The sequence below is a fragment of the Paracoccus liaowanqingii genome (assembly GCF_004683865.2).
GTDB lineage: Bacteria > Pseudomonadota > Alphaproteobacteria > Rhodobacterales > Rhodobacteraceae > Paracoccus > Paracoccus liaowanqingii.
This window is the reverse complement of the sequence record NZ_CP038439.1, coordinates 1672184-1783365: the sequence shown is the minus strand read 5'-3', so window position 1 is coordinate 1783365 and position 111182 is coordinate 1672184. Positions and strand designations below refer to the sequence as shown.

Below are 111182 nucleotides of genomic sequence, written 5' to 3'. Positions count from 1 at the left end.
GCGCTGGCTGGAGGCGCGGATCTGGTCGTCACCGCCAACCTGCGCGATTTTCCGCAGCCGTTGATGACGGGCCTGGGGCTGCGGGCGATCCATCCCGACGCCTTCCTGCTGGGCCTGCACGACGCCGACCCCGGGGCCGTCCGCCGCGCCGTCACCGCGGCCCGCGACAAGGCAGCCGCCCTGGGCGGTGCCATGAGCTTGGGCGAGATGCTCCGGCGCTGCCGCCTTCCGCGCCTGGCCAAGCGGGTGGGTGCTTGATGCGCATTGCCGTTAACGCTACCAATCGCTAAGTCCGACGCCAACCTCAAGGAGAGCCGCATGGTCTCGCGTGTCATTCCGGTCGATGATTTCGACCTCGTGATCTTTGGCGCCACGGGCGATCTGGCCCATCGCAAGATCCTGCCCGGCCTGTTCCGCAGGTTCCAGGCGCGGCAGATCCCGGCCACCAGCCGCATCATCGGCGCCGCCCGCACCGAACAGGACGACGCGGCCTTTCGCGACGAGGCCTTCGAGGCGATCTGCACGCATTCCGGCGTCGACCGGGACGACGCGCAGCTGCAGGAATTCCTGCAGCTTCTGGGCTATGTCGCCATCGATGCCAGGGGCGAGGGCGGCTGGCAGGCGCTCAAGGACCGGATGCGGCCCGGCGCGGTCCATGCCTTCTACTTTTCGGTGGCGCCCGCGCTGTTCGGCGACATCGCCGAGCGGTTGGCGGGGCATGGCATTGCCCATGACGACAGCCGGATCGTGGTGGAAAAGCCCTTCGGCCGCGATCTGGCCAGCGCGAAGGCGCTGAACGCCACGCTGGCCAAGCATTTCCACGAGGACCAGATCTATCGCATCGACCATTACCTGGGCAAGGAGACGGTCCAGAACCTGATGGCCGTGCGCTTTGCCAACGTCCTGTTCGAGCCCCTGTGGAACGCGCAGTTCATCGACCATGTGCAGATCACCGTGGCCGAGACCGTGGGCGTGGCCGGGCGCGGCAGCTATTATGACAAGTCCGGCGCGATCCGGGACATGGTCCAGAACCACATGATGCAGCTTCTGTGCCTGATCGCGATGGAGCCGCCCTATCACTTCGATCCCGACGCGGTGCGCGACGAGAAGCTGAAGGTGATCCGCGCCCTGCTGCCGGTCGAGCCAGCCGACATCGTGCGCGGCCAGTATACCGGCGAGGGCAGCGACTATCTGGCCGATGCCGAGGATCCGGCCTCGCGCACGGAAAGCTATGTGGCGATGAAGGTCCGCATCTCGAACTGGCGCTGGCAGGGCACGCCTTTCTACCTGCGCACGGGCAAGAAGCTGCGCGCCCGCACGTCCGAGATCGCGATCACCTTCAAGGAGCCGCCGCATTCGATCTTCGACGACAGCGGCGTGCCCAAGGCCAACGAGCTCGTCATCAGGCTGCAACCGAACGAGGGCATGAACCTCAAGGTGATGATCAAGGAACCGGGGCCGGGGGGGATGCGCCTTGTGCAGGTGCCGCTGGACATGAGCTTCGCCGAGGCGCTCGGCAAGGATGGGGCCGACATGCCCGACGCCTATGAACGTCTGATCATGGACGTGATCCGGGGCAACCAGACCCTGTTCATGCGCGGCGACGAGGTCGAGGCGGCCTGGGCCTGGACCGACCCCATCATCCACGCCTGGGAGGACGGCAAGCGCCGCCCCGAACCCTATGACAGCGGATCCTCGGGCCCCGACGAGGCGTTGCGCCTGATGCACCGCGACAATCGCCGGTGGAGAGAGATCAGGTCATGACCATGGAATTCCTCGTCTACCCCGACCGCGAGATGCTGGCCCTGTCGCTGGCCGACCGCATCGCATCGCAGCTGGCGCAGCATCTGCGCGGGCATGATCGCGCGACGCTCTGCGTGCCGGGCGGCACCTCGCCCGCGCCGGTCTTCGACATGCTGTCGGGGGCCGATCTGGACTGGGGGCGCGTCACCGTCGTCCTGGGCGACGAGCGGTGGGTGGACGGCGATCACAAGCGCTCGAACTCGCGCCTGCTGCGCCGTCACCTGCTGAAGGAGAAGGCGGCCGAGGCCGAGTACATCGACCTTTACACCGGCGACGCCTCGCCCGATCTGGCGACCGAGGGTCTGGGCGCGCGTCTGGCGCCGCATCTGCCGCTGACGGTGGTGCTGCTGGGCATGGGCAACGACATGCACACGGCCAGCCTGTTCCCCGGGGCCGACCACCTGGCTGCCGCGATGGCCTCGGACGCGCCCCCGGTCATGGCGATCCGGGCCGAGGGCGCGGAGGAGCCGCGCATCACCCTGACCCGCCCCATCCTGTCGGGCGCCATCAACATCCATCTGCTGATCATGGGCCCGGAAAAGCGCGAGGCGCTGGAGCGCGCGCAGACGCTGGACCCGATGCAGGCGCCGATCCGCGCCTTTCTCGACGAAGCCACCGTCCACTGGGCGGAGTGAGGACCGACATGACCGATCTGTGGAACCGCCTGACCTCTTGCCGCGCAGCCCAGGGCGATGCCCGCATCGACGGGCTGTTCGACGCCGATCCCGACCGGGCGACGGGCTTCTCGACCCGGGCCTGCGGGATGGTCTTCGACTGGTCCAAGACGATGATCGACGCGCCCGCGCGCGACCTGCTGCTGGACCTCGCCCGCGATGCGGGCGTCGAGGCCCGGCGCGAGGCGATGTTCCGGGGCGAGAAGATCAACGAGACCGAGGGCCGCGCCGTCCTGCACACCGCGCTGCGCAATCTGGACGCCAGCGTGACGGTCGACGGCCAGGACGTGATGCCCGAGGTGCGGGCCATCCACGACCGCATGGCCCAGTTCGCCCGGGCGGTCCGCGACGGCAGCTTTGCGGGCGCGGGCGGCAAGATCACCGATGTGGTCAATATCGGCATCGGCGGGTCCGACCTGGGGCCGGCAATGGCCGTGCTGGCGCTGGCGCCCTATCATGACGGGCCGTGCACGCATTTCGTCAGCAACGTGGACGGCGCCGACATCGCCGACACGCTGAAGGGGCTGGATGCGGCCACCACGCTGGTCGTCGTGGCCTCCAAGACCTTCACCACCATCGAGACGATGACCAATGCGCAGACCGCGCGCGACTGGATGGCGGCCTCGGTCTCGGATCCCGCGGCGCAGTTCGTGGCCCTGTCCTCGGCCGTGGGCAAGACCGGCGATTTCGGCATCGACCAGGCGCGGGTCTTCGGTTTCGAGGATTGGGTCGGCGGGCGCTATTCGGTCTGGGGGCCGATCGGGCTGTCGGTGATGCTGGCCGTGGGACCCGAGGCCTTCGACGAATTCCTGGCCGGCGGGGCCGAAATGGACGCGCATTTCCGCGAGGCTTCGCTGGAGGCGAACCTGCCGGTGGTGCTGGCCCTGACCGGGATCTGGCACCATCAGGTCTGCGGATATCCCACCCGCGCGGTGCTGCCCTATGACAACCGCCTGATGCGCCTGCCCGCCTATCTGCAGCAGCTAGAGATGGAATCGAACGGCAAGCGCGTGGCGATGGACGGCAGCGAGCTGACCGTCGCCTCGGGCCCGGTCGTGTGGGGCGAGCCTGGCACCAACGGCCAGCACGCCTTCTACCAGCTGATCCATCAGGGCACGACGCCCGTGCCCTGCGAGTTCATCCTGGCCGCGACGGGCCACGAGCCGGACCTGGCCCATCACCACATCCTGCTGGCCGCCAATTGCCTGGCGCAGGCCGAGGCGCTGATGCGGGGCCGGTCGCTGGACGAGGCGCGCGCGCTGATGGCCGCGAAGGGGCTGGAGGGGGCCGAGCAGGACCGGCAGGCCCGCCACCGGGTCTTTCCGGGCAATCGCCCCTCGACCCTGCTGCTGATCGAACGGCTGACGCCGCATGCCCTGGGCGCGATCCTGGCGCTGTACGAGCATCGGGTCTTCGTGGAAGGCGTGATCCTGGGGATCAACAGCTTCGATCAATGGGGGGTCGAGCTGGGCAAGGAGCTGGCCTTGAAGGTCGAGCCGCTGCTGACGGGCGAGGCGATGGACGGGCATGACGCCTCGACCCTGCGGCTGGCCGCGCTGATCCGCGAGATGCGCGGCTGAGCGCGCGGAAGGGGGGCGCTGCCCCCCGTCCTGCGGACTCCCCCCGGGATATTTCGACCAAGATGAGGGCGGCGCGGGTTTTGGCGCCGCTTTTCCTTTGGGGCGCGACCCGCTAGGGTCCGGCCAGCACGGAAAGGTTCGATCATGGCGTTCTTCACCAAATTGCGCGAGCGGCTGACCCGGTCTTCGGCCAAGATCGGGTCGGGGCTGGACGATCTTGTGGGCGAGGCCCCGGCCGCGCCCGAGGCGCCGCTGCCCGCGACCGAGCTGCCCGCGCCGATGGCCACGCCCCATCCGCAGCCGGTCCAGCCGGGCCTGGTCGGGCGCCTCTTCGGTCGGGCCGAGCCCAAGGTCGAGGAGCCGCGCCGGGCGCTGGACGATGCGATGCTGGAGGAGCTGGAGGACATGCTGGTCCAGGCCGATCTGGGCGTGGACACGGCGCTGCGCGTCACCGCCAACATCGCCGAGGGGCGGATGGGGCGGCGGCTGTCCTCGACCGAGCTGAAGGAGCTGCTGGCGGCCGAGATCGCGCGGATCATGGCGCCGGTGGCCCGGCCGCTGCCGATCTATCCGAAAAAGCCGCAGGTGGTGCTGGTCGTGGGCGTCAATGGCGCCGGCAAGACCACCACCATCGGCAAGCTGGCCAGCCAGTTCCGCGCGGCCGGCAAGTCGGTGGTGATCGCGGCGGGCGACACGTTCCGCGCGGCGGCGGTCGAGCAGCTGCAGGTCTGGGGCACTCGGGCCGGCGTGCCGGTGATGGTCGCGCCGCAGGGCAGCGACCCGGCCAGCCTGGCCTGGGACGCGATGGTGCGGGCCGAGGCCGAGGGCGCCGATCTGCTGATGATCGACACGGCGGGGCGGCTGCAGAACCGCCAGGACCTGATGGAGGAGCTGGCCAAGATCGTCCGCGTCATCCGAAAGAAGGATCCCGAGGCGCCGCACAACACCCTTCTGGTGCTGGACGCCACCACCGGGCAGAACGCGCTGAACCAGGTCGAGACCTTCCGCAAGCTGGCCGATGTCTCGGGCCTGGTGATGACCAAGCTGGACGGGACCGCGCGGGGCGGGGTGCTGGTGGCGCTGGCCGACCGCTTCGGCCTGCCCATCCATGCGATCGGCGTGGGCGAGCAGATCGACGATCTGGACGCCTTCGATGCCGATGATTTCGCCCGGGCGCTGGTCGGGCTCTAGGCCCGGACCAGGGGTTTCGCGTTGCGCAGGTGACGCTGCAGCAGCTGCCGGGCCTGGCGCCCGGTGGGCACCGGCCGCGCGAAGGGGCCCGCGCCCTCCGTCCTCAGATGCGGCAGGGCGGCATGGATCTGGGCCACCTGCCCGGGGCTGAAGGCATTCAGTGCCATCGGGCCGGGATAGAGGCTTTCGCTCCAGGCGCCCTCGGCCTCGATCACCTCGTGGCGACCCGTGAGCAGATGCCAGTAGGTCACCGGCCGGTCGCCGCGGCGCAGGCCGATGCCCGGCTGGCCGATCAGATGGCGGGCGGCCACCAGCGTCTCCTCGGAGCCCAGCATCCGGCCCGCGATGGCCGAGCGCAGCAGCATGCGGTGCTGGGGCGAGACCAGCATGTCGCGGCCCGGACGGCCCGGCCCCAAGGCACCCGCGGCGATGCGGATAGGCCGGTCCTGGGGGCGCAGGTCCAGATGGGCGGCGTCGATGCGGCGATGGCCCAGCCACAGGATCGGCTGCGGCCCGTGATCCAGCGTCGCCACCCGGTCGCCGGGGCGCAGGGTCTGGATCGGGCGCGGGCCCCGGTCGGTGCGGATCAGCGTCCCCTCGGCGAAGCAGGGCACGGCATAGGGCATGGAGTCCGACAGGATGCCGATGTTGCGAAACGAAATGTAGGTATAGGTCTGATCCAGCGTGAAGTCAGGGAAGACGGTCTGGCCGTCGATGCTGCGGGCGAGGGGAAAGATCAGCACCGAATGGCGATCTCCGATCTCGTCGCCGAAATCGCCCTGGACCAGCAGGCGGGGGAAGACGGCAAAGAACTGGTTGCCATCCTGCCCCTCGATGATCGATCCCTGAAAATTTGCCAGACCCGTGCCGACGGGATAGGTCACCGCCGCGTCGCCATAGCCGAAGGTGGCGGGTTCCAGCAGCTTCTGGTCGTCCTCGTCGGGCGTGTAATAGCTGCTGTTGAAGTCGGGGTCGTCATCGCTGAGGTGGATCGTGGTCAGAACCGGGTCGTTGAAGACGATGGGTTGCCTGTCGGTCCAGGGTGCCCATCGCCAGTTGCCCATGTTGGTGGCGGAGGTGATCTTGTCGGCAAGCGTGAGGACGGTGATCTGATAGGACATGCGCATCTCCGTTCGAGGGGCCGGACGCGGGCATCCCGCAGCTGCGGGGCTCGGCCCACAAGGTATGAACGGAAGTTTAACATTTGGTTAAGAGGCGGTTACCCGAGGCTGGCGGAGGCCGAGGTCCCGCGTTCGCGATAGGGGGTGCTGCCATATTGGGCACGGTAGCATTTCGAGAAATGCGAGGGGCTGGAAAAGCCCGAGGCCAGCGCGATCTCGATGATCGACATCTCGGTCTGCATCAGCAGGTTGCGGGCCCTGGCCAGCCGGGTTTCCATGTAGTAGCGCTTGGGGCTGCGGTTCAGATAGCGGCGGAACAGGCGTTCCAGCTGGCGGGTGGACATGCCCGCGTCCAGGGCCAGCTGGGCGGGGCTAATCGGCTCTTCCAGGGTGCTTTCCATCCGGGCGATCACGGCGGCCAGGCGGGGATGGCGCACGCCGATGCGGGTGGGGATCGACAGGCGCTGGCGGTCCTGGTCGGTGCGGATCGCCGTGTGCAGCATCTGGTCGGCCACGTCGGCGGCCAGCGCGTCGCCATGCGCCTCGGCGATCAGGTGCAGCATCAGGTCGATGGAACTGGTCCCCCCCGCCGCCGTCAGCCGGTTGCCGTCATGCACGAAGACCGACCGGAACAGGTCGACCTGCGGGAAGGCCTCGGCGAAGCCGTCGTGGTTTTCCCAGTGGATCGTGGCCTTGCGCCCGTCCAGCAGCCCGGCCTCGGCCAGGATCCAGGTGCCGGTGCAGACGGCGCCCAGGGCGGGTCCGCCGCGGGCCTGGCGGCGCAGCCAGGCCAGCACGGGGCGAGTGGCCTCGCGCGCGATCTCGGTGCCGCCGCAGACGATCACCACGTCGTCGCGCCCCGGCGCCGGGGCAAGCGCATCCAGGCCGCCGTCCACGGCCACCCGCGTGCCGTTCGAGCAGGTCGCCATGTCGCCTTGGGGACCCACCAGCCGCCAGTCGAACAGCGCCCGGCCCGAGGCGCGGTTGGCCAGCCGCAACGGCTCGATCGCCGCCGTGAAGGGCAGCATGGTGAATCGGTCCAGAAGCAGGAAGGTGAAGCGGCGCGGTCTGTCGGAGGGCATGGGGGCTGTCTTTGCGAACGTGTCCGTCCGGCACCCAAACAGGGATTTCGCGCCGCGGCAAGGGTCCGCGATGCGCCCTGCCCAACGGGGCGGCAAGGCCTTTTCCTGACCGCCGATCACGTCTATACCGTCGCCACCGTTTGACAGGAGCCACAGGCCATGACGCAGGATATCCGCAAGACCGCCGCCACCCCCGCATGGGACAAGGCCGGCTGGCGCGCCTATCCGCGCGTCCAGATGCCCGACTATACCGATGCCGCCGCCCTCGGCGCGGTCGAGGATCAGCTGCGGCGCTATCCGCCGCTGGTCTTCGCGGGCGAGGCGCGGCGCCTGAAGGCGCAGCTGGCCGAGGTCGGCGCCGGGCGCGGCTTCCTGCTGCAGGGCGGCGATTGCGCGGAAAGCTTCAGCGAGTTCAGCGCCGACAACCTGCGCGACACCTTCAAGGTGCTGCTGCAGATGGCCGTGGTGCTGACCTGGGGCGCGCAGATGCCGGTGGTCAAGGTCGGCCGCATGGCGGGCCAGTTCGCCAAGCCGCGCAGCGCGCCCACCGAGGTCGTGGACGGGGTCGAGCTGCCCAGCTATCGCGGCGACATCATCAACGGCTTCGACTTCACCCCGGACTCCCGCATCCCCGATCCGCAGCGGATGCTGGCGGCCTATACGCAGGCGGCGGCGTCGCTGAACCTGCTGCGCGCCTTCTCGACCGGCGGCTTTGCGGACATGCAGCGGGTGCAAAGCTGGATCGCCGATTTCGTGGGCGGCCCCGAGGCCGCGCGCTATCGCGACATCGCGGGCCGCATCAGCGACGCGATGGCCTTCATGCAGGCGGCGGGGGTCAATTCCGACACCGCGCACCAGCTCTCCAAGGTCGATTTCTACACCAGCCACGAGGCGCTGCTGCTGGAATACGAAGAGGCCCTTGCCCGGATCGATTCGACCACCGGCCTGCCGGTGGCGGGCTCGGGCCACATGATCTGGATCGGCGACCGCACGCGCCAGCCCGACGGTGCGCATGTCGAATTCTGCCGGGGCGTGCAGAATCCCATCGGCCTGAAATGCGGCCCCACGACGACCGCCGATGACCTCAAGGTGCTGATGGCGAAGCTGAACCCCCAGAACGAGGCCGGGCGCCTGACCCTGATCGCGCGCTTCGGCGCGGGCAAGGTGGGCGATCACCTGCCGCGTCTGGTGCAGGCGGTCAAGGACGAGGGCGCCAATGTCGTCTGGTCCTGCGACCCGATGCACGGCAACGTCATCAAGTCCTCGACCGGCTACAAGACGCGGGCCTTCGATTCGATCCTGCGCGAGGTGCGGGAATTCTTCGCGGTCCACAAGGCCGAGGGCACCATCCCCGGCGGCGTGCATTTCGAGATGACCGGCAAGGACGTGACCGAATGCACCGGCGGCGTGCGCGCCGTCACCGACGAGGACCTGTCCGACCGCTACCACACCGCCTGCGACCCGCGCCTGAACGCCAGCCAGTCGCTGGAACTGGCCTTCCTGGTCGCCGAGGAACTGCGCGCCCGGCGCGAGGATGCGGCCCCGGCCAAGACCGCCGCCGCCGGCTGATCCCGAAGGGCCCCGCCATCGCGCGGGGCCTTTTCACTTCCAGCGGCGATGGACCCAGAACCATTGGTCCATGTGGCGCCGCACCAGCATCTCCAGATCGTCGTTCAGCGCCTGCATCATCGCACGCGGCTCGTCCAGCGCCACCGGCGCGCCGACCTGCACCCGAAACGACAGACCGTCGGGCTGCCGGATGCCCGCGACCGGCACCACCATCGCATCATAGCGCCGCGCCAGCTCAGCGGGCGTCAGCACCGTGCGGGTGGGCAGGTCGAAGAAGCGCAGCTCGGCCCCCTCGCGGTCGAATTGGTCGAAGCCCAAGGCCAGCCAGCCGCCGCCGCGCAGAAAGCGCAGCATCGCCGCCAGCCCCGACCGGCCGCGCGGGAACAGCGGCTCGGCGATGGCGGTGATGGCGGGGACGTAATGGCGGTTGAACGCTTCGTTGTTCATCGGGCGATAGAGGGCGCCCACCGGCCAGCCCCGCCCGGCCAAGGCCGCCCGCATCGCGTCGTAATTGCCGAAATGCGCGCAGACGAGGATGACGGGACGGTTCTCCTCCAGCGCCGCCTCCAGCGCGGGCAGGCCCGGACCCTCCAGCGGATCGGCGGCACGGATGCGGGCGGTGAACTCCTCGCCCGAATAGATCTCGGCCAGCGACCGCCCGGCATTGTCGGGGACCGCGCGCACCAGCGCCTCGATCTCGGGCGCGCTCAGGTCGGGGCGCGCCAGGCTTAGGTTGTCGCGGATGCGCCGCCGCCAGCCCGCGATGGGCGCGATGACATGCGCGAAGGCCCAGCCCATGGCCGGGATCCGCCGCTCGTAGGGCAAAAGGCGCGCGAGCGACATGAGCGTCAGGAACGCCCCGTTCGCCAGGCGGTCGGTCAGCGGGGGTCGGTCGTCGCGCATGGTTCCTTCCGGGTCGCGCGGGCCTCGCGCGACCAGACATAGAGGCCCGCGCCCACGATAACCGCAGCCCCGGCAATGGTCCACCGATCGGGCAGCTGCCCGAAGAACAGCCAGCCCCAGATCCCCGCCCAGATCAGCCCGGTATAGCCGAAGGGCGCCAGCACGCCCGCCTCGGCGGCGCTGAAGGCACGGACCAGCAGGTACTGGCTGGCGGTCCCGAAGATGGCCAGCAAGGCAAAGGCCCACAGGTCGCCCATCGCGATCGGCTGCCAGAAGAACGGCACGACAAGGCTGGTCGCGATGCTGCCCACGACCGCCGACCACATGACCGAGGTCGCCACCGAATCGGCCCGCACGATCCGCGTGAGCAGCGCCCCCGCCGCATAGGTGAAGGCCCCGGCCAGCGGCAGGAGGGCCGCGGGCTGAAACACCCCCAGGCCGGGACGGATGATCAGCATGGCGCCCACCAGCGCCACGCCGATCCCCGCCAGACGGCGCGGCCCGATCCGCTCGCCCAGGAAAAGCGCCGCGCCAAGCGTGATCAGGACCGGGTTCAGGTCCATGATCGCCGTCGCCTCGGCCAGCCCGATATATTGCAGCGAGGTGAAGAACAGCACCACCGATCCCAGCTGCATCAGCGCCCGGGCGAATTGCGTCCCCGGCTGTCGGGTGCGCAGCAAGGGCAGCATGGCCCCGCGAAAGATCAGCGCGAAGATCAGCAGGTTGCCCACGAAGCGCGCCCAGACCACTTGGGCGGGGTGATAGAGCTGCGTCAGGTGCTTGGCCGTCGCGTCCATCAGCGTGAAGCCCAGAATCGCGGCCAGCAGCAGGGCGATGCCGCGCGCCTGATCCGATCCCGGCTGCCGCAACCCGTCCCGCTCGCGCCCCATTAGCGCGAATCCCCGCGCAAGCACCCGCATCAGAGCGCCGGACCGTGGATATTCGAGTGAAGAAGAACGGGTATCTTCTTCATGAAAATATCCCCGCCGGAGGCATCCCCACGTCTCACAGAAGCGCCGCCGCGCGGTCGGCGACCGCCGCCGCCGTGATGCCGAACGCCTCGTAGAGCTCGGGCGCGGGGCCCGAGGCGCCAAAGCCCTCCATCCCGATGAAGGCCGCGCGGTCCTCGGATCCCCGCTCGCCCAAGAGCAGCCAGTCCCAAGGTTGGCGGATGGCGGCCTCGATGGCGATGCGGACCGGGCCGCGCGGCAGGACGGCCGCGCGATAGTCCTGCGGCTGGTCGCGGAACAGCTCCATCGACGGGACCGAGACGACGCGGGTGGCGATGCCCTGCGCCTCCAGCGCCTCGCGGGCGGCGACGGCGATCTCGACCTCGGACCCGGTGGCCATCAGGATGACCCGGGGGGCGTCGCCCGAGGCCTCACGCAGGACATAGGCGCCCCGGGCCGACAGGTTCTCGCCCGCCTCCTGGCGCAGCAGGGGCAGGTTCTGGCGCGACAGGGCCAGGACCGAGGGGGTGGCGTCCTGCGACAGGGCGATCTGCCAGGCCTCGGCGGTCTCGATCTGGTCGCAGGGGCGCAGCACCAGCGTGTTGGGGGTGGCGCGGCAGAGGGCCAGATGCTCGACCGGCTGGTGGGTGGGTCCGTCCTCGCCCAGGCCGATGCTGTCATGGGTCATCACATAGACCACCGGCAGGCCCATCAGCGCCGACAGGCGCATCGCGCCGCGCGCGTAATCGGTGAAGGTCAGGAAGGTGCCACCATAGGGCCGAAAGCCCCCATGCAGCCAGATGCCGTTCATGGCCGCCGCCATGCCGTGTTCGCGGATGCCGTAGTGCAGATAGCGGCCCGCGCGGTTTTCGGGGCTGAAGACCCCCTGTCCGCCCGTCCGGGTGTTGTTCGAGCCGGTGAGGTCGGCCGAGCCGCCGAAATTCTCGGGCATCTCGGCATTCAGCACCTCCAGCACGTTCTCGCTGGCCTTGCGGGTCGCCATCTTCGGGGCACTCTCCAGCGTCTGCGCCTTGAAGGCGTCGATCAGGGCATCGAGGCGCGGATGCGGGTCGGATCCGATGCGGCGGGCGAATTCGCGGCGGTCGGCGTCGGACAGGTCGTCCACGCGGTCGTTCCAGGCGGCGCGGGCCGGGGCGCCGCGCCGGCCGATCGCGCGCCAGGCGGCAAGGACCTCGTCGGGAAGGACGAAGGGCGCGTGGCTCCAGCCGAAGGCGGCGCGGGCGGCGGCGATCTCGTCGGCCCCCAGGGGCGAGCCGTGGGCCTTGCTGCTGTCGGCCTTGCCGGGCGCGCCGAAGCCGATGATCGTCTTGCAGTCGACCAGCACGGGACGGCCCTCGTTGCGGGCGGCCTCGGTCAGGGCGCGGTCGATGTCGGCGGCGTCATGGCCGTCGCAGGACAGCACCCGCCAGCCGGCGGCGGCGAAGCGCGCGCGCTGGTCGGTGCGGTCGGACAGGCTGACGCGGCCGTCGATGGTGATGTCGTTGTTGTCCCACAGCACGATCAGACGGCCCAGCTGCTGGTGGCCGGCCAAGGCGATGGCCTCGTGGCTCAGCCCCTCCATCAGGCAGCCGTCGCCCGCGATGACCCAGGTGCGGTGATCGCACAGATCGGCGCCAAATTCGGCGCGCATCGCCTCCTCGGCGATGGCCATGCCGACGGCGGTGGCCAGGCCCTGGCCAAGTGGGCCGGTGGTCGTCTCGACCCCCTCGACATGGCCGTATTCGGGATGGCCCGCCGTGATCGCGCCCAGCTGGCGGAAGTTGCGGATCTGGTCCAGCGTCATCTGCTCGTAGCCGGTCAGATGCAGCAGCGCATAGATCAGCATCGAGCCGTGCCCCGCCGACAGCACGAAGCGGTCGCGGTCGAACCAGTTGGGCGCCGCGGCATCGAATGTCAAATGCCTGCCGAACAGCACCGTGGCCACGTCGGCCATGCCCATCGGCATGCCGGGATGGCCCGATTGCGCGGCCTCGACGGCGTCCATGGACAGCACGCGGATGGCGCTGGCCAAGGACCAGTGATCGGGATCGGCGAGGCGGCGGGCGGCGATATCCATGGGCAGGTGTTCCTTGCAGACGACGGGATGGCCCCGAAAGGGGCAGGGCTGCGCGGAGGGACATCCGCGCGGCCCTAGGGATCGGGCAGGGTCAGGCGTCGGCCTTGGCGACCGGGACCAGGGGGCGGATGCGCAGGCGCGTGATGCGGTTCTCGCGCCGGGTCACGACCTCGAAACGGTAGCCGTGGAAGCTGAACACCTGGCCCTGGTCGGGGATCGACTGCGCCATGTAGATGACGAGGCCCGCGACGGTGTTGGCCTCCTCGTCGGGCAGGGTCCAGTCCAGCTGGCGGTTCAGGTCGCGGATGGTCATGCCGCCCTCGACCAGATAGTCGCCGGTGGCGTTCGGCTTGAGGGTCTGGTCCTCTTCGGTGTCGTGTTCGTCGGCGATCTCGCCCACGATCTCCTCGATGATGTCCTCCAGCGTGATCAGGCCGCGCAGGCTGCCGTATTCGTCGACGACCAGCGCGAAATGCGTCCGGCGTTTCAGGAACTCGCGCATCTGTTCGTCCAAGGCGCTGGTCTCGGGGACGAAATAGGGCGGCATGACGACATCCATGATGTCGAACTTGCGCGCCACCTGCGCATCGCCCGCATCGCGCACGGCGCGGTTGACGGCGCGCAGCAGGTCCTTGGCATGGACCACGCCCACGATGTTCTCGCGCTCCTCGCGATAGACGGGCAGGCGGGTGTGGGGGCTGGCCAGCACGGTCTCCAGGATCGTCTCGGGCGGCAGCGAGCCGTCGATCATCTGGATCTCGCTGCGGTGGCGCATGATCTCCTCGACGGTGCGGTTGCCCAGGTCCAGCGCGCCCAGCAGGCGGTCGCGGTCCTCCTTGTTGACGGCGCCCTGCGCGTGCCCGATGGACAGCGCGCCCTCGATCTCTTCCTCGATCGAGAACATGTGCTTGCCCGGATCGGTCTTCAGACCGGCGACCGACAGGATCAGGTTCACGATGGCGCGGACCACGGTGACCACCGGGGCCAGGATGATGGTCAGGATGCGGATCGGGCGGGCCACAAGGCTCGCGACCTTCTCGGGCGACGAGATGGCATAGGTCTTGGGCATGACCTCGGAGAAGATCAGCACCAGCACGGTCATCACCAGCGTGGCGATGGCCACGCCGCTGGCGCCCAGCAGCCGCGTGAACAGCGCGGTCGCCAGACTGGCGGCCAGGATGTTGACGACGTTGTTGCCCAGAAGGATGGCACCGATCAGCTTCTCGCTGTCGGCGGTGACCTTGATGGCGGCCTCGGCGCCGCTGTCGCCGCGATCGGCGCGGGCGCGCAGCTTGGCCTTGCTGGCCGCCGTCAGCGCGGTTTCAGAGCCGGAGAAAAAGCCCGACAGGATCAGGCAGATCAGGATGGCCCCGATGGTCATGAGGGCCGCGAAATCTAAGGCAGAGGATGGATCGTCCATGGGTCCTTGGTCAGGTTGCAGGTTTGGGGGCAGGGTCGGTCGAGGTCTGAACGTCGGCCAGCGGGTGATGGTTCAGGACCAGATCGCGCATGCGGTTGTCCAGAACATGGGTGTAGATCTCGGTCGAGCCCAGATCGGCATGGCCCAGCAGCATCTGGATCGAGCGCAGGTCGGCGCCGCCTTCCAGAAGATGCGTGGCAAAGGCGTGGCGGATGACATGCGGCGTGACGCGGGTCGGGTCGATCCCCGCCGCCACCGCCATCTGTCCCAGGAGGCGCGAGAAGCTCTGGCGCGGCAGGTGGCCGGCGGCGCCCGGCGCGGGGAACAGCCAGCGCGCGCCGCGTCCGGCCAGCAGCCGATAGAGCGCGCTGCCCTGCGGGGCGTTGTCGCGGATGGCCAGCCAGTCGCGCATCGCGGCGCGGGCTGCGGGGCCCAGGGGGACCATGCGCTCCTTGCCGCCCTTGCCGCGGATCACCAGCACCGCCGGATCGCCCCGGCAGCCCGCCACGGGCAGGCTGACCAGCTCGCTGACCCGCATGCCGGTGGCGTAGAGCAGTTCCATCATGCACAGGTTGCGCGCCCGGTCGACGGGGCTGCGCCCCAGCCCGGACGAGGCGCCCAGCAGCGCCTCGATCTGGTCGCGGTCCAGCGTGCGGGGCACGCGCTTGGCCCGTCCGGGACCGCTGAGGCGGATCGCCGGGTCGTCCTCGCGCCAGCCCTCGTCCAGCGCGAAGCGGGTGAACTGGCGGATGGCCGACAGGCGGCGCGCGCGGGTGGCGCGCGACAGGCCCTGCGCGTCGCAGAAGGACAAATAATCTTCGATCTGGTCGCGGGTCAGCCCGGCCAGCGACAGCCCGCGCCGCCCCAGCCAGTCCGACAGGTCGCGCAGGTCGCGCCCATAGGCCAGCAGCGTGTTGCGCGCCGCCCCCGCCTCGGCCGCCTGCGCGTCGAGGAAGGCCGAGATGGCGGTGTGATCGCCGCTCATGGGGTGGCCGCCATCTGCGGCAGCAGCGCGATCTGGGTCTGCGCGCGGTCGGCATCCTCGGCCAGGCCCAGGGCGCGCAGCATGGCGATGCCGCGCGCGGCGCGGGCCAGATCGCCCTCTAGCCCGGCATCGATATCGGTCATCGCGCCCAGCAGCGCCTCGCCCCGCTGCGCGGCGGGGGGCGGGGGCACGGGGGCGGCCAGCTCAGGCGCGGGTTCGGGCACGGCGGTGCCGGGCAGCCCGGCGAAGGCGCGCAGCAGGCCCGCAATCTCGGCGGCGCGGGGATCGGGGATGTCGCGGGCGGGATCGGCGGGCAGGTCGGCGGCGATCATCCCGGCCAGCAGATCGGCCATGCCCACGGCGCGGAACTCGTCGAAGGCCCGGGGCAGGGCCTGGGTCAGATCGCCCCCGGCCAGAGCCGCCTCCAGCGTGCGCATGACGCCGGCGCGTTCCCAGACCCCGCCCGAGGCGGCGGGGCGCTGTTCGCCATAGATCTGGCGCAGGCTGGCGGGCGGCAGGGCGCCCGACCGGGCCAGGCGTTCGGCCGCGTCCAGCCGGGCCTTGAAGCCGCTGTTCAGGCGCAGGTCGGACTGCGCGAAAGCCACCGGCAAAGGCAGGGTCGGCAGGGGCTGGCCCACGGCCTCGTGGATGCGGAATTCCAGCGGCGTCATGCGCTCGGCCGGTTCCAGCAGGTCCGGGCTGTCGACGAAGGCGTCGTCCAGGAAATGCGTCAGCAGGATCGCCTGGCGTTCGTCGATGAGGCCAAGCGCCTCGGCGCCGTGCAGGCTGACGGCGGCGGCGGCCCAGTCCCCGGTCTGCGCCAGGCAGAATATGCGGGCGGCAAAGCTGGGCGCGATGCCGGGCGTGCCGTTCATGATGGCGCAGGCGCGGCCCTCGTCGCCCTCCAGCAGGGCGATGTCGAACATGCGGCGAAAGATCTCGGGCTGGCCGGGACCGGCGGCGACCAGCAGGGCCTGCGCCTCGTCCAGCGCGCCCATGTCCAGCAGCCGGTCGGCGCGGGCCAAAAACAGCCGACCCCGCGCCGCCCCCTCCGCGCTGTCGCCCGAGGGCGGGGCCAGCTGCGCGGTCAGCACGCGGCGCAGCAGCGCCTGCATCGACGGCAGCCGGGCGGGCGTGGCCAGGACCATCTCGGCGAGGCGCTGCGGATCGCTGCCCGCCCACAGATCGACGGGCAGGCCGGCGCGGCGCGGGCTTTGCGTGCCGGTCTGGTCGGGATCGCCCTGATCCAGCCGCGTGACCTGCACCGTCCCCACCGCACCGCTGGTCGCCACCGCCTCGGGCCGGGCGCCGGGCCGGTCGGGCGGGGGCGCATCGCCCGGCCGCCAGGCCGAGCTTTCCCGCACTGGCCCGCGCACGCTGCCCGACAGCCAGTCGCTGGCCGACAGCGGCTGGCTTTGCGCCGCGGCCGCCAGGGGCAGGGCCGACAGCGCCAGTGCCAGCAGGGCGGCGCGTGTCCGATGGGTGGGGCGATCAGTCACCGGCGGGCCCGGCGGGGTCGGGGGTCGGTGCGTCCAGCGTCAGCGGATGGCGGACCTCTTGCTGGACGGGGGCCATGTCGCCGAAATAGGCATAGCCCGCCAGGCCGATCAGCCCGGCCAGAATCAGCACCACCAGCAGTTTCAACATCCGCATTCCGTTCGCCCTCGCTCGACCGTGTTTCGTTGGCTCCCGACCGCTTCCGGGTCGGTTCGCGGCGAATATAGATGGCAATTTCCGAAAGATCACGTCATTCAGTCACCCGATTGAGGGGGCAGGCATGTCGAAGCGGCTGACGCGCCATATCGTGCTGATCGGAATGATGGGCGCCGGCAAGACGGCGATCGGGTCGGAACTGGCCCGCAGGCTGCGCGTGCCCTTCACCGATTCCGACGCCGAGATCGAGGCCGCCGCCGCCATGTCGATCAGCGAGATCTTTGCCCGCGACGGCGAGGCGTTCTTCCGCGCCCGCGAATCCCAGGTGCTGGCGCGGATCCTGGCCGGGGCGCCGGGGGTGATCTCGACCGGGGGCGGGGCGTGGATGCAGCCGCACAACCGCGCCATGATCGCGGCGCGCGGGCTGTCGGTCTGGCTGAACTGCCCGCCCGAGCTGCTGTGGCACCGCGTGCGCCAGCGGCCCACGCGCCCCCTTTTGCAGACCGCCGACCCCAAGGGCACGCTGCTGCGCCTGCTGGACGAGCGCGCGCCCGTCTATGCGCAGGCCGGGCTGGAATTCCTGTCCCAGGCCGGCGACAGCATCGAGGCCTCGGCCACCCGCCTGATCGCCGCGCTGGCCGGCGCCGATCCGACCCTGATCCAGGAGATCCCATGACCGATCCCGTCACCGTCCACGTTCCCCTGGGCGCGCGCGCCTATGATGTCCGCATCGGCGCGGGGCTGCTGGCGGGGGCGGGCGCCCAGATCGCGCCCCTGCTGGCCCGGCCGCGCGTGGCCATCGTCACCGACGCGACCGTGGCGGGGCTGCATCTGGCCCCCCTGCAGGAGGCCCTGCGCGCGGCGGGCATCGCCAGCGAGGCGCTGGTCCTGCCCGCGGGCGAGGGCACAAAAAGCTGGCCGCATCTGATCGCCTGCGTCGAATGGCTGCTGGACCAGCAGGTCGAGCGGCGCGACGTGGTGCTGGCCCTCGGCGGCGGCGTGATCGGCGATCTGGTGGGCTTTGCCGCCGCGATCCTGCGGCGCGGCGTGCGCTTCGTGCAGCTGCCCACCACGCTTCTGGCGCAGGTCGACAGCAGCGTCGGCGGCAAGACCGGCATCAACAGCCCGCGCGGCAAGAACCTGGTCGGCGCCTTCCACCAGCCGTCGCTGGTGCTGGCCGACATCGACGTGCTGGACACGCTGAGCCCGCGCGACTTCCTGTCGGGCTATGGCGAGGTGGCGAAATACGGCCTGCTGGCCGACGCCGCCTTCTTTGCCTGGCTCGAGGAGAACGGCCCCCGCCTGCGCGAGGATCCCGCCCTGCGTCAGCAGGCCGTGGCCCATGCGGTCGCGATGAAGGCGGGCATCGTCACCCGCGACGAGACCGAGCAGGGCGAACGCGCGCTGCTGAACCTGGGCCATACCTTCGGCCATGCTCTGGAATCCGCGACCGGCTATTCCGACCGGCTGCTGCATGGCGAGGGGGTGGCGGTCGGCTGCGCGCTGGCTTTCGACCTGTCGGCGCGGATGGGCCTGTGCGCGCAGGAAGAGCCGAGCCGCGTGCTGGCGCATCTGGCGGCGATGGGCCTGCCCGCGCGCCTGTCGGACATCCCGGGCGATCTGCCGGACGATGCGGCGCTGATCGGGCTGATGGGTCAGGACAAGAAGGTCGTCGATGGGCAGCTGCGCTTCGTGCTGGCCCGCGGCATCGGCGCGGCCTTCGTCAGCGATGCGGTGCAGGCGGACATGCTGCATTCCGTGCTGCGCGACGCCCGCCTGGCCTGAGCAGGGCCGAAGAGCCCGGATCGGCCCCCATCGAGGGGCCCGCCCGGGCTGGCTGTCGCCGTCTTCCGCCCACAGGCCGGTTCTCGGCAAGCCGCTTCTCCTCAGGCGGCGCGGCGCGTGTCCAGCATGGCGGCGACTATCTCGTCCGCGACCTGGGCCGGCGCGCGGCCCGTCTCGGTGGCGCGGGCCAGCATCTGCCCCACGCGCCCGGCAATGGCGGTCAGGCGTTCCAGCCGCCAGGCATCGGGCTTGCCGTGGATCTCGCTGGCCACGCTGATGATGCCGCCGGCATTGACCACGTAGTCGGGCAGATAGGTGATCTCGCGCGCGGCCAGCAGGCCCGCGACCCCGTCATGCGCCAGCTGGTTGTTCGCCGCGCCGCAGACCAAGCTGGCCGACAGCGCCTGCGCGGTCTCGTCGGTCAGCACGCCACCCAGGGCGCAGGGGGCCAGGATCTCGACCTGCTGGTCGAAGACGGCATCGGGCGCGCAGACCGCCGCGCCCAGCCTGTGGGCCGCGTCCTGCACGGCCGCCGGGTTGATGTCGGTGACGGTCAGGCGCGCGCCCGCCTTGGCCAGCTTCTCGGCCAAGGACAGGCCCACATGGCCCAGGCCCTGCACCAGCACGCGCCGCCCGGTCAGGTCAGTGGTGCCGAAGACATGGCCCGCGCCGGTCTGCAGGCAGCGGAACACCCCCTCGGCGGTCCAGGGCGAGGGATCGCCCGAGGCTCCCGACAGGCCCACCGCAAAGCGCGTCGCCTCGGCAGCATGGGCCATGTCCTCGGGCGAGATGCCCACGTCCTCGGCGGTCCAGTAGCGGCCCTCCAGCGCCTCGACGGCCGCGCCGAAGGCGCGCATCATCCGGGGCGTCTTGTCGGTGGCGGCGTCGCCGAAGATGACGGCCTTGCCGCCGCCCAAGCCCAGATCGGCCATCGCGTTCTTGTGGGTCATGCCGCGCGCCAGCCGCGTCACGTCGCGGATCGCGGCATCGTCATCCGCATAGCGCCACATCCGGCAGCCGCCCGCCGCCGGGCCGAGTGCGGTCGAATGCAGGCAGATCAGCGCGCGCAGGCCGGCTTCGGGGGCCTCGGCCAGAACGAGGCGCTCGAAGCCCTCGGGGGCGGTCAGGTCGGTCAATGTCAGGGCCATCGGGGCAGCTTTCATGGGGGGGTCGCGATGCGGGGGATCGTCGCAGAACTGTCGTCAATGTGGGCCGAACCGGTGCGTTTGCAAGGACAGGATCATTCGCAAAGCCGCGGGCCCGCGCGCGCAACTTGCGCCAAGCCACAGGCAGAGCGCGCGACAGATCGCACCGGGGCCCATGCGAAAGGGGCGGCCCTGCAGCCGCCCCCGTCCTCGGGTGATTCGGTCAGAGGATCCTCAGAACGGGATCTCGTCGTCGTAATCCGCCCGGCCGCCGCCACCGCCGCCGCCCGAAGGCGCGCCGCCGCCGCTGCGCCCGGACGGCGCACCTTGGTTGTAATCGTCATAACCGCCGCCCGACGCGCCGCCGCCCGAGCCGCCCTGGCCCCCGCCGCCCGCTCCGCCGCGCCCGTCCAGCAGGGTCAGCTCGCCGCGATAGGGACGCAGCACGACCTCGGTCGAATAGCGGTCGGCGCCCGACTGGTCCTGCCATTTGCGGGTTTCCAGCTGCCCCTCGACATAGACCTTGCTGCCCTTGCGCAGGTACTGCTCGGCGATGCGGGCCAGCGGCTCCGAGAAGATGGCGACGGTGTGCCACTGCGTGCGCTCTTGGCGCTCGCCGCTGTTCTTGTCCTTCCAGGTCTCCGAGGTGGCGATCCGCAGGTTCACCACCTTGCCGCCGTTCTGGAAGCTGCGCACCTCGGGGTCCTGCCCCAGATTGCCGACGATGATGACCTTGTTGACGCTGCCTGCCATGAGCGGATTCCTTGGATGATGTCCATTTGTCCCCGCGTCTAGCCCAGCCCGGACCACCCTCGCAAGGATTCCCCGTTAGGAAACGCGCAGGAACCCGCCCACCGCCCGACCGGCGCCGCGCCGCGCCACGCGCCGACTGGAAACGATGAGGTTTTGATGTATAGTCGCCCTCAAAAGCGGCCCGAAGCCGCGGTCGACACGAACGAGGGCGGACAAGATGCAGCTGGGCCATTTCCTGAAGTCGGCGCTTTGCGCGGGGCTGATCACCACCGTGGCGCTGCCGGTCGAGGCGCAGGGGCTGCGCCTGTCGGGCGACTCGTCGCGGTCGCGGGCCGAACAGTTCGCCCGCCAGACCCGGCTGATGGATTCGCGGCTGTCGACGCAGTACCAGTCCTCCAGCCGGTTGCAGCCGGGCGGGGCAGGGCGCGAGATCGCCCCCGAGATCGCCCCGGCCATCCCCCGCTATACCGGTCGGCGCAGCGAATACATGCCCCATGCCCGCCAGGCGGCGCAGCGCCACGGGATCCCCGAGGATCTGTTCCTGCGCCTCGTGCAGCAGGAATCGGGCTGGAACCCCAATGCCCGCTCGCACAAGGGCGCGATGGGCCTGGCGCAGCTGATGCCCGGGACGGCGGCCAAGCTGGGCGTGAACCCGACCGACCCGGTGCAGAACCTGAACGGCGGCGCGCGCTATCTTCGGATGATGTACAACCAGTTCGGTAACTGGACGCTGGCGCTGGCCGCCTACAATGCGGGCCCCGGCGCCGTGCAGAAATACGGCGGCATCCCGCCCTTCCGCGAGACGCGCAACTACGTGCGCATCGTCGCGGGCGGCTGACCGCCCGCGGCTGCGGGCATTAGCTCCGCAGCCCGGTCCGCTTCAGCAGGCCCTTGCGCCGCGCCTCGTAATAGTAGCCGCGCGTGTACCACATGATCGCCGCGTCGGAATCGCCCTCGGCTACCAGCCAGGCGCCGCGCAGGTACCGCACGCCATAGCGCAGGTTGGTATCGGCATCCAGAAGACCCAGATCCGGGCCGCGATAGCCCATGGTCCGCGCCGTCTGCGGCGCGATCTGCATCAGACCGTAATGGGGGCCGTTGCGCGCACCGGGGCGGTGCTGCGACTCGCGGATCACCACCCGCTGCACCAGCGAGGCGGGCACGCCGTTCTGGCGCGCCCAGTAGTTGATCCGCCGCCGCAGATAGGGTGTCTCGTTCGGGTAGAGCCCCGATCCGGTGACCCGCCCGTCCGGACCCGAGGACCGACCTCCGCCGCCGCCGCAGGCGGCCAGCGCCAGCACGGACAGCAGCACCCCCCTCCGGCCCAGCTTGGGTCCGCACATATCTTGGGGGGTGAGACGCGCCAGCGCCGAGGGGGGCAACGCCCCCCTTGCCGCCCCATCCTCAATCATGGAGGACATCAGGCATGGATGGCGCCGGTCCCGCAGGCCAGCGCCGCCTCGCGCACGGCTTCCGACACGGTCGGATGTGCATGGCAGGTCAGCGCCAGGTCCTCGGCCGAGGCGCCGAACTCCATCGCCACGCAGACCTCGTGGATCAGGTCGCCCGCCGACGGGCCGATGATGTGGCAGCCCAGGATCCGGTCGGTCTCGGCATCCGCGATCAGCTTGACGAAGCCCTCGCCCTGGAACTGGGCCTTGGCGCGGGCATTGCCCATGAAGGGGAACTTGCCGATCTTGATCTTGCGGCCGCCTTCCTTCGCCTGCTCCTCGGTCAGGCCGACGCTGGCGACCTCGGGGGTGGTGTAGATCACCGCCGGGATGACGCCGTAGTTCACATGGCCATGCTTGCCGGCGATGACATCGGCCACGGCCATGCCCTCGTCCTCGGCCTTGTGGGCCAGCATCGTGCCGGGCACCGCGTCGCCAATGGCATAGATGCCCTTGACCGAGGTGGCCCAGTGGCCGTCGACCTTCACCTGGCCGCGATCGGTCATCGCGACGCCAAGCGCCTCGAGGCCCAGCCCCTCGACATGCGGGCGCCGCCCGGTCGAGACCAGGACCACGTCGGCCGTCAGCGTCTGCTGGCTGTCGTCCTTCCTCAGGGCATAGGCGACCTCGGCCCCGCCCTCCTTGACCTGCGCCGAGGTGACGGCGGCGCCCATGATGAATTTCAGGCCCTGCTTGGCCAGGATCTTGTGGAACTGCTTCTGGATCTCGGTATCGAGGCCGGGGGTGATGACGTCGAGATACTCGATCACCGTCACCTCGGCGCCGAGGCGGGAATAAACCGAGCCCAGCTCCAGTCCGATCACGCCCGCGCCGATCACGATCATGGATTTCGGGATCTTCGGCAGGACCAGCGCGCCGGTCGAATCGACTATGGTGCCGCCCTCGTTGTCGACCTCGACGCCCTTCAGGGCGGCGGGCGACGAGCCGGTGGCGATGACGATGGCCTTGGCCTCGTGCTCGGTGCCGCCCACCTTGACGCGGCCGGGGGCGGGGATGCTGGCCCAGCCCTTGATCCAGTCGATCTTGTTCTTCTTGAACAGGAACTCGATGCCTTTGGTGTTGCCCGCGACCGTCTCGGCCTTGTAGCTCTGCATCTTCGTCCAGTCGACCTCGACCGGGCTGGTCATCAGGCCCATCTTCTCGAAGTTCTCCTGCGACTCGTGCAGCAGGTGGCTGGCATGCAGCAGCGCCTTGGAGGGGATGCAGCCCACGTTGAGGCAGGTGCCGCCGAGCGCGTCGCGGCCTTCGACCACGCCCACCTTGAGGCCCAACTGGGCGGCGCGGATGGCGCAGACATAGCCGCCGGGGCCGGCGCCGATCACGATCAGATCATACATGCGAATTCCTTTCGTCGGACCGCGGACCGGGGGCTTCGCGCCCCCGGACCCCCGCGGGATATTTGGTCCAAGGTGACATCAGAAGAGGGCGGCCAGGATCATCACCACCGTCGCGGCAAAGCCCACGGCCCAGATGATCGACCGGCCCGGCACCCAGCCCAGCAGGTAGGCCGGAACATAGAGGAGCCGCGCGCCCAGATAGATCCAGGCGCAGGCGGCCGTGAGGGTCGAGGCGGCCTCGCCGAGCGTCACCACGACCACCGCCAGGGTGAACATGATCAGCCCCTCGAAATGGTTGGCGAAGGCGCGCTGCAACCGGCCGGCGGTTCCGGTCAGCTGGACCGAGACGTTGTCGCGCGGGCCCATGGCGGCCTTGGGGCCGATCTGGCGCTGCGCCATGACCGAGAAGGCCGCGAACTGCGCCGTCTGCAGCAGGCCCGCCAGGGCCAGGACGGTGATCTCGGGCGACATGTCAGGCGGTTTCCAGGAAATGGGGCTCGGCGGAGGTGATGCCGGCCTGGGCGTTGAAGGTGGCGGCGGCGCCGTCCAGATAGTCGCGCGCGGCCTTGGCATTGGCGATCTGGAACAGGGCCCAGGACTGCCCGTCCCCCTCGCGCCAGAGCTGCAGCAGGCTCATGCCATTGCGGCCCCGATCCTCGGCATCGGCATCGAAGGCGCGGCGGAAGACGGCCGGATCGGCATGGGCATAGCGGATGATCAGCTGCATGGGTCAGGCTCCGAAGCTGGTGGCCCGCCGCCGAAGATGCGGGTTGCGGGACTGCGGGGTCGGGAGGCGCGGCGATGCGCGCCCCCCGGAGGCGATCAGAGATCCATCAGCAGCCGGCGCGGATCCTCCAGCGCCTCCTTGACGCGGACGAGGAAGGTGACCGCGCCCTTGCCGTCGACGACGCGGTGGTCATAGGACAGCGCCAGATACATCATCGGGCGGATCACGATCTGGCCGCCGACGACGACCGGGCGCTCCTGGATCTTGTGCATGCCCAGGATACCCGATTGCGGGGGGTTCAGGATCGGCGAGGACATCAGCGAGCCGTAGACGCCGCCGTTCGAGATGGTGAAGGTGCCGCCCTGCATCTCGGCCATGGACAGCTTGCCGTCGCGGCCCTTCAGGCCCAACGCGCCGATCTCCTTCTCGATCTCGGCAAAGCTCTTCTGGTCGGCGTCGCGCACGACCGGAACCACCAGGCCCGAAGGCGTGCCCACGGCCACGCCCATATGGACGAAGTTCTTGTAGACGACGTCGGTGCCGTCGATCTCGGCATTGACCTCGGGGACCTCCTTCAGGGCGTGGCAGCAGGCCTTCACGAAGAAGGACATGAAGCCCAGCTTGACCTTGTGCTTCTTCTCGAAGGCGTCCTTGTACTCGTTGCGCAGACCCATGACGCCGGACATGTCGGCCTCGTTGTAGGTCGTCAGCATGGCCGCGGTGTTCTGCGCGTCCTTCAGGCGGCGGGCGATGGTCTGGCGCAGGCGGGTCATCTTGACCCGCTCCTCGCGGTCGGCATCGCCGGCAGCGGAGGGTGCGCGCGGCGCGGCGGCGGCGGCGGGCGCCTTCGGCGCATTGGCCTTGGCCACGTCTTCCTTCATCACCCGACCGTCGCGGCCCGAGCCCTGGACCTGATCGCGGCTGACGCCCTTTTCGGCCATCGCCTTCTTGGCCGAGGGGGCATCCTCGACATCCGTGCGCGGGGTCATCTCCTCGGGGCCGGCATTCTCCAGCACCGTCTCCTGGGCATCCGAGGGCTTGGCCGGGGCGGCGGTCCCTTCGGCGCCTTCGGTGATCACCGCCAGGCGCGCCTTGGCGTCCACGGTCGCGCCTTCCTCGGCCAGGATCTCGGCCAGCACGCCCGCCGCGGGGCTGGGCACCTCGACCGAGACCTTGTCGGTCTCCAGCTCGCACAGCATCTCGTCGGCCTCGACGCGGTCGCCGGCCTTCTTGAACCAGGTGGCCACGGTGGCCTCGGTCACGCTCTCGCCCAGGGACGGAACCATCACGTCCACGGAATTGCCGCTCATCGTCGTCTTGTCCTCGGTCTTGTCGGCCGGTGCTTCGGCCTTGGCGGGTTTCGCGGCGGGCTTCTCGGCCTCGCCGCCTTCGGAGATCTGCGCCAGAAGCGCGTCGGGGCCGACCGTCTCGCCCTCGGCCGCGACGATCTCGGCCAGGATGCCGGCGGTGGGGCTGGGCACCTCGACGGTGACCTTGTCGGTCTCCAGCTCGCACAGCATTTCATCGACCTCGACCCGGTCGCCGGGCTTCTTGAACCAGGTGGCGATCGTGGCCTCGGTGACGGATTCGCCCAGGGCGGGCACGCGGACTTCGGTGGTCATCGGATCATCCTTCGAGATTCAGGGCTGAAGCGACCAGCGCCTCTTGTTCGGCCTTGTGGCGCGAGGCGAGGCCGGTGGCGACCGAGGCCGCCGCGTTCCGGCCCGCATAGCGCGCCCGGGTGTGCTTGGCGCCAAGCCGTTCCAGCACCCATTCCAGATAGGGCTCGACGAAGCTCCAGCCGCCCTGGTTCTTGGGCTCTTCCTGGCACCAGATCACCTCGGCCTGCTTGAAGCGGCCCAGTTCCTTGACCATCGCCTGCGCGGGGAAGGGATAGAACTGTTCCAGCCGCAGGATGTAGGTGTCGGTGATCTTCGCCTCGTCGCGCGCCTTGAGCAGGTCGTAATAGACCTTGCCCGAGCAGACGACGACGCGCTTGATCTGGTCGTCGGGGACCAGCTGGGTGGGCGAGGTGCCGCGCTGCGCGTCATCCCACAGCACCCGGTGGAAGGTGCTGCCGGTCTGGAACTCCTCGGCGGTGCTGACGGCCATCGGGTGGCGCAGCAGCGACTTGGGCGTCATCAACACCAAGGGCTTGCGGAAGCCGCGATGCAGCTGGCGGCGCAGGATGTGGAAATAGTTCGCGGGCGTGGTGCAATTCGCGACGATCCAGTTGTCCTCGGCGCAGCCCTGCAGGAAGCGTTCCAGGCGGGCCGAGGAGTGTTCCGGACCCTGACCCTCGAAGCCGTGGGGCAGCAGCATGACCAGCCCCGACATGCGCAGCCATTTCTTTTCGCCCGACGAGATGAACTGGTCGAACATGATCTGCGCGCCGTTGGCGAAGTCGCCGAACTGCGCCTCCCACAGGGTCAGCGTGTTCGGCTCGGCCAGCGAATAGCCGTATTCGAACCCCAGCACCGCGTATTCCGACAGCATCGAGTCGATGACCTCGTAGCGGGCCTGGCCTTCGGAGATGTTGTTCAGCGGATAGTACCGCTCTTCGGACTTCTGGTCGGTGAAGGCCGAGTGGCGTTGGCTGAAGGTGCCGCGCGCGCTGTCCTGGCCCGACAGGCGGACGCCATGCCCCTCGGTCACCAGCGAGCCGAAGGCCAGGGCCTCGGCGGTGGCCCAGTCAAAGCCCTGGCCCGTCTCGAACATCTGCTTCTTGGCTTCCAGCAGGCGGCCCACGGTCTTGTGCAGCGTCAGCCCGTCCGGCGCATTGGTCAGCGCGCGGCCGACCTGGGTCATCACCTCGGGGGAGATGCCGGTCTCGCCGGCCACGTAATCCGTGCCCTCGCGGTTCATGCCCGACCACTTGCCGTCCAGCCAGTCGGCCTTGTTCGGCTTGTAGTTCTTGCCGATCTCGAACTCTTCGTTCAGGTGCGCCTGGAAGGCGGCCTTCATGTCCTCGATCTCGCCCTCGGGGATCAGGCCGTCGGCGACCAGGCGTTCGGTATAGAGCTGCAGCGTCGTCTTCTGCTGCTTGATCTTGGTGTACATGGCCGGGTTCGTGAACATCGGCTCGTCGCCTTCGTTGTGACCGAAGCGGCGATAGCAGATGATGTCCAGAACGACGTCCTTGCGGAACTTCTGGCGGAACTCGATCGCGACGCGGGCGGCATGGACGACCGCTTCCGGGTCGTCGCCGTTCACGTGGAAGATCGGCGCCTCGACCATCAGCGCGATGTCGGTCGGATAGGGCGAGGTGCGGCTGAAATGCGGCGCGGTGGTGAAGCCGATCTGGTTGTTCACCACGATATGGATGCAGCCCCCGGTGCGGTGGCCGCGGATGCCCGACAGCTGCAGGCATTCGGCCACGACGCCCTGGCCCGCGAAGGCCGCGTCGCCATGCAGCAGGATCGGCAGGACCGAGGTGCGGTGCGTCGTGTCGCCCAGCTGGTCGCTTTTCGCCCGCGCCTTGCCCAGCACGACCGGGTTCACGGCCTCGAGGTGGCTGGGGTTGGCGGTCAGCGACAGGTGGACGGTGTTGCCGTCGAACTCGCGGTCCGAGCTGGCGCCCAGGTGGTATTTCACGTCGCCCGAACCGTCGACATCCTCTGGCTTGAAGCTGCCGCCCTGGAACTCGTGGAAGATCGCGCGATAGGGCTTGGACAGCACGTTGGCCAGCACCGACAGGCGGCCCCGGTGGGGCATGCCGAAGACGATCTCCTGCACGCCAAGCGCGCCGCCGCGCTTGATGATCTGCTCCATCGCCGGGATCAGCGCCTCGCCGCCGTCCAGACCGAAGCGCTTGGTGCCCATGTACTTGACATGCAGGAACTTCTCGAAGCCCTCGGCCTCGACCAGCTTGTTCAGGATGGCGCGGCGGCCCTCGCGGGTGAAGGCGATCTCCTTGCCGTAGCCCTCGATCCGCTCCTTCAGCCAGGCGGCCTCCTCGGGGTTCGAGATATGCATGTACTGCAGCGCGAAGGTGCCGCAATAGGTGCGGGTCATCAGCTCGGTGATCTGGCGGATCGAGGCGATCTCCAGGCCCAGCACGTTGTCGATGAAGATCGGGCGGTCCATGTCGCCGGGGCCGAAGCCGTAGGTGGCCGGGTCCAGCTCGCCGTTCTCGGGCATCTCGCGCAGGCCGAGCGGGTCCAGCTTGGCGTGCAGGTGGCCGCGGATGCGGAAGGCGCGGATCAGCATCAGCGCGCGGATGCTGTCCAGCACCGCCTGGCGCATCTGCTCGGTCGACAGCGAGACGCCCTTCTCGCCGGCCTTCTCGACGATCTTCTTCATCGCGGCGCCGGCATCGGCCTTGGAGGCGGCGGGCCATTCGCCGGTCAGCGCGGCGGTGGTGTCGTCGGTGGCCGCGGGCGGCCAGTCGGCACGGGCCCAGCTGGCGCCCTCGGCCTCGCGGATGGCATCGTCCTGATCGTCGCCCAGGTCGCGGAAGAACGCGCCCCAGGCCGCATCGACCGCAGCCGGATCCTTGGCCCACTGGCCGTAAAGCTGTTCCACATAGGCCGCGTTATGGCCCTGCAGGAACGAGGAATCGTGAAAATCGGTGTTCTTTGGCTGGTCGGTCATGGCTGGTCCCCGTTCAGGGCAAATATGGGTTGGGTCAGGCGCAGTAGATGTCGAAGATGCGGGCACCGGGATCGGCCGAGGGATCGGCCCTGGGCTGCTGCACGATGCGCAGCGGCGGTCGTCGTTCCAAGGCGCAGAGCGCCACCGCCGCGCGGCTTTCGGCGCGGGGCAGGTCAGCGGGCGGGATGGCTGCGGGCTGATAGATCACCCGCCAGCCGAAGTCACGCCGGGCGACCGTGCGCACGCTGGCGGGCGGCAGCCCGCTGGCCTGGTGCAGGTCGGTGCGGGCCGGGATGCCGCCGGGCAGGATGTCGGTGGTCATCCGGTCCCCGCAGGCGGTCAGGCCCAGAAGCGCGATCAGCGACAGCGGAACGCCCCGCCCGACCGCGTGCTGCGGCAAGGGTGGCTGTGGCGCGATGGCGCGCTGTGCTGTCACGGTGTCGGCCCCTTTCGTGGTGGCTGCCTGCCCCTCGTACATAAGCATGAGGGGCGGGCAATCAAATCATCATCCCTTGATCGCCTTCAGAACGGCCTCGCCCAGACCGGCGGGGCTGTCCGCGACGATGATCCCGGCCTTCTTCATGGCCTCGATCTTGGATTCCGCATCGCCCTTGCCGCCCGAGACGATCGCGCCGGCATGGCCCATGCGACGGCCCGGAGGCGCGGTGCGCCCGGCGATGAAGCCCGCGGTCGGCTTCCAGTTGCCCTTGGCCTTCTGCTCGGCCAGGAACTCGGCGGCCTCTTCCTCGGCCGATCCGCCGATCTCGCCGATCATGATGATCGATTCGGTCTCGGGATCGTCCAGGAACATGCGCAGCACGTCGATATGCTCCATCCCCTTGATCGGGTCGCCGCCGATGCCGACGGCCGAGGACTGGCCCAGACCCACGTCGGACGTCTGCTTGACGGCCTCGTAGGTCAGCGTGCCCGAGCGCGACACGACGCCCACGGAGCCGCGACGAAAGATGCTGCCCGGCATGATGCCGATCTTGCATTCGTCGGGTGTCATGATGCCGGGGCAGTTCGGCCCGATCAGGCGCGACTGGCTGCCCTGCAGGGCGCGCTTGACGCGCATCATGTCCAGCACCGGGATGCCTTCGGTGATGCAGACGATCAGCGGCACCTGGGCGTCGATGGCCTCCAGGATCGAATCCGCCGCGAACGGGGGCGGGACATAGATCACGGACGCATTCGCGCCGGTCACCGCCACAGCCTCGTGGACCGAGTTGAAGACGGGCATGCCCAGATGGTCCGTGCCACCCTTGCCGGGCGTGACGCCGCCGACCATCTTGGTGCCGTAGGCGATCGCCTGTTCGGTGTGGAACGTGCCTTGGGATCCGGTGATCCCCTGGCAGATGACTTTGGTATTCTTGTCGACGAGAACGGCCATCATGGCCTCCTTGCGTAAGCCGCGCACCTGCGCGGCGATGTTCCAGAGGAGGGCGCGCGGCTGTCGCGCGCCCGGATGGATCAGCCCTTGACCGCTTTCACGATCTTCTCGGCGCCGTCCTTGAGGTCGTCGGCGGCGATCACGTTCAACCCGCTGTTGGCGATGATCTCCTTGCCCAGTTCCACGTTCGTGCCTTCCAGGCGCACGACAAGCGGGACCTGCAGGCCGACTTCCTTCACGGCGGCGATGATGCCTTCCGCGATGATGTCGCAGCGCATGATGCCGCCGAAGATGTTGACCAGGATGCCTTTGACGTTCGGGTCAGAGGTGATGATCTTGAACGCCTCGGTGACCTTCTCGGTGGTGGCACCACCGCCCACGTCCAGGAAGTTGGCGGGCTCGGCCCCGAACAGCTTGATGATGTCCATGGTGGCCATCGCCAGACCGGCGCCGTTGACCATGCAGCCGATCTCGCCGTCCAGCGCGATGTAGTTCAGGTCGAACTTGGAGGCGGCCAGCTCCTTGCTGTCCTCCTCGGTCTCGTCGCGCAGGGCCAGGATGTCCTGCTGGCGATAGAGCGCATTGTTGTCGAAGCCCATCTTGGCGTCGAGGCACTTGATCTGGCCCTCGGGGGTCACGATCAGCGGGTTGATCTCCAGCATCTCCATGTCTTTTTCGATGAACATGCGATAGAGGTTCTTGACCAGGGCCACGCATTGCTTGACCTGGCCACCCTCCAGACCCAGGGCGAAGGCCACGCGGCGGCCGTGGAAGTCCGACAGGCCCGAGGCGGGATCGACGCTGAAGGTCACGATCTTCTCGGGGGTGTGCTCGGCCACCTCCTCGATGTCCATGCCGCCTTCGGTCGAGGCCACGAAGCTGACGCGGCTGGTCTGGCGATCGACCAGCAGGGCCAGGTACAGCTCGCGCGAGATGTCGCTGCCGTCCTCGATGTAGATGCGGTTGACCTGCTTGCCCGCGGGGCCCGTCTGGTGCGTGACCAGCGTGCGGCCCAGCATCTGGCGGCTCATCTCTTCGGCCTCGGTGACCGACTTGGCCAAGCGCACGCCGCCCTTCTCGCCGGCGGCGGCTTCCTTGAAGCTGCCCTTGCCGCGTCCACCCGCGTGGATCTGCGCCTTGACGACCCAGAGCGGGCCGTCCATCTCGCCTGCGGCCGATTTGGCCTCGTCGGCCTTCATCACGATGCGGCCATCGCTGACCGGCGCGCCGTATTGACGCAGCAGCGCCTTGGCCTGGTATTCGTGAATGTTCATCGCGACCCCCTCGTTCGGTTCGACTGATTTGGGGCGTTGTGCCACAGGGCGGGGGCTGTCTGAAACGGAATCCCCGTAAAATGCCGAAAACCGGCGGGAAGTCGCTTAATGTGATCACAGGCAGAAAGGCTGTGATCACAAAGGATCGGGCGGGCGAGGGGCCTCGGGTGATTCGCACGCGGAACAGTCACGTTCAGGTGAGGGACAACATGTAAACCCCGCATCCCCCGCGCCCCTCGTAGGGCTGACATGCAAGCGGCGCGTCCGGGGACGCGCCGCAGGTCAGTCTTGGGACGGCAGGATCAGGCGAGGCTGGAATCGATGCCCTTGCAGGCCTCGACCAGGCCCTTCACGGCGTCGATCGACTTGTCGAACATCGCCTGCTCGTCACGGTCCAGCTTGATGTCGATGACCTTCTCGACGCCGCCGGCGCCGATGATCGTCGGCACGCCGACATACATGCCCTTGAGGCCATAGGCGCCGTCCACATGCGCCGCGCAGGGCAGGACGCGCTTCTGGTCCTTGAGATAGGCCTCGGCCATCTCGATCGCGCTGGTGGCGGGCGCATAAAAGGCGCTGCCGGTCTTCAGAAGGCCGACGATCTCGGCGCCGCCGTCGCGGGTGCGCTGTACGATTCCGTCCAGCTTCTCCTGCGTGGTCCAGCCCATCTTGACCAGGTCGGGCAGCGGGATGCCCGCGACCGTGGAATAGCGGGTCAGCGGCACCATCGTGTCGCCATGCCCGCCCAGCACGAAGGCCGTCACGTCGCGCATGGAGACGTTGAACTCCAGCGACAGGAAGTGGCGGAAGCGGGCCGAATCCAGCACGCCGGCCATGCCGCAGACCTTGTTGTGGGGCAGGCCCGAGAACTCGCGCAGCGCCCAGACCATGGCGTCGAGCGGGTTGGTGATGCAGATCACGAAGGCGTCGGGGGCGTGCTTGGCGATGCCCTCGCCCACGGATTTCATGACCTTCAGGTTGATGCCCAAGAGGTCGTCGCGGCTCATGCCCGGCTTCCTGGGCACGCCTGCTGTGACGATGCAGACATCTGCGCCGGCGATGTCTGCATAGTCGTTGGCGCCCTTCATGCGGGCATCGAAGCCCTCGGACGGGCCGGACTGCGCGATGTCCAGGGCCTTGCCCTGCGGCGTGCCTTCCGAGATGTCGAACAGGACGACGTCGCCCAGTTCCTTCATCGCGACCAGATGCGCCAGCGTGCCGCCGATCTGCCCCGCACCGATCAGTGCGATTTTGGGTCGGGCCATGGATAACCTCCGATTTCAGGGTGAATTGTGGCGCGAGGGTTAAGGGGTCGCGCGCCATTCCGCAAGACATCGCCACGGACCCGGGGCGCTGATGGCGCCAACACTTGCCAATCGCCCGGTCGCGCGCCACAGCTTGCACGTCGTGCATCGGGGGAAGCGCATGCTGGAGCTGTCGGTCACGGGCTGGGCGCTGGCCGTGGTGGCGGCCATCGCGGTGGGCCTGTCCAAGGGCGGGCTGGCGATGGTGGGGATCATCTCGGTCCCGCTGATGTCGCTGGTCATGTCGCCGGTGCAGGCGGCGGGGCTGCTGCTGCCGATCTATGTCGTCTCGGACGTGGGCGGGCTGATCGCCTTCCGCCGCAATTTCGACCGCCGGGTGCTGATGCTGGCCCTGCCGGGCGCGGTGGCGGGGATCGCGGTGGGCTGGGCCACGGCCAGCATCGTGCCGGTGCGGGGCGTGACGCTGATCGTGGGGGTGATCGGGCTGGGATTCGCGCTCAACGCGCTGATCCGGCCGCTGCGGGAGGGGCCGCCGCGCCGCGCCTCGGGGGCGGCGGCGACGCTGTGGGGCGGGATGGCGGGCTATACCAGCTTCGTCAGCCATTCGGGGGCGCCGCTGTGGCAGGTCTATGCCCAGCCCCTGCGCCTGTCGCCGCTGATCTATGCGGGCACGACCACCTGGTTCTTCGCCATCGGCAACTGGATCAAGCTGATCCCCTATGCCGCGCTCGGGCAGCTGTCGCTGGCCAATCTGGCGACGGCGGCGGTGCTGATGCCGCTGTCGCTGGTGGCGGTCTGGGCGGGGCTGCGGCTGGTCCGGGTGATCCCGCCGAAGCTCTTCTACCAGCTGATCACCTGGGGGCTGCTGGCGGTGTCGCTGCGGCTGATCTGGCAGGCCTTCGCGGGCTGATGCCGCAGTGCGGCAATTTCGGCTTGCCATTTGTGGCGCGCCGGGGCAGCGTCGCGCAACATCATTGCCCGGAGGTTCCGCATGGCCCGCCCCTACCGATCGGTTCTCTATATTCCCGCCGCCAATGCCCGCGCGATGGAGAAGGCGCGCGGCCTTGCCGCCGATGCGATCATCTTCGACCTGGAGGACGCCGTCGCCCCCGACGCCAAGCCCGCCGCCCGGGCGGCGCTGGCCGAGGCACTGGCCCAGGATTACGGCCCCCGGGCGCGGATCGTGCGGATCAACGCGCTCACCTCGGCCTGGGGCGAGGAGGACGCGCGGGCCTGCGCCGACCTGCCCGCCGATGCGGTCCTGATCCCCAAGGTGGACGGTCCCGCCGATCTGGACCGGGTGGCCGCGCTGATCCCCGACACGCCCCTCTGGGCGATGATGGAGACGCCCCTGGGCATGCTGAACGCCGCCGCCATCGCCGCGCATCCGCGCCTGCAGGGCATGGTCATGGGCACCAACGATCTGGCCAAGGAGCTGGGCAGCCGCACCCGCCCCGACCGCCTGCCGATGATGGCGGCCTTGGGCCTGTGCCTGCTGGCGGCCAAGGCGCATGGAGTGGTGATCGTCGACGGCGTCTTCAACGCCTTCAAGGACGAGGACGGGCTGCGCGCCGAATGCGAGCAGGGCCGCGACATGGGCTTTGACGGCAAGACGCTGATCCATCCCGCGCAGCTGGACATCGCCAACGCCGCCTTCGCGCCGACCGAGGACGAGATCGCGCTGGCCCGCCGCCAGATCGAGGCCTTCGAGGCGGCGGGCGCGCAGGGGCAGGGGGTGGCGGTGGTGGATGGCCGGATCGTCGAGAACCTGCATGTCGACACCGCCCGCCAGACGCTGGACCGGGCGCGGGCGATTGCGGAACTGGCGCAATAAGGGCAGTCTGCCGCGCAAGCACTCCAGCGAAAGGAAAGCCAGATGCTGATCCTGATCCTAGGCGTGGCCCTGTGGTGGGCCGCGCATCTCTTCAAGCGGATCGCGCCCGCGCAGCGCGCCTCGATGGGCGATCGCGGCAAGGCGATGGTCACGGGCGCGCTGGTCCTGTCGATCATCCTGATGGTCATCGGCTATCAGGGCGCGCAGGGGGCGGTCTACTGGGGTCCCAGCCCGGCGATGGTGGGCATCAACAACCTGCTGGTGCTGGTGGCGATCTATCTGTTCGCCGCCTCGGGGATGAAGACCAAGGTCACGTCCTTCACCCGGCATCCGCAACTGTGGGGCTTCTCGCTTTGGGCGGTGGCGCATCTGCTGGTCAATGGCGACGTGCCGTCCTTCGTGCTGTTCGGCGGGCTGCTGGTCTGGGCGCTGCTCGAGATGGTGCTGATCAACCGCGCCGCCCCCTGGGTCCGCCCCAAGGGTCCGTTCCCCGCCCGCAAGGAGGCGATGGCCGCCGGCGGCGCCGTCATCGTGCTGATCGTTCTGGGCCTGATCCACGGCTGGATCGGCCCCTGGCCCTTCGGAGGTGCCTGATGACCACGCTGTACCGCTGCATCACCGAAGACGACACCGGCCAGTTCTGCCACCGCGTCAGCGAGGCCCTGTCCAAGGGCTGGTCGCTGCATGGCAGCCCCTCGATGGCGCATGATCCCGCGAAGGGGGTCATGCGCATGGCGCAGGCCGTCACCAAGCAGGTCATGGCCGAATATCACCCCGACATGAAGCTGGGCCAGCAATAGGAGCGCCGATGACCAAGACCAGTCCGGGACGGTTCTTCGAGGATTACGCCATCGGCCAGACCATCCGCCATGCGGTCCCCCGCACGGTGGCCGAGGGGGAGCGGGCGCTGTACCACGCGCTCTATCCCGCGCGGCACGCGCTCTATTCCTCGGACGAGTTCGCGATCTCCTGCGGGCTGGACGGCAGTCCGCTGGACGACCTTTTGGCCTTCCACACGGTCTTCGGCAAGACCGTCCCGGACATCAGCCTGAACGCCATCGCCAATCTGGGCTATGCGCAGGGGCGCTGGCTGCGGCCGGTCTGGCCGGGCGACACGCTGCGCGCCGAAAGCCAGGTGATCGGGCTGCGGCCGACCTCGAACGGGCAGGCGGGGGTGGTCTGGGTGCGCACCACCGGGCTCAATCAGGTGGACGAGGCGGTGCTGGACTATGTGCGGTGGGTGATGGTGCGCAAGCGCGACGCCGCATCGCCCGGCCCCGATCCGGTGGTCCCCGACCTGGCCCCGGCGGTCGAGGCCGCCGACCTGCTGGTGCCCGAGGGGCTGAGCTTCGAGAATTACGACTTCGATCTGGCGGGCGAACCCCACCGCCTGTCCGACTATGCCATCGGCGAGACGATCGACCATGTCGACGGCGTCACCATCGAGGAGGCCGAGCACATGCTGGCCACCCGCCTGTGGCAGAACACCGCCAAGGTGCATTTCGACGCGACCCACCGGCCCGACGGGCGGCGGCTGATCTATGGCGGCCATGTCATCAGTCTGGCCCGCGCGCTGTCCTTCAACGGGCTGGCCAATGCGCAGATGATCGTGGCGCTGAACGCGGGTGCCCACGCCGCGCCCTGCTTCGCGGGCGACACGGTGCGCGCCTGGTCCGAGGTGCTGGACACCGCCCCGACCAGGGCCCCCGGCGTGGGCGCGATCCGGCTGCGCCTGGTCGCCACCAAGGGCGACAGCGCGGCCATGACCCTGCGCGACGCGAACGGGAAATACTTGCCCGACGTCCTGCTGGATCTGGACTACTGGGCCCTGATGCCCGTCTGACGCCATGCCCCGAGTCGCCCCTTCATCCCCCCGTTGTCCCCCTGCAGGGCCTGCCTTGCCCGAGAACTTGGTTACTTGTGATCACAGCCGCCGCGACTGTGATCACAAAGTCCCGTTTCCGCGGCAAATCGGCGCGCGGGGTGGACGTTGCAGGTGACAGGGGGCATCTATGGGATCAAGAACGGCACCAATCGCCAGCCCGCGCGGCCAGCCCACGCCCATCTGGGGCGCCTGCGACGGGATCAAGCTGAACCGACAAAGGAGGGCCGCCAATGGCCGACGTGAACCGGGGTAACCGGCCGCTTTCCCCCCATCTTCAGGTCTATCGCCTGCCCATTCCCGCCGTGACCTCGATCCTGACGCGGATCACCGGCCATGCGCTGGTCGCGGGCATCGTGCTGCTGGTCTGGTGGCTGGTCGCCGCCGTCAGCAGCCCCGGCGCCTTCGCGGCGGCCGATTGGGTCATGCGGTCCTGGCTGGGCTTCCTGGTCATGACCGCCTCGGCCTGGGCGCTGTGGTTCCATGCGCTGTCGGGCGTGCGGCACCTGTTCTACGACAACGGCCTGGGGCTGGAGATCGAGAACGCCAAGCGCGGCTCTTGGGCCATCATCATCGGTTCGGTGGTGCTGACGCTGCTGAGCCTGATCATCTTCTTCGTCAGCTGAGGGCCACGCATCATGCGCTACATCACCCCCCGCAAGGCGGCCTCGGGCCTGGGTTCGGCCCGCTCGGGCACCACGCATCACTGGAACATCACGATGAGCAGCTATGCGCTGGTCATCCTGACGCCGCTTTTCCTGATCGCGGTCGGCGGGGCCATCGGTCTCAGCCAGCCCGAGGTCGTGGCCCATTTCGGCCGGCCCTTCCCGGGCATCATCACCGCGCTCTTCGTGATCGTGGGGATGCTGCACTTCATCAAGGGCTCGCAGGGCGGCGCGATCGCCGACTATGTCCACGGCACCGCCCAGCAGCTGACCATGGTCGCCATCGCGATCTTCGGCTGGGGCGTCATCGCCGCTGCGATCTTCGCGCTGGCGAAGATGGCCTTCACCATCATTGCGATCTGAGGACGACATGGCAGCCTACGAAACACATACGCATGACTATGACGTCGTCGTCGTCGGTGCCGGCGGCGCGGGCCTTCGGGCCGCCCTCGGCATGGCCGAGCAGGGCCTGCGCACGGCCTGCGTGACCAAGGTCTTCCCGACGCGCTCGCACACCGTCGCGGCACAGGGCGGCATCGCCGCCTCGCTGTCCAACATGGGCCCCGACAACTGGCAGTGGCACATGTACGACACCGTCAAGGGGTCGGACTGGCTGGGCGACACCGACGCCATGGAATACCTGGCGCGTGAGGCCCCCAAGGCCGTCTACGAGCTGGAGCATTACGGCGTCCCCTTCAGCCGCACCGAGGATGGCCGCATCTACCAGCGCCCCTTCGGCGGCCACACGACCGAATACGGCGAGGGCCCCCCGGTGCAGCGCACCTGCGCCGCCGCCGACCGGACCGGCCACGCGATCCTGCACACGCTCTATGGCCAGTCGCTCAAGCATAACGCGGAATTCTTCATCGAGTATTTCGCGCTGGACCTGATCGTCACCGACGGGCGCTGCACCGGGGTCGTCTGCTGGAAGCTGGACGACGGCACCATGCATGTCTTCAACGCCAAGATGGTGGTGCTGGCCACGGGCGGCTATGGCCGCGCCTATTTCAGCGCGACCAGCGCCCATACCTGCACCGGCGACGGCGGCGGCATGGTGGCACGTGCGGGCCTGCCGCTGCAGGACATGGAGTTCGTGCAGTTCCACCCGACCGGCATCTACGGCTCGGGTTGCCTGATCACCGAGGGCGCGCGCGGCGAGGGCGGCTATCTGACCAACTCGGAAGGCGAGCGCTTCATGGAGCGCTATGCCCCGACCTACAAGGATCTGGCCAGCCGCGACGTGGTCAGCCGCTGCATGACGATGGAGATCCGCGAGGGACGCGGCGTGGGTCCCGACAAGGACCACATCTTCCTCAACCTGATGCACCTGCCGCCCGAGACCCTGAACGAGCGTCTGCCGGGCATCAGCGAAAGCGCCAAGATCTTTGCCGGCGTCGATCTGACCCGCGCGCCGATCCCGGTCATTCCCACCGTGCACTACAACATGGGCGGCATCCCCACGAACTATTGGGGCGAAGTCCTTGCACCGACGGAAGAAAACCCCGACGCGATCTTCCCCGGCCTGATGGCCGTGGGCGAGGCCGGCTGCGCCTCGGTGCATGGCGCGAACCGCCTGGGCTCGAACAGCCTGATCGACCTGGTGGTCTTTGGCCGGGCCGCCGCGATCCGGGCGGGCGACGTGATCGACCGCGTGGGCGCGGTGCCCTCAACCGACCAGAGCCAGGTCGACAAGGCGCTGGACCGCTTCGACGGGCTGCGCCACGCGCAGGGCACCACCGGCACGGCCGAGCTGCGCGACGAGATGCAGCGCACCATGCAGCTGGACGCCGCGGTGTTCCGCACCGACAAGACCTTGGCCGAGGGGATGGAGAAGATGGGCGCCATCGCCGGAAAACTTGATGACCTGAAGGTGACGGATCGCGGCCTGATCTGGAACACGGACCTGATGGAAACGTTGGAGCTGACCAACCTGATGCCCAACGCCCTGACGACGATCGTTGCGGCCGAGGCCCGCAAGGAAAGCCGCGGCGCGCATGCGCACGAGGATTATCCTGAGCGGGATGACGCCAACTGGCGCAAGCATTCGCTTGCCTGGGTCGATGGGAACAAGGTTAAACTGGCCTACCGTCCCGTTCACCTGGAGCCCCTGACAAAGGCCGAAGACGGCGGGATCGAACTGACCAAGATCGCTCCGAAAAAAAGGGTTTACTGATGCGTTTCAACCTTCTTGCCGCCTGCGGCTTGGCCGTCGCCACCTTGGCGGGCTGCGTCGCCCCGATCCCGATGGCGGCCCCGGTCGTTCCTTCCGCTCCGATCGCGACCACGCCCACGATCCTCGACGCCGCCTCGCGCCAGATCGTCCGCAACGTGGTCGACAGCGAGATGCAGCGCCGCCTGCCGGGCGTGAACGTCTCGCCCTATACCGATTGCGTGATCAACAACGCGACCACCGCCGAACTGATCGACATCGCCCAGATGTCGCGCTCGGGCATCGCCGGCACGGCGGACAGCGTGGCGTCGATCGTCTCGCGTCCGACCACGACGCAGTGCATCGCCGCTGCGGCGCGCACGGCGTAAGGCCATGATCGCGCAGGCACGGCGCATCGCCTGGCTGCCCCTGGTGGCAGTCGTGGCGGCCTGCGGTCCGATCCCGGTGGATCAGGCCGAGCGCGTGTGCCTGCGCGATGCAGACCTGGCCCAAGGCCCGCGTGGCAGCATTGCCATGGGCGTGGGCTCGGGGCAGGGCGGAACCCGCGGCTATGGCGGGATCGAGCTGGAAATCAGCGGCGACTATCTGCGCGGCCGGGATCCGGCCGAGGTGTTCAGCCGCTGCGTGCAGCGGCGGTCGGGCCAGATGCCCGAACGCGCGCTGGCCGACCAGCCGGGCTGGCGGGGCGCGTCATGAGCCGCCCGCTGATCCTTCATGTCGGCGTGCAGAAGACCGGCACCACCTCGCTGCAGCGTTTCCTGCGCCGCTCGGCCGAAGCGCTGTCGGACAGTCTGATCGTGCGCACCCCCGAGGAGGGCACGCCGATGCGTCCCCTGGGACGGGCGGCGATCGCAGCCAGCCTCAGCGAGGACCGCGACCGCCGCCTGGCGCTGTCGGATGCCTTCGGAACGGTTCTGGACACGCTGCCCGACGGCCTGCAGACGGTCGTCCTCAGCCACGAAAACCTGGCGGGGGCGATGCCCGGGAATGGCGGCGAGACGCGGCTCTATCCGGCGCTGCCGGGGATGATGGCGCCGCTGCTGGATCAGGCCGCCGCGCGCGGCTTTGCCCCCCGCGTCGTGATCTACACGCGGCGGATGGCTTCCTGGCTGCCCTCGGTCTGGGCGCAGGCCGTGCGCACGGACGGCTACGGGCGCACCTGGGACGAGTTCCAGGCCGAAACCGCCGGACTGCCGGGCTGGGGCGACCTGATCCGGCGCCTGTCGGCCGCGCTCGGGTCCGAGCGCGTGACCCGCGTGAGGCTGGAGGACGAGCCCGAGCCCGAACGCCCTGGCCGCCAGTTGCTGGACCTGGCCGGGATCGACCCGGCGCGCATCGATGCCCTGCCGCCCCTGGACGGGCGCGGCATGGAGCAACTGAGCGCGAATGCCACCGAATTCCTGCGCCGCCTGAACGGGCTGGCGCTGAACCCCCACGCCCGCGACCGGGTGGCCGATCTGGTCTCTCGCTCGCAACCCCTGTTTACGGCGCCATCGCCATCCGAAGGCACTCTCTGAAAGGAGCTACCCCATGGTCCAGTTCACCCTGCCCAAGAACAGCCAGATCCGGGTCGGCAAGACCTGGCCGAAGCCCGTCGGCGCCACCAACGTCAAGACGTTCAAGATCTATCGGTGGGATCCCGAGACGGGCGAGAACCCGCGCCTGGACACCTATGTCATCGATCTGGACAAGTGCGGCCCGATGATGCTGGACGCGCTGATCAAGATCAAGTCCGAGATCGACCCGACCTTGGCCTTCCGCCGGTCCTGCCGCGAGGGGATCTGCGGATCCTGCGCGATGGTCATCGACGGCGGCAACCACCTGGCCTGCATCTACGGCATCGACGAGGTGAAGGGCGACGTGTCGATCTATCCGCTGCCGCATATGGCGGTGGTCAAGGACCTGGTCCCCGACCTGACGCATTTCTATGCCCAGCACGCCTCGGTGAACCCCTATCTGCAGACCAAGACGCCCACGCCGGGCAAGGAATGGAAGCAGTCGATCGAGGATCGCAAGAAGCTGGACGGGCTCTACGAGTGCATCCTCTGCGCCTCCTGCTCGACCGCCTGCCCGTCCTACTGGTGGAACGGCGACCGCTATCTGGGCCCGGCCGCGCTGCTGCACGCCTATCGCTGGATCATCGACAGCCGCGACGAGGCCACCGGCGAGCGTCTGGACGAGCTGGAGGATCCCTTCAAGCTGTATCGCTGCCACACGATCATGAACTGCACCAACACCTGCCCGAAGGGCCTGAACCCGGCCAAGGCGATCGCCTCGATCAAGCACATGATGGTGGAACGCGCGGTCTGATCCGCGTCCCGCGATCGCCGGGGGGCTGCGCGCCCCCCGGACCCCCTGCGGGATATTTTCGTGAAGAAGAAAGAGACCGCGGGTGGGAGCCTGCGGTCTCTTTCGTTGGGGTGGGGGTGTGGCGGAATTGGGGGGGCGGCAGGCCCGTCCTTTTCGGGTGATTTTGGACGACGCGAGGCGCGGGGCGAGACTAGGGCCATGAGCCTGCCCGCCGTCACGTCTTGCGTGACGCCGTGTGTGGAGCGGACTGCCAAAGGTCGGGGCGGACCTTTGGCAGGGGATCATCCCTCGATGCGGGTGAAGTCGGCGATCTGGCGGCCGGCGTCGCGGATGCGCGAGAGCAGGTTCAGGCGGTTGCGGCGCAGGATCTGGCTGTCGGTGTTGACCTGCACGGCCTCGAAGAAGGCGTCGATGGGGCTGCGCAGGGCGGCAATGGCGGACATGGCGGAGGGGAAGTCCTCGGAGGCCATAGCGTGGCGGATCGCCGGTTCGGCGCCGTCGAGGGCGGCGAAGAGGGCGCGTTCCTCGTCCGTCTCGGCGAACTTGATGTCGGCGCCGAAGCTGTATTCGACGCCGTCCTTCTCCTCGGCCTGCGCCAGGATGTTGCCCGCGCGCTTGAGGCCCTGCGTGAGGTCTTTCCCGTCTTCGGTCTGCAGCATGGCGTTCAGCGCGGTGGCGCGGTTCACCACCTGAACGAGGTCGTCGTTGCCCTCCTGCGCGAGGACGGCGTCGATGATGTCGTGGCGGATGCCCTGGTCGCGCAGGTGGACTTTGAGGCGGTCGTGGAGGAAGGAGAGGAGGTCGGCCACTAGGCCTTCTCGGTTACCGCTGATGAGGACCGGTCCGGGTCTAGGCTGCTCTATGCGCGCCAGCGCCTCTTCCAATGTTTCGCTTCGAGCCCGGATTTTTGTTGCCAGTGCCTCTTGGAGGATTCGCATATACGCGCGACTGAGGAGGCCGAGACGACCTTTAGTTCCTTGGATGCCTCCCGCCTCTGTCGGTTCTGCGTATTGCACCAACGGCAATTCGAGCCTGTTTTCCAGTACCAACCGGATCACCCCCAACGCCGCCCGCCGCAGCGCGAACGGATCCTTCGATCCTGTCGGCTTCTCGTCGATCGCCCAGAACCCCGTCAGCGTGTCGATCTTGTCGGCCAGTGCCACGGCGACCGACACCGGCGCGGTCAGGACCGCGTCGGAGGGGCCGAGGGGGGCGTAGTGGTCGCGGGCGGCGTCGGCTATGGCCTCGGGCTCTCCGGCCTCCAAAGCGTAGTAGCGGCCCATCGTGCCCTGCAGTTCGGGGAACTCTCCGACCATGGCGGAGCGCAGGTCCAGCTTGGCCAGACGGGCGGCGCGTTCGGACTGGTCGGGGTCGGCGCCGACAAGGGGGGCGATCTCGCGGGCCAATGCGGCGATGCGGGCGATCCGGTCGGCTTGCGAGCCCAGCTTGTTGTGGAAGGTGACCGAGGTCAGGCCTTCGGCCCAGGCTGTCATGCCGGATTTCGCCTCGCGCAGGTCGTTTTCCCAGAAGAAGGCCGCATCCGACAGGCGGGCGGCCAGCACGCGCTGGTTGCCGGCCAGGATGGTGGCGCCGTCGTCGGGGGTCTCGATATTGGCGACGGTCACGAAGCCCTCGATCCGGCCGGTGCGCGGGTTGCGGGCCGAGAAGAACTTCTGGTGTTCCTTCATCGATGTCTGCAGCACCTCGGGGGGCAGCGCCAGGAAGCGGTCCTCGATCACGCCCATCAGCGGGACGGGCCATTCGACGAGGCCCGCGACCTCGGCCAGCAGCGCCTCGTCTGGGACGATCTGCCAGCCGCGCGCGAAGGCCAGGTTCTCGGCCTGCGCGCGGATTTCCGAGGCGCGTTCCTCGGCGTCCAGCATGACGCGGGCGCGGCGCAGCTTGGTGGCGTAATCCTCGAAGCCGGTGACGGGGAAGGCGTCGGGGGCCATGAAGCGGTGGCCGCGCGTGGTGTTGGCGGCGGCGATGCCATCGACTGTCAGGGGGACGATTTCGGCGCCCGCCTCATCCGACAGGATGCAGAGGATGGAATGCAGCGGGCGGACCCACCGCAGGCTGCCCGCGCCCCATCGCATGGATTTGGGCCAGGGGAAGGTGCGGATCGCGGCCTCCAGCACCTCGGCCACGATCTGGGCGGCGGGGCGGCCGGGCTGGGTGATCGTGGCGAACCAGACCTGGCCCTTCTTGTCGTCGCGCGCGTCCAGCTGGTCGCGGGTCAGGCCGGTGGAGCGCAGGAACCCCTCCAGCGCCTTTTCGGGGGCGTCCAAGCGGGGGCCCTTGCGCTCTTCCCGCGTGGTGGGGCTGTGGGCGGTCAGGTCCTCGACCGTCAGGGTCAAGCGGCGCGGGGTCGAGAAGGCCCCGGCGCCGGCATAGGTCAGGCCCGCCTGCACCAGCCCCTCGGTCACGAGGCGCTTGAGGTCCTCGCGGGCGCGGGCCTGCATGCGGGCGGGGATTTCCTCGGAAAACAGTTCGATCAGCAGGTCGGGCATCAGTCCATCACTCCGCGTTCCGGGGTCTTGTCAACATATTGGTGCCAGCCATAGACGCGGCCGTCGGGATAGACGGCCAGCACCCGGTCCACGTCGGGGCGGATATCCTCGACCGACAGGAGGGCGCGGGCGGTGCCGTCGGCCAGATCGGCGCCGATCTGCGGGGCGTCGAAGCAGTCGAACCAGCGCGGGGCGTTCAAGGGCGTGGCGTCCTGGAAGGGCACCGCGTCGGCGGGGACGGCCTCGACCGTCGCGCAGGCCCGCCAGCGCAGCGGAGAGCTGACCGCGTCGATCCCCTCGAACCCGGACAGGGTCAGGGGTTGCTCGCCCGCGGCGGTGGCGACGGCCAGCGCGGCGCCGGGGCCGGTCGGGTCGATGGGCTCGTAATAGCCGTATTGCTGCGCGTACCACATGCCGCCGCCGGCCGCGACGGCGCTGCCCAGCAGGGCCAGTGCGGCGACCTTGCCCCAGTTCATGCGGCGACCCCGCCTGCGGCATCGGTGGTCAGGAACAGATCCGCGCAGCCTTTGGCCAGCGTCCGCACCCGTCCGATATAGGCCTGCCGCTCGGTGACCGAGATGACGCCGCGCGCATCCAGCAGGTTGAAGATGTGGCTGGCCTTGATCGCCTGATCATAGGCCGGGTGCGCCATCGGGATCACGCGGCCCGCGCTGTCGGTGCGGTCCGCGCCCAGGATGCGGGCGCATTCGGCCTCGGCATCCTTGAAATGCTGGAACAGCATGTCGGTGTCGGCCTGGTCGAAGTTCCAGCGGCTGTATTCCTGTTCGGTCTGGCGGAAGATGTCGCCATAGGACAGCGCGATGGGGCTGTCGGGATCGTTGAAGGGCATGTCCATGACATGCTCGACGCCCAGCACATACATGGCCAGACGTTCCAGACCGTAAGTCAGCTCGCCCGACACGGGGCGGCAGTCATGCCCGCCGACCTGCTGGAAATAGGTGAACTGGCTGACCTCCATCCCGTCGCACCAGACCTCCCATCCCAGGCCCCATGCGCCGAGGGTCGGGGATTCCCAGTCATCCTCGACGAAGCGGACGTCATGGACCATCGGGTCCAGACCGATGGCGCGCAGGCTGCCCAGATACAGCTCCTGCAGATCGGGGGGCGAGGGTTTGATGATGACCTGATACTGGTAGTAATGCTGCAGCCGGTTGGGGTTCTCGCCGTAGCGGCCATCCGTGGGGCGGCGCGAGGGCTGCACATAGGCCGCGGCCCAGGACCGGCTGCCCAGGGCACGCAGCGTGGTGGCCGGGTGGAAGGTGCCCGCGCCGACCTCCATGTCGTAGGGCTGCAGGATGGCGCAGCCCTGTGCCGCCCAATAGGTCTGCAACGCCAAGATGATCTCCTGGAAACTGCGGGGTCGGTTGGGGCTGGTCATCGGGCCGTCCTTTTGCATTAATCGGGGGCAGGGCGCCCGCGTCTTCTAGGCGCGCGGTGCCACAGGGTCAATAAAGGCCGGGCAGCGGGCAGCGGTCCCGCGACAGGATGGCAGGGCAGGATGATGGGCAAGGCGACCCCGATGCGGCGGTGCGTGGCGGCGATGGTTCTGGCAACGGCGCTGCCGGGGATGGCGCTGGCGCAGGAGGCGGTGATCCGGCTGGAGGCCAAGCGCCTGCCCGGCGCCGCGACCGAAGCCGCGGCGGCCTGGGCCGCGCAGTTCGACGACGTGGTGACGCTGCCGCTGCCGGGCGGCTGGACCGGGATCGCGCTTGGTCCGCTGGACCGCGCCCAGGCCGAGGCGCGGCTGCGCGATCTGCGCGCGGCGGGCGCGGTGCCGGGGGACAGCTTCGTCAGCGTGCCGGCGCCGGGCACGGCGCTGACGCCCGCGGGGGGAAATGAGGGGGATGCCGCAGGGGCGGTCGCGCCCGAGGCACCGCCCGCGCCTGTCCACTTCCTGCGGCTGGACACGCTGGCCGACCGTGCCGAGGCCGAGGCCGCGCTGGCCCGCCTTCGCGCCGAGTTCCCCGAGGCGGGGCTATGGGGCCTGCCCGACGGTGCCTTCGCCCTGGCCCTGGGCCCTGTCGCGCGGGAGGCCGGGCGCGCGTGGCTGCCGGTGCTGGCGCGGGCCGGGCTGATCCCCGAGGACGCGACGCTGGTGGAGGGCGCCACCTTGGGTCAACCGCTGGACGAGGGTCAGGCCCCCGACCTGCCATTGCCCGATGCGGCGCAACCCCTGCCGCCGCTGGACGAGGCGCAGCGCGCGCTGCGATGGGCCGGGCATTACGGCGGAGAGATCGACGGCACCGACGGTCCCATGACGCGCGCCGCGATCCAAGCGCAGATCGCGCAGGGCCGCGCCTCGACCGATCCCGGGACCGCGTTGCGGGCTCTGATCGACCAGCGCGCGGCCTGGCGCGACGAGATGGGGGTCGCCCCGCTGCGCGACGCCGCGACCGGGCTGACCGTCAGCGCGCCGATGCCGGCGTTGCAGTTCGACCGGGCGGAACGGGCGCTGTCGATCTATGGCCCCCGCGACGGATCGGGCGCGGCGCTGATCCTGTTCAGCCAGCCGGGCGGACAGCAGGAATTGCTGGACCTGGCGGGGCTGGTGACCGCGCTTGGCTGGGTGCCCGCGCCGGACCGCACCGTGCGGCAGGGCCATGTCACCCTGCAGGGCGCCAATGACGCCCATATCGGCGCCGCCGAGGGCTGGGTCCGCGACGGCCGGGCCGAGGGATATGTCCTGATCTGGCCCGCCACGGACCCCGAGGCGCAGGCCCGCCTGTCGGCAGAACTCAGCGACAGCCTGACCCGCCACGCCCCGGGCGCGAGCGAGGCGCCGCCGGCCGATGCCCCCGCAGCCCTCACGACCGAGGCCGTGACGGACGCAGCCGGCGCCCCCGCGCTGCCCTAGGCGCGCCAGAAGCGCGGCAGCAGCAGCACCAGGACCGAGACCAGCTCCAGCCGCCCTAGGAACATGCCGAAGGTCATCAGCCACTTGGCCGAGGTCGGGAACTCCGCGATGGAGCCGTTGGCGGTGATCTCGGGGCCCCAGACCGGGCCGATATTGGCGATGGCGGTCCAGGCGGCGGTCAGGGCGGTGCGCGGATGCAGCCCGGTCAGCGACAGGCCCACGATCAGCAGCCCGAAGGTCAGGAAGAACAGCGTGAAGAAGGCCATGACCGAATCGACCACGTCCTGTTCCAGCGGATGGCCGTCATAGCGCAGCGGATAGACGCGGTGCGGCGAATGCATGCGCCGGATCTGGGCGCGCACCGCCTCGAACAGCACCAGATAGCGGAAGACCTTGACCGAACAGCCCGTCGATCCGGTGCAGCCGCCGATCAGCCCGCAGATGATCAGCACCGTCAGGGACAGATGCCCCCAGCCCGTCATGTCGGTCGAGGCGAAGCCCGTGCCCGAGAAGGTCGAGATGGTGTTGAACAGGGTCTCGCGCAGCATCTCCTCGGGGTGGCCGGTCTGGCCCAGCCAGAGGACGCGATAGAGCAGGATGATGATGCAGGCATAGGCGATCCAGCGCAGATAGGCCCGCACCTGCGTGTCGCGCCACAGGGGCCGCGCCTGCCCGCGCATCAGCTGCACCATGCGGATGAACGGGATCGAGGCCAGCACCATGAAGACGCAGGCCGCCCATTCCGCCGGTCCCAGAAACGCCCCAAAGCTGGCGTCATAGTTCGAGAACCCGCCGGTCGACACCGTGCTGAAGGCCTGCACGACCGCGTCGAAGCCGCTCATCCCCAGCATCAGGTAGGTGACGAGACAGGCCCCCGTCAGGATCAGGTAGAGGCGCGTCATCTCTCCGGCGATCTGGCCCGCGCGGGGCAGCACCTTGCCGAGCGTGTCGAAGCCCTCGGACCGGAAGAACTGCATGCCGCCGACCTTCATCACCGGCAGGAAGACCATCGCCACGACGACGATCCCCAGGCCCCCGGCCCAGTGCAGGATCGCCCGCCACAGGTGGATGCCGCGCGCCAGCTGGTCCAGCTGCGGAAAGACCGTGGTGCCGGTGGTGGTGAAGCCCGACATCGATTCGAACATCGCGTCGGTGAAGGTCGCGTTGGGCATGCCCAGCATGAAGGGCAGGCAGCCGAACAGCGGCAGCACCAGCCAGATCCCCGAGGTCAGCAGGAAGGCCTGATGCAGGCTCAGATGGTCATAGCGCCCCGCCGTCGCGGTCGAGATCAGCAGCCCCGCCACCATGGTCATCACGCTGGACTGCAGAAAGACCGCCCAGTGCGGATCGCCGTGCCACCAGTCCACCGCCATGGGCGCCAGCATGAAGGCCCCAAGGACGGTCAGGATCCTGCCGATCGGATGGGCTACGGGGCGGATGTCGATCATCGATCCTGCTTGCCGCGCGCCCGCCCGCGCGTCAAGACGGGCCGCGCAAGCGCCGGAACTTCCTCGGCCCGGACCCCGGGGATCGCCCGGACGGGGCGGCATCGCGCCCGCCGCCCCTTGAATGGTACCTCCGGGCAGGTTACGTTTTGTTCAACTAGTCATCGGAGGGCGTGTGTCATGACGCCCAAGCGTCCTGCGGGTGCGGGCGCGTTCCCGAACATCACGGTCGAGCCGTCTGGCACCCGACTTTCCGAGGAAGGGCCGCTTTATGCTGCGCTCGATCTCGGGACAAATTCTTGCCGGATGCTGATTGCCCGTCCGACGGGCAGTCAGTTTCAGGTCATCGACAGCTTCTCCAAGCCGGTTCAGCTTGGTCAGGGGCTGGAAGCTTCGGGACGCCTGTCCCGCAGCTCGATGGCGCGTACCATCCACGCATTGCAGGTCTGCCGGCGCAAGCTGGACCAGCACAAGGTCCGCAACATGCGCCTTGTGGCGACCGAGGCCTGCCGGAGGGCCCGCAACAGCCGCGACTTCATGCGCACCATCCGCCGCGAGACCGGCCTGCCCATCGAGATCATCGGGTCGGAGGAGGAGGCGCAGCTGGCGGTGATCAGCTGCGCGCCGCTGGTCAGCCACAAGACCGAGACGCTGATGGTCGTCGATATCGGCGGCGGGTCGACGGAGCTGGTCTGGATCGACCTGGAGGATGTGGAGCCCAAGGAGCGTCCCCGCGCCATCATGCGGCTGTCGGACGGCTTCGGCAATCCGCAGCCCGGCGGCGCGCGGGTGGTGGACTGGATCAGCGTGCCTTTGGGCGTGGCGACGCTGCGCGATCAGTTCGCCGATGTGGAGGACGATCAGGGCCGCTTCGCGCTGATGAGCTGGTTCTTCGAGGAGGCCTTGGCGAACTTCACCCCCTATGCGGACGGATCGCCCGACGAGGGGTTCCAGATCATCGGCACCTCGGGGACCGTCACCACGGTCGCGGCCAGTTTCCTGGGCCTGCGCCGCTATGACCGCACCAAGGTGGACGGGCTGGAGATGACCAGCGATCAGATCGACCGGGTCATCCATTCCTATCTGCAGCTGGGTCCCGAGGGGCGCCGCACCGACCCGCGCATCGGGCGCGAGCGCCATGCGCTGATCATGTCGGGGGCGGCGATCCTGCAGACCCTGATGCGCGTCTGGCCCACCAACAAGCTGTCGGTGGCCGATCGCGGGCTGCGCGAAGGGTTGCTTTATGCCCAGATGGTGCGCGATGGGGTGCTGACGCCGGACGGCCTGAACGGAGTGGCATGAGATGACGAAGACACCGACCAGCCGGGACGGCAAGACCAGCGGGCGCGGCGCCCGCGATCTGCGGGTGCGCGTGAAATCGGCCAAGGGGCGCAAGCTGTCCTCGACCCTGTGGCTGGAGCGGCAGCTGAACGACCCTTACGTGGTTCGCGCCAAGCGCGAGGGCTATCGCGGGCGGGCGGCCTACAAGATCCTGGAGCTGGACGACAAGTACCGCTTCCTGGTGCCCGGTGCCCGGGTCGTCGATCTGGGCTGCGCGCCCGGCGGCTGGTGCCAGGTGGCCGTGGCCCGCGTGAACGCGCTGGGCGAGAAGTCGGGCAAGAAGGTCGGCCGCGTGCTGGGTCTGGACCTGCAGGAGGTCGATCCCATCCCAGGGGCCGAGATTCATGTGCTGGACTTCCTGTCCGAGGGCGCCGACGATCTGGTCAAGGACTGGCTGGGCGGTCCTGCAGACGTGGTGATGTCGGACATGGCGGCCTCGTCCTCGGGCCACAAGGGCACCGACCACATCCGCATCGTGGCGCTGGTCGAGGCGGCGGCGCAGCTGGCCTTCGACGTGCTAGAGCCGGGCGGCACCTTCGTCGCCAAGGTTTTGGCGGGCGGCGCCGAGGTCGAGATGCAGACCCTGCTGAAGCGTCGCTTCACCAAGGTCGTCAACGTCAAGCCCCCCGCCAGCCGCAGCGATTCCTCGGAGAAGTTCGTGGTGGCGACCGGGTTCAAGGGCCGTGAGTTGCCCGGCGAGGACTGACGGGGGCGTTCGCGCCTTGTGCGGGCCGCGGGGCGGGCGTCACGCTTCGATGGATATTTTTGTGAAGAAGAAAGGTGCGCGGCGGGGGGCTTGGGTCTGCCGCCCCTCAGGGCTGGCGCATCTGGTGGCGATAGGCCTCGGGCGTGCGGCCGGTGGCGGTCACGAAGGCGCGGGTCAGGTGGGCGTGGCTGGCATAGCCCAGGTCCTGCGCGATGCGCGCCGGAGGGCAGTCGGTGTGGCGCAGCAACTCGGCCGCCCGGTCCAGCCGCAGCCCGTGCAGCAGGTCCACGGCCCGGCGGCCCCGCGCCGCGAGGCAGGCGCGGTCCAGCACGGTCAGCGTCGTGCCCAGGTCCTGCGCCAGCCCCGCCAGGCTGCGGCAATGGCCAAGCTCGACCGCCGCCAGGGCCAGGAAGCGTTCGACCAGCGGGCGGTCGGGGTGGGGCGGGGCGGCGTTGCGGGCGGCGGCCTGCAGGTCCGTGGGGCTGCGGTCGGGTTCGGGATCCAGGCGCGACAGGCGCAGGGACAAAAGGGTCAGGTGGCAGGTCAGGGCCCGGCGGTCGCTGGCCCGCGCGGCCTCGTCGGCCAGATCGCGCAGGGTGACCAGCAGGGCGTCCCCGGCCGCCCCGACATGGCCTGCGGTCACCTGCCGGGGCAGGGCCGGGTCGAGGCCATGGCTCAGGTCGGGCGAGATCGTCAGCACATGCCCCTCGGCCCCCGGCAGGGGGAGGGCGGCGAAGGCGGTGCCGGCGGGAAGGAAACGGAGGCTGCCGGGCCGCATCTCGACCGTCTGGCGCGCGATCTGCAGGCGCATCCGGCCCGCGACGACCCAGATCAGCAGATGGTCGGGCCGGGTGCGGGGCAGGGTGGGGCTGCTGCCGCGCGCGCTGCCCGAACCGCCCCAGGCAAAAGCCGCCAGCGGCAGCAGGCGCAGCAGGGCGCGGCGGGGGGCGAAGCGCTGCAGGGTGGCACCGGGCGTGGGCTTTGGGACCGGCGGCGCCCAGGGGACCGGCGGGGTCCCGTCCTCGGGGATGCGCGGCGCCGTCACCGCCTCCGACGCGGTCCCCGGCCGGTCCGAGCCCTTCGGCTTCAGCCGGGTCGGAGAGAAGGGAAATCCCTCCTGCCAGTTCGTGCGATCCCAAAGCGACATGGGTTCCGGGTCCGATCAACAGGGTGCAAGGGGCCGCAGGGTCCGGCGCGCGCCCGCGAAGGGGCCCGCCGTCCGATCTATGACCACATATTGTGAAAACTCTGTTGAGGCCGCGAAGGTTTCGCAATCAGGGCGCGAGTTCCAGGCCCGCGTTGCCCGCCTGCCACATCTGCCAGTCGCGCATCCGCCCGCGGAACCAGATCCGCTGCGCCTTGGCATATTGGCGCGAGGCGATGACGGCCCGGTCGCGGGCCTGCGGCAGGCTCAGATGGCCCTGCAGATGGGCGGCCAGATCCGGCGCGCCGATGGCCTTGGCCCATTGCGCCGCAGGGTCCCACAGGGGCAGCATCGCGCGCACCTCGTCCAGCGCGCCCTGATCCAGCATGGCGTCGAAGCGGGTGGCGATGCGGTCCGCCAGCCAGTCGCGGTCGGTGGTGATCAGGATGCGCTGGCAGTCGGCGGGCGCGATCAGGGGCGGCGGCGTGTCGGCCTGCCAGTCGGCGATGCCGCGCCCGGTGGCCTGCCAGACCTCCCATGCGCGCTGGACGCGGGCGGGGTTCTGCAGGTCGATCGCCGCGCGCGAGGGGTCGTCCAGTTCCGCCACCAGCGCCGCCAGACCGCCCGGTTCGGCCAGCCGCGCGTCGGCCAGGCGGCGCAGATCCGGCGGCGTGGCGGGGATGGGCGCCAGCCCGCGCGTCAGCGCCGTCAGGTAGAGCCCGGTGCCCCCCGCCACGATCAGCCGCTCGCCCGTCAGGGCCGCGACCTCACGGAGCCAGTCGCCGACCGTCCACGCCACTCCCGGCGCGACATGGCCATAAAGCGCGTGCGGTGCCGCCGCCAGGTCGGCGGCCGAGGGCCTAGCGGTCAGCACCTGCCAGCAGGACCAGACCTGCAGGGCATCCGCATTGACGATCAGCCCGCCCTGCGCCCGCGCCACCGCCAAGGCCAGCGCCGATTTGCCGCTGGCCGTCGGCCCCGCGATCAGCAGGTGGCGCGAGGCGTCGATCTGTGTCAGGTCAGGGGCGCGCATGGGTCCTCCGGGCAGTTGAACCTTCGGGCCTTTTGCGACATTTAACGGCGCGATGAAAGCGACCGGCGACAGGAGCCCCCAGATGACCACCGAGACCCCCAGGCAGTATGGCCGCGTGATGCTGAAGATCTCGGGCGAGGCGCTGATGGGCGACCAGGGCTATGGCCTGCATCCGCCCACCGTCGCGCGCATCGCCAGCGAGGTCGAGGCCGTGCAGGCGATGGGCGTCGAGGTCTGCATGGTCATCGGCGGCGGCAACATCTTCCGGGGGCTGCAGGGCAGCGCGCAGGGGATGGAACGCACCACCGCCGACTACATGGGGATGCTGGCCACGGTGATGAACGCGCTGGCCATGCAATCCTCGCTGGAGGCGCGGGGCCTGCATTGCCGCGTGATCAGCGCGATCCGCATGGATGAGGTCTGCGAGCCCTATATCCGCCGCCGCGCCATCCGCCACCTGGAGAAGAAGCGCATCGTGATCTTCGCCGCCGGCACCGGCAACCCGTATTTCACCACCGACACGGCCGCGACCCTGCGCGCATCGGAAATGAACTGCGAGGTCATCTTCAAGGGCACCAAGGTCGACGGCGTCTATGACAAGGATCCGGTCAAGCATGCGGATGCGCAGCGTTATGGCGATGTCAGCTATGACGAGGTGCTGCAGAAGCATCTGGGCGTGATGGACGCCTCGGCCATCGCGCTGGCGCGCGACAACCGCTTGCCGATCATCGTCTTCTCGCTGGATGCGCCGGGCGGCTTCCGGTCGATCCTGGAAGGTCGCGGGACCTATACCCGCGTCCACAACTGAGATCGCCATGACCCTGCGCGCGCGCATCGACGCGTTCATCCACGGCCCCCGGGCCCAGGCCTTCATCATGGCCGTCATCCTGTTCAACGCCCTGATCCTGGGGCTGGAGACCTCGCGCACGCTGATGGCATCCATCGGGCCGCTGATCCTGTTTCTGGACGCGCTGTGCCTGATGATCTTCGTGGTCGAGATCGGGCTGAAGCTGGTCGCGCGCGGCCCGCGCTTCTTCCGCGACGGCTGGAACGTCTTCGACGTGATCGTGGTGGGCATCGCGCTCATGCCCGCGACGCAGGGGCTGTCGGTGCTGCGCGCGCTGCGCATCCTGCGCCTGCTGCGCATCGTGTCGGTCACGCCGCGCCTGCGCCGCGTGGTCGAGGGCTTCCTGTCGGCCCTGCCGGGCATGGCCTCGGTGTTCCTGCTGATGGGGATCATCTTCTACATCTTCGCGGTGATGGCGACCAAGCTGTTCGCGGCGGCCTTTCCCGACTGGTTCGGGGATCTGGGCAACTCGGCCTATTCGCTGTTCCAGATCATGACGTTGGAAAGCTGGTCGATGGGCATCGTGCGCCCGGTGATGGAGGTATTCCCCCAGGCCTGGATCTTCTTCGTGCCCTTCATCCTGGTCACCACTTTTGCGGTGATGAACCTGGTGGTCGGCCTGATCGTGAACTCGATGCAGGAGGCCCATCAGGAAGAGGGCAACGCCGCCACCGAGGCCTATCGCGACGAGGTGCTGGCGCGCCTGACCGCCATCGAGGAACGCCTGTCCCGGCAGGAGGCCGGGGGCGACCGATCCTGATCACAGCTTGCCGAATGTGCGGGCAAAGGCTTTGCCAAGCTGCGGCAGAGTGGTTACAAGCGGAAAAAATCAAGACAGAAGGCAGTCCACATGGCTGAGGACATCGACATCGACACCGACGATCTGGAACGGCGCATGAAGGGTGCCATGGACAGCCTGCGCGGCGAATTCGCCAGCCTGCGCACCGGCCGGGCCGCGGCCTCGATGCTGGACCCGGTGCAGGTGGACGCCTATGGGCAGATGACGCCGATCAACCAGCTGGGCACCGTCAACGTGCCGGAATCCCGGATGGTGACGATCAACATCTGGGACAAGGCCATGGTCGGCAAGGTCGAGAAGGCCATCCGCGAAAGCGGCCTGGGAATCAACCCGCAGCTGAACGGCACCATCATCATGCTGCCGATCCCCGAGCTGAACGAGGAACGCCGCCGCGAGCTGACCAAGGTCGCCGCGCAATATGCCGAAAGCGCCCGCGTCTCGATCCGGAACGTGCGCCGCGACGGTATGGACCAGGTCAAGAAGGGCAAGTCGAACGGCATGCCCGAGGACGACCAGAAGCTGTACGAAACCGAGATCCAGTCCCTGACCGACCGCATGATCGCGGCGGTGGACGAGGCGCTGACGGCCAAGCAGGCCGAAATCATGCAGGTCTGATCGCGGGATGGCACTGGTTCGGGGCGCAGCGGCAGTATCTGACGGGACCTCACAGCCCCGCCACGTCGCCATCATCATGGACGGCAACGGCCGGTGGGCCACCGAACGCGGCTGGCCGCGTCTGGTCGGGCATCGCCGGGGCGCCGAGCGGGTCAAGCAGATCGTGCGGGCCTGCCCCGAGCTGGGCGTGGACTGGCTGACGGTCTATGCCTTCTCGACCGAGAACTGGAAGCGCTCGACCGAGGAGGTCCTCGGGCTGATGAAGATCTTCCGCCGCTACATCCAGTACGAGGCCGAAGGCATGGCCTCCGAGGGGGTGCGCCTGCGCTTCATCGGCGGGCGCGAGCGGCTGGACCGCAAGCTGCAGGACCTGATGGCCGCGATCGAGGCCCGCACGGCGGGCAACACGCGGCTGAACCTGACCGTTGCCATCAACTATGGCGGTCGGGACGAATTGCTGCGCGCCTCGGCGCGCCTGGCCGAGAAGATCGCCCGCGGCGAGATCGAGACCCCCGGCCAGGCCGATCTGGAGGCCTGCCTGGACACCGCCGGACAGCCCGATCCCGACCTCGTGATCCGCACCTCGGGCGAGACGCGGGTCTCGAACTTCCTGCCGTGGCAGGCGGCCTATTCGGAATACGAATTCACCAAGACCCTCTGGCCCGACTTCACCCCCGAACATCTGGCGGCGATCCTGGACCGCTTCGGCCTGCGCGACCGCCGCTTCGGGGGCGCATGACGGAGAGCCGGATCCCCCGCGGGGCCGCCCCCGGAAAATGGGGGACCTGTCGCGGCGCGTCGCCTCCACGCTGGTGCTTCTGGGCATCGGCGTCATGCTGGCCGTGGCCGAGGGGCTGTGGCTGCGTCTGGCCATGGCGGTCATCTCGGCCATCACCTTCTGGGAACTGGCGGCGATGACCGGGTGGAAGAACCCGGCCCGCCACGTGACCCTGTTCGGCCGGTCCCGCCCCATCGCGCTGGCCGCCATCGCGGGCGTGTCGCAGGCGCTGGCCCTGACCGACTTTCATCAGCTGGCCTGGCTGGCGCTGCTGCTGCCGATCCTGCTGGGCCTGCCGGGCGCCGCCACCCGCGACCGCGCGACCTATGCGATCTTCGGCACCGCCATCCTGCTGGTCGCTTATGAATTGGTCGTCTTCCGAGAGGCTTACGGGCTGAACTTCGTCCTTTGGCTGATGGGCGTGATCATCATCTCGGACACGTTCGGCTATTTCTTCGGGCGGATGCTGGGCGGGCCCAAGTTCTGGCCCTCGCTCAGCCCCAAGAAGACTTGGTCGGGCAGCGTCGCGGGCTGGATCGGCGCCTGCCTGCTGGGCGCCGGCCTGTGGATGTGGGGTCAGGGTGATGCGGCGCTGATCTGGGTCTCTCCGATCGTCTGCTTCGCCGGACAGATGGGCGACATCGCCGAAAGCTGGCTGAAGCGGCGGGCGGGGGTCAAGGACAGCTCGAACCTGATCCCGGGCCATGGGGGCTTCATGGATCGTTTTGACGCAGTGACGGGCGCGGTGCTGGCCACCATGGTGATCGGATTCCTGACCAGCCTGCCCGTGGTGAACTGACCGATGCGACGCATTTCCATCTTCGGTGCGACCGGCTCGGTCGGCGCGAACGGCGTCGATCTGATCCGGCACGCAGGCGGGGCGGCCGCCTATCACACCGTGGCGCTGACCGGCGGGCGCAACATCGCGCTGCTGGCGCAGATGGCGCGCGAGTTGCGGGCCGAGATCGCGGTGACCGCCCATGACGAGCTGCTGGACGAGTTGCGCGCGGCCCTTGCCGGCAGCGGCGTCGCCGCCGCCGCCGGGTCTGCCGCGCTGGTCGAGGCCGCCGCCCGTCCCGCCGACTGGACCCTGTCGGCCATCGTCGGCGCCGCCGGGCTTGCGCCGGGCCTGACCGCCTTGGCGCAGGGCGGCGTGCTGGCCTTGGCCAACAAGGAATCGCTGGTCTGCGCGGGCAGCCTGCTGCGCGCCGCCACGGCACGCTCGGGCGCCACGATCCTGCCGGTCGACAGCGAACATTCCGCCGTATTTCAAGTGCTTGGCAGCGAAAACCTCGACAGCGTCAAGGATGTGACCCTGACCGCCTCGGGCGGCGCCTTCCGCGACTGGCCGCTGGAGCGGCTGGCCACGGCGACGGTGGATCAGGCCTCGACCCATCCCAACTGGGCGATGGGGCAGCGGATCACCATCGACAGCGCCTCGATGTTCAACAAGGCGATGGAGGTGATCGAGGCGAAGGAGCTGTTCGGTCTGGGCGCCGACCGCATCAAGGTGCTGGTCCATCCGGAATCCATCATCCACGCCATGGTCACCCATCACGACGGCGGCACCATCGCGCATCTGGGCGCGCCCGACATGCGCCATGCCATCGGCTTTGCGCTGCACTGGCCCGACCGCCGCCCCCTGCCGGTGGCCGCGCTGGACCTGGCCGCGATCGGCAGCCTGACATTCCGCGCCCCCGACGAGGCCCGCTGGCCCGCGCTGCGCCTGGCGCGCGAGGTGATGGCTGCGGGCGGTGCGGCGGGCGCGGTCTTCAACGCGGCCAAGGAACAGGCGCTGGACGATTTCATCGCCGGCCGCATCCGATTCACCGACATGGCCCCCCGGGTCGAGGACACGCTGGCCGCCCTGTCGGGCGAGGAAGGCTTTGGCCGAGATCCGGCCGACCTGGCCTCGGTCCTGGACTGGGACGGTCTTGCCCGACGAAAGGCCGCCCTATGCTTGACATGATCGCCCAGACCGGAAGCACCCTGTGGACGCTGGCGGCCTTCGTCGTCGCGCTGGCGGTGATCGTGACGGTCCACGAATACGGCCATTACATCGTCGGGCGCTGGTCCGGCATCCGGGCCGAGGTCTTTTCGGTGGGCTTCGGCCCGCGGCTCTATGCGCGTACCGACCGGCGGGGGACCGTCTGGCAGCTCGCGGCGCTGCCCCTGGGCGGCTATGTACGGTTCCTGGGCGACGACAACGCGGCCAGCGCCGGGCCGGGCCAGGCGGTCGATCCGGCCCTGCGGCGCCAGACGCTGCAGGGCGCGCCACTCTGGGCGCGCTTCGCCACGCTGCTGGCGGGGCCGGTCTTCAACTTCGTGCTGTCGATCCTGATCTTCGGCGGCTTCGCCATCGTGCAGGGCCTGCCGGTGGACGAGGTGCGCGTGGGCACCATCAGCGAGGCCCCGCCCGCCATCACCAACGACCTCCAGCCCGGCGACCGCATCCTGGCGCTTGCCGATCTGCCCGTCGAGAGCTGGCGCGACATCGGCGCCGCGACCGAGACGCTGCCCGCCGCCACGACCCATCCCTGGCAGGTCGAGCGCGACGGCCAGACCCTGACCGTCGCCGGTCCCGACCCGATGCCCGCGCGCATCAGCGGCGTGGCGCCGCGCAGCGCGGCGGCCGAGGCCGGGATGCGGGCGGGCGACGTGGTGCTGGCCATCGACGGCGACCCGGTCGCGCGCTTCACCCAGATGCGCGAGGCGGTCGAGGCCGCCGAGGGCGAGCCTTTGTCCCTGCGCCTCTGGCGCGCGGGCGCGGGCGAGCTGGACGTGACGCTGCGCCCCAAGCTGTCCGACCTGCCTGCCGATGGCGGCGGGTTCGAGCAGCGCTGGCTGATCGGCGTGACCGGGGGTGAGAGCTTCTTCGCGCCGCAGACCCGCAGCGCCGGGCCGCTGGAGGCGCTGTCCCTGGGCGCGATGCAGACCTGGGGGATCATCACCTCGTCCCTGACGGGGATGTGGGCGATGATCTCGGGCCAGATCGGCACCTGCAACCTGGGCGGCGCGATCAGCATCGCGGAAAGTACGGGCCAGGCGGCCAGCGCGGGGGGCGCGAACTTCCTGTGGTGGATCGCGGTCCTGTCGGCGGCGATCGGGTTCCTGAACCTGCTGCCCATTCCCGTCCTAGATGGCGGGCACCTGATGTTTTACACCTACGAGGCGCTGCGCGGGCGCCCGCCCTCGGACAAGGCGCTGAACCTTCTGACCGCGATCGGCATGGCGGCGGTGCTGTCGCTGATGGTTTTCGGGCTCACGAACGATCTTTTCTGCCCATAGGGCGCATGCGCTTTTGACAGGCCCGCCCGGTTCAGGCAAAGACCGTAGGCAAAACGACAGCCCGAAGAGGGCGCGTGCAGGCCGGAACAAGAGGGGCTTCGATGGAACGGAAACTGGGCAAGGGCGCGGTCGCGCTGATGACGGCCTTGGCGATCACGATGCCGGTCGGGCTGATTCCGGGGGCCGCGCAGGCGGTGGTCTTCAGCACCATCACCGTCGAGGGCAACCAGCAGATCGAGACCGGGGCCGTGCTGTCCACGCTGGACCTGCCGGTCGGCCAGGATGTCAGCCCCGGCCAGATCAACGACGCGCTGCAGCGCCTGCAAGGATCGGGCCTGTTCGAAACGGTCGAGCTGGTCCCGCAGGGCGGCCAGTTGGTCGTGCGCGTCAGCGAATACCCGATCGTCAACCAGATCAGCTTCGAGGGCAACCGCCGCCTGAACAACGACCGCCTGACCGAGATCATCCGCAGCCAGCCGCGCCGCGTCTATCAGCCCAGCCAGGCCATCCAGGACGCGCAGGCCATCGCGCAGATCTATGCCGCCGAAGGGCGCCTGGCCGCGCGCGTCGATCCCCGGATCATCCGCCGCAGCGGCAACCGGATCGACCTGGTCTTCGAGATCCGCGAAGGCAACCTGACCGAGATCGAGCGCATCAGCTTCGTCGGCAACCGCGCCTTTTCCGACCGCCGCCTGCGCAACGTGCTGGAGACGAAGCAGGCGGGCCTGTTGCGCACCTTCATCCGCCGCGACACCTTCGCGCCCGAGCGCATCCCGCTGGACGAGCAGCTGCTGACCGACTTCTACCGCTCGCAGGGCTATGCCGACTTCCGCGTACAGGGCACCGCGCCCGAGATCGCGCGCGAACGCGACGCCTTCTTCGTGACCTTCAGCATCGAGGAAGGCCCGCGCTATCGCTTCGGCCGCGTGGACACCGTGTCCGAGATCCCCGGGGTCGATGCGGCGCTGTTTGCGGCGCAGAACCGGGTGCAGCGGGGCGGGGTCTACAACCCTTCGATCATCGACACGACCATCCGCCGGATGGAGACGGTCGCCATCCAGCAGGGTCTGGACTTCATCAGCATCGAGCCGCGCGTCACCCGCAATCCGCAGAACCAGAGCCTGGACCTGACCTTCGCGCTGACCCGCGGCCAACGCATCTTCGTCGAGCGCATCGACATCGAGGGCAACACGACGACCCTTGACGAGGTGATCCGTCGCCAGTTCAACACCGTCGAGGGCGATCCCTTCAACCCGCGCGAGATCCGCAACTCGGCCGAGCGTGTCCGCGCGCTCGGCTATTTCACCGATGCCCAGGTCGAGACGCGGCAGGGCAGCGGCCCCGACCAGGTGATCGTCGGCGTCAATGTCGAGGAGCAGCCCACCGGCTCGCTGTCGCTTGGCGCGGCCTATGGGGTCAATTCGGGCGTGGGCTTCAACATCGGCCTGACCGAGCGCAACTTCCTCGGGCGCGGCCAGACCCTGGGCGTGCAGCTGTCGACCGCCAGCGGCGACCGCACGGCGGGCATCAACTTCATCGAGCCCTATTTCCTTGGCCGCGACCTGCGCTTCGGCTTCTCGGCCAATTACAGCGAGACGGAAAGCCTGAACTCGGATTACGACACCCGCGCGATCCGCGTGCAGCCGTCGATCGAGTTCCCGATCTCCGAGAACGCCCGGATCGAGCTGCGCTATCGCGTGGGCGAGGATGACCTGAGCAGCGTTCCCGACACCAGCTCGCAGCTGCTGATCGACGACGTGGGATCGCGGATCACCTCAGCCATCGGCTATACCTACAACTGGGATTCGCGGCGCACCGGGCTGGACCCGCTGACCGCCTATCGCTTCCGCTTCTCGCAGGATTTCGCGGGCGCGGGCGGCGACACCAAGACGATCACCACCACCGCGCTGGCCGGGGTGGAAAGCACCGCCTGGCGCGAAAGCGTGACCCTGCGCGCCGAGCTGGAGGCCGGGGCCATCTACAGCTATGGCGATTACGAGACCTGGATCCTGGACCGCTTCCGCACCGGCAACCGCATCCGCGGCTTCGAGCCGAACGGCTTCGGCCCCCGCGACCTCGAGGCCGAGAACGAGGACGGCCTGGGCGGCAACTACTACTGGTCCGCCCGTGCCGAGGCGCAGTTCCCCATCGGCCTGCCCGAAGAATACGGGATCTCGGGCGGCCTCTTCGCCGATGTCGGCTCGCTCTGGGGGCTGGACCGGACCTCGGGCACCGACGGGGTCGAGATCGACGACAGCATGTATGTGCGCGGCGCGGTCGGCGCCTCGATCTTCTGGACCACGCCGATCGGGCCGCTGCGCTTCAACTTCTCGCAGGCGGTGCGCAAGGAAGACTATGACCTGGAACAGAATTTCGACCTGACGATCCAGACGAACTTCTGATGCCGATGCGGCAGGCCCTTCTGTGTCTGATGCTGGCGGCGGGGCCCGCCACAGCCCAGCAGGCGGATCCCGGCGCGGCGCCCGCCGATCTGCCCGCGGCGCCGGTCATTCCGCCCATCGCCCCGGCGCCCAACCTGCCCACCGGCACCATCGCCGCCCCCGAGACGGCCGCCGGGAGCGCCGCCGACCGGGCGCCGGTGCTGACGCTGGATCTGGACCTGCTCTACCTCTCCTCGGCCTGGGGGGTGCGCGCGCAGGCCCGGCTGGAGGCCGAGGGCGACATCGTCGCCGCCGAAAACGAGCGTCTGACGCGGCTGCTGTCGGCCGAGGAAACGCAGCTGACCGAACAGCGCGCCACGCTGCCCGCCGCCGACTTCCGCCGCCTGGCCGAAAGCTTCGACCTGCGCGCCACCGGCATCCGCCGGGAACGCGCCCAGGCCGTGCAGGACCTGAATGGCTGGGCCGAGGCCGACCGCGCGGCCTTCTTCCGCGCCGCGCTGCCGGTGATGGGTCAGGTGATGTCGGATCGGGGCGCGGTCGCGGTCCTGGACCGGCGCACGGTCTTCGTGTCGCTGGACGCCATCGACGTCACCCAGCAGCTGATCACCACGCTGGACCAGCGCATCGGCGACGGCGCGGGCGTGGTGCCGCTGCCCAGCCCCGACGCGCCGCTGACCGAGGCCACCGTGGATGCAGGGCAGGCGGAAGGCTCAGGGCAGGCGGGCGATGCGGTCCCGGATCAGGTCGAATAGCCCGTCGCGGTCGACGTCCTTCAGGAACAGCGCATTGGGCGCCCGCCCGCTGACCCGCCACCAGTCGGCGACCGTCATGCCGGTGGTCCACCGGCCTTTCGTCTCGATCTCGACATTGATCTCGCGCCCTTGGAAGAGGCCCGGCTCCAGCAGCCAGGCGATGGTGCAGGGATCGTGCAGGGGCGCACCAAGGCTGCCGTATTTCGCCGTGTCGAAGCGTTCGAAGAAATCCGTCCAGCCCGCGACGGCGGGGCCGGAGCGCCCGGGCAAGGCACGCATCGCCTCGATCCAGTCCCGGTCGGTCAGCGCCTTGTGGGTCACGTCCAGCGGCATGACGACCAGCGGCACGCCCGATGCGAAGACCTCGGACGCGGCCTCGGGATCGACGAAGATGTTGAACTCGGCCGCCGGGGTGATGTTGCCCACCTCGAAATAGGCGCCGCCCATCAGCACGATCCGTTCGACCCGGGTGATGATGTCGGGCGCCCGGCGGAAGGCCTCGGCGATGTTGGTCAGCGGCCCGATGGGCACCAGCGTGACGGTGCCCGGGGCCTCGCGCCGCAACGTCTCGACGATGAAATCGACACCGTGCCGCGCCTGCAGGGGCAGGCGGGGCGCGGGCAGCTCGATCCCGTCCAGCCCGGTCTTGCCATGCACATGCTCGGCCGTCACCAGCGCCCGCGCCAGGGGCCGGTCGCAGCCTGCAAAGACCGGCACGTCGGCCCGGCCCGCCAGCTCGACGATCTTGCGCGCGTTCACCTCGGTCAGCGCCAGCGGCACGTTGCCGGCCACCGCCACGATGCCCAGAACCTCCAGCTCCGGCGAGGCCAGCGCCAGCAGGATGGCCACGGCATCGTCCTGCCCCGGATCGGTGTCGATGATGATCTTCTGCGCCATCCTGATGCCTTCCAACTGTCCCGAGCGCAAATGTGTGCGCCACCACCAGAAAAGGCGCAAGCCCCCGCCCGCGCCTTTTCCAGATCGTGAAACCGATACCTCCCGCCCTTCATCTTGGCGAAAATATCCCGGGGGGTCAGGGGGGCTGGCCCCCCTGCCTTATCCCATCAGCCGTCGAAATTCACCCGTTCGATCAGGTCCAGCGCCTGCGGGCGCAGGTCCGAGATCTCGGACAGGGGCAGGTCGTCCGGGGTGAACTCGCCCCAGCTGGCGACCAGCTCGGACCGTTCGACGCCCTCCGAGACGGGGAACTCGTTGTTCGTCTCGGCATAGATGCGCTGCGCCTCGTCGCTGGCCAGGAATTCCATCAGCTGCAGCGCCGCCTCGCGGTTGGGCGCCGAGGCGGTCATCGCCATGCCCGAGACGTTCACATGCGTGCCGCCATCCTCGAAGGTCGGAAACACGATGCGCACCGCCTCGGCCCAGTCCTTCTGCTCGTCATCCTTCAGCATCGCGCCCATGTAGTAGGTGTTGCCCAGGCTGATGTCGCATTCGCCCGACCAGATCGACTTGACCTGATCGCGGTCGCCGCCCTCGGGGCGCTTGGCCAGGTTGCCCTTGACGCCCTCCAGCCAAGCCACGGTCTCCTCCTCGCCGTGATGGGCGAGGAAGGCGGCGGTCAGCGCGACGTTGTAGTCGTTGGTGAAGCTGCGGGTGCAGATGCGGCCTTCCCATTTCGGATCGGCCAGATCCTCGTAGGTGGTAACCTCGCCATCGGCCACGCGCTCGGTGCTGGCATAGACGATGCGGGCGCGGGTGGTCAGGGCGAACCACTGGTTGTCGTCGTCGCGCAGGCCCGAGGGGATGACGTCCAGCGCCTCGTCCTCGACCGTCTGCAGCACGCCCGCCTCCTTGACCTCGCCCAAGCGGGCCACGTCCACGGTCAGCACCAGATCGGCGGGCGAGCGGTCGCCCTCGGCCTGCAGGCGCTCGACCATGCCCTTGTCGACGAAGGCCGCGTTCACGGTGATGCCCGTCTCGGCGGTGAAGGCGTCGATCAGCGGCTGGATCAGCTCGGGCTGGCGGTGCGAATAGACGTTCACCTCCTGCGCGAAGGCGGGCAGGGCGGTGGCCCCCAGAAGCGAGGCGAGGATGACAGGGCGCATGGTTAACTCCTTTGGTCGGATATTGCCCGCCTTCTGACAATTCCGACCAAAGCTGTCAAGCATTACCGGGACCCGGGGACGTTCGGGACGCATTGACCGCGCGCGGCCTGCGCGCTAGGGCGCGGGCATGGCACGCACACCCCTTCTGCAACTTTCCGAGATTTCGCTGACCTATGGCGGCGATCCCATTTTCGACGGTCTGTCCCTGACCGTCCAGCCGGGCGACCGCGTCGCGCTGGTCGGGCGCAACGGCTCGGGCAAGTCCACCCTGATGAAGGTCATGGCGGGCTTCGTCGAGGCCGACCGCGGCGAGGTCGTCCTCTCCGCCGGCGTCTCGACCGGCTACATGGAACAGGATCCCGATCTGGCGGGCTTCGAGACGCTTGGCGACTTCGCCCGCGACGGGCTGCCCGATGGCGAGGAATACCGCGTCGAGATGGCGGCCGAGGGGCTGAAGTTCGACCCCGACCGCCCCGTGGCCACCGCCTCGGGCGGCGAGCGCCGCCGTGCGGCCCTGGCGCGTCTGCTGGCGCAGGCGCCCGAGCTGATGCTGCTGGACGAGCCGACGAACCATCTCGACATCGAGGCGATCGGCTGGCTGGAGGAGCATCTGTCCCAGACCCGCGCGGGCTTCGTGCTGATCAGCCACGACCGCGCCTTCCTGCGCCGCCTGACCAAGGCGACGCTGTGGATCGACCGCGGCGCCGTGCGCCGCCAGGAGCGCGGCTTCGAGGGCTTCGAGGAATGGCGCGAGGCCACCTGGTCGGCCGAGGACGATGCCCGCCACAAGCTGGACCGCAAGATCAAGGCCGAGGCCCGGTGGGCGGTCGAGGGGATCAGCGCCCGCCGCAAGCGCAACCAGGGCCGCGTCCGCGCGCTGGCCGACCTGCGGGCCGAGCGCAGCAGCCAGATCCGCCGCCAAGGCACCGCCGCGATGGCCTTCGACAGCGGCACCACCTCGGGCAAGCGCGTCGTCGAGGCGCGGGGCATCTCGAAGGCCTTCGGTGACAAGGTGATCCTGCATCCCTTCGATCTGCGCATCCAGCGCGGCGACCGCATCGCCTTCGTCGGCCCCAACGGCGCGGGCAAGACCACGCTGATCAAGATGCTGACCGGAGAGCTGGCCCCCGACCAGGGGACGGTGCAGATGGGCACCAATCTGGACATCGCGGTCTTCGACCAAGCGCGCGCCGCGCTGAACCCCGACCAGACCCTGTGGGAATCGCTGACCGGCGATCCCGACATGCGCGTCTCGGGCCGGGCCGATCAGGTCATGGTGCGGGGCAACCCCAAGCATGTCGTGGCCTATCTGAAGGATTTCCTGTTCGACGACGCGCAGGCCCGCGCGCCCGTGCGCAGCCTGTCGGGCGGCGAGAAGGCGCGTCTGCTGCTGGCGCGGCTGATGGCGCGGCCCTCGAACCTGCTGGTGATGGACGAACCGACCAACGATCTGGACGTCGAGACGCTGGACCTGCTGCAGGATCTCTTGGGCGAATATGACGGGACCGTGCTGCTGGTCAGCCACGACCGCGATTTCATCGACCGCGTGGCCGACACGACCGTGGCGATGGAGGGCGACGGCCGCGCCATCGTCTATGCGGGCGGCTGGACCGACTATCAGGCCCAACGCGGTCAGGTCGAGCCCGAGGAGCCGCAGGCGCAGGCTTCGCGCCCGGCATCCGCCCCCCCCGCATCGACGCCCGCCAAGCCGGGCAAGGGCGGCCTCAGCTTCACCGAGCGGCACCGGCTGGAGGAACTGCCCGCCCTGATCGCCCGGCTGGAGGCCGAGATCGCCAAGCTGTCCGAGTTCATGGCCGACCCGGACCTCTTTGCCGCGGCCCCCGCTAAGTTCGAGAAGGCCAGCATGGCGCTGAGCGAACGGCAGGCGGCGCTGATGGATGCGGAAGAGGAATGGCTGGCGCTGGAGGAGAAGGCGGCCGTCTGACCGGCCGCCTTGCCCGCGCTCAGATGTTGCGCATCAGATGGTCGCGCAGCCAGGTGTGGGCGAAGGCGATCTTGCGCCCCACCGGCAGCGTCAGGACGAAAGGATAAAGATCCCGGTTGTCCAGCGCGCGGTTGATGTCGTTCACCGCGATCGCGACCTCGGCCGCGATCGCCAGCAGCCGCGCCGTGTCGGTTTCGGCATAGGGCATGAAGTCGGGCGGCACGCCCTCCATGCTCAGCCCCGCGCTGACGAAGCTGTCGGTGAAATCGGTCAGGTGCAGCAGGTGGGCGACCGTCTCGGCCCAGTCCTCGTGGGGATGGGCGGTGGCATAGGGGGTGATGTAATCCTCGCCCGGGTCCTGCGGCTCGGCATAGTGGCGGCGCAGCGCCTCGGCATAATCCTGACGCTCGTCCCCGAAGATCTCGCGGAAGGCGGGCTGGAACTCGGGCGCGGCCGACAGGCGGTCGAACAGGAAATGCGCCAGCTCGTGGCGGAAATGGCCGACCATCGAGCGGTACTGCTCGCCCAGATCGCGCTGCCGCTTGAGGCGGATCAGCGCGTCGGCCTCGGTCACGTTGATGGTGATCTCGCCGGCGTCATGGCCCATGATGATCTGCTGCGCGCGTCCGCCCGTCACCTCGGATAGCATCAGGAAGCGCGGGCGGCGGCCCACATCCTCGTCCGAGAACCAGCGCCACTGCGCCAGGTTGACCAGCACCCACCGCTTGGCCCGCTCGGCCCCGGCCAGAAGGCTCTGGTTGTCGCCCACGTGCAGGACCGGCACGACCTGCGACATGGCGCAGGACCGGCACAGCTTGCCCGAGGCCGGCGCCGACCAGTTGCAGTCGATCGAGCGGCGGTTGGCGCAATGCGGGTTGACGGTGCTCATCTGCATCGCGACGGGATCAAAGCTGATCTCGGCGCCGCAGAGGCAGGTGAGGTTGTGGAAATAGGCGCGTGTCCCGCAATGGGGACAAGAGAAACGTTGCATGTGGGAAACGGCGTCCTGTGGCTGCAGGGTACAAGCCGGGCCGGGGGGGCAGGGTTCCGCCCCGTCGCGGCCTGTTTGCCGATGCGGGCGGCAGGGCGGCCGGGGGGACTTGACTTGCGCGGTGGAATGGGCGACATGCGCCGGACCGGCCGGGCATCCGCCCTTGACCGGTGCAATGTATTTCAATGACACCCTGACCGGGGTGCGCTGTCCGAAGGCGGGGAAGCCCCCACGAATGCCGGCCGCAGGGCCGGGGCCGCAGGACGCGGATGACAAAGGAAGACGCGATGTTCGCAGTTCTGAAAACGGGCGGCAAGCAATACAAGGTGCAGGCGGGCGATGTCCTGCGTGTCGAGAAGCTGAACGCCGCCGCGGGCGACAAGGTCCAGTTCAACGACGTGCTGATGGTCGGCTCGACCTTGGGCGCGCCGCTGATCGCCGGTGCCTGCGTGCAGGCCGAGGTGATCGACCAGATCAAGGCCGACAAGGTCATCACCTATGTCAAGCGCCGCCGCAAGCACAGCTCGCAGCGCACGCGCGGCCACCGCCAGCAGCTGACGCTGCTGCGCGTCACCGACGTGCTGGAAAGCGGCGCCGAGAAGACCGGCGTGAAGACCGCCGTCGGCGCCCGCACCAAGACCGAGGCCAGCGATGCGCCGGCCACTGCCACGAAACCGGCCCAAGACGCCGCTGAAGCCTAAGGAGAACGACCCATGGCACACAAGAAAGCAGGCGGTTCCTCCCGCAACGGCCGCGACAGCGCGGGACGCCGTCTTGGCGTCAAGCTGTTCGGCGGCCAGGCCGCCATCGCGGGCAACATCATCGCCCGTCAGCGCGGCACCACCTGGTGGCCGGGCGTCAATGTCGGCATGGGCAAGGATCACACCCTGTTCGCGCTGACCGACGGTCACGTGAGCTTCAAGAAGGGCCTGAAGGGCCGGACGTTCATCTCGATCGTCCCCGCGAGCCTCGAGGCCGCCGAGTAACCCGAACGCAACATTTCGATGTTAGAGGGGGATCGGCGCAAGCCGGTCCCCCGCGCCGTTTGGGCATCCTGTTTTGATTGACCGGTTTTCTGGGAGGAAACATGGTGATGTCTGCACCCATGAGGGAGGGAAGCCGGTTGGATGACCTTCGCACCGTCGATGCGGGGGCCGAGCTGCAGCCCGTCATCTCGACCGAACGCTTTACATTGCGCCCCCTGCGCGCGTCCGATGCCGGGCTGATCGCGCATTACACCGCCGACCGGCGGGTGGCCGAGGGGACGCGCGCGATCCCCCATCCGCTTCCGCGCGGCGCGTCCGAGAACTTCGTGGCCCGTGCGCTGGCGTCCGACCGGACCGAGGATGTCTGGGCGATCGACGGATCCGAGCAGCAGCTGGACGAATTGCTGGGCGTCGTCTCGCTGACCCGGATGGAGGGCGCGCAGTCCGAGCTGGGCTTCTGGGTCGGCGCGGGCTTCTGGAACACGGGCTTTGCCACCGAGGCCGTCGCGGCGCTGGTCGGGGCCAACCCGCATGGCGCGCGGACCCTCTTCGCCGAGGTCTTCCAGGACAATCCCGGCTCGGCCCGGGTGCTGACCAATGGCGGCTTCGTCTATCTGGGCGATGCCGAAAGCTGGTCGGTGGCGCGGGGCGCGCGCGTGCCCACCTGGACCTATCTGCGCAAGATGGGCTGAGGGGCGGCAGGGGGCGCTCGCGCCCCCTCTTGGCCGTGCGGGCCAATTCACCCCCGAGGATATTTGCGGACCAATGCAGGCCCGTCATTGCAATGGCGCGCGGGCGGACTAGATGCTGGGGATGACACAGCATCTTCCCTATTCCCTTCTCGACCTGTCGCCGGTGCCCGAGGGCAGCACGGCGCAGGATGCCATCCGCAACACCATCGACCTGGCGCAGCATGCCGAGGGCTGGGGCTATCACCGCTTCTGGCTGGCCGAGCATCACAACATGCCCGGCATCGCCAGCGCGGCGACCGCCGTGCTGATCGGGCTGGTGGCGCAGGCGACGCGGACCATCCGCGTGGGCGCGGGCGGCATCATGCTGCCCAACCACGCGCCCCTGACCGTGGCCGAGGCCTTCGGGACCCTGGCCACCGTCTTTCCCGACCGCATTGATCTGGGGCTGGGCCGCGCGCCCGGCGGCGACGGCGCGGTGGTGCGCGCGCTGCGCCGCGACCCGATGGCCGACAGCTTTCCGCAGGACGTGGTCGAGCTGCTGGACTATCTGGGGCCCGAGCGTCCCGGAGCGGCCGTGCGGGCGCTGCCGGGCGAGGGCACGAACCTGCCGGTCTGGATCCTGGGCAGCAGCACCTTCGGCGCGCAGCTGGCCGCGCATCTGGGCCTGCCCTATGCCTTCGCCAGCCATTTCGCCCCCGACGAACTGGACCGGGCGCTGACGATCTATCGCGAGCGGTTCCGCCCCTCGCCTTGGGGGTCCAAGCCCTATGCGATCCTGGCGGCGAACGTCTTCGCCGCCGACGATGCGGGCGAGGCGACCTATCTGCGCACGACGATGCAGCTGGCCTTCGCGCGGCTGCGGACCGGCCAGCCGGGCAAGCTGCCGCGCCCCGTGCGCGACATCGATGCCGAGATCGGCGCGGGCATGCGTCAGGCGGTGGACCATTCGCTGCGCATCAGCGCGGTCGGCGGACGGGCCGAGGTCGAGGATCAGCTGGCGCGGCTGGTCGAGACCTACCGCCCCGACGAGCTGATCCTGACCGGACAGATCCATGACCATGCCGCGCGCCTGCGCAGCTTCGAGATCGCGGCGGAGGCCGCATCGGGGCTGGCCCTGCGGCAGGCGGCCTGACCGGCCACCCACAACGAGAAAAGGCCCCCGATCCGGGGGCCTTTTGCATTCGGTGGGGTCGGGCGAGGATTACTCGCGGTTGCCCATGAACTGCAGCAGGAACATGAACAGGTTCAGGAAGTCCAAGTAGAGGCGCAGCGCGCCCATGATCGCGGACTTGCCGATGAAGTCGGCATCCGAGCCGGACATCTGCAGGTAGGTGTTCTTGATGTTCTGCGTGTCATAGGCGGTCAGGCCCGCGAAGATCAGCACGCCGATGACCGAGATCGCGAACTGCATCGCCGAGGATTGCAGGAAGATGTTCACGATCGAGGCGACGATCAGGCCGATCAGGCCCATCATCAGGAAGGTGCCCCAGCCCGACAGGTCCTTCTTGGTCGTGTAGCCGTAGAGCGACAGACCGGCGAAGGCGATGGCCGTCACCAAGAAGGTCTGCACGATCGAGACCGAGGTGTAGACCAGGAAGATCGAGCTGATCGACAGGCCCATCAGGGCCGCGAAGGCGTAGAACATGCCGGTCGCCGCCGTGACGGACAGCCGGTTGATCGCGGCGCCGAATGCGAAGACCATCAGCAGCGGCGCGAACATGATCACCCACCGCAGCGGCGAGGTGTAGATCGCGGCGCCGAGGCCGGTCAGCTCGCCGGTGGGCGTCACCGCCGCGGTCGAGATCCCGAAGGCGGCGACGGCGGTTACACCCATGCCGACCGCCATCAGCCCATAAACCTTGTTCATGTAGGCCCGCAGGCCCTGATCGACCACCGCCTGGCGGGTGCCGACGCCCTGCGCGGTACGGTACGTGTTGTAATCTGCCATCGAAGTCTCCCCAAAAGGTCGTGTCGGGTCTGGCCCGACTATGCTGCCAATATCGGGCGAAACGGCGCGCATTTCAATGCCGTTCCTAGGTCAAATCGTCCGTGTTCACGTCAAATCGTCCGTGTTCACAGGGTGATGACCACCTTGCCGATGCTGCGCCCCTGCCGGAGCAGGTCATAGCCCTCGGCCACCCGGTCCAGCGGCAGGATGTCGCTGGCGACGGGGTGCAGGCGGCCTTCGGCGAACAGGTCGAACAGGGCCGCCATGCTGGCCCTCAGCGCCTGCGGATCCAGGCTGCGATAGCTGCCCCAGTAGAAGCCGTGGATGGTGATGTTCTTGACCAGCGCGTGGTTCAGCGGCAGCGCGGGCGGGCGGCCCGCGGCAAAGCCGATGGAGAGGAAATGCCCGCCGGGATGGAGCGCGCCGAAGGCGGCCTCGCCCGGCTCGGCGCCAACGGGGGTCGTAGACGACATCGGCGCCGCCCATCTCGCGCAGGGTGGCGCGCAGGTCGGGGCAGGCGGTGGCGTCGATGACCTCATGCGCGCCGGGCCTCGCGCACCGGGGCCATCTTGTCCGCGCCGCGCACCATGCCGATCACCCGGGCGCCGAGCGCCACCCCGATCTGAACCGCCGTCAGCCCGACGCCGCCCGCGGCGGCCCAGCACCACCAGCGTCTGGCCCGCGGCCAGTTGCCCGCGCGCGGTCAGGGCCAGATGGCTGGTCCCGTAGGCCACCTGGAACCCCGCCGCCTGCTCGAAGCTCATCGCGTCGGGGATGGGCTGGACCGCGCCGGGATCGACGGCGATCACCTGCGCCATGGTGGCGGGCGCCGAGACGACGACCCGCATCCCCTGCGCAAGCCCGCAACCGGGGGGGCAGTCGAAGACGGTGCCCGCCCCCTCCAGCCCCGGGACGAAGGGCGCGGCCAGGCGTTCCTGATACTGCCCCTTGGCCTGCAAAAGGTCGGCAAAGTTCAGCGCGGCGGCGGACATGCGCAGCAGGACCTGGCCGGGACCGGCCACCGGCGCGGGAAGGGTGGCCACGACGGGATCGTGGCCCAGGGTGTCGATGCGGGCGGCGCGAATCAGGTCTGTCATCTGTCCTCCGGGATGGGGCTGCGGAAAGGTTCGCTGCATGTTCTTCCTGGTCGGGCCTGCCCTGCCAACCCGTTCCAGAAGCTGAACTGACCTGTCCTTTTGGCTAGAATACCGCTGATTGCGAAACTTGACACTCGAAAATTGTGCATCTCCGGGGTACTGCCGCTTGTGATTGCAGGGGATTGGTTAAATGAAACACAGTGTAGATGTTCACGTCGGCAAGCGCATTCGGCATCGCCGCTGGATGATCGGGATGACCCAGCAGCAGCTGGCCGACAAGGTCGGGATCAAGTTCCAGCAGATCCAGAAGTACGAGACGGGCATGAACCGCGTCTCGGCCTCGCGTCTGTGGGACATCGCGCAGGCGGTCGACGTGCCGGTCAGCTTCTTCTTCGAGGGCCTGATGGACAGCGACATGGCCGGCGTGGTCGAGGGCGACATCTTCGCCGACAAGGAGGCCCTGCAGCTGGTGCGCGCCTATTACGGCATGCCCGAGGCGCAGCGCCGCCAGATCTTCGAACTGGCGCGCGTCCTGTCCGACGCGGCCTGAGCCGCCTTCGCCGGAAGGCCCATGACCCTGCCGTCGTCCCGCGCGCCCTGTGATCGCCGGACGACAGCCCTGACCGGCGCCTCATGACGTCTGGCCCCTTGTCCCCGGACCGGCTACACCGGCCGGACCGGGACATCAGGGGGCCGCCATGCAGGACGCTTTGCAGATCATCCGCACCGCGCATGAAATGGCCGACGCCGCGCGCGACGCCATCCTGCCGTGGTTCCGCCATGCCGATCTGGCAGCCGACAACAAGCGCCCCGCCGATTTCGACCCGGTGACGCAGGCCGACCGCGCCGCCGAACGGGCCATGCGCGAGGTTCTGGCCCGCACCCGCCCGCAGGATGCGATCCTGGGCGAGGAATATGGCGCGACCCCCGGCACCAGCGGCCTGACCTGGATCCTGGACCCGATCGACGGCACCCGCGCCTTCCTGTGCGGGGCGGCCAGCTGGGGGGTGCTGATCGGCCTCTCGGACGGGGAAAAGATCCTCTATGGCCTGATCGACCAGCCCTATCTGCGTGAGCGCTTCGAGGGCGGGCTGGGGCAGGCTCAGCTGACCGGCCCCCTGGGGACGCGTGCCCTGCAGGCCCGCACCGGCGTGGGGATCGACGGCGCGCTGCTGCTGACCACCTTCCCGCAGATCGGCACCCCGGACGAGGCGGCGGCCTTTCATCGCGTCGCCGACCGGGTGCGGCTGACGCGCTATGGGCTGGACTGCTATGCCTACGGCCTCCTGGCGCTTGGCCAGATCGATCTGGTGATCGAGGCCGGGCTGCAATCCTATGACATCGCCGGACCGCTGGCCGTCGTCGAGGCGGCGGGCGGGATCGTCACCGACTGGCAGGGCGGGCCCGCGGCAGAGGGCGGGCAGGTCATCGCGGCGGGCTCGGCCCCGCTGCACCGCGCCGCGCTGGATCTGCTGAACGGCTGAAAGGCCCCAACCACACCACACCGACAGGGGGCATGATGGCCGACGATCCGAAGCGCGAGCAGAGCAAGGCCCCGTCCGATCGGGACGAGGGCGGTTACGGTCCCGGCGCCGATCTGCTGGCGCGGATCGACGCGGCCATCGACGCCGACGACCGCCCCGCGCTGAACGCCGCGCTGGAGCCGATGCACGCCGCCGACATCGCCGACCTGATCGAGCGGCTGGACCCCGCCCGGCGCCGCCGCTTCCTGGCGATGTATTCCGACGAGATCGACGGTGAGATCCTGTCCGAGATCGACGAATCGATCCGCGACGAGGTGCTGGAGCTGCTGCCCCGCGACGTCGTGGACGAGGCCGTCCGCGAGATGGACAGCGACGATGTCGTCGACCTGGTCGAGGACATGGACGAGCCCGAGCGGGCCCGGATCCTGTCCGCGCTGGATGCCAGCGACCGCGCCGCCGTCCGCCAGTCGCTGGCCTATCCCGAATACTCCGCCGGCCGCCTGATGCAGTCCGAGGTGGTGACCGCCCCCGACCACTGGTCGGTCGCGCAGACCATCGACTTCATCCGCGCCGAGGACTGGCTGCCCGAGCAGTTCTATCACGTCATCCTGGTCGATCCCCGCCGCCATCCCACCGGCTATGTGACGCTTGGCCGCCTCTTGGCCTCGCGCCGGGACGCGACCCTGCGCGACCTGGCCGAGGACAGCTTCCGCACCGTCAGCGCCTTCGCCGAGGAAGGCGACGTGGCCTATGTCTTCAACCAGTACCACCTGATCTCGGCCCCGGTCGTGGACCGCGACGACCGGCTGGTGGGCGTCATCACCATCGACGACGCGATGGCCGTGCTGGACGAGGAGCACGAGGAGGACATCCTGCGCCTGGCGGGCGTGGGCGACGAGAGCAACATCTCGGACAGCGTGACCGAGACGCTTCGACAGCGCTTGCCCTGGCTGATGGTGAACCTGGTGACGGCGATCCTGGCCTCGCTGGTCATCGCCATCTACGAGACGACCATCCAGGAGGTCGTGGCGCTGGCCGTGCTGATGCCCATCGTGGCGTCCATGGGCGGCAATGCGGGCACGCAGACGCTGACCGTCGCGGTCCGCGCGCTGGCCACCCGCAGCCTGTCGGGGCGACGCAACGTCTGGCGCGTGGTGCGGCGCGAGGCGGCGGTGGGGCTGCTGAACGGGCTGGCCTTTGCCGTCGTCATGGGGGTGGTCGCGTGGATCTGGTTCGACGGGGTGTCGCTGGCGGTGGTCATCGGCATCGCGATGATCGTGAACATGGCCATTGCCGCGCTGGCGGGCATCCTGATCCCGCTGGCGCTGGAACGGGCGGGCGCCGACCCCGCGTTGGCCTCGGGGACCTTCGTGACGACGGTGACCGACGTGGTGGGCTTCTTCGCCTTCCTCGGGCTTGCCTCCAGCGTCCTGACGTGACCGACAAGGCCGCCCTTCGCACCCGTGCCCTGGCCGCCCGCGCGGCGGGGGGCGATCAGGGCGCGCTGGACCGGCATCTGGCGGCGGCGCTGGCCGGCCATCCCGGCGCGGTGCTGGCCGGATACTGGCCGATGCGCGGCGAGGCCGACCCGCGCCCCGGCATGGCCGGCCATGACGGCCCGGTGGTCCTGCCGGTGGTCACCGGCCCCGCCCGGCCGCTGGTCTTCCGCCTCTGGCAGGGGGGCGCGTTGCAGCCCGGGCCCTTCGGCACCTCGCATCCGCCCGAATCGGCGCCGGTCCTGCAGCCTGCGGTGCTGATCGTGCCGCTGGCGGGGTTCGACGCGGCGGGCAACCGCCTTGGCTATGGTGGCGGCTTCTACGACAGGACGCTGGAATTGCTGCGGAAGTCCGGGCCGGTAACGGCCCTGGGGCTGGCCTTCGCCGTCCAGGAACTGCCCCGGATCCCGGCGGAGCCCTTCGACCAGCCGCTGGACCTGATCGTCACCGACCGGGGCCCGATCCGGCCCCGCGCAGAATCCCGCCGGGCGTGACGTTTTCGCATCGGCTGTGCGCAACCTGGGGACGAGCCCCGGATAAGCCTGTGGACAAGTCCTGAACAACCTTCGGCAAGGCCCTGCATCGCCTGCGCAAATTCGCCTTGGCACGGCGTGGCCGCCGCCTGCGGCATCCCTGCTGTGTGCGAATCTGGCGGTCCCCGCGATGCCCCTCTGTCAACGGATTTTGATGGCGCGGCGCTGAAATAAATCAGTTGAATGACAGTCGGATTGGCGCCAGTTTGTGTGTCATCGCCATAGTGGCACAAGATATGGTGGTTCCTTGAGGGGCCACCCCCAAGCCCGTCGCCTGTCTCGCATTCCCGGGGGGCCCGTTGGCCCGTCGCATCCGCCCGTGGGCGGGGATGTGCTGCTGCGCGGGCTGCGGGATCAGGAACAGGACAGGTCGGCCATGAAGATCGAACGGCGTTTCACCACCCAGACCGGCGGAGCCTATGGCGACGTGGATTTCACCACCACGCTGAGCGAGATCCGCAATCCCGACGGCACCATCGTGTTCCGCAACGAGGCCGTCGAGGTCCCGCAGGGCTGGAGCCAGGTCGCCAGCGACGTGATCGCGCAGAAATACTTTCGCCGCGCCGGCGTGCCCGCGCGGCTGAAGCCGGTGCGCGAGAAGGGCGTCCCCGATTTCCTCTGCCGCCATGTCGCCGACGAGGCGGCGCTGGCGCAGTTGCCCGAGGACCAGCGCTTTGGCGGAGAGACCAGCGCCCGGCAGGTCTTCGACCGGCTGGCCGGGGCTTGGACCTATTGGGGCTGGAAGGGCGGCTATTTCACCACCGAGGAGGACGCCCGCGCCTATCACGACGAGATGCGCTTCATGCTGGCCCGCCAGATGGCCGCGCCCAACAGCCCGCAATGGTTCAACACCGGCCTGCACTGGGCCTATGGCATCGACGGGCCGGGGCAGGGGCATTTCTATGTGGACCACCGGACCGGCAAGCTGACGGCGTCCACCAGCGCCTATGAGCATCCCCAGCCCCATGCCTGCTTCATCCAGTCCGTCAGCGACGATCTGGTGAACGAGGGCGGCATCATGGACCTGTGGGTCCGCGAGGCGCGGCTGTTCAAATATGGCTCGGGCACCGGCACCAACTTCTCGTCCCTGCGCGGCGAGGGCGAAAAGCTGTCGGGCGGCGGCAAGTCCTCGGGCCTGATGGGGTTCCTGAAGATCGGCGACCGCGCGGCCGGCGCGATCAAGTCGGGCGGCACCACGCGGCGGGCGGCCAAGATGGTCATCTGCGACATGGACCATCCCGATATCGAGGCCTTCGTGAACTGGAAGGTCATCGAGGAGCAGAAGGTCGCCTCGCTTGTGGCGGGCTCCAAGCTGCACGAGCGCGAGCTGAACGGCATCTTCGCCGCGATCCGCGCTTGGGACGGGGCGGCGGCGGATGCCACCGATCCGGCCGCCAACCCGGGACTGAAGGCCGCGATCAGGTCCGCCAAGCGGTCGATGATCCCCGAGACCTATATCAACCGCGTGCTGCAATATGCCCGCCAGGGCTTCGACAGCATCGAATTCCCGACCTATGACACGGACTGGGATTCCGAGGCCTATGTCAGCGTCTCGGGCCAGAACTCGAACAACTCGGTCCGGGTGACGGATGCCTTCCTGCGCGCCGTGCGCGAGGATGCCCCGTGGGAGCTGATCCGCCGCACCGATGGGAAGGTCGCCAAGACCGTCAGCGCACGCGAGCTGTGGGACCAGATCGGCCACGCGGCCTGGGCCTGCGCCGATCCGGGCATCCAGTTCCAAGACACGGTCAACGCCTGGCACACCTGCCCCGAGGACGGGCCGATCCGCGGCAGCAATCCCTGCAGCGAGTACATGTTCCTGGACGACACGGCCTGCAACCTGGCCTCGATGAACCTGCTGACCTTCTGGACGGATGGCCGGTTCGACTCGGACGCCTATGTCCATGCCAGCCGCCTCTGGACCGTCACGCTGGAGATCAGCGTGCTGATGGCGCAGTTCCCGTCGAAGGAGATCGCGCAGCGCAGCTATGACTTCCGCACGCTCGGCCTGGGATACGCCAATATCGGCGGGCTGCTGATGAACATGGGCCTCGGCTATGACAGCGATCAGGGCCGCGCGCTGTGCGGGGCGCTGTCGGCGATCATGACCGGCGTGGCCTATGCGACCAGCGCCGAGATGGCGTCTGAGCTGGGCGCCTTCCCCGGCCATGCGCGCAACGCGGACCACATGCTGCGGGTGATCCGCAACCACCGCGCCGCCGCCCATGGCACGGAGTGCGAGGGCGTGAACGTCGCCCCGGTGGCGCTGGACGCCGCCAACTGCCCCGATCCGGCGCTGGCCGCACTGGCCCGTGCTGCGTGGGACGAGGCGCTGGCCCTGGGCCAGGCGCATGGCTTTCGCAACGCCCAGACCACGGTCATCGCGCCTACCGGGACGATCGGTCTGGTCATGGATTGCGACACGACCGGGATCGAGCCGGATTTCGCGCTGGTCAAGTTCAAGAAGCTGGCGGGCGGCGGCTATTTCAAGATCATCAACCAGTCCGTGCCCGCGGCCCTGGCCAAGCTGGGCTATCCCTCGGCCCAGATCGAGGAGATCATCGGGCATGCGGTGGGCCACGCCTCGCTTGGCAACTGCCCGGCGATCAACCATGCCTCGCTGGCCGGCCACGGTTTCGGCCCGCGCGAGATCGAGAAGGTCGAGGGCGCGCTGGCTTCGGCCTTCGACATCCGCTTCGTCTTCAATCAATGGACCTTGGGCGAGGATTTCTGCCGCGGCACGCTTGGCATCCCGGCGGACCGGCTGGCCGATCCGACCTTCGACCTGCTGCGCCATCTGGGCTTCACCCGCGCCCAGATCGACGCCGCCAACGACCATGTCTGCGGGACGATGACGCTGGAGGGCGCGCCGCACCTTCGCGCCGAACACCTGGCCGTCTTCGACTGCGCCAATGCCTGCGGCAAGACCGGCACGCGCTATCTGTCGGTGGACAGCCACATCCGCATGATGGCGGCGGCGCAGGGCTTCATCTCGGGCGCGATCAGCAAGACGATCAACATGAATTCCAGCGCCTCGATCGAGGAGACGCTGGCCGCCTACGAGCTGTCCCACAGCCTGGGGATCAAGGCCAACGCGCTCTATCGCGACGGGTCCAAGCTGAGCCAACCGCTGGCAAGCGCGCTGGTCGAGGATGACGAGGAGGCCGAGGAGGTCCTGGCCACCGGCTCGAACCACGAGAAGGCGGTGGTGCTTGCCGAGAAGATCGTGGAGCGGATCATCGTCAAGGAGATCGTGCGTTCGAACCGCGAGAAGCTGCCGCAGCGGCGCAAGGGCTATACCCAGAAGGCCATCGTGGGCGGCCACAAGGTCTATCTGCGCACCGGCGAATATGACGACGGCAAGCTGGGCGAGATCTTCATCGATATGCACAAAGAGGGGGCGGGCTTCCGGGCGATGATGAACAACTTCGCCATCGCCGTGTCGGTGGGCCTGCAATACGGCGTGCCGCTGGAGGAGTTCGTCGATGCCTTCACCTTCACCCGCTTCGAGCCTGCGGGCATGGTGCAGGGCAATGACAGCATCAAGAACGCGACCTCGATCCTGGATTACGTGTTCCGCGAACTGGCGGTCAGCTATCTGGACCGCACCGATCTGGCGCATGTGAAGCCCTTGGGCGCCAGCTTCGACGATCTGGGCGGCGGCGAGGACGAGGGCCGCAGCGCCCCCGCCACCCGCCAGTCCGAGCTGAAGTCGCTGACCATGCTCAAGCAGATCAGCAGCGCCGGATACCTGCGCAAGCGGATGCCGCAGGACTTGATGGCGCTGCAGGCGGGGGTCGCGACCGCCGCCGTGGCGACCGGCATGGCCGAGGGCGCGGCGGTCTTCCAGACCGGCATGGACCTGCGCGCCAAGGCCCGGATGCAGGGCTACGAGGGCGATCCCTGCGGCGAATGCGGCAACTACACGCTGGTCCGCAACGGCACCTGCATGAAGTGCAACACCTGCGGCGGCACCAGCGGCTGCAGCTGACACGGGCTGCGACACGCGACGACCCGACCGGCCCCCCGACGCCCCCGCGCGTAGAGGGGTCTTTTCGGTCACGATGCCGGGGGCAGGGCGCAAGATCGGATGGAAGTCGCGATGCGTTCGGGCTAGGGCCATGGGCATGCCTTGACGCGGTCGGCGACTCGCCCTTGAGTGGTGGTGTCGGACCGGCTGCGCCATGTTCGGGACAAGGGGCGGGCCCGCCCGAAGGGAGACTGCAATGACCAAGATTACACCGGTTCTGATGGCGGGCGGGTCGGGGACGCGGCTGTGGCCCGTGTCGCGCAAGAGCTTTCCCAAGCAGTTCGCCGCGCTGACGGGCGACGAGACGCTGTTCCAGGCCTCGGCCCGGCGCCTGTCGGGACCGGATTTTGCCGATCCGGTGGTGATGACGAATTCCGACTTCCGCTTCATCGTGGCCGAGCAGCTGGAACAGGCGGGCATCGCGGCCGGGCGCATCGTGATCGAGCCCGCCGGGCGCAACACCGCCCCCGCGATCCTGGCCGCCGCCCTGATGGTGGCCGAAACCGACCCCGAGGGGCTGGTGCTGGTCGCGCCCTCGGACCACGTGATCCCCGACGCCGGGGCCTTCGCCGCCGCCGTGGCCGAGGGGGCCGAGGCCGCGCGGCAGGGCCGGATCGTCACCTTCGGCATCACCCCCGACCGCCCCGAGACGGGCTACGGCTATCTGGAGCTGGCCTCGACCGGCGCGGGTCCGCAGCCCCTGGCGCGCTTCGTCGAGAAGCCCGACGCGGATCGTGCGGGCCAGATGCTGGAGGCGGGCACCTACCTGTGGAACGCGGGCATCTTCCTCTTTTCCGCCCGCGTGATGATCGCGGCGTTCCGCGCCCATGCGCCCGCCTATCTGGACCCGGTCGGGCAGGCGCTGGACGAGGCGAAGCTGGATCTGGGCTTTTTGCGACTGGCCAAGGCGCCGTGGCTGACGGTCGAGGACAACTCCATCGACTATGCGGTGATGGAAAAGGCCGACAACCTGACCGTCGTGCGGTTCTCGGGGCGCTGGTCGGATCTGGGGGGCTGGGACGCGGTCTGGCGCGAGGCGCTGGATCACGCGCCGTCCGAGCATGGCGTGGTGGCGGATGCCAATTCGACGGCCATCGACTGCCAGGACGTGCTGCTGCGCTCGGACAGCGACGATCTGAAGGTCGTGGGGATCGGGCTGCGCGACCTGATGGTCGTGGCGACCTCGGATGCGGTGCTGGTGGCCGACCGCAGCCGGGCGCAGGACGTGCGGCTGGCGGTCTCGGCGCTGAAGGCCAAGCGCGCCAAGCAGGCCGAAGCGTTCCCCCGCGACCACCGCCCCTGGGGCTGGTTCGAGACGCTGGCCTTGGCCGACCGCTTCCAGGTCAAGCGCATCGTGGTCAAGCCCGGCGCGGCGCTGTCGCTGCAGAGCCATGTGCACCGGTCCGAGCACTGGATCGTCGTGTCGGGCACCGCGCGGGTCACCGTCGACGACAGCGTGACGCTGGTGACCGAGAACCAGTCGATCTACGTCCCCCTGGGCGCCGTCCACCGGATGGAGAATCCCGGCAAAGTGCCGATGGTGCTGATCGAGGTGCAGACCGGCAGCTATCTGGGCGAGGACGACATCATCCGCTACGAGGACGTCTATTCCCGCAGCTCGGCTGATTGAGGGAGGGGCGGGGGCAGGGCGATCCTGTCCCGGTCTCCGCCTGCAAGATCAGGACCATGGCCTTGTGACATTGCCTCGGCGGGCAGCGGTCGCTCGCAAAGCCGGGCGCCGACGATGTCGCCAGCAGGTCACGGATCGCGCAGCCCCGACCAAACCGCGGTCTACGGCAACCCTCGGCTACATCGTCTCGCGGATGCGGGTGATGGTTTCTGCCACGCCGGCGCGGGGCACGCCGCGCAGCATCTGGTCGCCGATGACGAAGGTGGGGGTGCCCTCGATCGCCATGGTCTCGCCCAGCTCGCGGTTGCGGCGCAGGACCGATGTGACCGCCTCGGTCGCCAAATGCGCCTCGATCGCGTCGCCATCGACGTCGATGTCCCGGGCGATGCCCTTCAGCGCGGCCAGCGAGGCGGGGGCGCGCATCTCCATCAGCGCGTCATGGGCGCGCAGATAGGCCTCGTCGCCGGCGATCTGGTGGACCGCGATGGCGAAGCGGCTAGACATCTCGCTGTCCTCACCCAGGATCGGAAATTCCTTCAGGATCAGGCGGATGTTGCCATCTTCCTCGACGGCGTCGAAGACCTCTTGGTTGAACTGGCGGCAGACGCCGCAGCGATAGTCGATGAACTCGACCATGGTCAGGTCGCCCTCGGGATTGCCGCCGACCCAGCTGTAGCCGTCATCGAACAGCGCCTCGCGGTTGTCCGCCACCAGCGTCAGGTCGTTCTGCGCCCCGGCCTCGGCCTGGCGCGTTTCCAGCACGTTGATCGATTCGATCAGGACCTGCGGGTTCTCCACCAGGTAATCGCGCACGGCCGCGCCGAAGGCCGCCTGTTCCTCGTCGGTCATGGCGGTGATGTCGAAGGCCAGCGCGGGCGTGGCAAGCGCGGTGCTGGCGCTCAGCAGAAGGGCGGCGGTCAGGCGTGTCATCCGGGAAAGACCTTCCAGTTCGTGTCGCGCGCAGCTTGGACCGGGGCGGGGGGCTTTGGCAAGAATGGTACGAACACGCCCCCGTGACGCCCCCCGCGACGCGACGATCGCCTGCGCAAAGAACTGGAGCGTCGCCGCGTCCCGCGCTATCACCATGCCAAAAAGAAGAGGCCGAGCCATGCGATCTTCCCTGCGCGGACAGGTAGACCCGTTCATCGTGATGGACGTCATGGCGGCTGCCGCCAAGGCCGAGGCGGCGGGCCGCCACATCATCCACATGGAGGTGGGCCAGCCCGGCACGCCTGCCCCGGAGGGCGCGCGCCGCGCGCTGGCGGCGGCGCTGGAACAGCCTTTGGGCTATACGGTGGCGCTTGGCCTGCCGGCGCTGCGGCAGGGGATCGCGGATCTGTACCGGCGCTGGTACGGGGTCGATCTGGACCCGGCCCGCGTGGTGGTGACGCCGGGCAGCAGCGGGGCGTTCATCCTGGCCTTTTCCGCGCTCTTCGATGCGGGGGACCGGGTGGCGATGGGCTTCCCCGGCTATCCCAGCTATCGCCAGATCCTGCGGGCCATGTCGCTGACGCCTGTGGGGATCCCGACCCGGGCCGAGGACCGCTATCAGCCGCGTCCCGGCGACCTGCCGGAGGCGGAGGGGCTGATCCTCGCCTCGCCCGGCAACCCCTCGGGGACGGTGCTGACGGTGCCGGAACTGGCGGCCCTGACGGAGGCCGCGCGGGCGCGGGGCATGGCCGTCATCTCGGACGAGATCTATCACGGGCTGTCCTATGGCGATCGCTGCCATTCCGCGCTGGAGGTGACCGACGAGGTCGTGGTGGTGAACTCGTTCAGCAAGTATTTCTCGATGACCGGCTGGCGGGTGGGCTGGATGGTTGTGCCGCCCGACATGGTGCGCACGGTGGAACGGCTGGCGCAGAACCTGTTCATCTGCCCGCCCCATGCCAGCCAGGTCGCGGCGCTGGCCGCCCTGGACTGCATCCCCGAGGCCGAGGCGAACCGCGCCGTCTATGCCGAGAACCGCCGCCTGATGCTGGAGGGGCTGCCGCGCGCGGGCTTCGACCGCATCGCCCCGCCCGAGGGGGCGTTCTACATCTATGCCGACGTCTCGCACCTGACCGACAATTCGCTGAACTTCGCGGCGGAGATCCTTGAAAAGGCAGGCGTCGCGGTCACGCCGGGCCTGGATTTCGATCCTGACCGGGGCGCGCGGACGCTGCGCTTCTCCTATGCCCGCGCCACGGCGGACATCGCCGAGGGGCTGGCCCGGCTGACCGCCTTCATGGCGGCGCGATGAGGCTTCGCGCCCTTCTTCTGCTGCTGGTCCTGCTGCTGGCCATGCCGTTCCAGGCGGCGCAGGCGGAACCCGCGCGGCTGGCCTTGGGCGGATCGGCCCTGACGCCTGCGCCGGCGGGCTGGTGGCAGCGCGTCTTCGGTCCCGAGGCGCTGGAATTGCAGCTGGCGCTGGACCGGCCCGTGCCGTGGCGGGCCTTCCTGGTGGGCGATCCGGCGCGGCTGGTGGTCGATCTGCAGGGCGTCGACCTGACCGGGCAGGACCCGGCGCAGCTGTTCGGTCATGACATGGCCCCGGCGATCCGGTGGGGCAGCTTCCGGCGCGGCTGGTCGCGGCTGGTGATCGAACTGCCCGGCCCCTATCGCGTGGCCCGCGCGGGCCTGCAGACCCAAGGCCCCGAGGCGCGGCTGCGCGTCGCGCTGGAGCCGGTCGCGCCGGATGATTTCTCGCCCCGCCCCTCGGCCGCGGCGGCGCTGCGCAACCTGCCCGAGCCCGCGCAGATGCCCGAGGCGCCGCCCCGCGCGCCGGGGCTGACGGTGACGCTGGACCCCGGCCATGGCGGCTTCGATCCCGGCGCGCAGGCGGGCGCGGAAACCGAGGCCGCGCTGGTCCTGACCTTCGCGCAGGAGCTGCGCGACGCGCTGGAGGCGCGGGGCGTCACCGTCGCCATGACCCGCGACAGCGACGTCTATGTGCGGCTGGAGGACCGGATGACCGCCGCCCGGGCTTCGGGGTCGCATCTGCTGATGTCGCTGCATGCCGACGCGCTGCCGCAGGGGCAGGCGGCGGGGGCCACGGTCTATGTCTGGAACCCGGCCTCGGACGACCGGGCGGCGGCGCAGCTGGCGCTGCGCCATCAGCGCGACGACCTGCTGGCGGGGATGGACCTGCGCGGGCAGGACGACGCGCTGGCCATGGCGCTGATGGACTTCGCCCGCATGGACACCCAGCCCCGGTCCGAGGCCTTCGCGCGGCTCCTGACCTCGCGCATGGCGCTGCGGGGCATCGGGCTGCATGGACGCCCGGTGCAGGGGGCGGCGTTCTCGGTCCTGAAATCGCCCGACATCCCCTCGGTCCTGCTGGAGCTGGGCTTCATTTCGGACCAGACCGACCTGGCCAACCTGACCGATCCCGAATGGCGCGCCCGCATGGTCGAGGCGGTGGCCGAGGCCACGACCGGCTGGTGGCGCGACGAGCAGGCGCGGGCGGGGCTGTTGCGGCACTGACGGGTCACCGTGCCCGCAGGCCCCGTCCCGCACTGTCGCACAGTTGCTTTGACCGGCGGGCGCGGCCTCGCTATAGACGGCCCGAAGCTGCGAAAGGCGACCCCATCCCGTGCTGCGAGTCATCCTGTCCTTTTTCGGTGCGATCTTCTCCTGGGTGGTGACGGCCGCCTTCTTCGCGGCCCTGACCGTGGGCGGCATCTTCTGGATCTATTCGCGCGACCTGCCCAGCCACGAGACGCTGGCGCAATACGCGCCCAAGACCATCAGCCGCATCTATTCCGCCGAAGGCCAGCTGATCGACGAATTCGCCGAGGAACGGCGCCTGTTCGTGCCGATCGACGAGGTGCCCGACCTGATCAAGCAGGCCTTCGTCAGCGCCGAGGACAAGAACTTCTACAGCCATCCGGGCTATGACCTGCGCGGCATCCTGGGGGCGGCCTACGAGGCGCTGGCCTCGGGCGGGTCCAGCGTGCGCGGGGCCTCGACCATCACCCAGCAGGTGATGAAGAACTTTCTGCTGTCCAGCGACCGCAGCGTCGAACGCAAGGTCAAGGAGCTGATCCTGGCCGCGCGGCTGGAACGCACGCTGACCAAGGACCAGATCCTGGAGCTGTATGTCAACGAGATCTTCCTGGGCCAGAACAGCTTCGGCATCGTGGCGGCGGCGCAGACCTATTTCAACAAGTCGCTGACCGAACTTGCTCCGCACGAGGCCGCGATGCTGGCCGCCATGCCGCAGGCGCCGGGCCGCTATCACCCCGTCCGCGCCAAGGAGCGGGTGACCGAGCGGCGCAACTATGTCCTGCGCGAGATGTGGCAGAACGGCTATCTGGATCAGGCCACCTACGAGGCCGAGGCGCGGCTGCCGCTGCGCACGGTGCAGAACGGCGACTTCCCCTCGTTCCAGCGCCAGCTGCCCCCCCGCGACTATTTCACCGACGAGATCCGCCGCCAGCTGAGCCTGGAATTTGGCCAGGACGAGTTCTTCGGCGGCGGCCTGACGATCCGCGCCACCCTGGATCCGGACCTGCAGACCGAGGCCGCGACGGCGCTGCAGCAGGCGCTGGAGGATTTCGACCGCAATCGCGGCGTCTGGCGCGGCACCGGCGAGACGGTCGCCCCCGAGGCGCTGGCCGACGAGGCCGCCTGGCGCGGCGCGCTGTGGGATCTGCGCCTGCCGCGCGACATCCCCGGCTGGCGTCCCGCCGTGGTGCTGGAGGTCGGCGCCAGCGATGCGCGGATCGGCATCGAGGGGATCGAGGAGGCCGGACCCGGCCACTGGCTGCCCGCCGCCGACGTGCAATGGGCCCGTCCACAGGACCGCGAGACCGGCCAGCTGGGCCCGCGCGCCCAGGTCGCGGGCGATCTGGTCCAGCCCGGCGACGTGGTGCTGGTGCGCGCCATGACCAGCGACGCCGATGGCAGCTTCCTGCGCTGGACCCTGCGGCAGGTGCCCGAGGTGCAGGGTGGCTTCATGGCAATGGACGTGAACACCGGCCGCGTGCTGGCGATGCAGGGCGGGTTTTCCTATGAAAGCTCGGTCTTCAACCGCGCCACGCAGGCGCAGCGCCAGCCGGGCTCCAGCTTCAAGCCCTTCGTCTATGCTGCCGCCCTGGACAGCAACTATACCCCCGCGACCATCGTCGTGGACGAAGCCATCAGCATCAACACGCCCCAGGGGCTGTGGGAGCCGCAGAACTCGTCCGGGCGCTATTACGGCCCGACGCCCCTGCGGACCGGCATCGAGCAGTCGCGCAACCTGATGACCATCCGCATCGCCGATGATATCGGGATGGAGCGGGTGGCCGAATATGCCGAAAGCTTCGGCGTCTACGATGCTCTGTCGCCCTTCCTGGCCAATGCGCTCGGCGCGCAGGAGACGACGCTGTTCAAGATGGTCGCGGCCTATGCGATGTTCGCCAATGGCGGCGAGCGGGTGGAGCCCACCTTGGTCGACCGCGTGCAGGACCGGCGCGGGCGCACCGTCTATCGCCACGACCAGCGCGTCTGCCAGACCTGCGGGATGCAGGCGATGCCCGCGGGGCAGGGCCCGGTCATCGACACCAACCGCGAGAGGGTGCTGGACGCGGTGACCGCCTATCAGCTGACATCGATGCTGGAGGGCGCGGTGGAACGCGGCTCGGGATCGGGCGTCGATCTGCCGGTGCCGATCGCGGGCAAGACGGGCACGACGAACGATGCCAAGGACGTGTGGTTCATCGGCTATTCCAGCAATATCGTGGCGGGCTGCTATATCGGCTATGACCAGCCGCGGTCCCTGGGCGAACGGGCCTTCGGCGGCACGCTGTGCGTTCCCGTCTTCAACGCCTTCATGCGCGAGGCGGTGGCCGAATATGGCGGCACCGAATTCAAGGTCCCTCCGGGCGGCTACTGGGTCAAGATCGACCGCCTGACCGGCCAGCGCCTGTCCGACGATGCCAGCGGCCCCAATGTCATCGCCGAGTATTTCCGCGAGGGGATGGATCCCGACTGGCTGGCGCCCTATGTCGTCGCGGGCTTCGGCGACGACGTGGTGATCCTGCCTTGGGAGGCCGGGGCAGGGACGGCGACCTCGGTCACCACCTCGACCGGCGAGACGCGGGTGATCCCGGGGCGGACGGATTTCGGGACGATGTCCTCGGGCGGGCTGTACTGAGGCTTGCGTCCCGCGACGCCGGGGGGCCAGCCCCCCGGGATACTTCTAGACCGATGCAGGAGGCTCGGCTTCCATCGGCGCCAAGGGCGGCCCCGGCGGCGGTCTTGCCCAAGGCGGCGGGGCGCGGTATCACCCCGGACCTGACGCCAGACCGAAGGAACCCGCCCATGCGCGCCGAGACGCAGTCCACCATCGAGGCCATCCGCCGCTCGCTGTCCCTGCTGGGGCAGCGGCTGGACTGGCAGACCGCGCCCCATCGCCTGGAAGAGATGAACGCCATGATCGAGGATGGCGATCTGTGGTCCGACCCCGCCCGCGCGCAGAAGCTGATGCGCGAGCGCCAGTCCCTGTCCGAGGCGATCGACACCTATCGCCGGATCGAGAGCGACCTGTCGGCCAATGCCGAGATGGTCGAGCTGGCCGAGGCCGAGGGCGATGCCGACCTGGTCACCGAGGCCGAGGCGAACCTCAAGGCGCTGGCCAAGGACGCCGCGCAGAAGGAGTTGGAGGCGCTGCTGAACGGCGAGGCCGACAGCAACGACACCTTCCTGGAGGTCAATGCGGGCGCGGGCGGCACGGAAAGCTGCGATTGGGCGTCCATGCTGGCGCGCATGTATGTGCGGTGGGCCGAGAAGAAGGGCTACGAGGTCGAATTGCTTGCCGAGACGCAGGGCGAGGAGACCGGCATCCGCAGCGCCGCCTACAAGATCACCGGGCACAACGCCTATGGCTGGCTGAAGTCGGAATCGGGCGTGCACCGGCTGGTGCGGATCAGCCCCTATGACAGCGCGGCGCGGCGGCACACGTCCTTCAGCTCGATCTGGGTTTATCCCGTGGTCGACGACAATATCGAGATCGACATTCCCGACCGAGACATCCGCATCGACACCTACCGGTCCTCGGGCGCGGGCGGGCAGCACGTCAACACCACCGACTCGGCGGTGCGGATCACCCACCTTCCGACCAACATCGTCGTGACCTCGTCGGAGAAGTCGCAGCACCAGAACCGCGCCAACGCCATGGCCGCGCTGAAGTCGCGCCTGTACCAGATGGAGATGGACCGCCGCAACGCCGAGGTGAACGCCCAGCATGCCGCCAAGGGCGATGCGGGCTGGGGCAACCAGATCCGGTCCTATGTCCTGCATCCCTACCAGATGGTGAAGGACCTGCGCACCTTGGAGGAGACGAGCGACACGCAGGGCGTGCTGGACGGCGATCTGGACCGCTTCATGGCGGCCACGCTGGCGATGGACGTGGCGGGCAAGAGCCGCGCCGAGGCCAACGCCACCGACTGACCCCCCGCCTGCGCCGAAATGCTGCACTGCAGCATCAGTGATGGATCGGGTCGATCTTCCGGGGTATGCTGTTGCAAAGGCAGCGATTCCGGAAGGTTGGCGATGGAACAGAAACGCATTAATCTGGCCCTGCAGGGCGGCGGCGCGCATGGGGCCTTCACCTGGGGCGTGCTGGACCGGCTGCTGGACGAGCCTTGGCTGGAGGTCGCGGCGATCAGCGGCACCTCGGCCGGTGCCCTGAACGGCGCGGCGCTCAAGGCGGGGCTGGCGGCGCATGCGGGCCTAGGCGGGCGGCAGGCGGCGCGCGAGAACCTGGACGCGCTGTGGTCCGAGGTCGGCGCCATGAGCGACAACCGCGTGGTGCGCTGGATGTCCTCGCTTCTGCCGATGCCGCGCGGGATGCAGCGCTGGACGGAACTGGTGTCGCCCGCCGCCTGGATGGACAACCTGACGCGGCTGTTCAGCCCCTATGACTACGGGCCCTTCTACGTCAATCCCCTGGGCTCTCTGCTGCGCGACCTGCCCTTTCCCGACTTCGCCTGCGAGCCGGGGCCGGATTTCTACGTGGCCGCGACGAATGTGCGCAGCGGGCGGATCAAGGTCTTCACCGGCACGCAGGCCACGCCGGATGCGGTGATGGCCTCGGCCTGCCTGCCGACCCTGTTCCAGGCGGTCGAGATCTATGACCCCGACACCGGCAAGATCGAATCCTTCTGGGATGGCGGCTTCACCGGCAACCCGGCGCTGTTCCCGCTCTACCGGACGACCTTGCCCCGCGACATCCTGATCGTGGCGATCAACCCGCTGATGCGGGACGTGCTGCCGCGCAGCCCGGTCGAGATTTCCGACCGCGTGAACGAGGTCAGCTTCAACAGCTCGCTGATGGCGCAGCTGCGCGCCATCAACTTCGTCAAGCGCCTCTATGCCCAAGGACGGCTGGAGGGCGACGGGATGAAGAACGTGCTGCTGCACCTGATCGACGACGATGCGCTGATGAACGATCTGTCGGCGCGGTCAAAGACCATGCCGCGCCCGGGCCTGCTGGCGGCGATGAAGGCGGCGGGCCAGACCGCCGCCGACAGCTTCCTGCACGATCACGCGGGCAAGCTGAACCGCCAGGACAGCTTCGATCTGGCCGCGCTGTTTCCCAGCATGCGCCCGATCTAGGCGGTCATCGCCGCGGCGATCCGCGCGGCGAGGCGCGCGTTGTTCAGCACCAGCTGGATGTTCGAGTCGAGCGACCGGCCCTCGGTCAGCTCGAAGATGCGCGACAGCAGGAAGGGCGTGACGGCCTTGGCGGCGATGCCCTGGGCCTGCGCCTCGGCCAGCGCCTGCTCGATCACCGGCAGGATGACGTCCTGCGCGATCTCGGCCTCGACGGGGATCGGGTTGGCGACCAGCTGCCCGCCCTTGAGGCCAAGGGCCGCCCGCATCGCCGCCGCCGCCGCGATCTGGGCGGGATCGTCCATGCGCAGCGGCGCGCGCAGCCCCGAATCGCGCGACCAGAAGGCGGGCAGGTTGTCCTGACCGAAGGCAATGACCGGCACGCCCAAGGTCTCCAGCACCTCCCAGGTCTTCGGCAGATCCAGGATCGCCTTGGCGCCCGCCGCCACCACCGTCACCGGGGTCTGCGCCAGTTCCTGCAGGTCGGCCGAGATGTCGAAGCTGTCCTCGGCCCCGCGATGGACGCCACCGATGCCGCCGGTCGCAAAGACCCGGATGCCCGCCAGATGCGCGCAGATCATCGTGGCGGCGACGGTGGTGGCACCGGTGCGGCCATTGGCGAGGCAGACGGCCAGATCGGCGCGGCTGAGCTTCATCGCATCCGCGGGCCGGGTCTGGGCCAGCGCGCGCAGCGCCTCGGGCGTCAGGCCGACATGGATGCGGCCCCCCATCACGGCGATGGTGGCGGGGGTCGCGCCGCCCTCGCGGATGGTGGCCTCGACCGTCTCGGCCATCTCCAGGTTCTGGGGCCAGGGCATGCCATGGGTGATGATCGTCGATTCCAGCGCGACGACGGGGCGGCCTTGGGCCAGCGCGTCGGCGACCTCGGGGGCGAAGGTGAGCGGGGCTTGGGTCACGGGACATCCTTTCCGGAAACATGGGCGGTCGAGGCCTCGACGGCCTGCCGCAGGGCCGCATCGCGCGGCTGGTGGGTCAGTTCGGCGGCCAGATGGGCCGCCAGGAAGCAGTCGCCCGCGCCGGTCACGCGGGCCACGGTGACGGCAGGGGGACGGTGGATCAGTGTCGGGCCGTTGGCCATCGCCTCGGCCGCCGGATGGGGGCCGTCGGTGACCAGCACGCGCGCCGCCCCCCGCGCCACCACGGCCTGCGCGGCGGACGCCGCGTCGGGGCAGGCGCGGCCCGCCAGGATCTCGGCCTCCAGCCGGTTGAGATAGAAGCAGCCGCGCCGGGCGGCGATCAGCGGCTCCAGCCGTTCGGCCTTGCCGGGGCTGGCAGGCACCACGCGCAGATCGGCCTGCGCCAGCCGCGGATCGCGGGCGATGGCGGCCAGCAGATCCTCGGTCAGGTTGCCGTCCAGCACCACGGGGCCGGTCCAGCCGGGCAGGGCGTCCAGCGGCGCCAGGATCGCGCCGCCCGCCTGTTCCAGGCTGTGGGCATCGGCGATGGCGGCGATCAGCCCCTCGCTGTCCTCGATCCCCATGTAGCAGTCGGTGGGCAGGCCGGTGTCGCGCGCCAGATGGTCGGTCACCACCCCAAGCCGCAGGGCCTGGGCGATCAGCGCCTCGCCCTCGGGGTCGCGGCCCACGGCGGAGAGGACGGCGGGCACCAGCCCCCATCGCGCCAGGGCGACCGCCACGTTCAGCGCCACGCCGCCAGGCAGGTGGCGGATGCGGCCCGGCACGTCGGCGCCGGGCGCCATGCGGCGCGGGGCGCGGCCGATCACGTCCCACAGCATGGCGCCGATGCACAGCACGTCAGGCGTCTTGGTCATCGTCATCCCCCATCTGGGTTTGCAGGAAGCGTTCGAAATCGTCCAGATCCACCGGGTCGAACTGCCCGAAGCCCTGCATCCAGACCGAGGCCGTGCGCATCCCCCCCGGGTCCAGCTTGCACCAGGTGATCCGGCCGCGCCGTTCCTGCCGGATCAGGCCGGCGGCTGCAAGCACGCCCAGATGTTTCGAGATGGCGGCCAGGCTGACCTCGAAGGGCTGGGCCACGTCGCTGACCGCCATGTCGTCCTCCAAGAGCATCGACAGCACGCGGCGGCGGGTGGGGTCGGCCAGGGCCGCAAAGATCAGATCCAGCCGGTCGGGCGGGGGCGGCAGGGTCATGGGGCGGGCCTTTGTGCGGGGAACGGTCAACCGGGCGGTTGAATGATGTCGCAGCCGGGCGGTGATTGCAACCGGCCCCGGGAAATGAGCGCGCCAAGAAAAGACATGCCGATCAACGGGTTGCTTCGGGGGCTGCATTGCTTGACTTGGGGGGCGCCAGCGCCTAGACACCGGCCAACGGCGTCGGGGGCGGAAAACATGGCCGAAGAACCCCAGGACGCGCCGGACCGGGCCCAAGACGAGGCTCGACTGCGCGCTCTGGAGGCCAAGCTGGCCGCCTTGACACCCAAGCCCAAGGGCCCCAGCCCGATGGGAAAGTACGAACAGGCCAATCTGGCCTGGCGCATGGTGATCGAGCTTGTGGCCGGATTGGGCCTGGGGTTCGTGATCGGCTACGGGCTGGATTATCTGCTGGGCACGACGCCCCTGCTGATGGTCGTCTTCATTTTCCTCGGCCTCGCGGCCGGCATCAAGTCCTTGATGCGGACCGCGTCCGAGTTGGACCGAAAATCCGGTGACAGACCGGAGAGTGACGAGAGGGATTGATCGTGGCGACGGAAGCGACTGGCGGCGGCCTAGAATTCCACCCCATGGACCAGTTCGTGGTCCGGCCGCTGTTCGGTGACGGCGCGGTCGCCTGGTACACCCCCACCAACGTGACGCTGTGGCTGGCGCTGACCGCCCTGGCGGCAATCGCGCTTCTGGTGATGGGCACGCGGGGCCGGGCGATCGTTCCGAACCGCGCCCAGTCCGTGGCCGAGATGGCATATGGCCTCGTCTACAAGATGATCGAGGACATCGCCGGCAAGGATGGCCTGCGTTACTTCCCCTACGTGCTGACGCTGTTCATGTTCGTCGTCTTCGCCAACCTGCTGGGTCTGGTGCCGATGGCCTTCACCGTCACCTCGCACATCGCCGTCACCGGCGTTCTGGCGCTGGCGGTGTTCTTCGGGGTCACGATCATCGGCTTCGTCAAGAACGGCGCGCATTTCCTCGACCTGTTCTGGGTCCGCTCAGCCCCGCTGGCCGTGCGTCCGATCCTGGCCGTGATCGAGGTCATCAGCTACTTCGTGCGCCCCCTCAGCCTGTCCATTCGTCTGGCAGGCAACATGATCGCCGGTCACGCGGTCATCAAGGTTTTCGCAGGCTTCGCGGCCATCGCCGCCGTCGCCCCCATCGCCATCGTCGCGGTCATCGGGATGTATGCCTTCGAGGTGCTCGTCGCCTTCGTGCAGGCCTATGTCTTCACCATCCTGACCTGCGTCTATCTCAAGGATGCGCTGCACCCGTCGCACTGACGGACGCCGCCTTACACGCGGATCCGCCCGACGGGCCCGCATTCCCCTTCATCGCCAAACTACCAATCGCAAGGAGACTTAATATGACTGGTGATATCGCAGAACTGGGCCAGTACATCGGCGTCGGCCTGACCGCGTTCGGCATGGGCTTTGCCGCTCTGGGCGTGGGCAACGTGGCCGGGAACTTCCTGGCAGGCGCGCTGCGCAACCCGTCGGCCGCCGCCGGCCAGACCGCCACGCTGTTCATCGGCATGGCCTTCGCCGAAGCCCTGGGGATCTTCTCGTTCCTCGTCGCGCTTCTGCTGATGTTTGCGGTCTGATCCATCGCCATCCTTGCGGCGGGGTGGGGGGCTGACCCCCCGCCCCTTCGTTCGTTCAAAGGCCATGGGGTAGGATATGTTCAGCCTGTTGCAAGAGGCCGCCACCACTGCGGTCGGACAATCTGACGGAGCGGTCGTCGTCGACGACACCGCGACGAGCAACGTCGTGGTTACCGGGACCGAGGGCGTGCGCCCCGGCGTGGGCCAAGACGTCGAGGCTGTGGGTCTTCCGCAGCTGGACATGACCACCTTCGGCAACCAGATCTTCTGGCTGGTCGTCACGCTGGTGGTCCTGTATCTGGTGCTGTCGCGCGTGGCCCTGCCGCGCATCGCGGCGGTGCTGTCGGACCGCCAGGGCGCCGTCACCGGCGACCTGATGGCCGCCGAGGAATTCAAGCTGAAGGCCCGCGAGGCCGAGGCCGCCTACGACAAGGCGCTGGCCGATGCCCGCACCGAGGCTCAGGGCATCGTCGCGCAGAACCGCGCCACGATCCAGGGCCAGCTGGATGCCGCCATCGCCAAGGCCGATGCCGAAATCGCCGCCCGCACCGCGGAATCCGAGACGCGCATCCGCGAGATCCGCGTCTCGGCCGATGCCAGCGCGCGCGAGGTCGCCCGCGACGTCACCGCCGAACTGGTCCGCAGCTTCGGCGGGCAGGCGGATGACGCGGCCATCTCGTCAGCCCTGGACGGGCGCATGAAAGGGGCCGTGCAATGACCCGCATGATCGCCATCCTGACCGCCTCGGCTCTGGCGGCGGGTCCCGCCGCTGCCGCGACCGGGGATTACGGCTTCTTCTCGCTGCGCAACACGGACTTCATCGTGCTGCTGGCCTTCATCGGCTTCATCGCCGTGCTGCTGTACTTCAAGGTTCCGGCGATGGTCGCGGGCCTTCTGGACAAGCGCGCCGACGGGATCCGCAAGGATCTGGACGAGGCGCGTCGCCTGCGCGAGGAGGCGCAGGAGATCTATGCCAGCTACGAGCGTCGCCAGCGCGAGGTGAAGACCCAGGCCGACCAGATCGTGGCCAACGCCAAGCGCGAGGCCGAGGCGCAGGCCGCCAAGGCCCAGGCCGATCTGGCCCGCTCGATCGAGCGTCGCCTGCAGGGCGCGCAAGACCAGATCGCCAGCGCCGAGAGCGACGCGGTCCGCGCCGTGCGCGACAGTGCCGTGCAGGCCGCCATGGCGGCCGCGACCCAGATCCTCATGCAGCAGGTCAGCAGCGGCAAACGCTCGGCAGGGATCGACGACGCCATCGAAGACGTGGCGCGCCGGTTGAACTGACAGTCAACGGACAGTGACGCGGCAGGGCCCCCGGTGCGGATGCACCGGGGGCCTTTTCGTCATCAGGGATCGGCCCGGTTGCGCAGGCGCAGGCGGGCGACGGCGGCATGGTCGTCGGCCCGGCGCTGCGCGATAAGGGTGCGGGCGACCAGGTCCAGGTGATCCTCCAGCGCGGCACGGGACGCGGGGCCGTCGCGCAGCTGCAGCGCGTCGTTGATGGCGATGTGCTGGTCCAGGATGCGATCGCGCAGGTCGGGGCTGGCGAAGATGCGCGGCCGGTTGAACAGCATCCCCTGGCGCAGCAGGTCCTGCATCGCGCGCATCATGTGCAGCGCCATCAGGTTGTGGCTGGCCTCGACGATGGCCATGTGGAAGTCGGCGTCCAGCGCCGCCTCGATCTGGGGATCGGGGCTGACATGGGCATGGCGCATGGACTGCACGATCCGGTCCAGGACCTGCAGGTCCGTCTCTCCGGCGGCGACGGCGGCGCGTTCGGCGGCCAGCCCCTCGAGGTCCTTGCGGAAGGTCAGGTAATCGTCGGCCGCCTGCGGGTGGCGCGAGATCAGCCGCACCAGCGCGGGCGAGAACGCGCTGCCCAGCACCTGCGCCACGAAGACCCCGTCGCCGGGGCGGGTGATCAGCAGCCCGTCCGCCTGCATCGCCGCCAGCGCCTCGCGCAGCGAGGGGCGGCTGACGCCCATCCGGCCCGCCAGCTCGCGTTCGCCCGGCAGACGCTCTCCGGGGCGCAGGACGCCCTGCAGGATCAGCGCCTCGATCTGCGCCACGACCGCATCGGACAGGCGGGTGGGGTCGATAGGCTGGAAGGGCGTGTCGGGGACGGGGGGTGCGGGCATGGGACGGGTCCGGGCTGGCTGTGGCCGCCATCCTAAGCCCGGACGGGGCCGAATCAAAGGGGCCGGGCGTGCGGCCCGGCCCCCCGTATCGTCAGGCGCGGCGCTTACTGCGTGGGTCGGATGATGATGTCCACGCGGCGGTTCTGCGCGCGCCCGCTGTCGGTGGCGTTCGAGGCGACGGGCTGGCTCAGCCCGCGGCCCACCGCGACCAGGCGGCCCTGCGACACGCCGGCGGCGGCCAGGATGCCCGCGACCGACTGCGCGCGGCGCTGCGACAGGTCCAGGTTGTAGGCGGCGCTGCCGGTGTTGTCGGTATGGCCGATGACCTCGACCCGGCTGTTGGGATACTGGTTCAGGTTGCGCGCGACGGCATAGAGATCCGTCTGCGCCGGTCCCGACACGGCGGCCGAGTCGGTGGCGAACAGGATGCCCTCGGGCAGGGTGACCTGCAGGTAGCTGCCGTGGTTGACGATCTGCACGTTGGGGTTGCTGATCGACTGTTCCAGCGCGGCGGCCTGGCGGTCCAGGATGTTGCCCGCGACCGCGCCCGCGGCCGCGCCCAGGATGGCGCCGCGCGCCGCGTCGCGGCTGCGGCCGCTGCTGTCGTCGTCGCGCGTCCCGCCATAGAGCGCGCCCACGGCGGCGCCGGCCAGAGCGCCCTGCTGCGTGCGGCTGAGGCCGGTGGTGCCGGTTCCGGTGCCGGTCATGGCCGGGGCGCAGGCGCCCAGGATCAGCAGGCCGGAGGCGGCGAGAAGGCTGGTGGTGCGGAGTGTCATGGGGCTCCCTTTCCTTTGGATCCGGGCGGGCGATCCGTCGCCGCGCCCCGCATGTGTCATGGCGCCCTCCGGTGCCGGATCCGGTCCGATTCCCGCAAGGCGCGTTTCATGCGTGGCAAGCTGTCGCAGTTCGGCGCGGAAGGGAAGACACGGTTTCGTAAAGCCCGTGGTCGGGCGAGGGGAACCCGTCCTCGGGCGCGCTTGCAAAGCGGGGCGGGGCCGGTCAAAAGCGGGCATGGCCCTCCTGAAACGCCCGCCCCCCGCGCTGCCCTTCGCCACCCAGAGCGCGATCTTCGCACGGCTGGCCGAGGCGAACCCGGCCCCCGAGACCGAGCTGCAGTTCGTCAACCCCTTCACCCTGGTCGTGGCGGTGGCCCTCTCCGCGCAGGCCACCGATGTGGGCGTGAACCGCGCCACGCGCGACCTCTTCGCCCGCGCCGACACGCCCGCGAAGATGCTGGAGCTGGGCGTCGAGGGCGTGACCGAACATATCCGCACCATCGGTCTGTTCCGGCAGAAGGCGAAGAACGTCATCGCCCTGTCGCGCATCCTGGTCGAGGACTATGGCGGCGAGGTCCCTGACAGCCGCGCCGCGCTGATGAGCCTGCCGGGCGTCGGGCGCAAGACGGCCAACGTGGTCCTGTCCTGCGCCTTCGGCCATCCCGCGCAGGCGGTCGACACCCATATCTTCCGCGTCGGCAACCGCACCCGCATCGCGCCGGGCCGCGACGTGGACGAGGTCGAGCGCGCGATCGAGGACAATGTCCCCGCGCGTTTCCAGACCCATGCCCATCACTGGCTGATCCTGCATGGCCGCTATATCTGCCAGGCGCGCAAGCCGCGCTGCGGCGTCTGCCCCATCCACGACCTGTGCCCCTATGAGGAGAAGACCGCATGACATCATCCCCGAACGAGGGCCCCTATGTGGTGGGCATCGGCAATGCCGTCATGGACATCATCGCGCCGACCGAGGAGGCGCGTCTGGCCCAGCTGGGCATCACCAAGGGGATCATGCAGCTGGTGGACCGGGGCCGGTCGGAATACCTGATGGCCGCCCAGGCCGACGACCATTCGTCGCGCCGCGATCAGGCGCGCATGGTCGCGGGCGGCAGCGTGGCCAACACCCTGGCGGGCATCGGCGGGTTGGGGCTGCGCACCGCCTTCATCGGCTGCGTGGCCGACGACGAGATCGGCCGGCTCTATGCCGGGCAGACGGAGGGGGCGGGCACGCGCTTCGTCAATGCGCCCGTGGCGGGCTCCGACCTGCCCAGCTCGCGCACCATCATCTTCGTGACGCCGGATGGCGAGCGGTCGATGAACACCTATCTGGGCATCTCGGCCGAGCTGGGCCCCGACGACGTCGCAGCCGAGGTCTTCGACGGCGCGGGCTGGCTGTTCCTGGAGGGCTATCTTTTCGACAAGCCCAAGGGCAAGGCGGCCTTCCTGAAGGCCACCGACGAGATCCACCGCGCGGGCGGGCAGGCGGGGATCGCGCTGTCCGATCCGTTCTGCGTCGACCGCCATCGCGACGACTTTCGCCAGCTGGTGGCAGACCGGATGGATTACGTGATCGGCAATGTCCATGAATGGCAGGCACTGTATCAGGTCGAGGATCTGGAGGAGGCGCTGCGGCTGGCCGTGGCCGATTGCGGCACGGTGATCTGCACCCGCTCGGGCGAGGATGCGATCCTGATCCGCGACGGAGAGCGGGTGACGGCCCCGGTCCACCGCGTCGTGCCGGTGGACGCGACCGGGGCGGGCGACCAGTTCGCCGCCGGGCTGATCTTTGGCCTGGCCTCGGGTCGGCCCCTGCAGGTGGCGGGACGCATGGGCTGCATCGCGGCGGCCGAGGTGATCGGCCATGTGGGCCCGCGCCCCGAGACCGACATCCGGGCGCTGTTCCGGGCCGAGGGGCTGGTCTGACAGCTTGCGTCCCGCCACGGCCGGGGGCCAGCCCCCCGGGCCCCCCGGGATATTTGCACCAAGATGAAAGGGTCGGGCGGCGCGCATGGGGCCTGCGTCGCGGTTTCGTGACGTTGCGCGGCGGGGGGCGCGCGTGTATGACGGCCCGAATTATGGGCAGGCGAGGGGTTTTCCGATGCGCAGGGTAGTTGTCACCGGATTGGGCATGGTCACGCCGCTGGCCTCGGGCGTCGAGGCGACCTGGGACCGGCTGCTGGCCGGGCAGTCCGGCGCCGGGCCGATCACGCGCTTCGATGCGAAGGATGTCGTGACGACCTATGCCTGCGAGATCCCGCGCGGCGATGGCAGCGACGGCAGCTTCAATCCCGACGACTGGATGGCGCCCAAGGACCAGCGCAAGGTGGACGACTTCATCCTCTATGGGGTGGCGGCGGCGCATCAGGCGGTGCTGGATGCGGGCTGGCAGCCCGAGGACGAGGAGAGCCGGCTGCGCACCGGCGTGATGATCGGATCGGGGATCGGCGGGCTGTCCTCGATCGCCGAGACGGCGGTGCTGATCAAGGAGCGGGGGCCGAAGCGGGTGTCTCCGTTCTTCATCCCGGGCGCGCTGATCAACCTGATCTCGGGTCAGGTGTCGATCCGCTACGGGTTCAAGGGGCCGAACCATGCGGTGGTCACGGCCTGCTCGACCGGCGCCCATGCCATCGGGGACGCCTCGCGGATGATCCGCTATGGCGATGCGGATGTGATGATCGCGGGTGGGGCGGAAAGCCCGATCAGCGAGATCGGCATCGCGGGCTTCAACGCCTGCAAGGCGCTGTCCACCAAGCGCGCGGATGATCCGCAGGCGGCCAGCCGTCCCTATGACGCCGACCGCGACGGCTTCGTGATGGGCGAGGGGGCGGGCGTCGTCGTGCTGGAGGAATACGAGCACGCCAAGGCGCGCGGCGCCAAGATCTATGCCGAGGTGCTGGGCTACGGCATGTCGGGCGACGCCTATCACATCACCGCGCCGAGCGAGGATGGCGATGGCGGATACCGGGCGATGGAGGCGGCCCTGAGCAGCGCCGGGCTGACGCCGGACCGGATCGACTACATCAACGCGCATGGGACCAGCACCATGGCCGACACGATCGAACTGGGCGCGGTCGAGCGCCTGCTGGGCGATCACGCTCCGAACGCGGTCATGTCGTCGACGAAATCCAGCATCGGGCATCTGCTGGGGGCGGCGGGCGCGGTCGAGGCGATCTTCTGCATCCTGGCGATCCGCGACCAGATCTGCCCGCCGACGATCAACCTGGACAACCCCGCCGTGGCGCCGAAGCTGGATCTGGCGGCCAATGCCGCCGTGCGGCGGCGCGTCGATATCGCACTGTCCAACAGCTTCGGCTTTGGCGGCACCAATGCCAGCCTGGTTCTGGGAAAGGTCGCGGGATGATCTGGCGCAACATCGCCTCGAATTTCCTGACGCTGGCCATCGTGCTGCTGATCGCGGCGGCCGCCGCCGTGGCCTGGGCCAAGCGCGAGTTCAGCGGGCCCGGTCCCAGTGCAGTGGCGCAATGCGTGCAGATCGCGCCGGGTGCCAGCCTGAACGCGGTCAGCAACCAGCTGGCGGCGCAGGGGGCGATCTCGAACGCCTATCTCTTCCGCGCGGGCGCCGATGCCTTGGGCAAGTCGCGCGAGCTGAAATTCGGCAGCTTCCTGATGCCGCCGGGCGCCAGCATGGAGGAGATCGTCGGCGCGGTCACCTCGGGCGGGGCCTCGACCTGCGGGACCGAGGTGCTGATCCGCGTGGGCGTGCGCGAGAACAGTGTCATCCTGCGCGACATGAACCCCGAGACCGGCGCCTATGAGGACATGGCGCGCTGGAACCCGGCAGAGGGCGCGCGCCCCGAGCCGATCGCCGCCGCCGAGGAGTTGGCCGATGTGCGCCTGAGCCTGGTCATGGCCGAGGGCGTCACCAGCTGGCAGGTGGTCGAGGCGCTGAACGCCGCCAGCTTCCTTGTCGGCGAGGTGGCCGAGACGCCGGCCGAAGGGAGCCTCGCCCCCGACACCTACCTGCTGGAGCGGGGCGGCGACCGCAACGCGCTGCTGGCGCGGATGGCCGAGCGGCAGGCCGCGATCCTGGCCGAGGAGTGGGAGGCGCGGCCCTTCGGCATGCCCTACGAGACGCCCGAGGAGGCGCTGATCATGGCCTCGATCGTGGAGAAGGAGACGGGCGTGGCCGCCGAGCGCCCGCAGGTGGCCAGCGTCTTCGTCAACCGGTTGCGCCAGGGGATGCGGCTGCAGACCGACCCGACGGTGATCTATGGCGTGACGGGCGGGCAGGGGATCCTGGACCGCGGCCTGCGCCGGTCGGAACTGGACACGACCACGCCCTACAACACCTATCGCATCGACGGCCTGCCGCCGACCCCCATCGCCAATCCGGGGCGCGCGGCGATCAATGCGGCGCTGAACCCGGACGAGACCGACTACCTGTTCTTCGTGGCCGACGGGACGGGGGGTCATGCCTTCAGCCGGACTTTGGACGAGCACAACGCCGCCGTCGCCCGCTGGCGCGAGATCGAGGCGCAGCAGGGTCTGCCGACGGACAGTCCGGTGCAGACCGACGGCTGATAAGACTTGGGTATTTGACAAACGGGGCCCCCGGACGCAGGCTTGCATCCGGGGGCCTTTTTCATGGTCCCGTCATCCTGGGAGGAGCCGCAATGATATTGCCCGACATGTTGAAGACGCTGACCGACAATGCCCGACAGTTCCAGGAACGCCTGACCGAATGGCAGGCCGCGATGGCCAAGGGCCAGGAAGAGGCGATGGAGCAGGCCCGCAAATGGCAGACCTCGGCCCTGCAGCAGCAGCAGGAGGTCAACAGCCAGATCGTCGCCAAGATGGAGGGCGCCAGCGAGACCATGAAGGTGCAGTGGCAGCAGATGCAGAAGGTCTGGGAGGATCAGTTCGCCGCCATGCAGAAGCAGGGCGAGGAGATGCGCGCCAAGGCCATGTCCGCCGGCGGCGGGTCGGGCAGCAACGCCTTTGCCGACTGGTCCGAGACCTATGCCGCCCAGATGGTCGCCTTCACCCAGAAGATGCAGGGCGAGGCCGCCAATGCCATCGCCAACGCGACCGAGGCGCGCGGCAAGAAGAAATGAGCCCGTCTGGATGCGCGGAGGGCCTGTAAGCCGGATTTTGTCCACCGCTTGCGCGGCTGGATGACCATTCCTCTGGTCCGTCCGTTACCGGACGGATCTAGCTGCCTACCCGGATCTGCTGGGGCAAGGCGGCCCTGCGGGTTGCCCCGCACGCGATCCCTATTCGGCATTGCTCCCGGTGGGGCTTGCCATGCGGGCGCTGTTGCCAGCCCCCCGGTGGGCTCTTACCCCGCCGTTTCACCCTTACCTGTCCGAAGACGGGCGGTCTGTTCTCTGTGGCGCTGTCCCTGGGGTTGCCCCCGCCGGGCGTTACCCGGCACCGTTGCCTCATGGAGTCCGGACTTTCCTCGACGCGTCGCCGCGCCGCGGTCATCCAGCCCTCCGCGCGCGCCCCGTATGGCGGGGCGGGCGATGGGCGTCAAGAGGGGGCGCCGCCCCCATCGCCTTCGGCGATTCCCCCGGGATATTTTCGTGAAGAAGAGAGCGTGGCGGCGGTGCGGCGGTCGGCTTGGCTTTCCGGGCCCTGTCCCCAAGGGCGATGGCGAAGGCGGAAGGCCGCGAGGCGGGTGTCCGGGTCGGCCAGGGGATAGCCCAAGGCGTCGAGGCTGGGGCCGAGGGGCGGCGCGGCGGCGGTTGCGGGGGGATGGGCGAAGAGGGCCAAGCCCTCGCGCGCCAGGGCCTGCCAGTCGAAGCGCGGGCCGGGATCGATCTTGCGGCCGGGCGCCAGGTCGGAATGGGCGATGACGTTGGCGGGGGGGATCTGCCAGCGGGCCATGATGGCCTGCAGCAGGGTCCGCAGGGCGGTCATCTGCGGGGCGGGGAAGGGGCGGTCGCCGGGATTGGCCAGCTCGATCCCGATCGAGCGGCTGTTCACGTCGTCGCGGCCCTGCCACCGGCCCGCGCCCGCGTGCCAGGCGCGGCGGGTCTCGCAGACCAGCGGGTCGGTCGTGCCATCCTCGGCGATCAGCCAGTGGGCGCTGACCTCGGCCGCGGGATCGCAGAGCCGGGCGCGGGCCGAGGCGGCATCCGCCATGCCGGTGTAATGGATCACGATCAGCGACGGGCGCTGGCCGCGCCGGTCGCCGTGATTGGGGCTGGCGCCCGGACGGTCGGGCACGAGCCTAGGGCGTCGCGACCGGCGCGATCGCCACGGGCATGGCCAGGGCCGGGCGCAGGGCGGGCAGGCTGGGCGGGGTCTGCGCCGATGCCGCCACCGGGACGTTGCGGATGCCCGCCGTGGGGGGCGGCAGGACCGGATCGCGGCCCGTGATCCGGGCGGGCGTCGGGGACAGCACCGGCAGGGCGATCGGGATGCCCTGCTGCGAGGTCTCTCCGGTCATCAGCGTGACCTCTCGGGCGGTCTTGTACTGACCGTAGGGGCCGTCGCCGAACCCGTAGTTCGGGTTCCAGCCCCGATGTTCCCCGCAACCGGCCAGCGCCAGCACCACCATCACCAAAGCCCTGCGCATCCTGCCTCCGACATGCCGTTCGCGGCAGGTTACCACCAGCGATCCGGCTTGGCCACAAATCCCGCCGCCCGTTCCAGGACGGCCGCCTGGTTCAGCAGATCGCCCTCCTCGAAGGGCCGCCCGAACAGCTGCAGGCCAAGCGGCAGCCCATCCGCATCCTGCCCCACCGGGACCGAGATGCCGGGCAGGCCCGCCAGGTTCAGCGTCACGGTGAACACGTCGTTGAGATACATCTGCACCGGATCGCCCTTGTCCACCGAGCCGAGCGGGAAGGCCGCCGAGGGCGTGGCGGGGGCCAGGATCGAATCGATGCCCTCGGCGAAGGCGCGGTCGAAATCGCCCTTGATCAGCGCGCGGACCTTGCGGGCGCGGTTGTAATAGGCGTCGTAGAAACCCGCCGACAGCACATAGGTGCCGATCATCACGCGGCGCTGCACCTCCGCGCCGAAGCCCTCGGCGCGGGTCTTCTCGTAGAGCTGGGTGATGCCGTCGCCCGCGCCCAAGCTGGCGCGGTGGCCGTAGCGCACGCCGTCATAGCGCGCGAGGTTCGAGGAGGCCTCGGCCGGGGCGATGACGTAATAGGCGGGCAGGGCGTATTTCGCATGCGGCAGGCTGATGTCGACGATCTCGGCGCCCGCATCGCGCAGCATCTCGGCCCCCTCGCGCCACAGCGCGTCGATGGCGGGGGGCATCCCCTCCATCCGGTACTCGCGGGGAATGCCGATGCGCTTGCCGCGGATGTCGCCGGTCAGCGCGGCCTCGAAATCCGGCACCGGCAGGTCGGCGCAGGTGCTGTCCATCGGATCGCTTGATGCCATGGCGCCCAGCATGATCGCCGCGTCGCGCACGGTGCGGGTCATTGGCCCGGCCTGATCCAGGCTGGAGGCATAGGCGATCACCCCCCACCGGCTGACCCGGCCATAGGTGGGCTTCAGCCCCACCGTGCCCGTGAAGGCGGCGGGCTGGCGGATGGATCCGCCCGTATCGGTGCCGGTCGCGCCCAGGCACAGATCGGCGGCCACCGCGGCGGCGGACCCGCCCGAGCTGCCGCCCGGGGTCAGCTGCACGCCGCCCGCGCCGCGCCAAGGGTTCACCGCCGGGCCATAGCAGCTGCTCTCGTTGGTCGAGCCCATCGCGAACTCGTCCTGGTTCAGCTTGCCCAGCATCACGGCGCCCGCCGTCCACAGGTTCCGCGTCACGGTGGATTCATATTCGGGCACGAAGCCCTGCAGGATGCGGCTGCCCGCTTGGGACGGCACGCCCTTCACGCAGAACACGTCCTTGATGCCCACCGGAATGCCGGTCATCGACGCGCCGTCGCCCGCCCGGATGCGCGCATCGGCGGCGGCGGCCATGTCGCGGGCCATGTCGGGGGTGCGGTGGACGAAGGCGTTCAGCGCGCCCGACCCGTCGATGGCCGACAGGCAGGCCTCGGTCAGCTCGACCGAGGTCAGGTCGCCGCGGCCGAGGGCGTCGCGCGCATTGGCAATGGTCAGTCGGTTCGGATCGGTCATTCCACCACCTTCGGCACGGCAAAGAAGCCCTCGCGCGCGTCGGGCGCATTGGACAGGATCTGGTCGGTCATGCCGCCCGAACTCACCACGTCCTCGCGCCGCTTGAGGCGCATGGGGGTGACGCCGGTCATCGGCTCGACGCCCTCGACATCGACCTCGTTCAGCTGTTCCATGAACTGCAAAATGCCGCTCAGCTCGCGCGCCAGCGCCGGCAGGGCGGCATCGTCAACGGCAATGCGCGCCAGATGCGCGACCTTGCGGGCCTGATCCTCGGTGATCGACATGACGTTTCCTTTCGTTGCGGGCGGGTCTACAACCCCGCGCCAAAGGCCGCAAGCCGCCCGGAGGTGCCCATGTCCGCCGCTCTGTCGATCCTGCCGGTGATCGCGCTGGTCCTGCTGGGCCATCTGGCGCGGCGCGGCGGGCTGATCGCCGCCGCCAGCTGGCCGGGGATCGAGCAGCTGGGCTATCGCGTGCTGTTTCCCGCGATCCTGCTGACCTCGATCTATCGGTCCGACCTGTCGCTCGGGCGGCTCGGTCCCTACCTGGGCGCGCTGGCGCTGGCCTTCGCGCTGACCGGAGGGCTGGCGCTGCTCTGGGCGCTGCGCAGCGGCCAGTCGGGGCCGCGCGCCAGTTCGCTGTTCCAAGGGGCGCTGCGGTTCAACTCGCTGCTGATCCTGGCGGTGGCGGCGCAGGCCTTCGGCCCGGCCGCGCTTGGCGATCTGGCGGTGGCCTTCGCCTTCCTGATCCCGGCCTTCAACATCTCGGCCATCGTGGCGTTGACCCTGCTGTCCGAGGGGCCGCGCCCCACGGGTGCGGCGCGCCGCATCGGGGCCGAGATCGGGCGCAACCCGATGGTGCTGTCCTGCCTTGCCGGTCTGGCGCTGAACCTGTCGGGCGTGGCGCTGCCCGATTGGGTGATGTCGCCGCTGGACTGGCTGGGGCAGGGCGCGCTGGCCGTGGGTCTGCTGGCCGTCGGCGCGGGCATCGAGCCCGCCCGCCTGTGGCAGCGCGACCTCGCCCTGTGGCTGGGCGTCTGGCTGCGGCTGGCGCTGTGCCCGGTAATCTTCCTCGGCGCCGCGCTGGCCCTGGGCCTGCCCGCCGGACAGCTGGCCTCGGGCCTTCTGGCGACCGCCGCGCCGGGCGCTCCCGTGGGCTATATCCTGGCGCGGCAGATGGGCGGAGACGCGGATTTCTACGCCGCGATCTTCACCTGGCAGACGGTGCTGGCCGCGCTGAGCCTGCCGCTGTGGCTTGTCCTGGCAGGGTTTTTTGGAGCCTGACCAGCGCGCGGCAGGTTTTTTCACCCCGAGCGAATATTTTGGCTTGCAGCCCCCGGCGGCTTTCCCTAAACACCGCCTCACGCCGCAGGGAAGACCTGCAGCGCCAGAAAGTGGCCCGTTCGTCTATCGGTTAGGACGTCAGGTTTTCAACCTGAAAAGAGGGGTTCGACTCCCCTACGGGCTGCCACTTCTTCCTTTTGATTAATGGTTTGCACAGGGCATTGCTCCGTTTTCGCCTTGACGTTCGTATGGTCGGACATCCTGTTCTGGGCTGTGGATCCGCCATCTGGTTGCTGACATCATCGTGCGGCTTGTTCTGCATGGGCATCGGTACGGACCTCAGCCGGCGGCAAGAGTTCCTCTGCTACGAAATGCGTCTTCGCACGGTTCATCCGGAACCCACCCGCCACTGCACGACAAACAAGAAGCGCAGCAATGAAGCCCCGAGGCAACGCGGATCACTTCGGATCTAGCTGGACAGGGACACGAGATGGCCAGCCAGAAGGGTGGGGCGCGCCAATCGAAAACAAGCCGCAGTCGCCATCGGTCCCGGCGCCGCGTCGAATGAAGTCGCGTTTCCCGACGGCGCAAAGTGGCTTTCCCGCAATCACGGCAGACACCTACATGGTGTTCCTCCAGCCATGGATACGGCCACCGGCGACAATCGTGCAGCGAAGTTCGCCTCAAGCTAGGAAGGACCAGTCCGGTACTGCCTGACCATCTGGATCGGTGACCCGGACACAAAATCATCGAATCCCTGTTTGCGTCACCTCATCGGGCCAACCCAACGTCCTCGCCACCGCCGTGGCAGCACGCTTGTTCAAGGCACGTCGTCGAAAACCGGATGGCGTTACGGAACCCCATCGCTCCATCGATCAAGAAGGCCGCGTGAAGGATCTCAACTTAGGTCTGGGATATGCAAGTGGCGGAGAGGGTGTCTGCCGTTCCTCTATCCCGCATGTTCCTAACACTTCCAATTCATCAAGCTATTGCAACAGACTAACGGGCTTCCCATGTCTCTACTGTTCCGGCGTGGTCCGGGCTATTCCCCAAGTCAATGGGGGAAGGAATGGGGGAAGTTATGGCCGTCCATCTGACCCGCACGCCGGAAAAGGCCCTGACCGCGCAGGCGGTGCGCAACGCCACCCTGCCGGGCAAGTATTTTGACGGGCATGGGCTTTACCTGCGCGTAGACGCCAACGGTTCGCGGTTCTGGGTCCAGCGTATCACGGTGCGCGGCAAGCGATGTGAACTAGGGCTTGGTTCGCCGTCACTGGTCACCCTGGCCGAGGCACGCGTTAAGGCGTTGGTCAATCGCAAGCTGGCCCGTGAAGGCGGCGACCCGTTGCAAGCCAAGCGTGAGGCGCAGGCTGTCTTATCCTTCGAAGAAGCGGCCCGCAGGGTTCACGCCTTGCACAAGCCCACTTGGGCCAATGAAAAGCACGCGGCGCAGTTCCTGTCCACGCTGGAAACTTACACCTTCCCCCGGCTGGGCAAGCTGAAAGTGCAGGACGTGACCACGGGCGACGTGCTTGCGGTTCTCATGCCGATCTGGACGGAGAAACCGGAGACCGCGCGCCGGGTGCGTCAGCGCATCGGCATGGTTCTGAAATGGGCCATTGCCCAAGGCTGGCGGCAGGACAATCCAGCCGAGAATATTAGCCGGGCTCTGCCCAAGGTGTCCAAAGTGCAGGAACACCGCAAGGCGCTGCCCTATGGTGACGTGGCGGGCTGCATTGATACTGTGCGGGCATCCGGTGCGGGACAGGTGACAAAACTGGCGCTTGAATTTCTGGTGCTGGCCGCTGCGCGGTCTGGAGAGGTGCGCGAAGCCCGCTGGGCCGAAATAGACATGACCGCGAAAGTCTGGGAAATCCCCGCAGCCCGGATGAAGATGAAACGCCCGCATCGCGTGCCCCTGTCGCCGCGCGCCGTGGCATTGCTGCGCGAGGCAGAGGCGCTAGCCGATGGGTCCGGGCTTGTGTTCCCCGGCACGAAAACGGGCCGTCCGCTGTCGGACATGACCCTTTCGAAGCTGGTCAAGGAATTGGGTTTCGAGGCCGACGTTCACGGCTTCCGCACGTCTTTCCGCACTTGGGCGCAGGAACGCACGACTTTCCCCCGCGAGGTGGCCGAGGCGGCGCTGGCGCACCTGTCCGGCGATGCCGTGGAGCGGGCCTATGCCCGCAGCGACGTGTTCGACAAGCGCCGCAAGATGATGGACGCTTGGTCGGCTTTCTTGGCTGAAAAACGCGAAAACGTGGTGAGGATTGGCTGATGGAAATTTACGTTCGGGCCGAACTGCCGGAAAGCTGCTATATCCATGAGGCTGCGCTTTGGGTTTCTCTCGGCATTGTGCCCCGGTTCTTGAGCGACGGCTATGGGAATGACATTCGCAGTTCCGCTGATGAACATCTTGACCAAATGCAGGCGTTGACGAGTTCAGATTTTTTTGAGGTGGCGCCGGTAATTCAAACGATAATAAAAAGTGCTAATCCGGAGCGGTTTTCGACAGCGTTGGCCTTAACTTACGGTCGAGGCGCACCTGAAATAGAGGCTAACATTCGCCGTTTGCAAGGCGTTATTTCTGATATGATGAGGAGCGTTAAGGAGAATTCACATTTGGAAAGAATTATAGCTGATTGTGAGGTGGAACTTTCGCAGGATGAAAAAGCCTTGGAGGCTGAAGCTTTAATCAGGCCGTATATTTCAGAGTTAGAGAGACGCTCTGAGATTGGCCAGGCGGCTATTTTTAACGCTGTTGCATCAGGTAGGCTTTCTACATTGGGCGTTCGCGTCGCCAATAAAACCAATGAGAGAAGCGATGATGGCAATGATGAAAATATTTCCGGCGAATTCCAATCAGTGCCCGCTGAACATTGGCGGCAATCTTCGATTAACTGGAGAACTTCAGCTATTTCTATTGAGGGTGATGAATTTGGTTGGGTTGGCGTTCAAATGCTAATGAGAGATTTATTAAAGATGTTTCCGAGGCCGGAAGCCGTTGAAACCCCTTTTTCCGGTTTAATGTCCGGAGCTGCCTTAATTTTGGATGCGAATCATAAGGTGCCCACCAGTCAGATTACAAGACGCCCGGGTAGGCCTGGTCTCGGAGACGGAAATATTCAGTTAGCAGTCAGATACGAGTTTACAAGGCGCCGTGAAAACGGAGAACTGCCGAAGAAAGTAGAAGCCATTAACGAGGCGGTTGCCGAGTGGGTGAAAGAAGTTTTTAATCAAAAGCCAAGTCGGTCATCTGTCCAGAGATACCTTGCGGATGTGCTATCTACCAAAGGTGACTAGCCAAAAACGTGCCCAAAATTCTGCCCGAAAATGCGATAGAAATTGGCAAGGTTTATGGGCTGCATACTCTCTTTTTTGGGCTGACATTTGATTGATAAACGACAGGCTTTCGCACCATGTTGCTTTTACTATCCGCAACATGCAGGGAAATGCCGACATGGCCCAAAAACATCTCCGCCGCCGCGCCGTTGAAGAAATCACTGGTTTAAGCCGCAGCACGATTTACGACCTGATGGGCAAGGGGCAGTTTCCGCGCCCGGTAAAGCTGACCAGCAAGGCGGTTGGTTGGCCCGAAAGCGCGCTGTCTGATTGGCTGAACAGCCGCACTTCCGCATAAGCAAACCGCCACCCCGAGGCTTGGGGCGGCGGCAGCTATGGAAAGTCTAGGGATGGTCTGACCATAGCGCCCAGCGCCCCGGCCCGCAATCACTGAGGCCGATACAATGCCGAATTCTGAACGCTGGTATTCAAATCCGACGCAAGTTTTCTGGACCTGCGACGCGCTTACAAGGGGGCGTGTCATTTCCCACAAGACCGAAATCCGCGAGGTGAAAGGCTGGCGGCTTGGCGCGATAATCCATCGCCTCAAATCCGCCTATGGCTGGCCCATCGTGACGGAACTGCGCGGCCCGGAGAACATCGCACATTACCGGCTGGCCCTTGGCACCGATCTGGCGGGACTGCGCTATCCGCCCAGCGCCCAAGCGCTTGCCGACCGACTGGAAGGGGGTAGGGCATGACCGCCTATCGCATTGCCTTCCTATGCGCGCGTTATGGTCTTTCACCGCAACGGGCAGCGCTTGTGGCTCGCATGGTTTGGGGGGATCTGGAATGACCCCGGCGCGGCACGACACGCCGCGCGGTTGGGTGGAGGTGCGCGCCGCGACAGCGCGCACCGGCCCTGCCTTCGCGGTCTATGACCTGACCGAACACCGCGCCCATGCACGGCTGGTCTATCTGGCGCCATGCCGCCGCAGCGCGCTGCTGTGGGCGCTGCGCTGGTCTGCCCTGACGGGGCGAAGGCTGGACTGTCCAGAGGTGTTCCATGCCGCCAGCGGGCGGCTGAGGGGCGCTGTGGGGGTGCAACGTGGCAGCTAGGCCCTACAAGCGCCACAAGCGCGGCACCGGACGCTTTGTGCAGCTTATGGAATACATGCAGGCCAGCGCGGCATGGGCAACCCTGCCGCCCGGCCCGCGTGCGCTCTACGTCGAAATAAAGCGACGCTTCACCGGATCGAACAACGGCGCGCTCTACCTTTCGCACCGGGATGCGGCCAAGGCGCTGAACGTGGCCCGCAACACGGTCGCGGGCTGGTTCCGGGAACTGGAGGCGCGCGGCTTCATCCGCAAGACCGGCGAACACCACCTTGGCCCGTCCGGCATCGGGCAGGCCAGCACTTATGCTTTGGAGGAAGAACCATGCGACGGAAAACCGGCATCGAAAGCCTATATGTCATGGCGGGCAAAATCAGAATCCCCGCGCAAAATTTGAGCCGCGCGGCGCAGTCACTGAGCCACTTCCGGCCCGGTGACACGCTGCGACGTCCAAAGCGGCGCAATCACTGGGCCGCCTTGGGGCGATTTTGCCGGACAGGCGGCGCAGTATTTGAGCCATATCTACATCTAAGCCATAGGCCCACGCTTCAAGCGGTGCGCAGCAAGGATGCCCAGCGATGCAAGGTGCAGCCATGACCGACAAGACCACTACGCCGCCCGTGCCCGTCACCGGGGATAAACGCGAGGGTCCGACCGTCGCCTTGAGATTTGACGCGGGCGACGTTCTGAGGGTCGAAAGGTTGGGCGATTATGGACGGATCAAGGCAGGTGCGGGAAACGCCCAGGTGTCACTTGGGCTGGTGAAGCAAGCCGCCGTCCTTGGGTCTCACGGGCAGCGCATCGACCCAGAGGCGTCCAGCTTCGCGCTGGGCTTTGTCGATAGCATGGCCCCCCGCGATGCAGCAGAAACGCTGTTGCTGGCCCAGATGGCAGTAATTCACCAAGCAACCATGATGATGGCGCGGCGGCTGAACCACGTTGAGAACTTGCGCCAACAGGACGCAGCCGAAAGGGCGCTGAACAAGCTGGCCCGAACCTACGCAGCGCAGCTTGACGGGTTGAAGCGGTATCGCAGCAAGGGGCAGCAGGTTGTTAGGGTGGAGCGGGTGAATGTGGAAAGTGGTGGTCAGGCGGTTGTTGGCAATGTGCAGCACGGGGGGCGGGCAGATGGGCAAAGGTGACGCTAACCCCATAGACC

General features: G+C 68.8%; 109 protein-coding genes, 1 tRNA gene and 1 other RNA gene (1 of these 111 cut by a window edge). 68 read left to right on the top strand and 43 right to left on the bottom strand.

Going from position 1 to position 111182, the window contains the following annotated elements; genetic code table 11:
- From E4191_RS08640 to ftsY, 5 genes are all read left to right on the top strand, one after another.
- A protein-coding gene (locus E4191_RS08640) for an RSP_2648 family PIN domain-containing protein (RefSeq protein ID WP_135313057.1) crosses the window boundary here: on the top strand, positions 1-258 show its final stretch. The gene continues 282 nt to the left of window position 1, outside the view; the window shows 258 of its 540 coding nt (coding positions 283-540); its start codon lies off the left edge, out of view; its stop codon occupies positions 256-258.
- A 60-nt stretch (positions 259-318) separates the two neighbouring features.
- The gene (zwf, locus tag E4191_RS08635; protein ID WP_135313056.1) at positions 319-1764 is read left to right on the top strand and encodes a glucose-6-phosphate dehydrogenase; all 1446 of its coding nucleotides are present in this window, start codon (positions 319-321) and stop codon (positions 1762-1764) included.
- Positions 1765-1766: 2 nt separating this feature from the next.
- Positions 1767-2438 carry a 6-phosphogluconolactonase gene (pgl, locus tag E4191_RS08630; protein WP_176562737.1) on the top strand — a complete coding sequence of 224 codons (672 nt, stop codon included), beginning with the start codon at positions 1767-1769 and terminating at the stop codon, positions 2436-2438.
- 8 nt (positions 2439-2446) lie between these two features.
- Complete coding sequence (gene pgi / locus E4191_RS08625; RefSeq protein ID WP_135313054.1) at positions 2447-4057, top strand: glucose-6-phosphate isomerase; 1611 nt, start codon at positions 2447-2449, stop codon at positions 4055-4057.
- Positions 4058-4201: 144 nt separating this feature from the next.
- Positions 4202-5248, top strand: coding sequence for a signal recognition particle-docking protein FtsY (gene ftsY / locus E4191_RS08620; protein WP_135313053.1), 1047 nt, complete (start codon positions 4202-4204; stop codon positions 5246-5248).
- Here ftsY and E4191_RS08615 read toward each other — a convergent pair.
- Both E4191_RS08615 and E4191_RS08610 read right to left on the bottom strand, forming a co-directional pair.
- Positions 5245-6369 carry a Hint domain-containing protein gene (locus tag E4191_RS08615; protein WP_176562671.1) on the bottom strand — a complete coding sequence of 375 codons (1125 nt, stop codon included), beginning with the start codon at positions 6367-6369 and terminating at the stop codon, positions 5245-5247. The genes ftsY and E4191_RS08615 overlap by 4 nt on opposite strands.
- Positions 6370-6467: 98 nt before the next feature.
- On the bottom strand, positions 6468-7451 hold the full coding sequence (locus tag E4191_RS08610) for a GlxA family transcriptional regulator (protein WP_135313051.1): 984 nt from the start codon (positions 7449-7451) through the stop codon (positions 6468-6470).
- A 159-nt stretch (positions 7452-7610) separates the two neighbouring features.
- Between E4191_RS08610 and E4191_RS08605 the strand changes: the two genes are divergently transcribed.
- The gene (locus E4191_RS08605) at positions 7611-9020 is read left to right on the top strand and encodes a class II 3-deoxy-7-phosphoheptulonate synthase (RefSeq protein WP_135313050.1); all 1410 of its coding nucleotides are present in this window, start codon (positions 7611-7613) and stop codon (positions 9018-9020) included.
- Between the two features lie 33 nt (positions 9021-9053).
- On the opposite strand, the gene E4191_RS08600 is transcribed toward E4191_RS08605, so the two are convergent.
- The 7 genes from E4191_RS08600 to E4191_RS23740 all read right to left on the bottom strand — a co-directional run bounded on the left by E4191_RS08600 (position 9054) and on the right by E4191_RS23740 (position 17002).
- Positions 9054-9923 carry a lysophospholipid acyltransferase family protein gene (locus tag E4191_RS08600; protein ID WP_135313049.1) on the bottom strand — a complete coding sequence of 290 codons (870 nt, stop codon included), beginning with the start codon at positions 9921-9923 and terminating at the stop codon, positions 9054-9056.
- Positions 9899-10843: a DMT family transporter gene (locus E4191_RS08595; protein WP_135313048.1), complete on the bottom strand. Its 945-nt coding sequence runs from the start codon at positions 10841-10843 to the stop codon at positions 9899-9901. Before E4191_RS08595 ends, E4191_RS08600 begins: the two co-directional genes overlap by 25 nt.
- An 85-nt stretch (positions 10844-10928) precedes the next feature.
- Complete coding sequence (gene tkt / locus E4191_RS08590; protein WP_135313047.1) at positions 10929-12950, bottom strand: transketolase; 2022 nt, start codon at positions 12948-12950, stop codon at positions 10929-10931.
- 91 nt (positions 12951-13041) lie between these two features.
- Positions 13042-14370, bottom strand: coding sequence for an HlyC/CorC family transporter (locus E4191_RS08585; RefSeq protein WP_135313046.1), 1329 nt, complete (start codon positions 14368-14370; stop codon positions 13042-13044).
- Between the two features lie 10 nt (positions 14371-14380).
- The gene (locus E4191_RS08580; RefSeq protein WP_135313045.1) at positions 14381-15355 is read right to left on the bottom strand and encodes a site-specific tyrosine recombinase XerD; all 975 of its coding nucleotides are present in this window, start codon (positions 15353-15355) and stop codon (positions 14381-14383) included.
- Positions 15352-16854 (bottom strand): hypothetical protein, encoded by a 1503-nt coding sequence (locus tag E4191_RS08575; RefSeq protein WP_135313044.1) that lies wholly within the window; start codon positions 16852-16854, stop codon positions 15352-15354. Before E4191_RS08575 ends, E4191_RS08580 begins: the two co-directional genes overlap by 4 nt.
- Positions 16847-17002 carry a hypothetical protein gene (locus E4191_RS23740; RefSeq protein ID WP_168217588.1) on the bottom strand — a complete coding sequence of 52 codons (156 nt, stop codon included), beginning with the start codon at positions 17000-17002 and terminating at the stop codon, positions 16847-16849. Before E4191_RS23740 ends, E4191_RS08575 begins: the two co-directional genes overlap by 8 nt.
- A 115-nt stretch (positions 17003-17117) precedes the next feature.
- On the opposite strand from E4191_RS23740, the gene E4191_RS08570 reads away from it, so the two are divergent.
- Positions 17118-17684, top strand: a complete 567-nt coding sequence (locus E4191_RS08570) for a shikimate kinase (RefSeq protein ID WP_269436669.1) — start codon at positions 17118-17120, stop codon at positions 17682-17684.
- The gene (aroB, locus tag E4191_RS08565) at positions 17681-18793 is read left to right on the top strand and encodes a 3-dehydroquinate synthase (RefSeq protein WP_135313042.1); all 1113 of its coding nucleotides are present in this window, start codon (positions 17681-17683) and stop codon (positions 18791-18793) included. Before E4191_RS08570 ends, aroB begins: the two co-directional genes overlap by 4 nt.
- A 101-nt stretch (positions 18794-18894) precedes the next feature.
- Here aroB and E4191_RS08560 read toward each other — a convergent pair whose 3' ends face one another.
- Positions 18895-19941 carry a Leu/Phe/Val dehydrogenase gene (locus tag E4191_RS08560; RefSeq protein ID WP_135313041.1) on the bottom strand — a complete coding sequence of 349 codons (1047 nt, stop codon included), beginning with the start codon at positions 19939-19941 and terminating at the stop codon, positions 18895-18897.
- A 231-nt stretch (positions 19942-20172) separates the two neighbouring features.
- Positions 20173-20691, bottom strand: coding sequence for a single-stranded DNA-binding protein (ssb, locus tag E4191_RS08555; RefSeq protein WP_135313040.1), 519 nt, complete (start codon positions 20689-20691; stop codon positions 20173-20175).
- 217 nt (positions 20692-20908) lie between these two features.
- Between ssb and E4191_RS08550 the strand changes: the two genes are divergently transcribed.
- Positions 20909-21529 carry a lytic transglycosylase domain-containing protein gene (locus tag E4191_RS08550; protein WP_135313039.1) on the top strand — a complete coding sequence of 207 codons (621 nt, stop codon included), beginning with the start codon at positions 20909-20911 and terminating at the stop codon, positions 21527-21529.
- A gap of 19 nt (positions 21530-21548) precedes the next feature.
- Here the strand turns inward: E4191_RS08550 and E4191_RS08545 are convergent, their stop codons facing one another.
- The 10 genes from E4191_RS08545 to mdh all read right to left on the bottom strand — a co-directional run bounded on the left by E4191_RS08545 (position 21549) and on the right by mdh (position 32749).
- The gene (locus E4191_RS08545; RefSeq protein WP_135313038.1) at positions 21549-22034 is read right to left on the bottom strand and encodes a lytic transglycosylase domain-containing protein; all 486 of its coding nucleotides are present in this window, start codon (positions 22032-22034) and stop codon (positions 21549-21551) included.
- A 77-nt stretch (positions 22035-22111) separates the two neighbouring features.
- Entirely contained in the window at positions 22112-23500 is a 1389-nt protein-coding gene (gene lpdA, locus E4191_RS08540) for a dihydrolipoyl dehydrogenase (protein WP_407947012.1), read from the bottom strand.
- Positions 23501-23578: 78 nt separating this feature from the next.
- Positions 23579-23971: an MAPEG family protein gene (locus E4191_RS08535; protein ID WP_135313036.1), complete on the bottom strand. Its 393-nt coding sequence runs from the start codon at positions 23969-23971 to the stop codon at positions 23579-23581.
- 1 nt (position 23972) lies between these two features.
- A complete protein-coding gene (locus tag E4191_RS08530; protein ID WP_135313035.1) occupies positions 23973-24227 on the bottom strand; it encodes a hypothetical protein in 255 nt (84 codons plus the stop codon).
- Between the two features lie 95 nt (positions 24228-24322).
- Positions 24323-25849 (bottom strand): 2-oxoglutarate dehydrogenase complex dihydrolipoyllysine-residue succinyltransferase, encoded by a 1527-nt coding sequence (gene odhB, locus E4191_RS08525; protein ID WP_135313034.1) that lies wholly within the window; start codon positions 25847-25849, stop codon positions 24323-24325.
- Between the two features lie 4 nt (positions 25850-25853).
- Positions 25854-28820: a 2-oxoglutarate dehydrogenase E1 component gene (locus E4191_RS08520; protein ID WP_135313033.1), complete on the bottom strand. Its 2967-nt coding sequence runs from the start codon at positions 28818-28820 to the stop codon at positions 25854-25856.
- Positions 28821-28854: 34 nt separating this feature from the next.
- The gene (locus E4191_RS08515) at positions 28855-29256 is read right to left on the bottom strand and encodes a hypothetical protein (protein WP_135313032.1); all 402 of its coding nucleotides are present in this window, start codon (positions 29254-29256) and stop codon (positions 28855-28857) included.
- 69 nt (positions 29257-29325) lie between these two features.
- Entirely contained in the window at positions 29326-30210 is an 885-nt protein-coding gene (sucD, locus tag E4191_RS08510) for a succinate--CoA ligase subunit alpha (protein WP_135314394.1), read from the bottom strand.
- Between the two features lie 80 nt (positions 30211-30290).
- The gene (gene sucC / locus E4191_RS08505) at positions 30291-31484 is read right to left on the bottom strand and encodes an ADP-forming succinate--CoA ligase subunit beta (protein WP_135313031.1); all 1194 of its coding nucleotides are present in this window, start codon (positions 31482-31484) and stop codon (positions 30291-30293) included.
- Positions 31485-31786: 302 nt separating this feature from the next.
- Positions 31787-32749 (bottom strand): malate dehydrogenase, encoded by a 963-nt coding sequence (gene mdh / locus E4191_RS08500; RefSeq protein ID WP_135313030.1) that lies wholly within the window; start codon positions 32747-32749, stop codon positions 31787-31789.
- Between the two features lie 160 nt (positions 32750-32909).
- On the opposite strand from mdh, the gene E4191_RS08495 reads away from it, so the two are divergent.
- The 12 genes from E4191_RS08495 (at position 32910) to E4191_RS08440 (ending at position 41610) form a co-directional block, all read left to right on the top strand.
- On the top strand, positions 32910-33659 hold the full coding sequence (locus E4191_RS08495) for a sulfite exporter TauE/SafE family protein (RefSeq protein ID WP_176562670.1): 750 nt from the start codon (positions 32910-32912) through the stop codon (positions 33657-33659).
- Positions 33660-33740: 81 nt separating this feature from the next.
- Positions 33741-34583 carry an HpcH/HpaI aldolase/citrate lyase family protein gene (locus E4191_RS08490; protein ID WP_135313029.1) on the top strand — a complete coding sequence of 281 codons (843 nt, stop codon included), beginning with the start codon at positions 33741-33743 and terminating at the stop codon, positions 34581-34583.
- A gap of 42 nt (positions 34584-34625) precedes the next feature.
- Entirely contained in the window at positions 34626-35177 is a 552-nt protein-coding gene (locus E4191_RS08485) for an NnrU family protein (RefSeq protein ID WP_135313028.1), read from the top strand.
- Positions 35177-35383 (top strand): DUF1737 domain-containing protein, encoded by a 207-nt coding sequence (locus tag E4191_RS08480; protein WP_135313027.1) that lies wholly within the window; start codon positions 35177-35179, stop codon positions 35381-35383. The genes E4191_RS08485 and E4191_RS08480 overlap by 1 nt, the downstream gene beginning before the upstream one ends.
- Positions 35384-35391: 8 nt before the next feature.
- Positions 35392-36426 (top strand): MaoC family dehydratase, encoded by a 1035-nt coding sequence (locus tag E4191_RS08475; RefSeq protein ID WP_135313026.1) that lies wholly within the window; start codon positions 35392-35394, stop codon positions 36424-36426.
- 272 nt (positions 36427-36698) lie between these two features.
- Positions 36699-37091 carry a succinate dehydrogenase, cytochrome b556 subunit gene (gene sdhC, locus E4191_RS08470; protein ID WP_135313025.1) on the top strand — a complete coding sequence of 131 codons (393 nt, stop codon included), beginning with the start codon at positions 36699-36701 and terminating at the stop codon, positions 37089-37091.
- Between the two features lie 12 nt (positions 37092-37103).
- The gene (locus E4191_RS08465; protein WP_135313024.1) at positions 37104-37493 is read left to right on the top strand and encodes a succinate dehydrogenase, hydrophobic membrane anchor protein; all 390 of its coding nucleotides are present in this window, start codon (positions 37104-37106) and stop codon (positions 37491-37493) included.
- A gap of 7 nt (positions 37494-37500) precedes the next feature.
- Positions 37501-39303 carry a succinate dehydrogenase flavoprotein subunit gene (gene sdhA, locus E4191_RS08460; protein ID WP_135313023.1) on the top strand — a complete coding sequence of 601 codons (1803 nt, stop codon included), beginning with the start codon at positions 37501-37503 and terminating at the stop codon, positions 39301-39303.
- Positions 39303-39668 (top strand): hypothetical protein, encoded by a 366-nt coding sequence (locus E4191_RS08455; RefSeq protein ID WP_135313022.1) that lies wholly within the window; start codon positions 39303-39305, stop codon positions 39666-39668. The genes sdhA and E4191_RS08455 overlap by 1 nt, the downstream gene beginning before the upstream one ends.
- Before the next feature lie 4 nt (positions 39669-39672).
- Positions 39673-39996: a hypothetical protein gene (locus E4191_RS08450; RefSeq protein WP_135313021.1), complete on the top strand. Its 324-nt coding sequence runs from the start codon at positions 39673-39675 to the stop codon at positions 39994-39996.
- Positions 39993-40817 (top strand): hypothetical protein, encoded by an 825-nt coding sequence (locus E4191_RS08445; RefSeq protein ID WP_135313020.1) that lies wholly within the window; start codon positions 39993-39995, stop codon positions 40815-40817. The genes E4191_RS08450 and E4191_RS08445 overlap by 4 nt, the downstream gene beginning before the upstream one ends.
- Before the next feature lie 13 nt (positions 40818-40830).
- A complete protein-coding gene (locus E4191_RS08440) occupies positions 40831-41610 on the top strand; it encodes a succinate dehydrogenase iron-sulfur subunit (protein ID WP_135313019.1) in 780 nt (259 codons plus the stop codon).
- 281 nt (positions 41611-41891) lie between these two features.
- Here E4191_RS08440 and glyS read toward each other — a convergent pair whose 3' ends face one another.
- The 3 genes from glyS to E4191_RS08425 are packed head-to-tail and all read right to left on the bottom strand — an operon-like array spanning position 41892 to position 45519.
- Positions 41892-44120: a glycine--tRNA ligase subunit beta gene (gene glyS, locus E4191_RS08435; protein ID WP_135313018.1), complete on the bottom strand. Its 2229-nt coding sequence runs from the start codon at positions 44118-44120 to the stop codon at positions 41892-41894.
- Positions 44120-44596: a DUF6446 family protein gene (locus tag E4191_RS08430; RefSeq protein ID WP_135313017.1), complete on the bottom strand. Its 477-nt coding sequence runs from the start codon at positions 44594-44596 to the stop codon at positions 44120-44122. Before E4191_RS08430 ends, glyS begins: the two co-directional genes overlap by 1 nt.
- The gene (locus E4191_RS08425; RefSeq protein WP_135313016.1) at positions 44593-45519 is read right to left on the bottom strand and encodes a glycine--tRNA ligase subunit alpha; all 927 of its coding nucleotides are present in this window, start codon (positions 45517-45519) and stop codon (positions 44593-44595) included. Before E4191_RS08425 ends, E4191_RS08430 begins: the two co-directional genes overlap by 4 nt.
- A 120-nt stretch (positions 45520-45639) precedes the next feature.
- Here E4191_RS08425 and E4191_RS08420 point away from each other — a divergent pair, with 120 nt between their 5' ends.
- Positions 45640-46995 carry a peptidoglycan-binding domain-containing protein gene (locus tag E4191_RS08420; RefSeq protein ID WP_228461178.1) on the top strand — a complete coding sequence of 452 codons (1356 nt, stop codon included), beginning with the start codon at positions 45640-45642 and terminating at the stop codon, positions 46993-46995.
- On the opposite strand, the gene E4191_RS08415 is transcribed toward E4191_RS08420, so the two are convergent.
- Positions 46992-48443 carry a TrkH family potassium uptake protein gene (locus tag E4191_RS08415; RefSeq protein ID WP_135313015.1) on the bottom strand — a complete coding sequence of 484 codons (1452 nt, stop codon included), beginning with the start codon at positions 48441-48443 and terminating at the stop codon, positions 46992-46994. The genes E4191_RS08420 and E4191_RS08415 overlap by 4 nt on opposite strands.
- A gap of 177 nt (positions 48444-48620) precedes the next feature.
- On the opposite strand from E4191_RS08415, the gene E4191_RS08410 reads away from it, so the two are divergent.
- Both E4191_RS08410 and E4191_RS08405 read left to right on the top strand, forming a co-directional pair.
- Positions 48621-49742 (top strand): Ppx/GppA phosphatase family protein, encoded by a 1122-nt coding sequence (locus E4191_RS08410; RefSeq protein ID WP_135313014.1) that lies wholly within the window; start codon positions 48621-48623, stop codon positions 49740-49742.
- 1 nt (position 49743) lies between these two features.
- Positions 49744-50487, top strand: a complete 744-nt coding sequence (locus E4191_RS08405; protein WP_135313013.1) for an RlmE family RNA methyltransferase — start codon at positions 49744-49746, stop codon at positions 50485-50487.
- A gap of 106 nt (positions 50488-50593) precedes the next feature.
- On the opposite strand, the gene E4191_RS08400 is transcribed toward E4191_RS08405, so the two are convergent.
- Entirely contained in the window at positions 50594-51634 is a 1041-nt protein-coding gene (locus E4191_RS08400; protein WP_135313012.1) for an AraC family transcriptional regulator, read from the bottom strand.
- Between the two features lie 127 nt (positions 51635-51761).
- Entirely contained in the window at positions 51762-52664 is a 903-nt protein-coding gene (gene miaA, locus E4191_RS08395) for a tRNA (adenosine(37)-N6)-dimethylallyltransferase MiaA (protein ID WP_135313011.1), read from the bottom strand.
- An 82-nt stretch (positions 52665-52746) separates the two neighbouring features.
- Here miaA and pyrH point away from each other — a divergent pair, with 82 nt between their 5' ends.
- The 9 genes from pyrH (at position 52747) to E4191_RS08350 (ending at position 62145) form a co-directional block, all read left to right on the top strand.
- Entirely contained in the window at positions 52747-53472 is a 726-nt protein-coding gene (pyrH, locus tag E4191_RS08390; RefSeq protein ID WP_135313010.1) for a UMP kinase, read from the top strand.
- A 7-nt stretch (positions 53473-53479) separates the two neighbouring features.
- A complete protein-coding gene (locus E4191_RS08385; protein WP_135313009.1) occupies positions 53480-54271 on the top strand; it encodes an ion transporter in 792 nt (263 codons plus the stop codon).
- 90 nt (positions 54272-54361) lie between these two features.
- A complete protein-coding gene (gene frr, locus E4191_RS08380) occupies positions 54362-54925 on the top strand; it encodes a ribosome recycling factor (RefSeq protein WP_135313008.1) in 564 nt (187 codons plus the stop codon).
- A gap of 7 nt (positions 54926-54932) precedes the next feature.
- Entirely contained in the window at positions 54933-55664 is a 732-nt protein-coding gene (gene uppS / locus E4191_RS08375; protein WP_176562669.1) for a polyprenyl diphosphate synthase, read from the top strand.
- Between the two features lie 37 nt (positions 55665-55701).
- Positions 55702-56502 carry a phosphatidate cytidylyltransferase gene (locus E4191_RS08370; protein ID WP_135313007.1) on the top strand — a complete coding sequence of 267 codons (801 nt, stop codon included), beginning with the start codon at positions 55702-55704 and terminating at the stop codon, positions 56500-56502.
- A 3-nt stretch (positions 56503-56505) separates the two neighbouring features.
- Positions 56506-57672, top strand: coding sequence for a 1-deoxy-D-xylulose-5-phosphate reductoisomerase (dxr, locus tag E4191_RS08365; protein WP_135313006.1), 1167 nt, complete (start codon positions 56506-56508; stop codon positions 57670-57672).
- Positions 57660-58991, top strand: coding sequence for an RIP metalloprotease RseP (gene rseP, locus E4191_RS08360; protein ID WP_135313005.1), 1332 nt, complete (start codon positions 57660-57662; stop codon positions 58989-58991). The genes dxr and rseP overlap by 13 nt, the downstream gene beginning before the upstream one ends.
- A gap of 101 nt (positions 58992-59092) precedes the next feature.
- Positions 59093-61393, top strand: a complete 2301-nt coding sequence (gene bamA, locus E4191_RS08355) for an outer membrane protein assembly factor BamA (protein ID WP_135313004.1) — start codon at positions 59093-59095, stop codon at positions 61391-61393.
- Entirely contained in the window at positions 61393-62145 is a 753-nt protein-coding gene (locus E4191_RS08350; RefSeq protein WP_135313003.1) for an OmpH family outer membrane protein, read from the top strand. The genes bamA and E4191_RS08350 overlap by 1 nt, the downstream gene beginning before the upstream one ends.
- On the opposite strand, the gene E4191_RS08345 is transcribed toward E4191_RS08350, so the two are convergent.
- Both E4191_RS08345 and E4191_RS08340 read right to left on the bottom strand, forming a co-directional pair.
- Complete coding sequence (locus E4191_RS08345) at positions 62104-63042, bottom strand: nucleoside hydrolase (protein WP_135313002.1); 939 nt, start codon at positions 63040-63042, stop codon at positions 62104-62106. The genes E4191_RS08350 and E4191_RS08345 overlap by 42 nt on opposite strands.
- A 167-nt stretch (positions 63043-63209) precedes the next feature.
- Positions 63210-64208: a Fe(3+) ABC transporter substrate-binding protein gene (locus tag E4191_RS08340; RefSeq protein ID WP_135313001.1), complete on the bottom strand. Its 999-nt coding sequence runs from the start codon at positions 64206-64208 to the stop codon at positions 63210-63212.
- A 127-nt stretch (positions 64209-64335) separates the two neighbouring features.
- Between E4191_RS08340 and E4191_RS08335 the strand changes: the two genes are divergently transcribed.
- A complete protein-coding gene (locus E4191_RS08335) occupies positions 64336-66153 on the top strand; it encodes an ABC-F family ATP-binding cassette domain-containing protein (RefSeq protein WP_135313000.1) in 1818 nt (605 codons plus the stop codon).
- A gap of 19 nt (positions 66154-66172) precedes the next feature.
- Here the strand turns inward: E4191_RS08335 and E4191_RS08330 are convergent, their stop codons facing one another.
- Entirely contained in the window at positions 66173-67144 is a 972-nt protein-coding gene (locus tag E4191_RS08330) for a putative zinc-binding metallopeptidase (protein WP_135312999.1), read from the bottom strand.
- A gap of 287 nt (positions 67145-67431) precedes the next feature.
- Between E4191_RS08330 and rplU the strand changes: the two genes are divergently transcribed.
- The 4 genes from rplU (at position 67432) to E4191_RS08310 (ending at position 69954) form a co-directional block, all read left to right on the top strand.
- A complete protein-coding gene (gene rplU / locus E4191_RS08325; RefSeq protein ID WP_135312998.1) occupies positions 67432-67845 on the top strand; it encodes a 50S ribosomal protein L21 in 414 nt (137 codons plus the stop codon).
- A gap of 12 nt (positions 67846-67857) precedes the next feature.
- Entirely contained in the window at positions 67858-68130 is a 273-nt protein-coding gene (gene rpmA / locus E4191_RS08320) for a 50S ribosomal protein L27 (protein WP_135312997.1), read from the top strand.
- Positions 68131-68249: 119 nt separating this feature from the next.
- Positions 68250-68822, top strand: coding sequence for a GNAT family N-acetyltransferase (locus E4191_RS08315; RefSeq protein ID WP_135314390.1), 573 nt, complete (start codon positions 68250-68252; stop codon positions 68820-68822).
- A gap of 121 nt (positions 68823-68943) precedes the next feature.
- Positions 68944-69954 (top strand): LLM class flavin-dependent oxidoreductase, encoded by a 1011-nt coding sequence (locus E4191_RS08310; protein WP_135312996.1) that lies wholly within the window; start codon positions 68944-68946, stop codon positions 69952-69954.
- A gap of 69 nt (positions 69955-70023) precedes the next feature.
- Here E4191_RS08310 and E4191_RS08305 read toward each other — a convergent pair whose 3' ends face one another.
- Together E4191_RS08305 and E4191_RS08300 are read right to left on the bottom strand one after the other, a co-directional pair.
- A complete protein-coding gene (locus tag E4191_RS08305; protein ID WP_135312995.1) occupies positions 70024-70770 on the bottom strand; it encodes a Bax inhibitor-1/YccA family protein in 747 nt (248 codons plus the stop codon).
- 125 nt (positions 70771-70895) lie between these two features.
- The gene (locus tag E4191_RS08300; RefSeq protein WP_331459572.1) at positions 70896-71867 is read right to left on the bottom strand and encodes a zinc-binding dehydrogenase; all 972 of its coding nucleotides are present in this window, start codon (positions 71865-71867) and stop codon (positions 70896-70898) included.
- Positions 71868-72057: 190 nt separating this feature from the next.
- Between E4191_RS08300 and E4191_RS08295 the strand changes: the two genes are divergently transcribed.
- The 6 genes from E4191_RS08295 to E4191_RS08270 all read left to right on the top strand — a co-directional run bounded on the left by E4191_RS08295 (position 72058) and on the right by E4191_RS08270 (position 81040).
- Positions 72058-72417 carry a helix-turn-helix domain-containing protein gene (locus E4191_RS08295; protein WP_135312994.1) on the top strand — a complete coding sequence of 120 codons (360 nt, stop codon included), beginning with the start codon at positions 72058-72060 and terminating at the stop codon, positions 72415-72417.
- 148 nt (positions 72418-72565) lie between these two features.
- On the top strand, positions 72566-73351 hold the full coding sequence (locus E4191_RS08290; RefSeq protein WP_135312993.1) for an inositol monophosphatase family protein: 786 nt from the start codon (positions 72566-72568) through the stop codon (positions 73349-73351).
- A gap of 35 nt (positions 73352-73386) precedes the next feature.
- The gene (gene mgtE, locus E4191_RS08285; RefSeq protein WP_135314389.1) at positions 73387-74790 is read left to right on the top strand and encodes a magnesium transporter; all 1404 of its coding nucleotides are present in this window, start codon (positions 73387-73389) and stop codon (positions 74788-74790) included.
- Entirely contained in the window at positions 74787-75341 is a 555-nt protein-coding gene (locus E4191_RS08280; protein ID WP_135312992.1) for a 5-formyltetrahydrofolate cyclo-ligase, read from the top strand. The genes mgtE and E4191_RS08280 overlap by 4 nt, the downstream gene beginning before the upstream one ends.
- A gap of 415 nt (positions 75342-75756) precedes the next feature.
- Positions 75757-79371 (top strand): vitamin B12-dependent ribonucleotide reductase, encoded by a 3615-nt coding sequence (locus E4191_RS08275; RefSeq protein ID WP_135312991.1) that lies wholly within the window; start codon positions 75757-75759, stop codon positions 79369-79371.
- A gap of 235 nt (positions 79372-79606) precedes the next feature.
- On the top strand, positions 79607-81040 hold the full coding sequence (locus E4191_RS08270; protein WP_135312990.1) for a mannose-1-phosphate guanylyltransferase/mannose-6-phosphate isomerase: 1434 nt from the start codon (positions 79607-79609) through the stop codon (positions 81038-81040).
- A 177-nt stretch (positions 81041-81217) separates the two neighbouring features.
- On the opposite strand, the gene E4191_RS08265 is transcribed toward E4191_RS08270, so the two are convergent.
- Entirely contained in the window at positions 81218-81970 is a 753-nt protein-coding gene (locus tag E4191_RS08265) for a DsbA family protein (RefSeq protein ID WP_135312989.1), read from the bottom strand.
- 178 nt (positions 81971-82148) lie between these two features.
- On the opposite strand from E4191_RS08265, the gene E4191_RS08260 reads away from it, so the two are divergent.
- The 5 genes from E4191_RS08260 (at position 82149) to E4191_RS08240 (ending at position 89623) form a co-directional block, all read left to right on the top strand.
- Entirely contained in the window at positions 82149-83282 is a 1134-nt protein-coding gene (locus E4191_RS08260) for a pyridoxal phosphate-dependent aminotransferase (protein ID WP_135312988.1), read from the top strand.
- A complete protein-coding gene (locus E4191_RS08255; protein ID WP_135312987.1) occupies positions 83279-84505 on the top strand; it encodes an N-acetylmuramoyl-L-alanine amidase in 1227 nt (408 codons plus the stop codon). Before E4191_RS08260 ends, E4191_RS08255 begins: the two co-directional genes overlap by 4 nt.
- A 109-nt stretch (positions 84506-84614) precedes the next feature.
- Positions 84615-87161: a penicillin-binding protein 1A gene (locus E4191_RS08250; protein WP_135312986.1), complete on the top strand. Its 2547-nt coding sequence runs from the start codon at positions 84615-84617 to the stop codon at positions 87159-87161.
- A 167-nt stretch (positions 87162-87328) separates the two neighbouring features.
- Entirely contained in the window at positions 87329-88456 is a 1128-nt protein-coding gene (gene prfB, locus E4191_RS08245; protein ID WP_135312985.1) for a peptide chain release factor 2, read from the top strand.
- Between the two features lie 102 nt (positions 88457-88558).
- On the top strand, positions 88559-89623 hold the full coding sequence (locus E4191_RS08240; protein ID WP_135312984.1) for a patatin-like phospholipase family protein: 1065 nt from the start codon (positions 88559-88561) through the stop codon (positions 89621-89623).
- Here E4191_RS08240 and E4191_RS08235 read toward each other — a convergent pair.
- The 3 genes from E4191_RS08235 to E4191_RS08225 are packed head-to-tail and all read right to left on the bottom strand — an operon-like array spanning position 89620 to position 91752.
- Positions 89620-90537 carry a pseudouridine-5'-phosphate glycosidase gene (locus E4191_RS08235; protein WP_135312983.1) on the bottom strand — a complete coding sequence of 306 codons (918 nt, stop codon included), beginning with the start codon at positions 90535-90537 and terminating at the stop codon, positions 89620-89622. The two genes, E4191_RS08240 and E4191_RS08235, sit on opposite strands and share 4 nt — an antisense overlap.
- Positions 90534-91412 carry a PfkB family carbohydrate kinase gene (locus tag E4191_RS08230; RefSeq protein ID WP_135312982.1) on the bottom strand — a complete coding sequence of 293 codons (879 nt, stop codon included), beginning with the start codon at positions 91410-91412 and terminating at the stop codon, positions 90534-90536. Before E4191_RS08230 ends, E4191_RS08235 begins: the two co-directional genes overlap by 4 nt.
- Positions 91396-91752: an ArsR/SmtB family transcription factor gene (locus tag E4191_RS08225; protein WP_135312981.1), complete on the bottom strand. Its 357-nt coding sequence runs from the start codon at positions 91750-91752 to the stop codon at positions 91396-91398. Before E4191_RS08225 ends, E4191_RS08230 begins: the two co-directional genes overlap by 17 nt.
- A 198-nt stretch (positions 91753-91950) precedes the next feature.
- Between E4191_RS08225 and E4191_RS08220 the strand changes: the two genes are divergently transcribed.
- From E4191_RS08220 to E4191_RS08200, 5 genes are all read left to right on the top strand, one after another.
- The gene (locus tag E4191_RS08220; protein ID WP_135312980.1) at positions 91951-92298 is read left to right on the top strand and encodes an AtpZ/AtpI family protein; all 348 of its coding nucleotides are present in this window, start codon (positions 91951-91953) and stop codon (positions 92296-92298) included.
- A 2-nt stretch (positions 92299-92300) separates the two neighbouring features.
- Positions 92301-93050: a F0F1 ATP synthase subunit A gene (locus E4191_RS08215; RefSeq protein ID WP_228461176.1), complete on the top strand. Its 750-nt coding sequence runs from the start codon at positions 92301-92303 to the stop codon at positions 93048-93050.
- Between the two features lie 83 nt (positions 93051-93133).
- Positions 93134-93370 (top strand): F0F1 ATP synthase subunit C, encoded by a 237-nt coding sequence (locus E4191_RS08210; protein WP_090743205.1) that lies wholly within the window; start codon positions 93134-93136, stop codon positions 93368-93370.
- Between the two features lie 76 nt (positions 93371-93446).
- Positions 93447-94088 (top strand): F0F1 ATP synthase subunit B', encoded by a 642-nt coding sequence (locus tag E4191_RS08205; RefSeq protein WP_135312979.1) that lies wholly within the window; start codon positions 93447-93449, stop codon positions 94086-94088.
- Positions 94085-94654, top strand: a complete 570-nt coding sequence (locus E4191_RS08200; protein WP_135312978.1) for a F0F1 ATP synthase subunit B — start codon at positions 94085-94087, stop codon at positions 94652-94654. Before E4191_RS08205 ends, E4191_RS08200 begins: the two co-directional genes overlap by 4 nt.
- A gap of 62 nt (positions 94655-94716) precedes the next feature.
- Here the strand turns inward: E4191_RS08200 and E4191_RS08195 are convergent, their stop codons facing one another.
- Together E4191_RS08195 and E4191_RS08190 are read right to left on the bottom strand one after the other, a co-directional pair.
- Positions 94717-95508, bottom strand: coding sequence for a FadR/GntR family transcriptional regulator (locus E4191_RS08195; protein WP_135312977.1), 792 nt, complete (start codon positions 95506-95508; stop codon positions 94717-94719).
- A 104-nt stretch (positions 95509-95612) separates the two neighbouring features.
- The gene (locus tag E4191_RS08190; RefSeq protein WP_135312976.1) at positions 95613-96284 is read right to left on the bottom strand and encodes an OmpA family protein; all 672 of its coding nucleotides are present in this window, start codon (positions 96282-96284) and stop codon (positions 95613-95615) included.
- Between the two features lie 235 nt (positions 96285-96519).
- Here E4191_RS08190 and nth point away from each other — a divergent pair, with 235 nt between their 5' ends.
- From nth to E4191_RS08165, 5 genes are all read left to right on the top strand, one after another.
- The gene (gene nth, locus E4191_RS08185) at positions 96520-97182 is read left to right on the top strand and encodes an endonuclease III (protein WP_135312975.1); all 663 of its coding nucleotides are present in this window, start codon (positions 96520-96522) and stop codon (positions 97180-97182) included.
- A complete protein-coding gene (locus E4191_RS08180; RefSeq protein ID WP_135312974.1) occupies positions 97179-98207 on the top strand; it encodes an adenosine kinase in 1029 nt (342 codons plus the stop codon). Before nth ends, E4191_RS08180 begins: the two co-directional genes overlap by 4 nt.
- A 175-nt stretch (positions 98208-98382) precedes the next feature.
- Positions 98383-99645, top strand: a complete 1263-nt coding sequence (fabF, locus tag E4191_RS08175) for a beta-ketoacyl-ACP synthase II (protein ID WP_135312973.1) — start codon at positions 98383-98385, stop codon at positions 99643-99645.
- Entirely contained in the window at positions 99642-100826 is a 1185-nt protein-coding gene (gene mltG / locus E4191_RS08170; protein ID WP_135312972.1) for an endolytic transglycosylase MltG, read from the top strand. The genes fabF and mltG overlap by 4 nt, the downstream gene beginning before the upstream one ends.
- Before the next feature lie 92 nt (positions 100827-100918).
- A complete protein-coding gene (locus E4191_RS08165; RefSeq protein ID WP_135312971.1) occupies positions 100919-101359 on the top strand; it encodes a hypothetical protein in 441 nt (146 codons plus the stop codon).
- A 10-nt stretch (positions 101360-101369) separates the two neighbouring features.
- On the opposite strand, the gene rnpB is transcribed toward E4191_RS08165, so the two are convergent.
- The 5 genes from rnpB to gatC all read right to left on the bottom strand — a co-directional run bounded on the left by rnpB (position 101370) and on the right by gatC (position 104626).
- Positions 101370-101744, bottom strand: an RNA gene (gene rnpB, locus E4191_RS08160) — RNase P RNA component class A.
- 33 nt (positions 101745-101777) lie between these two features.
- The gene (locus tag E4191_RS08155; RefSeq protein ID WP_228461173.1) at positions 101778-102476 is read right to left on the bottom strand and encodes an N-acetylmuramoyl-L-alanine amidase; all 699 of its coding nucleotides are present in this window, start codon (positions 102474-102476) and stop codon (positions 101778-101780) included.
- Positions 102477-102480: 4 nt separating this feature from the next.
- Positions 102481-102828 (bottom strand): hypothetical protein, encoded by a 348-nt coding sequence (locus E4191_RS08150; RefSeq protein WP_135312970.1) that lies wholly within the window; start codon positions 102826-102828, stop codon positions 102481-102483.
- Positions 102829-102857: 29 nt separating this feature from the next.
- On the bottom strand, positions 102858-104342 hold the full coding sequence (gene gatA, locus E4191_RS08145; protein WP_135312969.1) for an Asp-tRNA(Asn)/Glu-tRNA(Gln) amidotransferase subunit GatA: 1485 nt from the start codon (positions 104340-104342) through the stop codon (positions 102858-102860).
- Positions 104339-104626, bottom strand: a complete 288-nt coding sequence (gene gatC / locus E4191_RS08140; RefSeq protein WP_135312968.1) for an Asp-tRNA(Asn)/Glu-tRNA(Gln) amidotransferase subunit GatC — start codon at positions 104624-104626, stop codon at positions 104339-104341. Before gatC ends, gatA begins: the two co-directional genes overlap by 4 nt.
- Before the next feature lie 69 nt (positions 104627-104695).
- Here gatC and E4191_RS08135 point away from each other — a divergent pair, with 69 nt between their 5' ends.
- The 9 genes from E4191_RS08135 (at position 104696) to E4191_RS08095 (ending at position 111165) form a co-directional block, all read left to right on the top strand.
- On the top strand, positions 104696-105625 hold the full coding sequence (locus E4191_RS08135; protein WP_135312967.1) for an AEC family transporter: 930 nt from the start codon (positions 104696-104698) through the stop codon (positions 105623-105625).
- Positions 105626-105737: 112 nt separating this feature from the next.
- Positions 105738-105812 (top strand) — tRNA-Glu (locus E4191_RS08130).
- 894 nt (positions 105813-106706) lie between these two features.
- Positions 106707-107903, top strand: a complete 1197-nt coding sequence (locus tag E4191_RS08125; protein ID WP_228461171.1) for a tyrosine-type recombinase/integrase — start codon at positions 106707-106709, stop codon at positions 107901-107903.
- Positions 107903-108928 carry a hypothetical protein gene (locus tag E4191_RS08120; protein ID WP_135312965.1) on the top strand — a complete coding sequence of 342 codons (1026 nt, stop codon included), beginning with the start codon at positions 107903-107905 and terminating at the stop codon, positions 108926-108928. The genes E4191_RS08125 and E4191_RS08120 overlap by 1 nt, the downstream gene beginning before the upstream one ends.
- A 157-nt stretch (positions 108929-109085) precedes the next feature.
- Positions 109086-109265: a helix-turn-helix transcriptional regulator gene (locus E4191_RS08115; RefSeq protein WP_135312964.1), complete on the top strand. Its 180-nt coding sequence runs from the start codon at positions 109086-109088 to the stop codon at positions 109263-109265.
- 106 nt (positions 109266-109371) lie between these two features.
- Positions 109372-109668, top strand: a complete 297-nt coding sequence (locus tag E4191_RS08110; protein WP_135312963.1) for a hypothetical protein — start codon at positions 109372-109374, stop codon at positions 109666-109668.
- A 91-nt stretch (positions 109669-109759) separates the two neighbouring features.
- On the top strand, positions 109760-110026 hold the full coding sequence (locus E4191_RS08105; RefSeq protein WP_135312962.1) for a hypothetical protein: 267 nt from the start codon (positions 109760-109762) through the stop codon (positions 110024-110026).
- 55 nt (positions 110027-110081) lie between these two features.
- A complete protein-coding gene (locus E4191_RS08100; protein ID WP_228461169.1) occupies positions 110082-110420 on the top strand; it encodes a hypothetical protein in 339 nt (112 codons plus the stop codon).
- 196 nt (positions 110421-110616) lie between these two features.
- Entirely contained in the window at positions 110617-111165 is a 549-nt protein-coding gene (locus E4191_RS08095) for a hypothetical protein (RefSeq protein WP_135312960.1), read from the top strand.
- Positions 111166-111182: the final 17 nt, after the last annotated feature.

What these genes read in the sequence shown, in the direction of transcription:
- mgtE (WP_135314389.1), top strand. Translation starts at nt 73,387, where the DNA reads ATGGCCGACGATCCGAAGCGCGAGCAGAGCAAGGCCCCGTCCGATCGG.
- E4191_RS08305 (WP_135312995.1), bottom strand. Translation starts at nt 70,770, where the DNA reads ATGGCAGATTACAACACGTACCGTACCGCGCAGGGCGTCGGCACCCGC.
- ftsY (WP_135313053.1), top strand. Translation starts at nt 4,202, where the DNA reads ATGGCGTTCTTCACCAAATTGCGCGAGCGGCTGACCCGGTCTTCGGCC.
- E4191_RS08120 (WP_135312965.1), top strand. Translation starts at nt 107,903, where the DNA reads ATGGAAATTTACGTTCGGGCCGAACTGCCGGAAAGCTGCTATATCCAT.
- E4191_RS08340 (WP_135313001.1), bottom strand. Translation starts at nt 64,208, where the DNA reads ATGCGCCCTGTCATCCTCGCCTCGCTTCTGGGGGCCACCGCCCTGCCC.
- ssb (WP_135313040.1), bottom strand. Translation starts at nt 20,691, where the DNA reads ATGGCAGGCAGCGTCAACAAGGTCATCATCGTCGGCAATCTGGGGCAG.
- E4191_RS08560 (WP_135313041.1), bottom strand. Translation starts at nt 19,941, where the DNA reads ATGGCCCTGACATTGACCGACCTGACCGCCCCCGAGGGCTTCGAGCGC.
- E4191_RS08475 (WP_135313026.1), top strand. Translation starts at nt 35,392, where the DNA reads ATGACCAAGACCAGTCCGGGACGGTTCTTCGAGGATTACGCCATCGGC.
- E4191_RS08350 (WP_135313003.1), top strand. Translation starts at nt 61,393, where the DNA reads ATGCCGATGCGGCAGGCCCTTCTGTGTCTGATGCTGGCGGCGGGGCCC.
- rseP (WP_135313005.1), top strand. Translation starts at nt 57,660, where the DNA reads ATGCTTGACATGATCGCCCAGACCGGAAGCACCCTGTGGACGCTGGCG.
- odhB (WP_135313034.1), bottom strand. Translation starts at nt 25,849, where the DNA reads ATGACCACCGAAGTCCGCGTGCCCGCCCTGGGCGAATCCGTCACCGAG.
- rplU (WP_135312998.1), top strand. Translation starts at nt 67,432, where the DNA reads ATGTTCGCAGTTCTGAAAACGGGCGGCAAGCAATACAAGGTGCAGGCG.
- E4191_RS08105 (WP_135312962.1), top strand. Translation starts at nt 109,760, where the DNA reads ATGACCCCGGCGCGGCACGACACGCCGCGCGGTTGGGTGGAGGTGCGC.
- E4191_RS08410 (WP_135313014.1), top strand. Translation starts at nt 48,621, where the DNA reads ATGACGCCCAAGCGTCCTGCGGGTGCGGGCGCGTTCCCGAACATCACG.
- pgl (WP_176562737.1), top strand. Translation starts at nt 1,767, where the DNA reads ATGGAATTCCTCGTCTACCCCGACCGCGAGATGCTGGCCCTGTCGCTG.
- E4191_RS08290 (WP_135312993.1), top strand. Translation starts at nt 72,566, where the DNA reads ATGCAGGACGCTTTGCAGATCATCCGCACCGCGCATGAAATGGCCGAC.
- aroB (WP_135313042.1), top strand. Translation starts at nt 17,681, where the DNA reads ATGACCGATCCCGTCACCGTCCACGTTCCCCTGGGCGCGCGCGCCTAT.
- miaA (WP_135313011.1), bottom strand. Translation starts at nt 52,664, where the DNA reads ATGCGCGCCCCTGACCTGACACAGATCGACGCCTCGCGCCACCTGCTG.
- rpmA (WP_135312997.1), top strand. Translation starts at nt 67,858, where the DNA reads ATGGCACACAAGAAAGCAGGCGGTTCCTCCCGCAACGGCCGCGACAGC.
- E4191_RS08240 (WP_135312984.1), top strand. Translation starts at nt 88,559, where the DNA reads ATGGAACAGAAACGCATTAATCTGGCCCTGCAGGGCGGCGGCGCGCAT.
- sucC (WP_135313031.1), bottom strand. Translation starts at nt 31,484, where the DNA reads ATGAACATTCACGAATACCAGGCCAAGGCGCTGCTGCGTCAATACGGC.
- lpdA (WP_407947012.1), bottom strand. Translation starts at nt 23,500, where the DNA reads ATGTATGATCTGATCGTGATCGGCGCCGGCCCCGGCGGCTATGTCTGC.
- E4191_RS08610 (WP_135313051.1), bottom strand. Translation starts at nt 7,451, where the DNA reads ATGCCCTCCGACAGACCGCGCCGCTTCACCTTCCTGCTTCTGGACCGA.
- E4191_RS08150 (WP_135312970.1), bottom strand. Translation starts at nt 102,828, where the DNA reads ATGCGCAGGGCTTTGGTGATGGTGGTGCTGGCGCTGGCCGGTTGCGGG.
- E4191_RS08335 (WP_135313000.1), top strand. Translation starts at nt 64,336, where the DNA reads ATGGCACGCACACCCCTTCTGCAACTTTCCGAGATTTCGCTGACCTAT.
- E4191_RS08465 (WP_135313024.1), top strand. Translation starts at nt 37,104, where the DNA reads ATGCGCTACATCACCCCCCGCAAGGCGGCCTCGGGCCTGGGTTCGGCC.
- E4191_RS08110 (WP_135312963.1), top strand. Translation starts at nt 109,372, where the DNA reads ATGCCGAATTCTGAACGCTGGTATTCAAATCCGACGCAAGTTTTCTGG.
- E4191_RS08400 (WP_135313012.1), bottom strand. Translation starts at nt 51,634, where the DNA reads ATGTCGCTTTGGGATCGCACGAACTGGCAGGAGGGATTTCCCTTCTCT.
- E4191_RS08445 (WP_135313020.1), top strand. Translation starts at nt 39,993, where the DNA reads ATGAGCCGCCCGCTGATCCTTCATGTCGGCGTGCAGAAGACCGGCACC.
- fabF (WP_135312973.1), top strand. Translation starts at nt 98,383, where the DNA reads ATGCGCAGGGTAGTTGTCACCGGATTGGGCATGGTCACGCCGCTGGCC.
- E4191_RS08100 (WP_228461169.1), top strand. Translation starts at nt 110,082, where the DNA reads ATGCAGGCCAGCGCGGCATGGGCAACCCTGCCGCCCGGCCCGCGTGCG.
- E4191_RS08275 (WP_135312991.1), top strand. Translation starts at nt 75,757, where the DNA reads ATGAAGATCGAACGGCGTTTCACCACCCAGACCGGCGGAGCCTATGGC.
- E4191_RS08490 (WP_135313029.1), top strand. Translation starts at nt 33,741, where the DNA reads ATGGCCCGCCCCTACCGATCGGTTCTCTATATTCCCGCCGCCAATGCC.
- E4191_RS08310 (WP_135312996.1), top strand. Translation starts at nt 68,944, where the DNA reads ATGACACAGCATCTTCCCTATTCCCTTCTCGACCTGTCGCCGGTGCCC.
- E4191_RS08450 (WP_135313021.1), top strand. Translation starts at nt 39,673, where the DNA reads ATGATCGCGCAGGCACGGCGCATCGCCTGGCTGCCCCTGGTGGCAGTC.
- E4191_RS08550 (WP_135313039.1), top strand. Translation starts at nt 20,909, where the DNA reads ATGCAGCTGGGCCATTTCCTGAAGTCGGCGCTTTGCGCGGGGCTGATC.
- E4191_RS08440 (WP_135313019.1), top strand. Translation starts at nt 40,831, where the DNA reads ATGGTCCAGTTCACCCTGCCCAAGAACAGCCAGATCCGGGTCGGCAAG.
- E4191_RS08485 (WP_135313028.1), top strand. Translation starts at nt 34,626, where the DNA reads ATGCTGATCCTGATCCTAGGCGTGGCCCTGTGGTGGGCCGCGCATCTC.
- nth (WP_135312975.1), top strand. Translation starts at nt 96,520, where the DNA reads ATGGCCCTCCTGAAACGCCCGCCCCCCGCGCTGCCCTTCGCCACCCAG.
- E4191_RS08225 (WP_135312981.1), bottom strand. Translation starts at nt 91,752, where the DNA reads ATGACCCTGCCGCCCCCGCCCGACCGGCTGGATCTGATCTTTGCGGCC.
- E4191_RS08595 (WP_135313048.1), bottom strand. Translation starts at nt 10,843, where the DNA reads ATGCGGGTGCTTGCGCGGGGATTCGCGCTAATGGGGCGCGAGCGGGAC.
- frr (WP_135313008.1), top strand. Translation starts at nt 54,362, where the DNA reads ATGGCTGAGGACATCGACATCGACACCGACGATCTGGAACGGCGCATG.
- E4191_RS08210 (WP_090743205.1), top strand. Translation starts at nt 93,134, where the DNA reads ATGACTGGTGATATCGCAGAACTGGGCCAGTACATCGGCGTCGGCCTG.
- E4191_RS08585 (WP_135313046.1), bottom strand. Translation starts at nt 14,370, where the DNA reads ATGGACGATCCATCCTCTGCCTTAGATTTCGCGGCCCTCATGACCATC.
- E4191_RS08230 (WP_135312982.1), bottom strand. Translation starts at nt 91,412, where the DNA reads ATGACCAAGACGCCTGACGTGCTGTGCATCGGCGCCATGCTGTGGGAC.
- E4191_RS08260 (WP_135312988.1), top strand. Translation starts at nt 82,149, where the DNA reads ATGCGATCTTCCCTGCGCGGACAGGTAGACCCGTTCATCGTGATGGAC.
- dxr (WP_135313006.1), top strand. Translation starts at nt 56,506, where the DNA reads ATGCGACGCATTTCCATCTTCGGTGCGACCGGCTCGGTCGGCGCGAAC.
- E4191_RS08420 (WP_228461178.1), top strand. Translation starts at nt 45,640, where the DNA reads ATGATGGGCAAGGCGACCCCGATGCGGCGGTGCGTGGCGGCGATGGTT.
- E4191_RS08135 (WP_135312967.1), top strand. Translation starts at nt 104,696, where the DNA reads ATGTCCGCCGCTCTGTCGATCCTGCCGGTGATCGCGCTGGTCCTGCTG.
- pyrH (WP_135313010.1), top strand. Translation starts at nt 52,747, where the DNA reads ATGACCACCGAGACCCCCAGGCAGTATGGCCGCGTGATGCTGAAGATC.
- E4191_RS08270 (WP_135312990.1), top strand. Translation starts at nt 79,607, where the DNA reads ATGACCAAGATTACACCGGTTCTGATGGCGGGCGGGTCGGGGACGCGG.
- gatC (WP_135312968.1), bottom strand. Translation starts at nt 104,626, where the DNA reads ATGTCGATCACCGAGGATCAGGCCCGCAAGGTCGCGCATCTGGCGCGC.
- bamA (WP_135313004.1), top strand. Translation starts at nt 59,093, where the DNA reads ATGGAACGGAAACTGGGCAAGGGCGCGGTCGCGCTGATGACGGCCTTG.
- E4191_RS08370 (WP_135313007.1), top strand. Translation starts at nt 55,702, where the DNA reads ATGGGGGACCTGTCGCGGCGCGTCGCCTCCACGCTGGTGCTTCTGGGC.
- E4191_RS08295 (WP_135312994.1), top strand. Translation starts at nt 72,058, where the DNA reads ATGAAACACAGTGTAGATGTTCACGTCGGCAAGCGCATTCGGCATCGC.
- E4191_RS23740 (WP_168217588.1), bottom strand. Translation starts at nt 17,002, where the DNA reads ATGTTGAAACTGCTGGTGGTGCTGATTCTGGCCGGGCTGATCGGCCTG.
- zwf (WP_135313056.1), top strand. Translation starts at nt 319, where the DNA reads ATGGTCTCGCGTGTCATTCCGGTCGATGATTTCGACCTCGTGATCTTT.
- E4191_RS08255 (WP_135312987.1), top strand. Translation starts at nt 83,279, where the DNA reads ATGAGGCTTCGCGCCCTTCTTCTGCTGCTGGTCCTGCTGCTGGCCATG.
- sdhA (WP_135313023.1), top strand. Translation starts at nt 37,501, where the DNA reads ATGGCAGCCTACGAAACACATACGCATGACTATGACGTCGTCGTCGTC.
- E4191_RS08530 (WP_135313035.1), bottom strand. Translation starts at nt 24,227, where the DNA reads ATGCAGCTGATCATCCGCTATGCCCATGCCGATCCGGCCGTCTTCCGC.
- prfB (WP_135312985.1), top strand. Translation starts at nt 87,329, where the DNA reads ATGCGCGCCGAGACGCAGTCCACCATCGAGGCCATCCGCCGCTCGCTG.
- sucD (WP_135314394.1), bottom strand. Translation starts at nt 30,210, where the DNA reads ATGGCCGTTCTCGTCGACAAGAATACCAAAGTCATCTGCCAGGGGATC.
- E4191_RS08180 (WP_135312974.1), top strand. Translation starts at nt 97,179, where the DNA reads ATGACATCATCCCCGAACGAGGGCCCCTATGTGGTGGGCATCGGCAAT.
- E4191_RS08600 (WP_135313049.1), bottom strand. Translation starts at nt 9,923, where the DNA reads ATGCGCGACGACCGACCCCCGCTGACCGACCGCCTGGCGAACGGGGCG.
- mltG (WP_135312972.1), top strand. Translation starts at nt 99,642, where the DNA reads ATGATCTGGCGCAACATCGCCTCGAATTTCCTGACGCTGGCCATCGTG.
- E4191_RS08480 (WP_135313027.1), top strand. Translation starts at nt 35,177, where the DNA reads ATGACCACGCTGTACCGCTGCATCACCGAAGACGACACCGGCCAGTTC.
- uppS (WP_176562669.1), top strand. Translation starts at nt 54,933, where the DNA reads ATGGCACTGGTTCGGGGCGCAGCGGCAGTATCTGACGGGACCTCACAG.
- sdhC (WP_135313025.1), top strand. Translation starts at nt 36,699, where the DNA reads ATGGCCGACGTGAACCGGGGTAACCGGCCGCTTTCCCCCCATCTTCAG.
- E4191_RS08190 (WP_135312976.1), bottom strand. Translation starts at nt 96,284, where the DNA reads ATGACACTCCGCACCACCAGCCTTCTCGCCGCCTCCGGCCTGCTGATC.
- tkt (WP_135313047.1), bottom strand. Translation starts at nt 12,950, where the DNA reads ATGGATATCGCCGCCCGCCGCCTCGCCGATCCCGATCACTGGTCCTTG.
- E4191_RS08265 (WP_135312989.1), bottom strand. Translation starts at nt 81,970, where the DNA reads ATGACACGCCTGACCGCCGCCCTTCTGCTGAGCGCCAGCACCGCGCTT.
- E4191_RS08220 (WP_135312980.1), top strand. Translation starts at nt 91,951, where the DNA reads ATGGCCGAAGAACCCCAGGACGCGCCGGACCGGGCCCAAGACGAGGCT.
- pgi (WP_135313054.1), top strand. Translation starts at nt 2,447, where the DNA reads ATGACCGATCTGTGGAACCGCCTGACCTCTTGCCGCGCAGCCCAGGGC.
- mdh (WP_135313030.1), bottom strand. Translation starts at nt 32,749, where the DNA reads ATGGCCCGACCCAAAATCGCACTGATCGGTGCGGGGCAGATCGGCGGC.
- E4191_RS08095 (WP_135312960.1), top strand. Translation starts at nt 110,617, where the DNA reads ATGACCGACAAGACCACTACGCCGCCCGTGCCCGTCACCGGGGATAAA.
- E4191_RS08405 (WP_135313013.1), top strand. Translation starts at nt 49,744, where the DNA reads ATGACGAAGACACCGACCAGCCGGGACGGCAAGACCAGCGGGCGCGGC.
- E4191_RS08195 (WP_135312977.1), bottom strand. Translation starts at nt 95,508, where the DNA reads ATGCCCGCACCCCCCGTCCCCGACACGCCCTTCCAGCCTATCGACCCC.
- E4191_RS08605 (WP_135313050.1), top strand. Translation starts at nt 7,611, where the DNA reads ATGACGCAGGATATCCGCAAGACCGCCGCCACCCCCGCATGGGACAAG.
- E4191_RS08615 (WP_176562671.1), bottom strand. Translation starts at nt 6,369, where the DNA reads ATGTCCTATCAGATCACCGTCCTCACGCTTGCCGACAAGATCACCTCC.
- E4191_RS08535 (WP_135313036.1), bottom strand. Translation starts at nt 23,971, where the DNA reads ATGTCGCCCGAGATCACCGTCCTGGCCCTGGCGGGCCTGCTGCAGACG.
- E4191_RS08125 (WP_228461171.1), top strand. Translation starts at nt 106,707, where the DNA reads ATGGCCGTCCATCTGACCCGCACGCCGGAAAAGGCCCTGACCGCGCAG.
- E4191_RS08300 (WP_331459572.1), bottom strand. Translation starts at nt 71,867, where the DNA reads ATGACAGACCTGATTCGCGCCGCCCGCATCGACACCCTGGGCCACGAT.
- E4191_RS08425 (WP_135313016.1), bottom strand. Translation starts at nt 45,519, where the DNA reads ATGACCAGCCCCAACCGACCCCGCAGTTTCCAGGAGATCATCTTGGCG.
- E4191_RS08115 (WP_135312964.1), top strand. Translation starts at nt 109,086, where the DNA reads ATGGCCCAAAAACATCTCCGCCGCCGCGCCGTTGAAGAAATCACTGGT.
- E4191_RS08345 (WP_135313002.1), bottom strand. Translation starts at nt 63,042, where the DNA reads ATGGCGCAGAAGATCATCATCGACACCGATCCGGGGCAGGACGATGCC.
- E4191_RS08205 (WP_135312979.1), top strand. Translation starts at nt 93,447, where the DNA reads ATGTTCAGCCTGTTGCAAGAGGCCGCCACCACTGCGGTCGGACAATCT.
- E4191_RS08545 (WP_135313038.1), bottom strand. Translation starts at nt 22,034, where the DNA reads ATGTGCGGACCCAAGCTGGGCCGGAGGGGGGTGCTGCTGTCCGTGCTG.
- E4191_RS08315 (WP_135314390.1), top strand. Translation starts at nt 68,250, where the DNA reads ATGAGGGAGGGAAGCCGGTTGGATGACCTTCGCACCGTCGATGCGGGG.
- E4191_RS08385 (WP_135313009.1), top strand. Translation starts at nt 53,480, where the DNA reads ATGACCCTGCGCGCGCGCATCGACGCGTTCATCCACGGCCCCCGGGCC.
- E4191_RS08430 (WP_135313017.1), bottom strand. Translation starts at nt 44,596, where the DNA reads ATGAACTGGGGCAAGGTCGCCGCACTGGCCCTGCTGGGCAGCGCCGTC.
- E4191_RS08415 (WP_135313015.1), bottom strand. Translation starts at nt 48,443, where the DNA reads ATGATCGACATCCGCCCCGTAGCCCATCCGATCGGCAGGATCCTGACC.
- E4191_RS08455 (WP_135313022.1), top strand. Translation starts at nt 39,303, where the DNA reads ATGCGTTTCAACCTTCTTGCCGCCTGCGGCTTGGCCGTCGCCACCTTG.
- E4191_RS08165 (WP_135312971.1), top strand. Translation starts at nt 100,919, where the DNA reads ATGATATTGCCCGACATGTTGAAGACGCTGACCGACAATGCCCGACAG.
- E4191_RS08495 (WP_176562670.1), top strand. Translation starts at nt 32,910, where the DNA reads ATGCTGGAGCTGTCGGTCACGGGCTGGGCGCTGGCCGTGGTGGCGGCC.
- glyS (WP_135313018.1), bottom strand. Translation starts at nt 44,120, where the DNA reads ATGCCCGACCTGCTGATCGAACTGTTTTCCGAGGAAATCCCCGCCCGC.
- E4191_RS08520 (WP_135313033.1), bottom strand. Translation starts at nt 28,820, where the DNA reads ATGACCGACCAGCCAAAGAACACCGATTTTCACGATTCCTCGTTCCTG.
- E4191_RS08200 (WP_135312978.1), top strand. Translation starts at nt 94,085, where the DNA reads ATGACCCGCATGATCGCCATCCTGACCGCCTCGGCTCTGGCGGCGGGT.
- gatA (WP_135312969.1), bottom strand. Translation starts at nt 104,342, where the DNA reads ATGACCGATCCGAACCGACTGACCATTGCCAATGCGCGCGACGCCCTC.
- E4191_RS08330 (WP_135312999.1), bottom strand. Translation starts at nt 67,144, where the DNA reads ATGCAACGTTTCTCTTGTCCCCATTGCGGGACACGCGCCTATTTCCAC.
- E4191_RS08580 (WP_135313045.1), bottom strand. Translation starts at nt 15,355, where the DNA reads ATGAGCGGCGATCACACCGCCATCTCGGCCTTCCTCGACGCGCAGGCG.